The sequence below is a fragment of the Vibrio sp. MEBiC08052 genome (assembly GCF_001506075.1).
Classification (GTDB): domain Bacteria; phylum Pseudomonadota; class Gammaproteobacteria; order Enterobacterales; family Vibrionaceae; genus Vibrio.
Window position 1 is genome coordinate 520718 of the sequence record NZ_KQ947475.1, and the last position, 115343, is coordinate 636060.

Sequence of the window (115343 nt, forward strand, 5' to 3'; positions counted from 1 at the left end):
TGCTTTCTTTATGATCCTCGATTATCAAACGACGGCAGAGAGCCCGGTTGGCCCTGAATTTCATCACAAATATTGTGATGTTCAGTTTATTATTCAGGGAGAAGAGCAGTTTGGCTGGGCTGAGTTGACTGATACCCAACACCAGCAGTTATCGCAGGAGTATCATTATGATTCGCAACGCGATATCTGTTTTTTTGATCCGCAACTCGTAACTCTCTCTTATCAGACCATGTCGCATGATCAATTTTATCTGTTTCCACCGAGAACCGCCCATATGCCGAATCTCTCGGTCACCAAGACATCACAGGTTCGTAAAGTGGTGATTAAGCTGAAGTATCCGGCTTGATTCAGAGCTTCGGGGCACCATTTTTATATCGAACGCATGGTTTTGAGAAAATACACTATCTATTGATACGCAACACGGTATTTTATCGTCATTGGAAATTGAAGTGTGGCGGAAGCTGCAAACACTATTGAGTCACTATGCAATCAGTACATAAAACCTTTGAAGTTCTGGAAACTGTTGCTGCCGCCTCGGATGGAATGAGCCTTGATGCTTTGTGCAAGGTGATACAGTATCCGAAAACAACGGTACACAGAATCTGTAAATGCCTGTGTCAGTGTGGTTATCTCCGTCAGGCAGACAGTGGCAAATACTGTCTGACGACCAAGATGATTACCTTAGGTTATTCAGTGATCCATCATGATGCGTTTATCGCGGAAGCCGCACCCTATATGGCGGAGCTTGCTGAACGTACCGGGTTTACGGTCAATTTACAGCGGCGTGATTTTGATAAAGTTATTCTGTTGAAAAAAGAAGAACCGAAAAACTCACTCTTTCATACCAATGCGCATGCCGGATTGGCTTCATCGCTGCTGCATTCCGCTTGCGGTAAAGTGGTTTTATCTTATTTCTCTCATGATGAGCAGCAGAAATATTGGCAGAGTCACTGCCATGATCTGGCGAGTTTTCGCCATTTCGGTCAGGCGGAAATCCAGTCGGAGCATGATTTTTACCGGGAACTGGTACAGATCAAACAGCAAGGATTTGCGGTTGACGGGGAAGGGAATGAATCAGGGATTACCTGTATTGCCGTGCCGCTGGAAACCGATCAGGTTGCCAATTATGCGATCAGTGTCTCGGGACTGACGCCTGAAATCCATCGATTTGGTCAGGCACAATTACTGGCGCGGCTGCGAGAAGTGGTTGAGGCTCTGGGAGGAAAAATACGTTAATCTGCAGCATATCAAGCAAAGTGGTGATACCGAAGACAGCCGTTTGAGCTTGCTGTCTTCGGTCGGGATGACGCGCGAGATTAGTTATCGCTCTCGTTGTTCTCTGTTTCGCTGATATTTTTGCTTGCTTCTTTGCCTTCCCGGGTCAGATCGACAACCTGATTATCAATCAGGCGAACTTTGCCCATAAAGGCTGACATCAGAATAACGGCCTGTTTGCTGGTTTCTGTCACCGACAGAAGGGTACGGGCATCGCGAATAAAGATTTCGTCCGGCTCCAGATCAGCGGCTCTGAGCTGATCAATGGCATCTTCAACAATGGAATCGAAATCAGTCCGTCCCCCTCGAATGGCACTACTAATCCAGCGCATGGTTCTGGCTAACACCGGAGCTCGCTGACGTTCATCCAGCGTCAGCAGATTATTGCGTGAACTCATCGCCAAACCGTCGGCTTCCCGGATCGTCGGGACACCGACTATCTCAATATCAAAGCAGAGATCAATCACCATCTGACGGATCAGTGCCAGTTGTTGGTAATCTTTTTCACCAAAACAGGCAATATCAGGTTGTACGATATGGAATAGTTTGGTCACGATGGTTGAGACACCACGAAAATGACCGGGGCGCGAATGACCTTCCAATATATGAGAAAGCCCGGGTACTTCGACAAATGTCTGCTTATCCAATCCTTCCGGATACATGATATCGGCCGAAGGTGTGAAGACCAGTGCGACACCCTCTTGAGTCAACTTGGCCAAGTCTTCATCCAACGTCCGCGGGTAGTTGGTCAGGTCTTCCGCTTTATCAAATTGCATTGGATTGACGAAAATACTGACAATGACAACATCGGCCAGTGCTTTGGCTTTACGTACCAGCGTTAAATGACCTTCATGCAGATTCCCCATGGTCGGGACAAAACCAATGGTATGGCCATCACGCTTGTACTGTTTAACCTGCGCTTTGAGCGCTGAGATATCAGTGTAAGTCTGCATGAATTGCTCCTTCCGACAAGGGTGCTTTAGGCAATATTTGGCCTAGTAATACTGTATTAGGCAATGGTGTGTTCTTCATCAGGAAAAATACCATGTTCCACATCTTCCATGTATTTGGCGACCGCTTGATGGATATCGCCAGTCTCCGCTAAAAAGTTTTTTGAGAACTTAGGCATGTAGTTGGCCGAAATTCCAAGCATATCGTGCATGACCAGTACCTGACCATCGGTATCAGCACCGGCACCGATACCGATCACCGGAATATCGAGCGCTTGGGTAATCCGGGCTGCCAGCTTGCTGGGGACGCACTCCAGTAACACGATTTGTGCACCGGCATTTTGCAATGCCTGTGCATCATGTAACATCTGTTCGGCTTGCTGTTCTTCTCGTCCTTGTATTTTATAGCCACCGAAAATGTTCACCGATTGTGGTGTCAGGCCTAAATGTGCACAAACCGGGACTGCACGTTCAGTCAGCATCTTCACCGTTTCCACCAGCCAGTGACCACCTTCAATTTTGACCATGTTTGCACCGGCCTGCATGAGCTTGGCAGCATTTTCACATGCTTGGCGTGGGGTGGCATAGCTCATAAATGGCATATCAGCCATTAAGAGTGAATTAGGGCTGCCGGCTCTGACGCACCGCGTGTGGTAGGCCATTTCTTCAATTGTTACGGGCAGTGTATCTGTCCGGCCTTGCAGAACCATTCCCAGAGAGTCACCGACCAGTAACACTGGCATATTCTGACTCTCGAAAAGTTGCGCGAAGCTGGCATCGTAGGCGGTTACGGACGCAAATTTACGACCTTCCTGCTTCCAGCGCATCAAATTGTTAATCGTAATTTTTTTCATCGGTCATCATCCTTAAGAGACGTCGGCAGTTGAGTGCCAAATCGTGAGTCCATTTTGATCAACTTGTTGGAGGAGTTGATTCAGCTCAGTCCCATCCGGGAGAATTAAGTGAGGTGCGATTTCAGCAAGTGGGTATAGCACGAATTCTCGTTCTTTCATGCCATAGTGAGGAATTACCAGTCGCTCTGAATTGATCACCATATGACCATATAAGAGAATATCGAGATCCAACGTTCTCGGGCCCCAACGTTGCTCTTTTCGCACCCGTCCCTGATTCAGTTCAATCGCTTGTGTATGATCTAATAATTCAAGTGGTTTTAAATGCGTTTTGATCTCAACGACAGCATTGATATAGTCCGGCTGATCCGTCGGTCCCATGGGTGTACTGCTATACAGTTGAGAAGCTTGAATCAATTCCGATTCAGGCAGATGTTGTAATGCCTGAATCGCTTGCCGAGCCTGTTGGTCCGGTTGTGCCATATTACTTCCGATCGCAATATAAACTGTGATCATGACACATCCTGTTTATTTTTCTTCTGTCCTGTTTGGCGTTGGCGCGCTTTTGCTTTTTTGGAATTGACTCGGCCGATGTCATTAACCATCGCCTGACGCATATTCTTTCCGGCATTTTGGAATGTTTCCCACCACAGGGCGAGTTCTCGCGTTTCACCCTCTTCGACGATACCTCTCATCGCTAAGAAGTCGAAACCGGCACGGAATTTATTGATATCCAGTAAACGGAAAGCCCGTTTACCATGACGGCGCGAGAAACGCAGTTGCAACTGCCAGATATCACGGATGGTGGCGGTATGGCGTCTTGGAATGGCGACTGTTTTGACCAATTGATCCAATATTTTGTTACCTGCCTCCATCACGGCATCGTAATAACAGAGGTTTTTGGATTCCATAAATGTTTCGGCCAAATGAATCATCGGATACCAGAGAATTGCAGCAAACATAAATGCCGGATTGATTCTTTTCCCTTCCTCGATTCTCTGGTCGGTCGAATCGAGTGCCAGATCAAGCATCTTTTCCGTCGGGGAGCTGTGATCTTCGGTAAAATAGGCTGAGATCATCGGGAACAGTTGCTGGAACAAGTTGTACTGCCGCATCTGATGGTATGTTTCCAGACCATATCCGGTTTGCAGCATTTTCAGCGACTCTTCATAGAGTCGTGCAGACGGAATGTCCTGTAACAACGGTGCCAGTTCTTCGATAGGCGCAGCCGTCTCTTCTTCGATATCGAAATCAAGTTTGACTGCAAAGCGAACCGCTCTCAACATCCGTACCGGATCTTCACGGTAACGGGTTTGCGGATCGCCAATCAGCCGGATCAGTCGGTCTTCAATATCTTCAATACCACCGGCGTAATCATGGATCGTGTAATCCGCGATATTGTAGTACATGGCATTGACGGTGAAATCACGCCGTTCGGCATCTTCGTCGATGGTGCCGTAGACGTTGTCTCGGAGCAGCATTCCTGCTTCCGACTGACTCGATTTCTGATGGTCGTTTTCCTGATGATGGCCACGGAATGTGGCGACCTCGACAATTTCACGCCCGAACATTACATGGGCGAGGCGGAAACGTCGGCCGATCAAACGGCAGTTGCGAAAAAGCTTACGAACCTGTTCAGGAGTCGCATTGGTTGTAATGTCGAAATCTTTCGGGGATTCCCCCAGCAAAAGATCACGGACACCGCCACCGACAAGATAGGCGTCATAGCCTGAACTTTGCAGTCGGTACAGCACTTTAAGTGCACTCTCGCTGATTTGTTTGCGAGAAATTTTGTGCTCTTGTCGCGTGAGGATGTTTAGCGTCAAATCCGGATAAACGCGATGAGCTTGTTCTGTAATATCGTTTTTATTCATGAGCATCAGACAAGGATAAGAATCTCTCCTTGTTGTCTTTGTTGACAGAATGTCTTTGTGGGTCAGTTTGCGGCTAATCATAGCCTATTGGACTCAATTTGAGAATCATCGTGTGATTTCAAGCGCCTCTGGGAGTTGATGAATATGCCAGTTTTGGCAGCCCCAAGCAACAATTTCTGACAGTTCTGCAGTCTCGATATCGACTGGTAGCTGAAAGCCGAGAAATTTCATGGCTTGAATCAGGGTTGGCCGCGGGTTTTTCCGATCAATCGCTGGTGCATGATTCTGCTTCGAGAGCTTATGCCCGGTTTGATCAACAGCGAGCGGTAAATGAAGATAACTGACCGGTGGGTGACCCAGTTGTTGATACAGGCTGATCTGGCGTCCGGTCGGCTCAATCAAATCTGCACCACGGACAACCTGTGTGATGCCTTGGTCAATATCATCGAGTACTACCGCCAGATTATACGCAAACAGGCCATCCCGGCGTTTAATTGTGAAATCTTCTTGCGCCAATGCCAGCGGGATCTCCATTTTGCCATGTTTTTCATCGTAAAACTGAGTGATTGGCGTATCCACTCGTAAGCGGACGGCATAGCCGGGTTGTGGGGCAAGGTGTCGATGACGGCAGGCACCGTTGTAGTATCCCCCAGATGCTTTAATTTGTTTACGGGTACAACGACAATAGTATGCCTGACCCTGAGCGAGCCACTGCTCAATTTGCGCTTGATAAGCTTGATGACGACGACTCTGATACCAGACGGTTCGATCCCAGTGAAGACCGTAGGCTTCGAGGGTTTGCAGAATTAGGTCCGCTGCACCGGGCATTTCTCGTGGTGGATCGAGGTCTTCAATTCTGACCAACCATTCTCCGTTCATAGCACGTGCCTGAAAATAGCTGCCTAATGCTGCAATCAGGGATCCAAAATGCAACGGGCCGGAAGGAGATGGGGCAAAACGCCCGATATAATTACTCATGTTCATCGATTGTATTGAGATGATGTTGTATTGAAATGATACAGTGATTGACGCTTACCAAGTTTTGATATGGCCGTATTTTGAACCGGACGGCAATAACAAACAAGGGAGCAGTTGCTCCCTTGTTCGCATTTCATCGGATAATTGAACTCGCTTAACCTTGCATCTGTCTTTCTTTGATTTCTGCCAGCGTCTTACAGTCAATACATAAATCAGCAGTTGGACGTGCTTCAAGACGACGGATACCAATCTCAACACCACAAGATTCACAGAAACCGAAGTCCTCTTCTTCAATCTTGTTCAGTGTTTTTTCGATTTTCTTGATTAAACGACGCTCTCTATCCCTATTACGAAGCTCTAGGCTGAACTCTTCTTCCTGAGATGCGCGATCGACAGGATCCGGGAAATTCGCTGCTTCGTCCTGCATATGATGGACAGTCCGTTCAACTTCTTCTCGGAGTTGGTTACGCCAAGCTTGTAAAATCTTTGTAAAATGAGCGATCTGGCCCGGTGACATATATTCTTCACCCGGTTGTTCCTGATATGGCTCAACACCTGCGATGGCTAGGATGCCTAGCGATTTTTTTTTGGATTCTGTCATACAGCATCTCCTACTAACACCTAGTCAACTGCGAGAGCAGTCTACTTAAGGCGGGTATCTATACCAGAAAGAAAAGGGGGTGGCAAACACTCGTTGTAAACTTGTTATCAATGTGCAGACAATATCAATATTTTATCGATTCATTGATCCATTCTATCTTTGATACAAGTTTCATTTCATATTTGGAGAGTTCTGCTTTGTAACACAGGACTTCCACGCCTTCCTTTTGTGCTTCTTCCAACAAACGTGAATATGTTGCGTCTATATGGAGGGCGGCCGATACTTTTTCAATCCCTGAGTGTAATACAGCAAATAAAAGTATGGCTCGTTTTCCATTTCGAGCAACTTCAATCAGCTCTCGTAGGTGTTTTTGTCCCCGAGTCGTGACTGCATCCGGAAAGTATCCCTGACCGGATGATTTGGCATCTAGGGGAGAATACTCAAGTAAAGTGACACTTTTTACTTCGATATAGCAGTCCGGCCGGGAGGCGGCGCTGAGGAGAATATCGATCCGGCTGTTCTCCTGACCGTATTTCACTTCGGTACGTAAGGTGTCATACCCCTGAAGTTCTTCGATGACTCCGGATTGTATCGCTTCACAGGCCAGCGTATTGGCTCGAATCGTATTGACACAAATCCGGTGTCCGTGTGTCGTTTCCGTCAGTTCCCAGCTGCAAGGATACTTGCGTTTGGGGTTCTTCGAGTACGAAAACCAGACGGTGTCCCCGGGCGTTGCACAGCCGGTCATCGCACCAGTATTGGCACAGTGAATGGTGGTGATCGTGCCGTCGGGCAATTGAATATCGGCCAGAAAACGTTTGTAACGTTTCAGCAGGACCGCAGGACTTAACAGAGGAGCAAACTGCATTTATTCACGTTTTTTCGGTACAATAATTTCTTCATTTAATCATAAGGATGATGTTTTGTCACAGTCGTCAGCGTTATCTCAGTTACCGATAGAAGCCGTTCTGGCTGAATTACTGGCAGCGATTGCCGATTGTCCACAGGTGATTTTGAAAGCACCGCCCGGTGCCGGAAAATCCACCGGTTTGCCGCTTGCTTTGCTTCAGCAGGGAATGATTGCCGGCAAAATCATCATGTTGGAGCCACGCAGACTTGCTGCGCGGAATATTGCCAATTATCTGGCTTCGCAACTGGGAGAGTCGGTCGGAGAAACCATCGGTCTTCGGGTTCGGGGGACAACACAAGTGAGCCGTCAAACACGACTTGAGATCGTGACCGAAGGCGTGATGACCCGGATGCTGCAACACGATCCGGAACTGAAAGGGATTGATTTACTGATATTTGATGAGTTTCATGAGCGAAACTTAGATGCAGACATCTCACTGGCTCTGGCATTAGAAGTTCAAGAGGTATTACGAGATGATCTTAAACTATTGATCATGTCGGCCACACTGGATGGAGATGCTTTACGGAGCATTTTACCAGCGGCCGGTTATATTGAATCCACAGGGCGCAGCTATCCGGTTGAATTGCATTATAACAAGCCAGCGACCGGAGGCCGGCTGATTGAGGTCGCAGCGAAAGAAATCTCGTCTTTGCTTTCGCGTGAGCCCGGCTCCATGCTGGTCTTTTTGCCCGGGGCGGGTGAGATTCAACGCCTTGCCCAACAGCTTGACGGGCAATTGGGTGAGAATGTGTTGGTTTGTCCGCTGTATGGTCAACTATCTATTCAGCAGCAACAGCAGGCAATTGCGCCGGCACCGGCGGGAAAACGAAAAGTTGTGCTGGCGACCAATATTGCGGAAACCAGTCTGACGATCGAAGGGATTCGCATGGTGGTCGATTGCGGGCTTGAACGGCTTGCCCAATGGGATCCGAAAACGGGAATCAGCCGACTTGAGTCTGTGCGCATTTCGCGCGCCTCGGCTGAGCAGCGCGCCGGACGAGCCGGTCGACTGGAAGCCGGTATCTGCCTGCGTCTTTATAGCGAGGAAATGCTGTCCCGACAGCCCGCGGCACAACAGCCGGAGATCTTACGGGCTGATCTCACGTCACTTGCGATGGAGCTTGCACAGTGGGGATGTCGCTCACCTGCGGATTTACACTGGTTAGACTGCCCGCCGGAGTCGGCTCTGCAGCAAGCGAATGCGTTATTAACCCGGCTTGGCGCGATGGATGAACAGGGACGACTGACGGAAATGGGAAGTGCGATTGCGCTGCTTGGTGTTGCGCCACGTCACGGGGCAATGCTATGGCGTGGCAAACAACATGGTGCACCGGTTGCAGCTACGGCAGCAATGTTAGTCGCGTTGCTCGAAGAACCACCAAGAGGATACGATAACCCTGATTTGCATTTTCAACTGAATTTAGTCGAAAGTGCAACCTGGCCACGTCGTCAGGCTTACTTGAAGCGAGCGAAACAGCTGTTAGCAAAACTCGATTGTGCTTCTCAACCGCTCGAGGTCTCTCATGAATGGGTTGCACCGTTATTGGCGGCGGGATTTCCCGATCGCATTGCTCTGTCGCGTGGTCAGGCAAGCCGTTACCGGTTAGCCAATGGTCAGGGGGCGATGATGCTGCCAGATGAACCATTGGCGGATGAAGCTTTATTAGTGGTAGCTGACATTGTCAAAACGCAGCAGGGCGATAGTCGGATTTTTTCGGCGGTCCGTGCTGACCAAACCATGTTGCAACAGGTTCTGCCGCATTTATTCGAGTGGCGAGAGTGGCTCGATTGGGACGATCACAAAGGACGGTTGACCGCAGAAAAGCGCCTGTGCTGCGGGCAACTCATTCTAGCGCGCCAATCGCTGGGGGAACCCGACCCTGCGAGAGCCGCTGAAGCGTTACTCAATGCCGTGGTCCGTCAAGGGTTGTCGATTTTGCCATGGCATTCAAACGCTCAATCGTTGCTGACCCGGGCGCGGTGTGCGAGAGAGTGGTTACCCGAGTTAGGTGTGCCTGCAATGGATGATGAAACTCTGCTTGCTGAAGCGGAGCAATGGTTACTGCCTTATATGACAGGGATGAAAACATTGAAGGCGTTAGCGCAACTTGATTTAGTAGCAGCGCTTGAGGCACGTATCGGTTGGGAGGTGAAACAGCGCCTCGATCATGTGTTGCCCACGCATTATATTGTGCCGACGGGCTCTCGTTATCCAATCCGTTATCAACAGGGACAAGCGCCTGTGCTGGCGGTGAAATTACAGGAAATGTTCGGGGAGCAGTCCTCTCCCCGGATTGCTCAGGGTCAAATTGCGTTGGTGCTTGAATTGCTTTCACCGGCACTGAGGCCACTGCAAATTACCCGTGATTTGGCTGCTTTCTGGCAAGGTGCCTACCGTGAAGTGCAGAAAGAGATGAAAGGGCGATATCCGAAGCATCCGTGGCCGGATGATCCTGCCAATCATCAACCCACCAAAAAAGTAAAAAAACATCTGTAGCAGTTTCTTTGTGGGGATTGAGTTGTGGCGATTGAGTGGTTCAGAGAGCTCTGTTGGCTGATATGTTTAAGGTGCTTCAATTGATACCCATCGATGTCTGCCGTGTCTCTGGTGCATCGCTTCAATTGCGTGGTGAGTGTCAATGATGTCAGTAAACATGTCGTGGCTGTTAATATTGTGTCAAACCAAGTGGTTCAAATTGACATTAAACCATAGGCTTAGTACACAAGATGAACGATCTCCGGCCATGTTCATGCACCAAGACATCAGGTAACATAGCTGCGAACCGGTGACATCGCAGCGAAAGTTGCCAATCATTCAGAGCAGAGATAGAAACGAAGCGATAATTAATTCAATGAGTAGTCAAAAAAACCAGCAGAAGAGACGACGTTCTGATCGTCGCGCATCCGAGACAAAACAAGCGCAGAACGCGAGTAACAAAACGGCCGCTAAACGCACCGGGTGGTTTAGTAAGTTGTGGCGCATCGGGTGGAAAGTCGGATTAACACTTGCCATTGTGATTGCGTTCTACGGGGTTTATCTGAATAACCTTGTCAGTCAGAAATTTGAGGGCCAACTTTTTGATCTCCCTACCGTTGTCTATGCCCGAATTTTATCGATGTCTCCCGGTGATGATATCAGTTTGGATGCGTTGCGGCATGAGCTGGATATATTGAATTATCGCAAAGTTGCCCGGCCGCGTTACGCCGGGGAGTATTCGGCATCTTCAACCAAAATTGAATTGATCCGCCGTCCGTTCGAGTTTGCCGACGGCCCGGAACCGGATCGACATGTGATGCTTTATTTTGATGATGATGGTTTGACCCGGATTCAGTCATTAGACAAACATCAGGATATCGGTTTCTTGCGTCTGGAGCCGAAGATGTTGGGGATGCTGGAGAAAAATATTACAGAGCAGCGTTTATTTTTACGTCGGGAGCAATTTCCGGAAGTGATGATTGACGCATTGCTGGCGACGGAAGACCGGAATTTTTATCAGCATGAAGGGGTTTCGCCTTTTGCCATCCTCAGGGCTTTGGTGGCTAACGTGCGTGCAGGACGGACGGTTCAGGGAGGCAGTACGCTGACTCAACAGTTGGCGAAGAATATCTTTCTCTCCAGCCAGAGAACCTTAGTGAGAAAGCTGCAAGAAGCTTATATGGCACTGATCATTGACTACCGTTTCAGTAAAGATCGCATTCTTGAAGCCTATCTGAATGAGGTGTATCTGGGGCAGAATGGTGCCGAAGAAGTGCACGGTTTTGGGCTCGCATCCCGTTTGTATTTCGGTCAGCCATTGCAAGAATTGAGAATTGATCAACTGGCTTTATTGGTTGGTATGGTGAAAGGGCCATCTTATTATAATCCGGTTCGTTATCCCGAGCGTGCTACAGAACGGCGCGACCTCGTCCTGAAACTGATGTTGCAACAAGATATTCTGACTGCAAGGCAGTATGCTCAGGCCGTGGAACGTCCGTTAGATATTCAAAAAAATCCACATATTGCCAGACGTCAGCCTGCTTATTTTCAGCAACTGGCGATTGAATTGAAAGATAAGGTAGGCGATCGGTTTAAATCTGACAAAGGGTTGAGAGTTTTTACCACACTGGATCCGGTCTCTCAGTCTGAGCTTGAAGATGCGGTGCAAAAGAAAGTGCCACAGTTAGGTAAAGGCTTGGAGGCTGCTGCAATTGCGGTGGATCGCCAGAGTGGTGAAATCCGGGCAATGGTCGGTGGGGTTCGGATCGGATTCGATGGCTTCAATCGTGTCCTCAATGGCCGGCGACAAATCGGGTCGCTGGTGAAACCGGCGATTTATCTGACGGCATTGAACGAGCCGGGTAAATATAATCTGGCGACGACACTGGATGATCAGCCGATGAGTTTGAAATCAGATCAGGGAGATATCTGGACCCCCCAGAATTATGATCATCAGTTCCGCGGTGAAGTCCCTCTGTATCTTGCTTTGGCAAAATCTATCAATATTCCAACGATTCAGTTGGGGATGTCTCTGGGGATTTCAAAGGTGAGCGATACGCTGGTTCATCTCGGTGTGGATGGACAAGAAATTCGTCCGGTACCTTCGATGTTTTTAGGATCGTTTTCACTCACCCCGATTGAGGTGGCACAAATGTATCAGACCCTCACCAACTCCGGCAGACGCTCCAAGTTATCTGCGTTACGTTCGGTGATCGATCTGGACGGCAATGTTCTGTACCAGTCGATTCCTAAAAGTACTCAGGCCGTCTCACAACAGGCTGCCTGGTTAACGACTTACGCGATGAAACGGGGTGTGATTGAAGGCACCGGCCGATATCTGCACAATCGTTTTTCCTGGGCCATGCTTGCCGGTAAAACCGGGACTACCAATGATTATCGGGACAGTTGGTTTGTCGGTGTCGATGGTCGCGAAGTGACCACAATCTGGGTTGGCCGGGATGACAATAAATCAACCGGGTTAACCGGTGCGAGTGGGGCTTTACGTGTGTATGCCAATTATCTGCAAAAACGCGTGCCGAAGGTGCTGCATTTACCGTGGCCGCAGGGCATTACCATGATTGGGTTTGATAAAGACCGTCGTGGTGCGCTCAACCTCGACTGTGATGATAAATTCAAACTCCCGGTATGGGATGCGGATCATACATGGAAACAGCGGTGTGAAGAAAATGATAAGCCTTTACGTTGGCTGAGAAAGATTTTCGAGTGGTAGCGTTTCCATAAGCGGAAAAGTGAAATAGATACAATCGTTTCATTTACTGCCCGGCAACGGCTGAAAAGACCATCAATCATCGGTCTTTTCAGCCGTGCTTTTTGAGTGGCGAGGTGTTTTTGAGACTGGCTTGAAACCACTGTGAAAAGTTTCGTCGGAAGTTGCAGCGTGGGTCAAAGAGTATACATTTCCATTTATGAGTAAGTTTGCTATTCTGCATCAACCGTTTGGCCTCCTCGGCTAAGATAATTTGAGTTTGTCTCTGCACGGAGTGCCAAGTTTCCAAGGACGTTCGTTCCTATAGCTATAATAAAGTGAATGAACCGCAATGAGAGGAAAAAATCGTGCTTGAAGCCTATCGTAAACACGTCGAAGAGCGTGCCGAAGAAGGAGTTGTCCCTAAACCTCTGGATGCTGAACAAGTTTCTGGTCTGGTTGAGTTATTAAAGTCTCCTCCGCAAGGAGAAGAAGCATTCATTCTTGATCTGCTTGAAAATCGTATTCCCCCTGGTGTTGATGAAGCTGCTTATGTCAAAGCTGGTTTTCTTGCCGCTGTTGCAAAAGGAGAAGTGACCTCTCCGCTGGTTGATCGAGTCAAAGCGGCTGAACTGCTAGGAACGATGCAAGGCGGATACAACATTGAACCCCTGGTCTCTTTTCTTGATGATGAAACGCTGGCTCCTACAGCAGCGAAAGCTTTATCTCATACGCTGTTGATGTTCGATGCTTTCTACGATGTCGAAGAAAAAGCCAAAGCAGGAAATGTCTATGCTCAACAGGTACTTCAATCTTGGGCTGATGCTGATTGGTTCTTGTCTAAACCAAGTATGCCTGACAAGGTAACCCTGACTGTATTTAAAGTGAGCGGAGAAACCAATACCGATGATTTGTCTCCGGCACCGGATGCTTGGTCTCGCCCTGATATTCCTGTTCATGCTTTAGCAATGCTCAAAAATGAGCGTGAAGGGATTGAACCTGACGAGGTCGGTAAAGTCGGCCCCGTCAAACAAATTGAAGCATTGAAAGAAAAAGGTTACCCACTGGCTTATGTCGGTGATGTCGTCGGGACTGGTTCTTCACGTAAATCAGCGACGAACTCAGTGCTATGGTTCATGGGCGAAGATATTCCTTATGTGCCGAACAAGCGTGCCGGTGGTTATGTCCTCGGTGGTAAAATTGCACCGATTTTCTTTAATACCATGGAAGATGCGGGCGCATTACCGATCGAGGTGGATGTCTCCAAACTCAATATGGGGGATGTGATTGATATCTACCCTTATGAAGGCAAAGTTTGTGAACATGATTCCGATAAAGTATTGGCTGAGTTCAAACTGAAAACTGGCGTGCTGATCGATGAAGTGCGTGCCGGTGGGCGGATTCCACTGATTATCGGTCGTGGTTTAACCGATAAAGCGCGTGAATCCCTTGGCCTTGAATCATCCGATGTTTTCCGTCGCCCGGCGCCGGTGAAAGACAGCGGCAAAGGCTTTACTCTGGCGCAGAAGATGGTTGGTAAAGCCTGCGGTGTTGAGGGCGTCCGTCCAGGCACTTACTGTGAGCCAAAAATGACGACCGTGGGATCGCAAGATACGACCGGTCCGATGACGCGTGATGAACTCAAAGATTTGGCGTGTCTCGGTTTCTCAGCTGACTTGGTGATGCAGTCATTCTGTCATACTTCCGCTTATCCTAAACCAGTTGATGTGAGTACACACCACACACTCCCTGATTTTATTATGAATCGCGGCGGTGTCTCTCTCCGTCCGGGCGATGGGATCATCCACTCATGGATTAACCGCATGTTGTTGCCGGATGCAGTCGGAACCGGTGGCGATTCACATACTCGTTTCCCTCTGGGTATCTCTTTCCCTGCGGGGTCTGGTTTGGTGGCATTTGCTGCTGCAACCGGTGTGATGCCATTGGATATGCCTGAATCGGTCTTGGTCCGTTTTAAAGGTAAGATGAAACCGGGAATTACCCTGCGTGATTTGGTGCATGCGATTCCTTACTTTGCGATTCAAGATGGTCTGCTCACGGTTGAGAAATCAGGCAAGATCAATGAATTCTCAGGCCGGATCCTCGAAATTGAAGGATTAGAGCATTTAACCGTTGAGCAAGCGTTTGAGTTGTCTGATGCTTCGGCTGAACGGAGTGCGGCGGGTTGTACGGTCAAATTGTCTCAAGCGTCGATTGAAGAATATTTGCAATCGAATATTGTGATGCTCAAATGGATGGTCTCCGAAGGCTATGGTGATGTCCGGACAATCGAGCGTCGTGTGCGTGCTATGCAAGAATGGCTGGATAAGCCGGAGCTGATGCGTGCTGATGACAATGCCGATTATGCGCATGTACTGGAAATTGATTTAGATGATATCAATGAGCCGATCTTGTGTGCGCCAAACGATCCGGATGACGCTCGTTTGCTGTCAGAAGTACAAGGTACACCGATTGATGAAGTCTTTATCGGTTCTTGTATGACCAATATCGGTCACTTCCGTGCTGCCGGTAAACTGCTGGATAATTACACCGGTCAGTTAGAAACTCGTTTATGGGTGGCACCGCCAACCAAGATGGACAAAGACCAATTGGTTGAAGAAGGCTACTACGGTATCTTTGGTCGTGCCGGGGTTCGGATTGAAACACCGGGATGTTCTCTGTGTATGGGTAACCAAGCCCGTGTCGCAGATAAATCAACGGTGATGTCTACTTCAACCCGTAACTTCCCGAACCGTTTGGGTGCCGGTGCGAATGTGTTCCTTGCTTCTGCGGAGCTGTCAGCCGTTGGTGCAATTTTGGGACGCATTCCGACCACGCAAGAGTACCTTGAGTATGCAGCGAAAATTGATGCGACTGCCGCGGATACGTATCGTTATCTGAACTTCCATAAGATGAATCAGTATACCGAAAAAGCAGACACCGTGATTTTCCAAGAGCCTGCATAGGTTCTGGTTCTGTTGAATTGAGATAAATCCCTCCGCTCGGAGGGATTTTTTTATCAGAAATGTGTCCCTTTGTGTCGCATTCCGTTGCCAGCCTGAACAAGTCGTTTTTTTAAAGAATCATACGGATGAAGCGATGCAGATGCCTGTATCTGATGTGACTTCCGTATATACTAAGCATCGGTTTGAATGTGTCTCGATGAATCCCGGTATTATGGAATTTGAATTTAGAAAAAATCTTTTATCAGGTGAGTATTACGCTGCATTTAATATGGAGCATGCAGTTATTTCCCGTTTTCTTGAAGATGAAATAGGCTCAGATCGCACAATGATTGAGCAGGTTTTACAATTGCTGCAATCCTCATATCAAGATGATTTCACTGAGCAAGCTTGGTTTGGCAGAGAAATATCACTGAAGATTCTGGAAGGCGAAGTGACGATTTTTGAAAATACCCTGACCCACTCGAATCATCATGATTTTGAAGACGAATTTGAGTTATATGAGAGTGAAAGTATTGCGACTTGCGGTCTCGATGATTTTGAATCGATGCTCATACAGTGGCAGCAATTCACGCAAAATTAATCTTCTTCAGCCAAACCCAATGGTTTTCTTCTCTCAAAACAAATGATTTTGCCTTGCACAACCGTGGTGAGGTTTTTCAAATGCGCCTTATTTTTGTGAAACGGTTGCACTTTGTTGGTGCGTTTGTGGTTCGCTTTTTCCCCTAATGTTAATTTTGTTGATTATAATCAATTAGTTAAAAAGTTGGCACGTACCTTGGATTTAAGAATGGGTAACCGGAGTACAGCTCGAGAGAGGACGCCATGAAATTAATTAATGCAATTATAAAACCTTTTAAATTAGACGATGTCCGTGAGGCCTTATCTGATGTGGGGATCGAAGGAATGACCGTCTCAGAAGTGAAGGGATTTGGTCGTCAGAAAGGCCATACCGAGCTTTATCGTGGCGCCGAGTATCAGGTTGATTTTCTACCGAAAGTTAAACTTGAAATCGCAACACAGGGAGACAATGTAGACCGTGTTGTTGAAGCCATCATTAAAGCAGCACACACAGGAAAAATCGGTGATGGTAAGATTTTTGTCTATGATCTGAGCCAAGCGGTGCGAATTCGTACCGGTGAAACAGATTCAGAAGCACTTTAAAAGATTCTAAGGATTGGAGAGACTATTATGGAATTATCAGTAACTGTAACGGAGTTACGTTACGCGCTGGATACCTTTTACTTCCTCATTTCGGGCGCATTGGTTATGTGGATGGCCGCTGGATTTGCAATGCTGGAATCTGGCCTGGTTCGTTCAAAGAATACCACTGAGATTCTGACGAAAAACTTTGTATTATACGCGATTGCTTGTACGTTATATCTCATCGTTGGCTATCACATCATGTATGTTGATAACACAGAAGGGGGTTGGTTGCCTTCAGTTGGTGGATTGATCGGTTCTCAAGCTGCAGATGCCGACCACTCTTTAGAATCAGATTTCTTCTTCCAGGTTGTATTTGTTGCAACAGCGATGTCAGTTGTTTCTGGCGCTGTCGCTGAGCGAATGAAACTGTGGGCATTTTTGATTTTCTCTGTGGTACTGACTGGCTTTATCTATCCTGTTGAAGGTTACTGGACATGGGGTGGTGGTTTCCTTTCTGCTGCTGGTTTCAGTGATTTTGCCGGTTCGGGTATTGTTCATATGGCTGGCGCAGCGGCTGCTTTAGCGGGTGTTTTGTTGCTGGGTGCCCGCAAAGGCAAATATGGCAAAAATGGTGAAGTTCATCCGATTCCTGGTTCAAATATGCCGTTGGCAACACTGGGAACCTTCATTTTGTGGTTCGGTTGGTTTGGTTTCAACGGTGGTTCACAGTTGATGATTTCCGATGCTGCCAATGCGTCAGCGGTCGGTAAGATCTTCTTGAACACGAATGCTGCAGCGTCAGCGGGTGCATTAGCAGCGTTATTAGTCTGTAAAACTACTTGGGGTAAAGCGGACTTAACCATGGTACTGAACGGTGCGCTGGCTGGTTTAGTTGCGATTACGGCTGATCCGCTTTCTCCGTCACCAATGTATTCGGTTGCGATTGGTGCGGTTGCCGGAGTGATTGTTGTGTTCGCGATTGTTGCGTTGGATAAAGTGAAAATCGATGATCCAGTGGGTGCGATCTCTGTTCATGGTGTTTGCGGTTTGTTTGGCTTGATGGCTGTGCCAATCAGCAATGCGGATGCATCATTTGGCTCTCAATTACTGGGGGCGGTTGTTATCTTTGGTTGGGTATTTGGTGCCAGCCTGATTGTTTGGGGTATCCTCAAAGCGACAATGGGAATTCGTGTCACGGAAGAAGAAGAGATGGAAGGAATGGACATGCACGATTGTGGTGTCGGTGCCTATCCTGAATTTGTGACTGCGAAATAAGCCATCCAATTAAGTTATCGTATCAATACGATCAAAACCTGCCCTGATTCGGGCAGGTTTTTTTATGTCGCAGATCTGCATGTGACGATTTTGAGTCAAGCATTTATCAAATCAATGTGTTGCTTGATAAACGGCAAACTTATTGGTTTTGGCTAGCGTATTACAGCACCCCAATGCTTGTTCAATCAGTGGGGGATATTTGAGGAAACTGTTGGCGACAATGGTGAGCCGTCCTCGCGGTTTTAAATAGTGAGGAGACTGAGCCAGAAATGTCTCACTGGCATGATAACTTGTCCCCAGTCCGGAATGAAACGGTGGGTTGCTGATGAGATGATCGTAACGTTCGGTCACATCTGAATAGATATCTGACGGGAAAACATGACCACTCAGTTCGTTTGCAGCCAGCGTTGCTTTACTGGATTCAATCGCTAATGCACTGACATCACACATCGATATGGTGACTGACGGATATTGTGCAGCAATGACTGAACCAATGACACCTGCACCACATCCGAAGTCCAAAACGTTTCCCCGCATCTCGGAGAGGTTATCTAGCAATAACTGACTGCCGAGATCTAATTCGCCATGGCTGAACACGCCGGGCAGGCTTTTCACGATGATGTCTTTTTGCTGATAATTGACGGTGTAAGTTTTAAACCAGTCCTGCATATTGAACTGTTCTGGTGTCTGGCTGCATTCTCCCCAGTAGAAAGAACAGCGGCGTGCAGCATCATATTTGCGGATAATGCCGTAGGGTTTGAATAACTTTTCGATACTCTTGATGCCGGAGCGATTTTCACCGACCACAACAATTTCAGTTCCCGGACCGAGTTGGGTCATGAGCATAGCAAGTAGGTATTCAGCTTCCTGTTTTGCTTTTGGCCAGTAGAGTAAAACCATATTTGCATGGCAGTCGTCACTTAACGTTGCGCCAAAATAAGCCGTCACACTTGAGTTATTTGTGATCTGCCGATAGTAGCCGTAGTGTGTAGTAAAGATAGAGACAGATTGACACACCTGTTGCAGTTGCAGGGGAAACTGGTCTTCGATCTCACCGGCAACCAGCAGATGTTTTCCCTGAAAATGGGCAATTTGACGTTCAGCGATTTGGCTGGGTGCTGAATTCTGGGCTGAAAAATATTCGCTCGACATAATAATGCTCAATATTTGGTATCACAAAAAGAGGCGCGATTTTCTCATAATCTGTAGCTGGCTTGAAGTCATTTAACTTTTATCCTGTCGGTTGAGAAATGACTGAAACTCTTCTTCATAGATATTGAACAGCACAATGGTGATCGCAAAGATCAGGGGGCCGTATATTAATCCCATCAGACCGAACAGATGAATACCGCCCAATAATGAGAAAAAGATCATCAGTGTATTCATGCCTGAACTGCCCTGCATCAGGAAAGGGCGCAGTAAGTTATCAATTGAGCCGACAACTACAACACTCCAGACTGCGAGGAAAATCCCCCAAGAAATATCGTTGGTAAGCAATAGATAAGTACTGGCTGGTATCCATATCAATGCTGTACCGACAATCGGAATAAAGGAAGCAAAGCCAATCATGGTACCCCAGAACAGACCGGGGAAACCCGCAAGCCACATCCCGATACCACCGGCAGCACCTTGCGCCAGCGCAGTTAGAAAGGATCCCATCACCGCTGATTTAGATACTTTCTCTATCTCTTCCAGTAAGCGATCTTCTTGGCTGCGTGACAGGGGAATCACATGGCGCAATGTTCCGATAATTTTTTCATAATCGCGTAGCAGGAAAAACAACACAAACAGCATTAGGAAAAAGTCCATGATGAAAGCTGTGGCATCACCAACGAGTTTGGCGCTGACACCGACAAGTTGTGTACCGGCTTGGCTAGACATTTTTGCAACTCTTTCAGCAATTGCAGACGGTTCGATAGTATCAAATGGCAGGTAGGTATTCGCAAAGTCCATTGCTTTGACAATCCAAGGATGATTAAAAATTTCCTGAACACCGCCGTGAGTCACCCATTGATAAAGTGTTTGCGAGAAACGAGCACCTTGTTGAGCGATCGCGCCAAACACCAATAATAGCGGTAGCACAATAATAAAAGTCAGAATGATACAGGATAAAAATGAAGCAAAATTCTTATAGGGACTCAGCTTATGTTCCAGAAATTGGTGGAGCGGATAGATCAGTAAGGTAATGATAAAAGCCAGCACAATCGAATTGATATAGGGCTCAATGAGCAGATAACATGCAATGGCTGCAACAAGTAATGCCGCGATAATCACTCGATGACTGGAGATGGTATTCACGTTGTTTCTACCTTTGATGACTCATATTCAGATATAGGTTTGTATCATGACGATAATTCGGGTTGTTAGCAATCATCGTCATGTTAGAAATGGTAAGCATCTGCCATAAATTGTGTCTATTCGGGTGATCAGCTAGGTGTCTGATAAAGAAAAGGCGCTCTGGTAGGAGCGCCCGGAATCTCGCAATAGTGAAATAGCTTAGTCGCTTGCCATCATAGCGAAACAGCGATCCGCAGCTTCTAATGTAGCTTCAATTTCCTGAGAGGAGTGTGCCAGCGAAGTAAACCCGGCTTCATAAGCTGATGGGGCCATATAAACACCGTGATCAAGCATCAAATGGAAGAAACGTTTAAATTTCTCAACGTCACAGCGGGCGACATCTTCATAGCAGGTGACGTGCTGTTGATCGGTAAAGAAAAAGCCGAACATCCCACCGACCTGATGAACCAGCAGTGGAATACCATGTTTGTCAGCGAAATACTTAAAACCATCCGCAAGCTGTTTGGTTTTTGATGCGAGACGTTTTTCGTTACCTTCTTCTTTTAACAAGCTGAGACAGGCATAACCGGCAGCCATCGCGACTGGATTTCCTGAGAGTGTTCCAGCCTGATAAACGGGGCCGATTGGGGCGATATGTTGCATAATTTCTTTCCGGCCACCAAAAGCACCGACTGGCATTCCCCCCCCAATGACCTTACCCAACGTCGTTAAGTCAGGTTTAATGTTATAGTGTGCCTGAGCACCGCCTAAAGCAACTCGGAAACCGGTCATCACTTCATCAAAAATCAACAAAGCGCCATTGTCATCACAGAGGGTTCTGAGTCCTTCCAGGAATCCTTCAATCGGCGGAATACAGTTCATGTTACCGGCAACCGGCTCGACAATAATGCAGGCGATTTCGTCTTGATTGGCATCGAACAAGGCTTTAACTGAATCGAGATCATTAAAACGGGCCGTCAATGTATATTTGGCAAAGTCGGCCGGTACTCCGGGAGAGCTGGGTTGACCCAGCGTGAGCGCCCCAGAGCCTGCTTTGACCAGAAGGCTATCCGCATGGCCGTGATAACACCCTTCGAATTTGATAATTTTATCGCGTCCGGTATATCCTCGGGCCAGACGGATGGCACTCATCGTTGCTTCTGTGCCTGAGTTGACCATGCGTAACTGTTCCATCGATGGCACTAATTGTGAAACCAGTTCAGCAATGGCTATCTCTTGTTCAGTCGGTGCTCCGAAACTCAGCCCTTTTTGGACCGCGCCAATCACCGACTCACGAATCACGGCATGATTATGACCAAGAATCATTGGACCCCATGAACCGACGTAGTCGATATAAGCTCTACCATCAACGTCAAAAACAAACGGACCGTCAGCTCTGTCGATAAAAATCGGCGTGCCACCGACACCATTAAAGGCGCGTACTGGCGAATTTACACCACCGGGTATGGTGTTCTGTGCCTGTTGATATAGATCAGATGATTTGGTCATAGGAATTATCCTCTTTTGAGTGGTTGGACCAACTTGGCAAGCATTGTACTATTCATTATTCGAAGAGAAATATTTTTTTCGATTTTTTCCTGAAATGCCAATAGATGAACACGGTTTGTTAATGATTGATGCCTGTTCAGCCGATTTGACTCCCTTACATTGAATGATTTCAATATTTTGAGTGACATAGACTATCATGTTATGGGAGCGGTTGGATTGGTCATTGTCGTTTGAGAAATAAAGTTCGTCTGATGTATGGAGGGAATACTTGAACGACTCAGTCAGGTATTAGATAATCAATAGAGATAATGAAGCATATCTCATGCAACAATGTTGACTGAGGTTCTGTTGACTGAAACTATGTTAGCAAGAGATATCGAAGCATGAGAGAGGTCGTTGTGAGTGATTTAAGTATACCGCTGACATTTTCTGATGCGGCAGCGAAGCGAGTCAAAGCGTTAATTGCCGAAGAAGAAAATCAGGAATTAAAACTACGGGTTTATATTACCGGTGGTGGTTGTAGCGGTTTTCAGTATGGATTTACGTTTGATGAAAATGTAAATGATGGGGATATGACAATTGAAAATTGTGGAGTCACACTGGTGGTTGATCCAATGAGTCTACAATATCTGATTGGTGGTGAGGTTGATTATACCGAGGGACTTGAAGGTTCTCGCTTTTTCGTCAATAACCCCAATGCGACAACCACTTGTGGTTGTGGTGCTTCATTTAGTGTCTGATATCCCATCCTGATGAACCATGTCGGATCGTCGTATCCGAGCCGACATGGCTGCTATATATTCAAGTCCTGATAATCAGTTTTACAGTGCCATCGCACAGCCTCAGCAATTGTTGTTCAACATCTTTTGTTGTCAACACCTGTGTGCCTTAACGCTTGGCATACATCAGATGACTGAAGCGTTCTAGCTGCTGAAGTCTGATTTTTGCGTTGGCAATAAATGTTTGTTTCGCTTGTCCTTTGAGTGATGCCGATTGAGGGAGCGACACCGTTCTTGGGTTTTTGTGTACACCGTGGACTAAAAATTCGTAGTGCAGGTGTGGCCCCGTGACTCGACCTGTGCCACCTAAAGCCCCGACTTTTTGCCCTTGTTTCACCCGTTGCCCGGTTTTTACATAGCGACGATTCAGGTGAAGGTATTTGGTCATATAGGTATTACTGTGTTTGATAAACACATAATTACCGTTGAAGCGGTTATAACTCGATTTGACGACGACACCATCTCCGGCTGCCCAAATCGGTGTTCCGACCGGTGCGACATAATCCGTACCACGATGAGGCCTGACTCTTCCGGTCACCGGGTGAAGCCTGCGTGGGTTGAAGTTCGATGAGACACGACGAAAATCGAGTGGCGAACGCAAGAATGCTTTTTTCATGGCTCCTCCATTCTCATCATAATAATCACCATTATCATCGTTGATAATAGCTTGAAATGTCGTGCCCTGATTGGTAAAAGTTGCGGCAATAATATTACCCTTACCGACAATTTCACCTTCGACAACTTCTTCTAAATAGAGCAGGCTGAATGTATCCCCCTTACGGATATCCAATGCAAAGTCGATATCCCAACCAAAAATACCAGCCAGTTCCATAATTTGATTCGGGGTTAAACCGGCATTGATCGCAGCATTCCAGAAGTTCGATGTAATTTGGGCTTCTGCGTAATTATATTGATAGTGCACTTCCTTTTTATCTAACTTCGCGGTAAAGCCATGCTCTGACTTGGTAATCATAAACGCTTCGTAGGTCGAGAGACTTCGTCGTAATTGCACAAGTTGATTATTTTCGTCAAAACCAAAACTGAGTTCGTCCCCGGGACGGAGCCGGGTGAGTTGTTGTTTGATCTCCGGATCACTGGCGGTTAATTCATACAAGAGACGTGACGAAAGCCCGATACGCTGAAATAAAACGGCGGCACTTTCTCCGGACTTTACCTGATATTGTTCCCAACGAAGTGTCGCCGTCGGAGGAATTGTTGCACCGGGAGAAAGCGCTTCAGCATTAATAGAGAGTGGATAATGACGACCGATTTCGAACTGTTTTTCTTTTCCTTGGAGCTCTTTGGGATTGGGCAGGAAAAAAATAGCGATCACGATTAAAGCGGAAAAACACCCAATCAGTGTTTGATGTAAACGTGGCAGACGAGCAAAAATAGACAACATATAGACAGCGTTTTACCGATGGTTGATAAAATCCTTAGAACAGTAGTTTAACTGGTTTCAAAATGCATCGCTATTCAAGTAATATATCTAACTAATAAATTTCTGCCAAATTTGTGGGAGCGAACGAGAATGGCAACAATTGAAACCGCATTAGCTGAAATAAAGCGCGGTGTTGAAGAGCTGATTCCTGAAGAGGAACTGATAGCAAAACTGAAAGAAGGCCGTCCGTTAAGAATTAAGTTGGGTGCTGATCCAACCGCACCGGATATTCATTTAGGTCATACTGTCATCCTGAATAAGTTGCGTGCTTTTCAGGAGTTGGGACATGAGGTAACTTTCCTGATTGGTGATTTTACCGGTATGGTCGGTGACCCGACCGGTAAAAACACCACACGTCCGCCATTGACCCGGGAAGATGTGATTCGCAATGCTGAAACGTATAAAGAGCAGGTGTTTAAAATTCTTGATCCTGCAAAAACAAAAATTCAGTTTAATTCCGAGTGGCTTTCAGAGCTAGGTGCTGAGGGAATGCTGCGTTTAGCCGCCAATCAGACCGTTGCTCGTATGTTAGAACGGGATGATTTTAAAAAGCGTTACAGCAGTGGTCAGCCGATTGCGATTCATGAATTTATGTATCCGCTACTGCAAGGTTACGATTCTGTGGCGATGGAGACGGATGTTGAACTCGGTGGTACGGATCAGAAATTTAATCTGTTGATGGGTCGTGAGCTGCAAAAAGCAAATGGTCAAAAACCACAGGTTGTACTGATGATGCCGCTACTCGTCGGTTTGGATGGCGAGAAAAAAATGTCGAAATCAGCACATAACTATATCGGCATTAACGAATCTCCCGAAGAAATGTTTGGCAAAATTATGTCGATTTCAGATGAGCTGATGTGGAGTTATTACGATTTGCTGTCGTTCCGCCCACTTTCCGAAGTCCAGCAGTTTAAGTCAGATGTCGCAGCCGGTAAGAATCCCCGGGATATTAAAATCTTGTTGGCGAAAGAAATTATTGCACGTTTCCACGATGAAGCAGCGGCTGATGGTGCTGAACAAGAATTCATTGCGCGCTTCCAGAAAGGTGCAATCCCTGATGAAATGCCTGAATTCACATTTTCATCCGGTATCGCTATCAGCAATATTTTGAAGGATGCAGCTCTGGTTGGCTCAACATCGGATGCCATGCGGATGATTCGTCAGGGCGCTGCCAAAGCGGCTGGTGAGAAAATCCAGGATACCAAATGGATTCCTGACAATGGCACTTATGTACTTCAGGTTGGCAAGCGGAAGTTTGCCCGCGTGACAATCCAGTAAAATATCGGTGAATAAAGCCTGAGGTTGTGATTCAGGCTTTATTTTATACTGGATAAGTAAGATTGTTTCTGTTGACTCATCTGAATGATATCCCGATATAGTTTATCTTCAAACTGCTCAAGTTGTGACGGAGCCTGAACAGTTTCTTCCTTATCATCCGGAAAGTAGTCCGTGATAAACTGGACAAACAGAACCTGAGGCTGACCTTTTTTATCCAGCCCGTATCCCGCCATATTATAACTGCCATATAGAGAGCCGCTTTTGGCACTTAAATTACCTTTAACCAGCGAAGAGCGCATGCTTTTGCGGTATTTCAGTGTGCCACTTTGACCCGCAACCGGTAGTAAGCCAATCAGATGAAGGGATGTGTCATGTTGCCAAATATACCGCAAAACATCAGCCATCTGATTCGCCGTCATTCGGTTATTACGTGACAATCCGGAACCATCAACCAGTTGGGCGCTTTTGAGATCAATACCGGCTTTAGCATATAAAATCTGTTTGATCGCTTCAGTCCCATTGGCAAAACTCCCTGCTTGCACAAAAAACTGATGACCCAGCGTTTTGGTCACATTATTGGCGATCAGGTTATCAGACTCTTTCAGCATGGTATCAAGCAATTCAACCAGCGGTTTAGATTCATGGTGAGCCAAGACTTGTTGCAACGGTTTCGGTGGTCGCCCGACGAGCACATCTCCCGTAAGCGTGATTCCCAGTTGATTGAGAATTCTGTAAACGATACGTGTTGCGTAAAGGCTGGGATTCTGGAGCGCAAATTTTAAGGGTAGCGGTGAACTGCGCTGAACCAGACATCCGGACAAACGGTAGTTGTTTTCGTGATTGCTGCGTAGCTCAAGATCGCAAAGCTGCTGCTTTTGCTCTTGTAATGAAACGGTTTTTGCCTGAGTCGATACGTGAACAGGATATTGCTCCGGAATATAAACGCGGGTGTTACCATCTGTTTGCGTATAAATCGAGCCAGGCACACAGTTTTCATCTAACACAATAACACTCGACGGGGCGCTGTAGCATACCCCCAGAATATCCCACGGCCAGCCGACGGCTCTTTCGTAGCCACTAAACAACGTATTATCGAGCCACAAGTTACCTTCAATTTTTTTAATACCCCGTTGTTTCAGCGTCACGAACATCTGTTTCAAATCATCAGTCGTGAGCTGTGGATCGCCACTAAATTGGAGAATCAAATCATGATCTGCACGACCTAAAGAAGTCTTGAAGCGGAATTGATCCCCCAACTCTAATTTAGCGGCCAGCGCGGTAATCAGTTTCATGGTGCTGGCGGGAGGATAGAATGACTGACTGCCGGTATCAATTTCTCGTAGGTGCGTATCCAGTTGCTCAACGATCAGTGCAGTCCGGCTGGTTGATGGTAGCAGATGGTCATAAGGCGTCACCTGAGCTGCACATAACTCAGCAGTCAGAATAAAACAGGCGATAGTAAACAGAAGCATCCGAAGCACAAAGCAATCCAATATATAATCATGTCATGTGACTAGTATAACCAGATAAAAAAACGCCCGCTAGCGCGGGCGTTTTAAGGATCTTAAATCTGGTTCAGATTAGAAGTCGTAGCGTAGACCTACAACCATCTCATCTTGTTCTTCCGTATCTTTAACAGATGTAACTGTACCGGCAGCGTTTTTATATGTATCACCTTTATCAAGCATGTTGATGTTGTAAGACACATAGCTGCGGAAGTTTGGCTGGAAGTAATAAGCAACTTCTAATGCAAGGTTATTGACATTAGTATCGCTTGTTTCACCATAGTTATATGTGGCAATCAGCTTAGTTTTGTCAATGGTGTAAGAAGCTGCAACTTCATAACCGTCATAGTTATCAGCACCTGCCGCATCGTAGTCGATGTGGCTGTACAATGCCGACAGATACAGGTCATTCAGTGTATACGCAACTGTCGCAACGATTTGATTGTCATCGTCTTGTGCACCGTAACCTAAACCTAGGTCAACACCGATATCAGCCAGCGCGTAGGTTGCAGACAGACCATAACCATCTTGTTTGTTATCGGTATAAGTCGTGTTTACACCAGTACCTGTTTTAGTACGGTCAGCGAAACGGTATTCTGCGAATACATTCAGGTTATCAAATGAACCAGCATATTTTAGAAGGTTGTCAGTACGGTCAAGTGCAGTTAGTTTATTGACAGAACTATCACCATGGTATGACATGATATCGGTAAAATCAGACAGAGGAGTCAGAACACCGTCTTGTTTACCATAGGTCACCAAACCGTATGTACCACCCAGACCAGCGTAAGTATAACGAGATACGAACTTACCGTTATCATTGTCTATAGGTTTAGCTGGATCGGTTGATGCGCTATCATCTGATGTAAATTGACCTTCGAAGTAACCCAAGCCGTACAGGTTGTCATTGATTTCCTGTTTACCTAAGAAACCCAGACGAGTACGAGATTTATCTGATGCATCGCCATCTTTCAGAGAAAGAATGCCTTCGACACGTCCTTTCATCGTTAGGGATGTGCCGTCTTGGTTGTATAGTTCACCAGCGTTCACGCCAGTTGCCACTGCAGCACCTGCCACTGCAAGAGCGATCAGAGTTTTTTTCATCTTGTTAATCCTAAAATTTACTGTCCATAAACGTTGAAGAACATAATCGGTCTGACCTGTTAAGCGAGGTATCCGAGCGACTATCGTCCATCATCTGTGATGCGAATACGTACAATGCAGCATAAATAAAAAAGTTATGAAACATTGAACTTTTCGCCTTTCTCGTAATCTAGTTGTACATGCAAAGGTAGAACGAAGTTAGTAAAATGATATAAATCGACGTGGCGAACGATGTTTTATTGGGTGTAAATAAATATCAAAGCTATGTTTTCAAATGTTTTTTTTGTGTTTTTGTAAAGTTCCATTACTTGAAAAATTTGATCTATATTTATTTTTTTTTACGACTTTTGCTTCATATTTAGAATAATGTTCTGTGGCATGGATCAATTTTTTATATATGCGAGTCAGCGTTCCAATGTAGTGGCGTCAAAGATTTATAAATTGGGATCTTGAATTTAGATGATTTCGCTACCAACTTTGTTTACACTGGGATAATCAATTTGAATGAAAAACTACCTAATCCTTGGGATTGGGTAGTTTTGTTTTGTCCAAAGATAACTTTGGTTTCGAGGTATAAAATGGAAAAAGTTCCAATGACGGTTCGTGGCGAGCAACTCCTTCGTGAAGAGCTTGACCGACTCCTGAAATTACGGCCAAAGATTTCACAGGCGATTGCTGAAGCTCGTGAACTGGGAGATCTGAAGGAAAATGCAGAATATCATGCTGCCCGGGAAGAACAGGGAATCTGTGAAGCCCAAATTCGCGACATAGAGTATAAACTGTCCATGGCTCAAGTCATTGATGTCACGAAGCTTGATAATTCCGGTAAAATTATTTTTGGTTCCACGGTGACTTTGGTCGATGTGGAAACCGATGAAGAAAAAAGTTACCAAATTGTTGGTGATGATGAAGCTGATATTAAAGCAGGACGTATTTCAGTCAGTTCTCCGATTGCCCGGGGACTGATTGGCAAGATTGAAGGAGATGAAGTCACCATCGTAACCCCGGGTGGTGAAAAAACTTTTGATATCGATAAAGTTGAATATAAATAAAATAGCAATAGCTATTTATCGATGTTTTTGCTGATATTGTGATAATAAAAAAGCCGCTTCAGCGGCTTTTCTTATCTTTCTAGGCATTCCATTTTACTTTCTAGGAATTTCAATTCTTCGCTGTTCTGAAGGGCGGTATAACACCAGTACTTTACCGATGGTTTGGATTTTTTCAGCACCGGTTTCTCGAATAATTGCGTCAATAATCAGCTGCTTGGTTTCCCGATCTTCTGACACAACTTTGACTTTGATTAATTCGTGATGATCAAGTGCAATTTCGATCTCTGCAAGCACGGCTTCTGTCAGGCCATTTGCGCCCATGAGGACGACGGGTTTCAAATGGTGGGCTAAGCCCTTTAAATGCTGTTTTTGTTTAGTGCTTAGGTTCATGATGCAGCCAATTTAATTTACTATATGAGGGTTGAAAACAGCTATTTTAGCGCCATCTATGGAAGATGACCACATCTTCCGTCCCTTGTTTATCTGGTGAAGTGATTTGTATTGGAACAGAAATGAGTAAAAATAAGCATTCTGCGAGCTCAGGCCGATGGCTGAAAGAGCATTTTGATGATAAATATGTAAATGATGCGAAGAAGAAAGGTTATCGTTCTCGTGCTATCTTCAAACTAGAAGAAATCCAAGGGAAAGATAAACTGCTCAAACCGGGAATGACAGTGGTTGATTTGGGCGCTGCCCCTGGTGGATGGTCTCAGTATGCTGCGAATGTTGTCGGTGATTCAGGGCAGATTATTGCGTGTGATATTTTGCCGATGGATTCGATTGCCGGTGTTGCCTTTCTTCAAGGCGATTTTCGGGAAGAGTCTATTTTAAATGCGTTACTCGATAGAATTTCTCCGAACCTTGTCGATGTTGTGATGTCTGATATGGCACCCAACATGGCCGGAAATTTATCCGTTGATCAGCCCAGAGCAATGTATTTGGTAGAATTGGCCCTAGACATGTGTCGACAAGTGCTTGCTGAGAATGGTAGCTTTATTGTCAAAGTTTTTCAGGGAGAAGGCTTTGAGCAATACGTGAAAGATGTCCGGTCACTGTTTAAAGTGGTTAAAATAAGAAAACCAGACTCATCGAGAGCGCGCTCTCGGGAAGTCTATATTGTAGCAATTGGTTACAAAGGGTAACCATTTACGGGGCTCAGGCGCTGTCGATACGGTAGCGACATACTATAATCTGTAGTACCCTACCTTTAATTACAACTAGTTATCGCGAGGCTTACACCTTGAGTGACATGGCAAAAAATTTAATATTATGGCTGGTTATCGCCGTTGTCTTAATGTCCGTATTTCAGAGCTTTGGCCCTGGAGATAATAGTGGCAGGGCGGTTGACTATACCACTTTTGTGAAAGAAGTGGGGCAGGGTCAAATTCAGGAAGCTCAATTCAAAGATAGTGAGATTACTTTTACCCGCCGAGGCAGTAGTACTCGTTATGTAACGTACATGCCAGTCTACGATCAGAAGCTGCTCGATGATCTGATTAATCAGAATGTAAAAGTTCAGGGAACGCCTCCTGAAGAACAAAGTTTACTGGGTACGATTTTCATCTCTTGGTTCCCGATGATTCTCTTGATCGGTGTCTGGATCTTCTTTATGCGACAGATGCAGGGCGGTGGTGGTAAAGGTGCCATGTCGTTCGGTAAGAGCAAAGCCCGTATGATGACTGAAGAGCAGATTAAAACAACGTTCGGTGATGTCGCTGGTTGTGATGAAGCGAAGGAAGATGTTAAAGAGCTGGTTGATTATTTGCGTGACCCGAGCCGTTTTCAGAAACTTGGCGGAAAAATTCCAACAGGTGTTCTAATGGTTGGTCCTCCGGGTACCGGGAAAACGTTGTTAGCGAAAGCCATTGCCGGTGAAGCGAAAGTCCCGTTTTTTACCATCTCAGGTTCTGATTTTGTTGAAATGTTCGTTGGGGTCGGTGCTTCTCGGGTCAGAGACATGTTTGAACAGGCCAAGAAAGCTTCTCCTTGTATCATATTTATCGATGAAATTGATGCCGTCGGGCGTCAACGTGGTGCCGGTGTCGGCGGTGGACACGATGAGCGTGAACAGACATTGAACCAAATGTTGGTTGAAATGGACGGTTTTGAAGGACATGAAGGTATCATTGTTATCGCTGCGACCAACCGTCCGGATGTTTTAGACCCCGCGTTGTTACGTCCCGGTCGTTTTGACCGTCAGGTTGTGGTTGGACTGCCGGATATCCGTGGCCGTGAACAGATCCTGAAAGTTCACATGCGTAAAGTTCCGACGGCTAACGATGTGGATGCTTCACTGATTGCTCGTGGTACACCGGGTTTTTCTGGTGCAGATTTGGCGAACTTAGTCAATGAAGCGGCACTGTTCGCAGCCCGGGGAAATAAACGTAATGTTTCGATGGTTGAGTTTGAACTGGCGAAAGACAAAATTATGATGGGGGCCGAGCGGCGTTCCATGGTGATGTCAGAAGAAATCAAAGCGTCAACTGCGTATCATGAGGCAGGGCATGCTATCGTTGGACGTTTAGTGCCTGAGCATGACCCTGTTTATAAAGTGTCGATTATTCCGCGTGGTCGCGCTTTAGGCGTCACCATGTACTTGCCGGAGCAAGATCGTATCAGTATGTCTCGGCAACATTTAGAGTCAATGATTTCCAGTCTTTATGGTGGACGTCTTGCTGAAGAATTGATTTATGGTGCAGATAAAGTATCAACGGGGGCGTCAAACGACATTGAGCGCGCGACAGATATTGCACGTAAAATGGTGACCCAATGGGGATTCTCCGAAAAATTAGGTCCATTGCTGTATACCGAAGAAGAGGGTGAGGTTTTTCTGGGACGGAGTGTTACGAAAACGAAACACATGTCTGACGATACGGCAAAATTGATCGATGATGAGATTCGTAAAATTATTGATCGAAATTACGAAAGAGCGAAAAAGATCCTGTTGGATAATATGGATATCATGCATTCGATGAAAGATGCATTGATGAAGTATGAAACAATTGATGCCGGTCAAATCGATGATTTGATGGATCGAAAATCCGAAATTAGAGATCCTGCCGGATGGGTTGAGCAAGAGCTTGCAGCTCAAGAAAAAATGAAATCAACTGAACAGACTAGTGATACGACGCCGGATAAAACTCAAAATGAGGAACCGCAGGACAAATCAGATAGTGATGATCAAAATGGACGAACTGAGTAAATCGTCTTGTCTGTGAAAAAAGCCCCGGTATAGTCGGGGCTTTTGCTATTATGGGAGTGTTATGGAGATTCGGACATCCAATAAAACCTTAAGTTTGAGTTGTCCTCAGGTGATGGGGATTTTGAATACGACGCCTGATTCTTTTTCTGATGGCGGACGGTTTACCTCTCTGGAAAAAGCATTAGCTCATGCAGATTCAATGATTCGCGCCGGGGCAACAATCGTTGATGTCGGTGGAGAGTCAACTCGCCCGGGAGCGGCTGAAGTTACTGTAGAAGAAGAATTGAAACGGGTGGTTCCTGTGGTTAGCGCCATTCGACAAAAATATCCGGACATATGGATTTCTGTTGATACAAGTAAAGCTGAAGTGATGCAACAGAGTATTGATGCCGGCGCGGATCTGATTAATGACATTCGTTCACTTCAGGAGCCGGGTGCATTAGAGGTCGTTGCGAAGGCGGATATTCCCGTCTGTTTAATGCACATGCAAGGGCAGCCCGAAACCATGCAGGAGCGCCCTGAATATCGTGATGTTCTTCAGGAAGTCTACACGTTTTTAAGTGGCAGAATTACCGTATGTGAAAAGGCTGGTATTAGACGAGAAAACATTATCCTTGATCCTGGCTTTGGTTTTGGCAAAACGCTTGAACATAATTACCATCTATTAGCGAATCTGAAAATTTTTCATCAGTTTGGCTTGCCATTGCTGATTGGGCTGTCCAGAAAAACAATGCTGCATAAATTTCTTGGTAAACGCCCCGTTGATTGTATGGTTGCGAGTGTTGTCTGCGCTGCGGTTGCTGCTATGCAAGGCGCACAGATCTTCCGAGTTCATGATGTCGATGAAACTGTTGAAGCGATGAAAATAATCAGTATGATTCAAGCGAATCAATCATAAGAAAATAGGAATATCGATGTCGAATCACAGACGCTATTTTGGTACCGACGGAGTTCGGGGAAAGGTTGGACAATTCCCTATCACCCCTGACTTCGTGATGAAACTCGGATGGGCTGCCGGTCGAGTTTTATCGAAACAGGGAACCCGTAAAGTGATTATCGGTAAGGATACTCGTATCTCCGGCTATATGTTGGAATCAGCGCTGGAAGCCGGTTTGGCTGCTGCCGGTCTCGAAGCCACGTTAACCGGACCGATGCCGACACCGGCTGTTGCTTACCTGACACAAACTTTTCGCGCTGAAGCAGGGATCGTGATTTCTGCATCTCATAATCCATATGATGATAATGGCATCAAGTTTTTTTCTTCTGAAGGAACAAAGTTACCTGATGAGGTGGAACTCGAAATTGAACAAGAACTGGATAAAGTCATTGAGTGTGTTCCCTCTGCTGAATTAGGAAAAGCCTCCCGCTTAACCGATGCCGCAGGTCGTTATATCGAGTTTTGTAAAAGTACTTTCCCATCCAGATTAAGTTTAGCCGGGCTAAAAATTGTCGTGGATTGTGCTCATGGTGCCACTTATCATATTGCTCCAAGTGTTTTCAGAGAGCTAGGCGCTGATGTGATTGCTATTGGTGTCAATCCCAATGGCTTAAATATTAATGAACAGGTCGGTGCGACAGATATCAGAGCGCTCCAGCAGAAAGTGTTGGAAGAAAAAGCGGATATAGGATTGGCATTTGATGGTGATGGTGATCGTATCATCATGGTGGATGCATTGGGTTGTAAAGTCGATGGTGATCAGATTGCCTATATTATTGCTCGATATTTGCTACGCAAGGGAGAGCTGAAAGGTGGTGTCGTCGGTACATTGATGACCAACCTTGGCATGGAGGTCGCGTTGAAGCAACTGGGTATCCCGTTTGCTCGGGCAGCTGTCGGGGACCGATATGTCATGGAAAAGCTGCTGGAAAAAAACTGGAAAATCGGTGCAGAAAATTCAGGGCATGTGATCTTACTGGATAAGATGACAACCGGAGATGCGATTGTTGCCGCTCTACAGGTTTTGACGGTTGTCGTTGATAGCGAAATGTCTCTGAGTGAATTATCCAACGGCATGAAACTTTTCCCACAGGTGCTGGAAAATGTTCGTTTCAGCGGGGATTCTAATCCACTCGATGCCGAGGCCGTAAAACAGTGTGTTGAGGCAGTTGAAGCTGAATTAGGGGACAAAGGGCGAGTTTTGTTGAGAAAATCAGGTACTGAACCCTTACTTCGAGTTATGGTTGAAGGTGAAGACGAAATTTTAGTTCGGGAATCTGCCTTGAAAATTGCGGATGTCGTTAAGGCAAGCTGTTGAATCTGTCAAAAGGAACCTTCAATTTGATGGTTCCTTTGCTTATATTCACGTTGTTTGAATGATGAAAAGAGTGTGGTTGTCCCTTTTTTAACCGCTTAACCATGAATTTGAAAAAAAAGTAATTTATCCTCTTGCCAGTTTTAAATCCTTTCGTTAGTATTGCCCCCACTTCCGAGAAGGAGGGCGCTAGCCTAGTTCACGTCGATAGATGAGAATGGCGCTGGCTCAACAATTTGGAACATAGGTGGATATGTTATGTTTACAGTTCTACTTGTGATTTACCTGTTAGCAGCGGTTGCTATCATCGGATTGGTGTTGATTCAACAAGGTAAAGGCGCAGATATGGGAGCCTCATTCGGGGCTGGTGCTTCAAATACAGTATTTGGTGCCGGTGGCTCTGGAAACTTCTTAACCCGAATGACTGCAATTTTTGCAATTGTGTTTCTAATTGTTAGTTTGGTATTAGGGAATCTATCAACACATAAAGCGAAGTCGCAATGGGTTGATCCTGCTCAGAATCAAGCGGTTCAAGAGCAAACTCAGACTGATGATAGTGGTGTTCCTGCAGATAACTCAAACGGCAGCGAAATACCACAGTAAAAAGAATTTAGCCGAGATGGTGAAATTGGTAGACACACTAGCATGAGGTGCTAGCGCCTATGGTGTGAGGGTTCGAGTCCCTCTCTCGGCACCATTATTCTTTACAAACTTGTAAATGAAGATTGAGAGCGTATAATGCTCAGCAAGTCGGACGCGGGGTGGAGCAGCTTGGTAGCTCGTCGGGCTCATAACCCGAAGGTCGTCGGTTCAAATCCGGCCCCCGCAACCAATTTTTGTTGAATTGGTTGTTGCAGGTTTGATAGTGAGAAATAGTATCTCACTATGTGTTAAGACAGCGTCTTAACATTCAGGGTCCAGCATAGATAAAAACCCCGACTATCGGGGTTTTTTATTATCTGATTCTTGTGTATGAGTAGTGATGACTGTTCATATATCAAAGATTTGGTCTGTTTGCTTGGAATTGAAATTGGGCTCATAGCCCTTTTTTTGTTTCTGGAGTCGTTTAAATGACAGGGTTAGAAAAACAACTTTCTGAATTACTTGAGGCACCTGTTGTTGCTGCAGGTTATGAATTAGTCGGATTAGAGTTTGTTCGTGCCGGAGCACACTCGACGCTACGAATTTATATTGATCATGACAATGGTATTACTGTGGATGACTGTGCTGAGGTGAGTCGTCAGGTCAGTGCTGTGCTTGATGTGGAAGATCCTATTTCTGTGGCTTATAACCTTGAAGTTTCTTCACCTGGCGTAGACAGACCTTTATTTAAATCTGAACACTATGAGCAATTTATTGGTCACGAGGTCAATATTGTTTTGAAAATGGCTGTTGGAAACCGCCGCAAATGGAAAGGTATCATCCAATCGGTTGATGGTGAAACTATTGTGGTTACTGTTGATGAGCAAGAAGAACAATTCGCGCTCAGCAATATTTCAAAAGCTAATCTGATCCCTAAATTTTAAGTCTTAAAGAGGCTGGAAATAATGAGTAAAGAAATTTTAGCGGTAGTTGAGGCGGTTTCAAACGAGAAGGCTGTTCCTCGTGAACGTATTTTTGAAGCGCTTGAAACTGCGTTAGCTACTTCGACTAAGAAAAAATACGACATTGACATTGATGTTCGTGTTGCAATTGATAGAAAAACTGGTGAGTTTGAAACATTCCGTCGCTGGTTGGTTGTGGAAGAAGTTCAGAATCCGACCAAAGAAATTTCAGTCGAAGCAGCTCAATTTGATGATGATTCGATTGAGTTGGGTGACTTTATTGAAGATCAAATTGAATCGGTTAAGTTCGACCGAATCACCACCCAGACTGCGAAACAGGTGATTGTCCAGAAAGTTCGTGAAGCTGAACGGGCTCAAATCGTTGAGCAGTTTATTGATAATGAAGGTGAGCTTGTTACCGGTGCCGTGAAGAAAGTTAGCCGAGATAGTATTATTCTTGATCTCGGGAATAACGCAGAAGCTGTGATTTTGCGAGAAGATCAACTTCCCCGAGAAAACTTCCGTCCTGGTGATCGCGTTCGTGGCCTGCTTTATGCGGTTAGACCTGAAGCGCGTGGGTTCCAGCTCTTCATTACACGCTCTAAGCCTGAAATGCTGGCTGAATTATTCCGTGTTGAAGTCCCAGAAGTTGGTGAAGAATTAATCGAGCTGAAAGGCGCATCTCGCGATCCGGGTTCCAGAGCTAAAATCGCGGTGAAAACCAACGATAAACGCATTGATCCAGTCGGTGCATGTGTTGGGATGCGTGGTGCACGGGTTCAGGCGGTTTCCAGTGAATTGGGTGGCGAGCGTATTGATATTGTGCTGTGGGACGATAACCCAGCTCAGTTTGTAATTAATGCAATGGCACCTGCTGATGTTGCTTCTATCATCGTTGATGAAGATGCTCACTCGATGGACATTGCTGTTGAAGCCGACAATTTAGCTCAGGCAATTGGCCGTAGTGGGCAGAATGTTCGTTTGGCCTCTCAGTTAACTGGCTGGGAACTCAATGTGATGACAGTTGAAGATCTTCAGAAGAAACATCAAGAAGAATCAACTGAATCGATTGAGTTGTTCATGAAGCATCTGGCTATTGAGCAGGACTTTGCTGAATTGTTGGTTGAAGAAGGCTTCTCCACATTAGAAGAAGTTGCCTATGTACCAGTGAATGAGTTGCTTGAGGTTGACGGGTTGGATGAAGACCTTGTTGAAGAATTGCGTACTCGTGCAAAAGATGCACTGACAACTCTTGCTTTGGCTAGAGAAGAATCACTGGATGGAGGTGAGCCAGCTGAGGATCTGCTGAATCTATCTGGTCTTGAGCGTGATATGGCTTACAAACTGGCAGCTAAAGGGGTTATAACTCTCGAAGATTTGGCTGATCAGGGAATTGATGATCTTGAAGGTATCGAAGGACTGACAGAAGAACGCGCTGGAGAATTAATTATGGCTGCGCGTAATATTTGTTGGTTTGGCGAAGACGCGTAATTTTCAGCAAGGGGAGAAAGCGGCATGACAGAACTTACAGTTAAAGCACTGAGTGAAGAGATTGGTACACCAGTTGACCGCTTATTAGAGCAACTTGCTGACGCAGGAATGACAAAAACGGGATCGGATAGTGTTTCTGAAAATGAAAAACAGAAACTGTTAACTTTCCTTCGTAAAGAGCACGGTGGCAGCTCTTCAAAGGACGAACCGACTCGTTTGACATTACAGCGAAAAACTCGCAGCACACTCAGTGTGAATGCGGGGGGTGGTAAAAGTAAGAATGTTCAGGTTGAAGTGCGCAAAAAACGTACGTATGTTAAGCGTAGTGCAATCGAAGATGAAGCAAAACGTCAGGCAGAAGAAGCTGCCCTGCGTGAAGCTGAAGAGAAAGCAAAGTTAGAAGCTGAAAAAGCAAGATTGGAAGCTCAAGCTAAACGTGAAGCTGAAGAAAAAGCAAAGCGGGAAGTTGAAGAGCAGATGAAGCGTGAAGCTGAAGAAAAAGCGAAGCGTGAAGAGAAAAGCAGTCAGAAAGTTGAACTTTCTGATGAAGAGAAATCCAAGCAAGAGGCAGCGCGACAAGAAGCCGAAGCACTGATGCGTCGTCAGGAAGAAGAATTGAGACGTAAAGCTGAAGAGGAAAGTCAGCGTCAGCTCGAAAAAGCGCGTGAATTGGCTGAAAAGAATCAAGAGCGTTGGTCTGCTGCAGAAGAGAATAAAGGTGCTATGGAAGACGAATATACAGATTACCATCTAACTACTTCTCGTTATGCCCAAGAGGCAGAAGACGAAGCAGACCGTCGAGATGAAGGTAGTCGTCGCGCAAAAGCGAAGAAAAGAGCTTCTGCTCGCGATGAACAACGCCAAGAACGCGATATGCGTCCTCGTGGTGGAAAAGGTGGACGTAACTCGAATCGGGGGCGGGGAAAACCTTCTTCAATGCAGCAAGGTTTTGATAAAAATGCGACTGTTGCAAAATCTGACGTTGTTATCGGTGAAACAATTATTGTTTCCGAACTGGCTCAGAAAATGTCAGTGAAAGGCACCGAAGTCATCAAAGTCATGATGAAAATGGGTGCGATGGCGACGATCAACCAAGTGATTGATCAGGAAACTGCACAGCTTGTTGCCGAAGAAATGGGCCATAAAGTCATTCTCCGTAAAGAGAATGAACTGGAAGAAGCGGTTCTTTCTGACCGTGATAGCACTTCTGAAGCCGTTCCTCGTGCGCCGGTTGTTACCATTATGGGACACGTTGACCACGGGAAAACTTCAACACTGGATTATATTCGTCGTACGCACGTTGCATCCGGTGAAGCCGGTGGTATTACCCAGCATATCGGTGCTTATCATGTTGAAACTGATAACGGCATGATTACTTTCCTCGATACTCCGGGACACGCGGCATTTACAGCAATGCGTGCTCGTGGTGCTCAGGCGACGGATATCGTGGTGTTGGTCGTTGCGGCAGATGATGGTGTTATGCCTCAAACGATTGAAGCGATTCAGCACTCAAAAGCAGCGAAAGTACCGCTAATTGTTGCAGTGAACAAGATCGATAAAGAAGAAGCCAATCCGGACAACGTGAAGAATGAGCTGGCACAGTATGACATCATTCCTGAAGAATGGGGTGGTGAGAATATGTTCGTTCATATCTCTGCCAAACAGGGAACCAACGTGGATGCCTTGTTGGAAGCGATTCTTCTGCAAGCTGAGGTTCTGGAACTGACCGCTGTTGCTGACGGCATGGGTTCTGGTGTCGTTGTCGAGTCCCGTCTGGATAAAGGCCGCGGCCCTGTCGCAACGATCTTGGTTCAGTCAGGTACGCTGCGCAAAGGTGATATTCTGCTTTGTGGTCAGGAGTATGGCCGGGTCAGAGCAATGCGTGACGAAGTCGGTGATGAAGTGCTGGAAGCTGGTCCATCTATTCCTGTCGAAGTACTTGGTCTTTCCGGTGTTCCTGCTGCGGGTGATGAAGCGACAGTTGTGCGTGATGAGCGTAAAGCCCGTGAAGTTGCGAACTACCGTCAGGGTAAATTCCGCGAAGTGAAACTGGCTCGTCAGCAGAAAGCTAAACTGGAGAATATGTTCTCTAATATGACTGCCGGTGAAGTTGCTGAACTGAATATTGTGCTTAAAGCTGATGTTCAAGGCTCGGTTGAAGCAATTACCGATGCATTGGTTAAACTTTCAACTGATGAAGTGAAAGTAAACATTGTTGGCTCCGGTGTGGGTGGTATTACCGAAACTGACGCAACATTGGCTGCTGCATCGAATGCAATCGTCCTGGGCTTTAACGTCCGTGCCGATGCTTCTGCCCGCCGAACCATCGAAGCAGAGAACCTAGATCTGCGCTACTACTCCATCATCTATCAATTGATTGATGAAGTGAAACAGGCGATGAGCGGTATGTTAGCGCCTGAATTTAAACAGGAGATTATCGGTCTGGCTGAAGTCCGTGATGTCTTCCGTTCGCCGAAACTGGGTGCTATCGCTGGCTGTATGGTTACAGAAGGACTGATTAAACGGAATAATCCAATTCGCGTTCTGCGTGATAACGTCGTTATCTATGAAGGTGAACTGGAGTCACTCCGTCGCTTTAAAGATGATGTTGCAGAAGTGAAGAGTGGTTATGAATGTGGTGTCGGTGTGAAAAACTATAACGATGTCCGCGTTGGTGACCAGATCGAAGTCTTTGAAACAGTGGAAATTAAACGTTCAATCGACTAACTGTTACGGGTGATATCACTTGATCACCTAAATAGTTGTTGAATGGATTGTTGGTTGTTGAATACACCATGGGGGGGTTGGCTAGACCATCCCCCCATTCTTTCTATGAGAAAGTTTAAATATGGCAAAAGATTTTAGTCGTACGCAGCGCGTTTCTCAGCAGCTGCAAAAAGAGCTAGCAATGATATTGCAGCGTGAAGTCAGAGATTCTCGCCTTGGTATGGTGACAATTTCTGAGGTAAAAGTTTCCCGGGATTTGGCTTATGCCAAAGTGTATGTTTCCTTCTTATGTGTTGGGGAACAGACGCCGGAAACTTGCCTGAAAGCGTTGAAAGAGCATGAATCTCATATTCGAATGATGTTAGGCAAGCGGATTCGTCTGCGTCTGACACCTGAAGTTCGTTTTGTTTATGATGATACTTTGGTTGAGGGGATACGCATGTCGAATCTGGTCAACCAAGCCGTTGATGAAGACAAACGCAAAAGAGATGAATCAGGTTCGGATGAGGAGGCGTAATGGCTCGTCGTCGGAAAGGTCGGCCGGTGGATGGCATCATTTTATTGGATAAACCTACGGGAATTTCATCCAATGATGCGCTCCAAAAAGTGAAACGAATTTTCTTTGCGGAAAAAGCCGGACATACAGGGGCATTAGATCCTCTGGCAACTGGGATGCTACCGATTTGTCTGGGGGAAGCGACCAAATTTTCCCAATTTCTGCTCGATTCTGATAAGAAGTATCGGGTGATTGCAAAGCTCGGTGTTCGCACCAATACGTCAGATTCAGATGGCGAGATTGTTGAGACTCGGCCAGTTCAAATCTCCGAATCATTGCTGATGCAATCGATCGAGAAATTTAAAGGCGAAACCGCTCAGATTCCTTCAATGTTTTCAGCATTAAAGTATCAAGGTCGTCCTTTATACGAGTATGCACGGGAAGGCATCGAAGTGCCCAGAGAGGCCCGTCAGATCACTGTTTACTCTATTGAACTGCTCCGCTATGAAGCGGATGAAGTTGAGATGGAGATCCGTTGTTCCAAAGGAACCTATATCCGTACCATCGTTGATGATCTCGGTGAAATGTTAGGTTGTGGTGCCCATGTGACATATTTACGCCGTACGGCTGTTGCGCAGTATCCGGCAGAGCGGATGGTGACTCTTGATGAGCTTGAAAATATCCTCGAAGCAGCGCGTGAACAGGATGTCGCCCCAAGAGTTTTACTCGATCCGCTCCTGTTACCGATGGATTCCGCGGTTCAGTCATTACCAGAAATAAATCTGATTCCTGATTTGGCAGAAATGGTCCAGAAAGGTCAGGCTGTTCAGGTTTTCGGTATACCGACAAGCGGTACAGTGCGTTTGACTGCCGGTGAAGAACAACTCTTTATCGGTGTCGGTGAAATTGATGATGACGGCAAAATAGCACCGAAACGATTAGTCGTTTTTCGTCAATAAAATATGGGCTATTTTCCGAATGATTCGCTATTGCGGGGATAGGGAATATTCTCTATAATCCCCGCTCCTCGTGTCGGCTGAATCAGAGATTGGCTGACACAAACTAAAACCCAAACTCTTAGGAGAGAAATTATGTCTCTGAATGCAGAAACTAAAGCAGCAATCGTTGCTGATTACGCGCGTGGCGAAGGCGACACTGGTTCACCAGAAGTTCAGGTCGCTCTATTGACAGCTTCAATCAACCACCTTCAAGGTCACTTCAAAGAACACAAAGGCGATCACCATAGCCGTCGTGGTCTTTTACGCATGGTTTCTCGTCGTCGTAAGCTTCTGGATTACCTGAAAGGTAAAGATCTGGATCGTTACCACGACCTTATCCAACGTCTTGGCCTACGTCGCTAAGATTGGATTTGTACAAAAAAGGGGCGAAAGCCCCTTTTTTAATGGCTAAATTTAGCCAAAGGGCGCTTGAGTAGTTTATACTAGCGACCGTTGAAGTCAGTCAATTGATTTCAATACACAGACTCAAAGCATGACAGTCACCGAAGTCGGCCAAAAGGTCGCGACTATTCAAAGGAGATTGGAATGAATTTTGTTCAGTATCCTTTTACTAGTCGCGATTTGTGATGCCTTGAGTATTGATAACCCATTTCTAGGATAACCTAGGCAAAGGAATAATTAATGTTTGAAAAACCAGTTGTGAAAACGTTTCAATACGGCAATCACACCGTCACGATCGAAACTGGCGTGATTGCACGTCAGGCAACATCAGCAGTTATGGTCACCATGGACGATACGTCTGTATTCGTTTCTGTGGTTGGAAAAAAAGAAGCGGTTGAAGGTCAAGATTTCTTCCCGCTAACGGTCAACTATCAGGAACGGACTTATGCAGCCGGTAAAATTCCTGGTGGATTCTTTAAACGTGAAGGTCGCCCTTCTGAAGGTGAAACACTGACTGCTCGCCTGATCGACCGTCCGATTCGCCCATTGTTCCCTGATGGTTTTACCAATGAAGTTCAGATTATTGCTACTGTAATGGCAGTGAACCCTGATGTTCAGCCAGATATCCCAAGCATGATCGGTACTTCTGCTGCGCTGGCAATTTCCGGAATTCCGTTTAATGGTCCGATTGGTGCGGCTCGCGTTGGTCACATTGATGGTCAGCTTGTTTTGAACCCAAGTGCGAAAGAGCTGGCACAGTCTCGTCTGGATCTCGTTGTTGCTGGTACTGAGAATGCGGTACTGATGGTTGAATCTGAAGCGGATATTCTCTCTGAAGAAGAGATGCTCTCAGCAGTAGTATTTGGTCATGAACAACAACAGGCTGTGATTCAAGCCATCAATGAATTTGCTGCTGAAGTTGCGACTCCTGCATGGTCATGGAGCGCACCTGAAGTCAATGCCAGCCTGAAAGCATTAGTTGCTGAACATGCGGAAACTCGCCTTGCTGAAGCATATCAGATCACTGAAAAACTGGCGCGTTACGAGCGAGTTGGTCAGATCAAATCAGAAGTCATTGCGACGTTACTCGCGCAAGATGACTCACTGGATGACAATGAACTCCGTAACATGCTGAGTTCACTGGAAAAACAAGTCGTTCGTAGCCGGATTCTGTCTGGTGCACCGCGTATCGACGGCCGTGAAAAAGATATGGTTCGGGCACTGGATGTTCGTACGGGTGTTCTGCCTCGCGTCCATGGTTCATCACTATTTACCCGTGGTGAAACACAAGCCATCGTGACCGCTACGCTGGGAACTCAGCGTGATGCGCAAATTATTGATGAATTGATCGGTGAGAGAAAAGATCACTTCCTGTTCCACTATAACTTCCCTCCTTACTGTGTCGGTGAAACAGGTTTTGTTGGTTCACCGAAGCGTCGTGAAATTGGTCATGGTCGTTTGGCGAAGCGTGGTATTCAGGCAGTGATGCCATCGATTGATGAATTCCCTTATACGGTTCGTGTCGTCTCTGAAATTACAGAATCGAATGGTTCTTCTTCAATGGCTTCCGTATGTGGTTCATCACTGGCATTGATGGATGCCGGTGTGCCAATTAAAGCCTCCGTTGCTGGAATTGCGATGGGACTTGTCAAAGAAAATGATGATTTTGTAGTTCTGTCTGACATCCTGGGTGATGAAGATCATCTCGGTGATATGGACTTTAAAGTGGCCGGTACGTCAAATGGTGTGACCGCACTGCAAATGGATATCAAAATTGAAGGGATCACCAAAGAGATCATGCAGATCGCTTTGAATCAGGCAAAAGGTGCCCGTTTGCACATTCTGTCTGTGATGGATAAAGCGATTGGTAGTGCGCGTGATGATATTTCTCAGTTTGCCCCGCGTATCCATACGATGAAAATCAGTGCTGATAAGATTAAAGATGTTATCGGTAAAGGTGGTGCTGTCATCCGCGCATTGACTGAAGAAACCGGAACTACGATTGAAATCGAAGATGATGGTACGATCAAGATCGCTGCGACAGAAGGCGAAGCGGCTAAACATGCGATTCGTCGTATCGAAGAGTTGACGGCTGAAGTTGAAGTTGGTCGGATCTACACTGGTAAAGTAACTCGTATTGTTGATTTTGGTGCTTTTGTGGCTGTTCTTGGCGCTAAAGAAGGTTTGGTTCATATCTCTCAAATCGCAGATCAGCGTGTCGAGAAAGTGACGGATTACCTGAAAGAAGGTCAAGAAGTTCAGGTGAAAGTGTTGGAGATTGATCGTCAGAACCGTATTCGTTTGAGTATGAAAGAAGCGGTTGCAAAACCAGCGGTCGAAGACGCACCACAACAAGAGCAATCTGACGCAGAATAGAAACGCGCCTCAGGATTAGATTATCCATTGGGTTGCTTTTTTATTTGCAAGCATGATGTTATAAAGGGAGCTGTTTTGCTCCCTTTTTTTATGAGAGCGTTGAGGAGAATAATTTTGGCGAAGTGGTTTCTCACGGTATTGACAGGACTCGGCTTGCTTTTCATCACCGGGTGCTCATCGATTCGGCATCAGCAGGAGTCGGAGTGGCTTTATGCCCCGATGGCCCGGCCATTACAACCGACCATTCAACAAGAAGTAAAAATCTTGCGTTTGAGCCAACTGCTACAGCAAAAAGAACTCACAGATGAGATTCGGGCCAAAGTTTTTTATGAACGTGGTAATAGTTACGATATGTTGGGTTTAAAAAATCTGGCTCGTCTGGACTTCGAACAATCTTTACGCTTTTACCCATCTCAGCCAGAAGTATTCAACATGCTTGGCGTCTATTACACAGAAATCAACGAGTTTGATTCAGCGTATGAGTCATTTGATTCAGCACTGGAGCTGGAACCGGAGAGTGTGTACGCAGGCAGAAATCTAGCGATTGCGTTATATTACGGTGGTCGTCACCGTTTGGCCCGGGACGAAATCGAACAGGTGATACAACAAGATCCAGCCGATCCTTTCAGTGCCTTATGGCGATATCTGATCGTGAGTGAGATGGATGCTGAAACGGCCCGCAAAGAATTGATGCAAAGTTATCACACACATCAGTCTGAGCAAAATGATGCTTGGGGATGGTCTCTGGTTGCAATGACGTTGGGCGAAGCCGATGATTCGGTGGTTTTCAAACAGCTTTTGCAAGAGACAAGTGATAATACGGTGCTCGCCCGTCGCTTAACGGAAGCCTATTTTTATCTCGGAAAGCGTTATCAGATGCAAGCACATTATGCAGAGGCAGTCGCATTATATAAACTCGCGATCTCAATGAATGTTTACGAGTATATTGAACATCGCTATGCCTTTTTAGAACTGGAACGGATATACCATACAATTAAGGACGAGCATTCCTCGTCACATTGATATTTTCTTGATTGGAATCACCACCTCAGGACCTGAATTCAACGTCTGGAGGTTTGGTTTATGGTGAACAGCCTGCATTAATTCTTGCAGGCTGTTTGTATTTCAGGTTTGGATTGAATGCAGATGTCTATTTATTCACAGTATTTTCGCTATACCGTTCCAACCGTTGCAGCAATGTTAGTCAATGGTTTATATCAGCTCATAGATGGCATTTTCATCGGCCAGTATCTCGGGGTCGATGGATTAGCCGGGATTAATATCTCTTGGTCCATGATTGCTGTACTGGTTGGCATCGGCTTGATGGTCGGGGTCGGGACCGGTGCCATTACCTCGATTTATAAAGGGCAAAAGAATTTATCCGCTGCCCGCCAGACGATCAGTACCGGACTGATCTTATTGATCCTGTTATCGCTCTTGCTTTCTTTGGGACTGTGGTTCTTTATGGCGGATATTCTGACGTGGCAAACGCAGGATTCCGACGTCTTTAATTTAGCGATGCAGTACATGCAAGTGGTGGTGTTTACCTCTTGCTTTACTCTCTCGGCGACAGCATTACCATTTCTGATGAGAAACGATGATAGCCCGGCACTGGCGACGTATCTGATGATCATCGGCGGGTGTCTGAATATTGTTTTTGATTATCTGTTCATCGTGGTCTGGGATATGGGGTTGCAGGGCGCAGCAATTGCTACCGCTATATCGCAGGGTGTGGTAACCATTGCCGGGCTCAGTTACTTCTTTTCTCCGGCTGCATCTTTACGTTTAAGACGGACTGATCTGCTGTTTTTCCGCTGGCAGGATATTCGTCAGATTGTTTTGGTTGGTCTTTCAAGCTTTTTCATGTATCTCTACTGGAGTGTCATGGTGGCCCTGCATAACAGTCAGTTTGCAATCTATGGTGGGACGACCGCGCTGGGAGCATATACCATTCTCGGTTATGTGGTGACGTTCTATTATTTAACGGTGGAAGGGTTTGCGAACGGGATGCAACCGTTAGTGAGTTTTAACTACGGTGCGAATCAGTTAGCCAATATCAAGAAACTGTTGGTACTGGCGATGGGATTATCTGTGGTATTTGGACTGATTGTAACCACAGTTATGAATCTTTATCCGCACGATATTGTTGCTATTTTTAATCGTGATAACTCGGAATTGAGTGATTTCGCCACCACGGGGATACGTTTACACTTAATTGCGCTGTGTTTAGACGGCTTCATTGTGGTTGCGTCTTCATTTTACCAATCGATACATCGGGGTAAAACAGCGGTGAGTATCTCTCTGGGTAACATTCTTATTCAGCCACCATTTTTGTTTCTGCTGCCGTTAGGATGGGGACTAACCGGTGTATGGCTGGCATTTCCGATCTCAAATATTGTCTTGTCGTGCGTGGTATCAGTGATCTTGTATAGAGATATCAGGCGGTTATTTCATTCCGCCGCCTGATCTGGTTGGGCTGTGATTCAGTCATCGTTGTGACGTGGTGCCGTTTATCGGGATTCAGTGGTCACGACCTCCAACCCTGCGACTCGGTGCCAATAACCATTACATTGGTGGTTGTCTAATGGGTAGGGTTGCGCTGCACTCTCATTATCGCGGAACGTTTGAACGGTTGTCAGGGTTTCCGTGCCAGTGGGGCTGAGACGGACGACATCGACACTATCAGTCATACCGGATAATTCGTTAATCAAGTTATAGCAGTAGCCTGACTGCGTCTGAATCCCGTTCAGGTTGAAGACTTCCTGACCTTCCTGACTGTGAACGCGGATACCATTGGGGTAATTGATACAACATGTCTTACATTCATCTTTCGGACGATTTTCAGCACGTGCGGTGAAACAGCGGGCGGAGTAGGCAAGCGGGAGATAGCCGTAGCCGAATATTTCAACTTCAAATGCGCTACGAATCCCCAATGTTTCACATTGCTGTAGCACTTGTTGCAGCCACGAATGGGAAAGCTCCACAGGCATACACCACCGGATCATCCCTTGGCGGAGAAAATATTGCAGGGTATGCGCGTTGTAACAGTTGATCGCCGGTCCGACAACAAACGGTACCCGTTGTTCGCTGGCAAGATGAATGGCTGAAACATCGTTGGCTTCAATAATAAAATCGCCGTTATCAATGTATTTTTTCATCACGGTCAGTTCACTACGCGACTCAAGCAGCGCCATTGTTGACAGGACAATCTGTTTACCTGTCCGGGCAAGCTCCTGTGCGATTGCCAGCCAGTCGTGTGTTTTTAACTCCCGACGCTTAGAGCAAACCGTTTCTCCCAGATAAATAATGTCAGCGCCGGATTCCTGCGCCTGCTGATAGAATTGCTCAACATCAGTTTTGGGCCAGAAATAGAGTAACGGGCCTAATGCATATTTCATCTTGAACTCCCTGGTTATTGCCACTTTCTATGATAGGCGCCGAGTGTTGTCTGAGTACCTTCGGAAACATTGGCAAGGGTTCGGTTCCATGTTTCATCAACCTGATAACTTTGCGGGGCAGACAAATAATGGTCAATCGCTGCCCGCCAGGTTTTGGTCACCTGTTCGACATACGCCGGACTGCGTTGTCTGCCCTCAATTTTGACTGAAGCGACATTCGCTGCGAAGAGCTCCGGTAAGAGTGATAGTGTATTGAGACTCGTCGGTTCTTCCAGCGTGTGATAACACTGCTGCTGACCGTCCAACACCGTCGTAAACCGGCCCTTACATAATGTCGGATAGCCCGCATTCTCTCCGGGTTTGTATTGATCAATGAGAATGTTATTCAGCCGGGTTTCCATCCCATTTGGGGTTTCCTGCCAACGAACAAATTTCGCAGGTGAACACGCACCGACGGTGTTAGGAGACTCTCCCGTCATATATGAAGACAGATAGCAGCGACCTTCCGACATGATACAGAGACTCCCGAAAGCAAACACTTCCAGGTCAATCCCATCAGCAATTGACTGAGAAAGTTGTTTGACTTGATGAATCGATAGCACTCGGGGGAGAACAACCCGTTTGATGCCAAAGTTTTGGTGATAGAACTCAATGGCTGCGCTATTGGTCGCGGAAGCCTGAACCGAAAGATGAATTTCCTGATGCGGATAGCGGTCAGAGATGTACTCCAGCAGCGCGATATCGGCAACAATCAACGCATCGACGCCCAGATCAACTGCTTTATCAGCGGCCTCTGTCCAGTGATTAAACCGATCCGGATGGGCAAATGTGTTGAGAGCGACATGAATTTTTTTGTGGTGTTCGTGAACAAACTGAACAGCACTTTCCAGTTTTTTTCCTGAGAAGTTTAAGCCGGCAAAATGGCGGGCATTGGTGTCGTCTTTAAAACCGATATACACCGCATCAGCACCATTGGTGATTGCCGTCTTCAGGGCGGGAAGGTTTCCCGCAGGACAAAGCAGTTCCATAGTAACTTAATTTCATTGGTGGCTTTTGAAGTAGCTGTATTGTATGGAAAAGTGCCACAGAATGAATTGATGTGAGGCAGGTTTGACCTTGATTTATCGTGATTTATGAGGCGGAGTGACGACGGTTTTGGGCGAATAATGCTTCGATTTCCTGCTTGGGTTGCGGACGATGGAAGTGGAATCCTTGGATAGAATGACAGTGAAGATTGGCAAGTAAAATGGCTTGTTGCTGTGTTTCTACGCCTTCTGCCACAACCTTTAACCGTAAAGATTGACCGAGATTGATGATGTTTTCGATGACCGTCAACTGTTTGGGTAATTGATCGATCTCCGTAATAAATGCGCGGTCGATTTTGAGTTCATCAATCGGAAAACGGGCGAGATAAGAGAGAGACGAGTAACCCGTGCCGAAATCATCAATTGATAAGGTAAAGCCGAGTTTTTTAATAGCATTCAACATTTGCACGGTGTGTTCACTGTCACTCATGACGGCACTTTCGGTCAGCTCGAAGGTAATACAGCTCGGATCAAGCTGTGTCGAGCGCAGGAGTTTTTCCATAAAATCGATCAGCTTCGGGTTACCGAATTGTTCCGGTGACAGGTTAATCGCGACAGGGCCGGGGAGGATCCCTTGTTGTTTCCAACGTTTGACCGTGGTAAAGACATCCCGCATGACGACTCGGCCCAGATGTTCGATTAACCCTGCCTTTTCCGCAACGGGAATAAATGAACCGGGGCTGATATATCCTTCGACCGGATGTTTCCATCGTACCAATGCCTCTGCTCCGTTGATGCTAAAATCTCTCGCACTGACTTTGGGTTGATACCAGACTTCAAGACCACTATTTTGCAGGGCTTTTTGCAGTTCGATTTCCAGCCACAATCGGGTTCTTGCTTCTTTATTCATCTGCGAACTGAAGCGAATCATCCGGTTACGTCCTCGCGCTTTGGCTTCATACATCGCGGTGTCGGCATTTTGCAGTAAGATTCGGGCATCGCTGCCGTCACCTGGGTAAGTCACACTACCAATCGAGCAGGCAAGCCTTTTACTAAAATAATTCAAATCGAAAGGTTGATTGACCAACGCGATAATCCGTTCGGAAAGCATTTCTGCCGAACGAGGTTTCTCCGGCTCGGGTAGGAGTAAACCAAATTCATCGGCACCCAAATGACCTAAAATGGCATTTTGAGGGAGAAGTCGTTTGAGTCGAGCCGCAACCTCCCGAATCACTTTATCACCGATATGGTGCCCCAGAGAGTCATTGATGTTTTTAAAATTATCAATGTCGAGATAGAGCATTATCAATGGGGTGTTATCAGTAATAAACATATCGAGTCGTTTGGTAAAACCGGTTCGGTTATATAAGCCGGTCAACGGGTCGATATGGGCATCAATCGAAGGGTGATGTAATGGCTCAGGCGTCTTTTTTTCGTGCGGTTGAATGAGAACAAAGAATGCCTGACTACCAAAAATTTTGGTGTCTTCAATCCGAAGTGTCACTTGCCGTTCTTCACCGTAGGTTTGAGTCGTATGACAGGCAATCGGGTGTTGAATAGCCGGGGAGGAATTGAGAACAAAAGGTTTTTGGGTGGATGTTTGAATAAAAACCTCCGAGAGCTGTTCTCCGTAAAGTTCATCGGCTGTATTTAGCCCCAGCGAATGAGCCGCCGCAGGATTGCAGGAAATGATAGTATTCTCTTCCACAATCAGCACCGATTCTTTCAACATATAAACTAATGTTGAGAATTTTTTTTCTGACTCATCAATGGTATCGAGTAACATCTGCTTTTCTGACACATCGACAGCCTGAAAGATGATTTTTGGGGGCTGATCATCGAACTGCAGCCGCGAGAGCGATATCAGTAATGTTGTCAGTTGCATGTCGTCGAGCGTCAGCTCGGTTTCAATGATTTCACCGTCAAACGCGCGATGATAATAGGGGCGAATGGCTTGATAGAATGATTTACCAAAGATTGTCAGATCATTTGAACCGATGAGCTGATCGCGCGTGAGGCCTGATATTTCACAATAGCGTTCATTCACCATCGTATAATTGTGCTGGGCATCGAGAATGGCAAAAAAGAAAGGGCTGTGTGACGTTAGCTGTGTAAACCAGCGTTGAAATTCTTGTGAAATCATGCCAACTATTCATTGCTCCGAAACCAGACAGGTACTCAGCATTTATAAATCGATACGGAGTACGCCACTATAACCGTCTTTGTAACATTAGTGAAGCGTATGGCGTTCTTGGATTTTTTGATTCACAACAGAAATTCAGGTTCAATCTTTCAGTATGATAGCGCCATTAACATCAACTTAGTGGATAACGAGTGTGTTTAACAAGATTCAGAACTACATGGTGCAAAATGCAGCTTCATTTTTGAGAACACCTGCACGCTTTTTGCCAAACTTTGTGCAAAACAAAATCCTTTTAGAGGCTTTGAATACCATTTTTAAAGAAGCGCTGGCAGAAGGGGATTTTGAATTTCTTGAAAGTAAGTGTTTGAAAGTTGAAGTGAAAGATTTAGGGCTCTCTTGGCAGATCACCTGTCGTAAAGCGCAGTTGGTCATCGCCGAACCGGCGATTGACCCCGATGCCTGTTTTAGTGGTTCACTGAATGATTTCGTGTTGATTGCAGGGCGTAAAGAAGATCCGGATACGCTGTTTTTTCAGCGACGACTCTCGATTGAAGGTGATACCGAGCTGGGGCTTGAAGTGAAGAATATGATGGATAGCGTGGATCTGGAGACATTTCCCGTGCCAATCAAATATTCTTTGAATCAGCTCTCTGATTTTGTGTATAAAGGTATACAGTCGGAACACTCAAATCATAAAGGAACGGTGAATGCTTATTCGCACTGAAGCGCCCGCAGATATTTTACCCATTGATCAGTTATTACGTTCATCGCTGAACGTCGAGGAAAGTGCTGATCTGGTGATGGCTTACCGGGAAAGTAGTCGTATCACATTGTCTCTGGTGGCCTGCGATGATGAAGGACAGATTCTGGGATATATTCTGTTTACGCCAATTGCTCATGATGGCGTGTTTCATCACTGGCAGCATCTACGTTTGTTGATTGTTGACCCAAAAGCTCAGGACGATATCAAGCAACAGTTGGTTACCGAAGGGCTGAATTCTCTTTATGAGTTCGGCTATCCAGTGTGTACGGTGTTTGGCGTCTATGAACACTATCAGTCACTAGGTTTTCAGCCGGGGAAAGATTTTGGCTTAAACGCTGTGCATTCGTTGTCACTACCCAATCAATTACTCATTTGTGAGATGCTTCAGGGGGCGGTGGATGAAGTGGGTGAGTATCAGATTGAATTTGACCCCTCACTCCTTTGAGCCTTTCCCTGCTTCTGATTCAAAGGGAAATTTGTTAGTATACCGCCCCTCTTCTTTTATTGGTTTATTGGGCTGACATTCATGCAAGAGCGTCAACAATATTATTTACAGGAAATGGGTATTCAGAACTGGCAGCTCGTTCATCCTGAGCAAATGCAGGGTGTGGCTCACACACAGTATGCGTTGCCATCATCCTGTAAATTGCTATTTGTCAGTCCGGTTTTGCCTGAAGGTTCTCAGGCAGTTATGTTTGAAAAAGTGCTCAAGAGTTTTCATCTCTCTCTTGCCGAAGCGCGTCATATCTATCCTCATTCGCTTGATTTGGTCTCTCTGGCTGAGATTGAGTGGATCTGGTTTGCCGGTTGTTCTGCACCGGAAGGGATGACGGCAAAACTGCTAACATCACCGTTATTGAGTCAGATTGACGGTCATCCTCAGCATCGTCGCGACCTCTGGCATCAAATTTGTTCTTATCAGACCTCATGAATATTTCGATTGTCCCGATGTCCTCTGATCATTTGGATCAGATCTATCAAATTGAGTGTCGGGCTCACTCATTTCCTTGGAAAGAGTCGATCATTCGTGCACTGGATAGTCGTGGTGCTTGCCATCATACATTGTTGATTGATGGGCGTGTCGGCGGCTATTTTTATGCTCAGAATATTGTCGGAGAAGTCTCGCTGCTCAACATTGCCGTCGATCCGGCTCATCAGGGCAAAGGACTTGGCCGGCAACTGCTCACGTTTTTTCTCGCTTTTTGTGAACAACATGCAGTAGAAAGTGTATGGCTGGAGGTGAGAGCAAGTAATCTGCCCGCGTATCAGCTCTATCTCAATGCTGGTTTCAATGAAGTGGATCGACGCTTTGGCTACTATCCGGCTGAAAATGGACGTGAAGATGCGATTATCATGAGCTATTTTCTATAGCCCTGATTACATACATCTTATCTGACGTGTCACCCTCCATCGGTATTTCATCCCACGCTGTTATTCTCTGTCAGTCAATGTTGGCTTTAAAAATAACTGATTTAATTGTCATTATTGATTTAATTAAAATAATTGAATTATCTATCGTTTTAAATAAATAATTTTGAGCAGAGTGTCTCATTATTGATTTTTTGACAGCGAAATAACATTTCTATGTATTTTCCTTGATGTTGATTTGTTTTTGTATCTATATAAATTGACTATGCGGTCAATAAAAATAATGCCATGAGTGATATTTTTTAACGTATTTTATCATTATTAATTATTGTGTGAATCTTGTGTCTCATTTTTAAGAATGACGGGAATATAAGAGCGATTTACTTTTATTAAGATTGAAACAATAGTGACTGATGTCGCATACTTTCGTTATGGTCAACTTCACATTTTGACAAATAAAGTGAGGTGACTCATTTGATTTTGGTAAGTGGATGCTAATTCGTTTCTTTAATAAATAATCTATAAACAATGGGTTAGTTTGATTTTGACCGTTATGCCATAGCGTCATTTATTCAGTTTGTGGGGTGCTTCACCCAAGGGCGGTAGCATACTTAAATTTATATTGGTTAGGTGGGATGTCAGATGGGATATGGTAGTCGAATTAAATATTATGGAGAAGAGTCATCAGTCGGATTTAAGATTGTTGATATTTTTGTTATTTCAATAATTTTATTTTTAGTATCAGAGTCATACTTGGATGATTTTACAACTATCTATCAATTAATATTGAGTCTCTTTGCTGTTGTCTATTTTGTTATATCTGATATTGCCGGTGTGTATCGACCATACAAATATCTTTCATTTAAACAAAATTTCTTTGCGATACTGATGACTTGGAGTATTTGTGTCGCGTTATCTCTCATTATTGGCTTTTTCCTTAAAATCAGTGAAGATTATTCTCGTCTGGTGATTGGTTTATGGTTCGGTCTGACCCCGTTGTGTCTGGTGGGATGGCGCTGGTTGGTTCACGGGATGTTCCGTGTGATCTTCCCCGGAGATAAACATCGTAGCAAAGCTATCATTATCGGGGCGACAGGGACGGGCCTCCAACTTGCTCAGGAACTCAAACAGCACCGTTCAAGTCGGGAAGTGCTGGTCGGTTTCTATGATGACCGCAGTTTGGATCGAATTGGCTTACATCGTCTCTCTTGTCCCCTACGCGGAAAAATCGATGATGCACTGATGCTGGCGAAAAGTCGCAGTGTGCAGAAAGTTTATATTGCGCTGCCTATGGAAGCAGCCAAACGAATTAAACAGATCTTGAATGCTTTCGCTGACTCCAATGCTCACGTCTATGTTGTTCCTGATTTTTTTACTTTCGATCTGATGCAATCGCGGCTGAAAAATATCGGTAAAGTCGTCACATTAAGTGTTTATGACACACCTTTTTACGGTTTTACTTCACTGGTCAAACGTATTGAAGACATCATCCTCGCGTCAATAATCATCACGCTGATTAGTCCCGTACTGTTGTTTGTTGCCATTGGCGTGAAACTGTCATCACCGGGCCCGATTATTTTCAAGCAGGAGCGCTATGGTCTCGATGGGAAGCCGATCAAAGTCTGGAAATTCAGATCAATGCGGGTCATGGATAATGGTTCGGTGGTCAAACAGGCTACCAAAAATGATCCTCGCGTGACCCGATTCGGAGCTTTCATTCGCCGCACCTCTTTGGATGAGTTACCGCAATTTATCAATGTGATTACCGGACAGATGTCGATTGTCGGTCCGCGTCCGCACGCTGTTGCCCACAATGAGGAATACCGTGGGTTGATCGATAAGTATATGCTTCGTCATCATGTCAAACCCGGCATTACCGGCTGGGCTCAAATCAACGGCTACCGAGGAGAAACCGACACACTCGATAAGATGGAAAAACGGGTTGAGTTTGATTTGAGTTATATCCAGACATGGTCTCTATGGCTCGATTTAAAAATCATATTCTTGACGGTATTTAAAGGATTTGTCGGAAAAACAGCATATTAATCCACTGTTTTTCGAGAATGGATTTTAGAGTTCTGATAGGTAAGTGATGTTGAAAATAATATTAAGAAGCATGGTTTTATGCTGCATATTCTTTTCTGTTTTTTCCAGTGCAGCCGAATATAGATTAGGTGCCGGAGATACAATCAGAATTTCTGTATATGGGGAGCCGGATTTATCGTATGAGCAGTATCTCATCGATAGCGGGGGAACAATGGATTACCCTTATTTAGGTAATCTGGAACTAAAGCATAAAACACTTCGTGAACTTAGAAATATGATTGTCAACGGTTTGAAAGGTGAATACTTAGTTGATCCGAAAGTAACAATCAATATTGTGAAATATCGCAATATCTATGTGAATGGTGTGGTTAATTCTCCCGGGGGATATGAATATCAACCGGGCCTGACTGTTCAAAAAGCGATTGCTCTGGCTGGGGGGTTTCTCGCGAAATACCGTAAAACGCGTGGTATCTATTTAACCAAAGATGAAGAAATCGAAGGATTATCCCAAGATCAGATTGAGGAATTACTGAAAGGTAAACATGAAGTCGAACTGAATGAAACCGTTCATCCCGGTGATACGATTTATGTCGTGAGTTCTTTTTGGTAAGTCTGAAAATATAAAATAGATGAAGGCAAGGTAAAAAATGCAAGAGCACTTTGAAGATAATGCCAATCAACAGAATGACATGATTGATCTGACACATTATCTGAATTTAATCAAGAGAAACTGGCTCTCAATATTTATATTCTCAGTATTGGTGACCGGGCTGTCAGTATTCATTGCTCTGTCTTTAAAGTCGAAATATACCGCAACGGCTACCTTACTGATTGAATCAAAAGAAAGACAGGCGATTTCAATTGAAGATGTTGTCGGTATCGAACCGAATCAAAAAGAATACTATCAAACACAGTTTGAAATATTGAGATCCAATCAGATTGCTGAAAAAGTGATTCATAAATTGGCTTTGGATCAGAAGGAAGAATTCAATCCGTTGCTGAGTCAGGAGACCAGTATTATCGAAACGATAAAATCTTATCCTGTCGTTGCGGCATTGCTTGGTTCGACGAATGAAGAGGAAGCGCCGGATCCTGAATATATTCGTCAGAAAGTATTAGATGTATTTAAGAAAAATCTTGAGATTACGCCGATTTTAAAGACCCAGTTAGTCAATATCCGTTTTACATCGGAGGATCCCCAACTGGCTGCCAAAATCGCTAATGAAGTGGGTTACGCCTATATCGAAAATAATCTCGAATCGAAAATTTCTGCGACTCAATATGCGTCGAGCTGGATAACGTCACGCTTATCTGAATTAAGAGAACAGTTAGCGGATTCTGAAAAAAACCTCTCTGACTTTTTGATCAAAGAGAAATTGATCGACGACAGTGGCATTGAATCTCTTGCCAGCAAACAGTTGGCAAGTTTGACTGAGCGGTTGGCGCAGGTTCGAGATGAACGGATAGAAACAGAGTCTGCCTATAGAGCATTGACCTCGGGAAGTGTTAAAGATATCGCTTCTTTGTCTGCAATCCCTTCGATCTCTCAGCATCCTCAGGTAATTGATATCCGGAATGCGGAGCTTGAAGCCCAGAATGAAGTCAATGAATTGAGCAAACGCTATGGACCGAAGCATGACAAGATGATCGCAGCCCAAGCTAAATTAAAGTCGATTGAAGATCAGGCCCAACGCGTCACTCAGAAATTGATTCGGGGCATTGGCAAAGAGCTTCAGGCAACGAAAGAGCAAGAAGCGCTGTTGGCTCAGGAAGTCACGCGAGAGAAGAATGATTTTCAGGACTTGACGGTCAAGAAAAGCAAATATGATTCATTGCAACGTGAAGTAGAAACCAACCGGGAAATTCTCAACCTCTTTCTGACGCGGCAAAAAGAAACTACCGCGACCAGTGATTTTGACTCGACGAGTGCTCGATTTACGGATCAGGCTTTGATTCCACAGTTGCCCAGTGCACCGAAACGCAAACTGATTGTCATTGCTGCATTTATTCTCAGTATCGGTATGGCGATTGGCTTTATCATCATGCTTGACCTGCTGAAAAACACCATTGAATCGGCTGGCGATTTTGAAGATAAGTTCGGCTTAATTCCTATGGGTGGCATTCCGGTGGTGAAATCCAAACGATTCCGTAAGAAACCCATCGATAGCAGTATTTTTACGGATGAAAATGAAGTGGGTTTTAGTGAGTCGATTCGTTCGATCAGAACCTCTCTGCTGGTCAATCATATCGACAGGCAACACCGGAAAATTGCGGTGACGTCATCGATACCCGAAGAAGGCAAGACCACGGTTTCTCTGAATTTGGCGGTTTCATTTGCCAAAGTTGAGCAAGTGTTATTTATCGATCTCGATTTACGTAAACCGGCAGTCGCCGAGCGGTTTGGTTACAAAAAATATCAGCAAGGGCTCACCAACCATTTGTTGATGAATACGCCGTTAAGTGAATGCATCTTTAAAGATGAAGCGTCAGGTTTATCGGTTTTACCGGCCGGGATGTTAGCGGCTAATCCTCAGGAGCTGCTGAGTTCTCGCCAGTTGAAAGCGTTACTGACAGAGCTGGAAGACAGTTATGATCGGATCATTATTGATACACCGCCAACGTTACCGGTCAGCGATTCTTTAATCATCGGACAGTGTGTCGATTCTGTTGTGCTGGTGGTGAAAGCAAATGCGACGAAGCAGACATTGGTGAAAAAAGCGATGACGAAACTCATCAGTCATCAGGTCACGCTTGCCGGTGTGGTCGTCAATCAGGTCAGTCAGAAAGCGGGTGCGGTTGAGTATGAGTATGGTCAGTATTATGGCTATGCGGAAAACTGAAATCTGGCAATGTAACTCAGGGATGATGGGAATGAATTGCTCGAAAATTTCACAATATGTGCTGATTGGGATCTCCGTATGGATGATCATCTTCTCGGCACAGGCACTCATGGGAAGTTTGTACGGCAATGTCGTCCATCTGGGAATTACGCGTATCGACCAATCGGAGCATCAGATGAGCGATGCGCTTGTGCAGTTGAATCAATTCAAAGATGGGATGTTGTTATGGGATGACGACAATCCGGAAAATCTGTCAATGGCCGCCTATACTGCGTTACTCAATAGTTTTTCTGCAAAGGGATTTGAAAGAGAGCAGTATTTACAGCAAAGCGATCATTATAACTGGCAATCGATCCGACGCAGACCTCTGTTTCCCGACGGCTATACACAGGAAACGGAACTGCTTGCCTTATGGGAAAAGCCATTTGATGAGGTTATCGGGGTTTTGAATAGGGCTGAGACGTTCGGACCTTATGAAAAATATACCGCAGAAACGGCGATGAATGTGTTGTTTAAGTATTGGGCGCAGCTATCTCAGCAACAGCGCTTGAATGCGGTTCATTATATGACGGCGCATGAAAAATATGGACTGAAACGGTGGCGGTTGAATGAGATATTCAAAGTTTCCCCTTACAAACAACAGTTTTGCAATCTGGCTGTTTTCGTTCGTTTGCCACTGTGGACGTGTGGCAACTTATCGGATGCTGTACTCGATAATTCTCGTTATCAGGAGGGCATTTGAATGAAGCGATACTGGGCCCTTATTTTGGCTGTTGCTGTGGTTGGAATACTTTCACTGAGTAAAAGTGTTGGTGTCGGAGCGCAATATGTGATTGCTCTGGAGCAGATCTTAGGTGGAGATAAACATCTTCATTTTCTGTGTGCCTTTGTGTTGACTTGTCTGTCGGTTTGGGTGACCCGAACCAGTGCGCACAAGAATACGACAGTCCGTTTGATTGGTTGGCCGACCTTGATTGTTGTTGTGCTCATGATGCTGGATGAATCCTCTCAGTTTTGGCTGAAGAGGCGTGAATTCTCAGTCGATGACATGATGACGAATCTGCTTGGTGTTGTGATTGCATTGTGTATTGCAACGGGTGTGAATTACATACTGTCAAACAAAGCGCGTTTTGATGACTAAATCCTGATTACTCAGGAAGATAGCAATCGAACACAGAAGTGAGTTCAATGAGATTCCACAAAAACACGGTATATAGTCTTTTAATTTCGTCTAATTTGCTATTTTTGACTTTGTCTAATGGTTTGTTCAAACGTCCGATTCTGACTTTATATCTGCTTATTTTTCTGTTGTTGTCATTGCGGCCGTCGATCATCAAACAGATGTTTTCATTATGCCGGCGTTGTTATCCGTTGATGATCGTTTTTGCATGGTGTGCGGTGACGGCCCAATGGTCGCCATGGCCGAAAGTAACTTACTATGAATTATTTTGGCAATTGATCTTATTCGGTTATGTGACGCTGTTTGTGATCCATTTTTATACGATCAATACCCGACGTGTGGTGTATTACACCTTCTGTATCTGGCTATTTTTAACTTATCTTTTAGTGATAAAAAATGATTTATTGGCCGGGCGGTTACTGGAAATTTCAGGAGCATTTGCCAATAAGAATAATTTAGGGCCGATTATCAGTGTCTTTTTATTCTTTTATATCTACTCGGTTCAGCGCTGGAGTGTATTGAGAGTGGGGATGTTGCTGGCCACATTTTTACTGCTGCTGGCGACTTTATCCAAGACATCTATTGCGCTGTTTGTGCTGGTAATGGTGCTTGCCTGGTTTATTTTCTCTTGGGACAAACTACTGGTTCATCGTTTTCGCCGGCTTTATTACGGCAGCGGTCGTATTGTCGGGCTTGGTGTGTCAGCCGCCTTAGTACTGACGCTGGTGCTCTATTACCGGGATATGGTGGACTGGCTGTTAATGAATGTTCGGGAAGAGTGGTTGACCGGCCGCGGACAGCTTTGGTTGACGATGTTAAATCAATCCTATGAAAAGCTTTTTTTTGGCGTGGGTTACTCCGCGGTTTGGGGATTGGGAGACAACAACCTGATCCAAGAAACGGAACTCGCAAAATATGCACCGGAATGGGTTGAAAAGCTAGCCGCATCCGATGGCGGCTATGTTGATATGCTTATCTCTATCGGTGCTATCGGGACAGCGCTTTTTGTCTACACCATTTGTGATTTTTTTATGGCCTTTTATACATCACTGCGAACTCAGAAAAACGTTGCAATTACAAAGTTATGTTTCTGTGTCGGAACGTTTGTTGTTTTGAATAATGTCACTGAGACGACGTTTTTATTGGGTTCTGGCTTTAGCTGGTTTTGTTTTCTCTTCTGTTATGTGTTGTTGAAATACATCACAGGCAAAGAGAATATTTTAAAAAATAAAGTGTCGTTATGAGTAATATTCGAAAGTTAATTTGGTTCAGTCTGGACAACCTCGGTGGGGTGTTATTTGGATTGTTCAGCATCGTCTTTATCGCCAGAATTTATGGGCCGACGAATATGGGATATCTCTCTTATATTCAAGCGTTGGCGAGTATTCTTTCTTGTGTGTTTATTCTGGGAATGGATAACGTCGTGATGAAAGAATATGTACAGCATCATGAGAAAAAGCGTGTGTTTTATGCAGTTTCTCTGGTGCGATTGGTCGGTGGCATAATATTCTTCGTCGCGGTTTTCTGCTGGGCATATTTTTTCAGCAAAACACCGGATGAACTAGTGTTGGCGTTGTCACTCACCGCTTGCGTCACCACTTATTTCGGTAAGTCCTCGGCATTTCGGCTCTATTTCCAAGCCACTGAACAACCAAGAATTTTGTCAATTTCCACGGTGGCATCTCGTGTGGCAGCCATCGCCTATATTTTGGGGGTGATTTACTTTCAGCTGAGTTTTGTCTGGGCAATCTTCTATCTGGTGGTGTACTCGGTGGTTGCGCAGGTGATTCTGCTGGGTGAATTTTATCGCGAGACCAAAGATGAACTGTTCCCAGCGATTGCCGACAGCTTGCGATATGGGAAACAGCTTATGAGTGAGTCGAAGTTTGTATTTTTCTCTTCAATTCTGTTTCCGATCTTTATGTACTTTGATGTGGTGATCATCGAGAAATTCCTCTCCCCTGAAGCGGTCGGGTTATACGGTGTCGCAACGAAGCTGGTCATGCAGTTACTGTTCGTCGGTCATATTTTTGTATTTGCATTTTTTACCCGGCTCAATCAGGAACTGAACGAAGAGAAACTGGATGGTCATATTTTCAGAAATATTGTCCGCTTGATGATTTATTGTTCTGTCGGCGGCGGTATTTTTGTCAGTTTAACCGGGGACTATATCGTTCATCTGCTTTACGGCGCGCAATATCAAGGCGCGGGGATTATTCTCAAAATCCTGATCTGGAAACTGGTGTTTTCTTACTTCGGAGCGCTGTTTTCCAGAGTCCTGATCATTCGACAGTGGACCCGTATTGAACTGATTAAAACGATTGTTGCATCGACGGTTTCTCTCTGTGCGTCGATTGTGGCCGTGCAGATTTGGGGCGCGACCGGTGTGGCAACGGTGTCCGTGGTTTCTTATGCGATTGCTGATTTATTCGCTTATCTGCTGTTTCCCCGGACCCGTATTTTTGTTGTGGTCGTTGTTCAAGAGCTGGGACGTATTTTTATCCAGCCAATTGAGGCGTTCAGACAGAGTATTGCATTTCTGGTAGAGGGGCGTCAGCGTTATGGAAATTAGTATTATTATCCCGGCATACAATGCAGCAGAAACATTGCCCGATACGCTCCGGTCTATTTTTGCCAGCTGCCCTGAAGATGATTGCCGTTTTGAAGTGATCGTCATTGATGATGGTTCAAGTGATGCGACACAAGCCCAATTAGAATCGCGGTTTGCGCCGCAATTGCATTCCGGCAGATTGCGCTATCACTACCAGCACAATGCCGGGGTTAGCGTGGCCAGAAATACCGGACTGAATCTGGCTCAGGGGCGTTATATTACATTTGTCGATGCAGATGATGCTGTTCAGCATGACTATCTTATCCGTCTTTATGCGCTGATTCACCAGCACCCGGATGTCGATATCTTCGAGTTCGGCTATCAAACTTTTCGTAATCAGGTTGAGAACGCACTGGGGACCGGGCATGTGACGTGCTGTCGAGGCTTGAATACCAGGCAACAAGCATTCGAAGGTGCCGTTTCATCATTTGTCTGGCTGGTGATGTGTCGTTTGATCAAAGCCGATGTGGCCAAGTGTGCTGCTTTTCCGGCCGGGGTGAAATATTGTGAAGATTTGATGTATTTGTGCACAGTCTATGCTCAGGCGCGTTCCTGCTATGCCAGCGAGCTGGCGTTATATCGTTATCGGATTGGTGAAACCAGTGCGATTTCCCGGGTCACGATGGCGCAGTGTCAGCAGGTTCGTGATTTTCTCCATGAGCATGTGTTTCATGATCATCAGGTCAATCACTTTGAACCATCAAACGGGACCAACCAAACAGATACCGCGCATCTCAAAACGATTGTGGACGCAAACTTGTACTACATGAGTCATTCGGCAGGCAAACGGACGATGCCATTCTTTGACTTTTGCCGTCAGGTCAAACGTTTGCCGATTCTGACGATTTGCAGACTCTATACCCAAGGTCTGTTATCCCGTCGTAAAACGATGATCTGTCTCTTTCCCTCGATTTATTTTTTCGGCCATAGGATGAAACGGCGATGAGAATTATTTTTCGAATTTCTTATATGGGATTTGGCGGGGCAGAACAGGTGTTTCTGTCCGTTGCCAGAACACTCATGCCGGAGCATGAGGTGTTATTCGTCACAGATCGCGCCGAGGGGGCGAGTTACGCCACACTGTTGAACGAAAATATTCCGGTGCGCAGTCTGGATGTGAAGCGAACATTCATGAGTCTGTTACGTTTTAAGCGCGTGATCGATGACTTTAAACCTGACGTGATACTTTCGGCTTATCCGGATACCAATGCAGCCTGTATTTTGTCCGCATCCATGGCGCGCCATCAGGCCAAAGTTGTAGTCAGTGAACACGCCTCGATCGTTGAACATTTTCAGCATAAATCCGCGTTGACGCGGTTGAAGGTTCGTCTGATTGTGCAGTGTCTCTATCGGATGGCCGATCAGGTCGTTGCCGTATCTGAAGGGGTGATGAACGATATTGTGCCGTTGGTTAAGCGGGCCGATAAATGCTGTTTTATTCATAACCCGGTACGTTTCAATCAGGCGGCTCCGGCATTCGATTCGCAGCAAGCGCAGCAGCCTGATGATAGTTTGCAACGCCAAACTGACGAGGATGTTTTAGCGGCGAAAAGAGGTGTTCCCAAAACCATTTTGGCTGTCGGGCGGGTTACACCACAAAAAGATTACATGACTTTACTTCGGGCTGTCCGTTACCTGATAGAGACACAACATCAACATGATATACAAGTCATGATTGTCGGTGGCACACATGATAAGGCTGAGATGGCCCGATTAACCGAGTATATCGACCAGCATCAATTGCAGTCTTACATCACGTTTGTCGGATTTTCGGACCAGGTCGAGCGCTATTACGCTCAAGCCGATTTGTTTGTTCTGTCTTCCGCGTGGGAAGGTTTTGGTAACGTGATTGTTGAGGCGCTCGCGTTTGATGTGCCGGTTGTGTCAACCGATTGTCGCAGTGGACCGGCTGAAATTTTACAAAATGGTCAGTTCGGGCGCTTGGTCTCCGTTGGCGATAGTACTGCACTGGCGAAGGCGATGATCGATGAACTGGAGACGCCTTCTTGTTCTCGTGTCGCACGTTTAGATCGCGCTGCACAGTTTTCTGAGCATGAGATCAGTGAACGTTATAAAACGCTGTTTGAAGCATTGGTTTAAAGCTTTGGTTTAAAGCATTGTGACCCAACGAATCGGTTGAACGATGAGATGTTTCAAACGTGGTGCGCTTTAAAATTCAGTGGGCTTTTTAAAATAGTGGGTTGTTTAAAATAATGAGTGAGCTTAAAGGTTTTCGTAGATGTTGAATCATGTCAGGGCGGATGTATTTCGCTGGTATGGAAAATACAGCTGGCTGCTGTTGGTTAAGGCATTGCTTAGCCAGAAGGGATTTCGTTTTGTTTTGTTCATGCGATTGGCGAAGCATAGTCGGCGTATTCCGGGACTCAATTTATTGAGTATTTTCCTTTATAAGGTAGCCAAGATTATTTATACCAGTGATGTCAATTATCGAGCCTCAATCGGACCGGGACTGAGGATGCACCATGTGTTCGGTACGACTTGGGGAGAACATGTCACGATCGGTCGGAATGCGACGATTGTCCATAACGTGACCATTGCCGGTAAAAACGGTGCGTGGCCGGTGATTGGTGACAATGTCTATCTCGGTTCGGGTTGCTGTATTCTCGGCGGCATTCGTATTGGCAATAATGTGGTGGTCGGTGCCAATGCGGTGGTGACCAAGGATGTTCCTGACAATGCCATTGTGGCCGGTATTCCTGCCAAAGTGGTGTCAGAAAAAGGGTCTGCGGAATTGATTGTTCACCCATGGAGTGACTGAGTATGGAGATTATTGTATTAGGCACCGGCCAGAATGGCGGGATTGATGCTGTGATTAACAATCTGAAGCTCAATTTGAATCAGCAGTTTCGCTATCGGCGGTTTATCAGCCATAAAGGGGAAAATAAATTATTCGACCTGATGCTCGCATTGTGGGGATTATGGGTCGTTTTCTGGTTATCCCTGCTTCCCGGGGAGCGTATCTTCCACCTGCACATGTCTTATCGCGGGAGTTTCTGGCGGAAGAGAATGTATCTGAAAGTGGCGCAGTTCTTCGGTCGTAAAGTCCTGATTCATTTACACGGCTCTGAATTTAAAAAATTCTATCAGGCCAGTGATGCCAACGTGCAGCAGAAGATTCGGGAACTCATCTATAACGCGGATGCTTTTCTCGTCCTTTCGCAGTCATGGCGGGAGTATATTGAGTCGATCCTGGAGTCGCCACAACAAGCCAATCTGGTGGTCTTACCCAATTTTGCCGTTGTCGCACCATCTCCCGGCGCTCTAGGGCAGCAAAATCATGTGTTGTTTCTGGGGGCACTGATTGATCGCAAAGGTATTTTTGACCTGTTACGAGCCTTACGCGATCTGCCGGATGTGGTTTTGCATGTCGGTGGCGGTGGTGATGTGGCGCGTTTTCGGCAGGCGGTCGCTGAATTGAGGGTTGAAAAACAGTTGGTATTTCATGGCTGGATTGATCATGAGAAGAAAGCACAGTTGATGGCCGAAACGCAGCTCTTGATTCTGCCATCTTATAACGAAGGATTGCCGGTCGTGATTCTTGAAGCCATGGCTGCGGGACTCCCCGTATTGTCAACTCCGGTTGGCGGTATTCCTGAGGTGATCGTTCCCGGACAAACCGGTTATCTGGTGGAACCGGGTAATATTGAACAGTTAACCGCAGTGATCCGTCAGGCGCTCCATGACGACGCTCGGCTTAGCATGGCCGACAATGCGAGAGCGCTTTATCAACAAAATTACGATGTGTCGGTTGTGATGCCGCGCTTAGAAAAACTATATGTCAGTTAAGGACTATATGTCAGTTAAGGAATGTATGTCAGTTAAGGTTAGGTTATGATCATGAGGAAAATTCTATATCTATGTCTCTTTGGGGTTTTAGGGAGCTATTCAGCGATGGCAACAGCCTGTTGCAGCGATGAGCAGAAAGCTGTGAAGCTGAAACAAGTCATTGAGTATAATCAACCCGCCGAACAATTCTTTTTTGAAGCCAATCCAAAGGCCATTGCGATGAAAGATGATGGGGTGCAGTTTATTCTGACGGGGAATAACTCCTATATCTTTAACGGTGAACGTTCGGAAGTGAGTGTTCAAAGCCCGTATGAGGTTGGTGATACGGTTCGTTATCAGTTCTCTTTCAAGTTGCTGGATTCTCCGGTTTTTTCCGAAGGATGGGATGGGGTTTGGGTGATTGTCGCTCAGTGGCATGATCAACCCGATCCGAGAAAAGGGGAGACTTGGTCAAATTATAAGAGTAGCTCTCCGCCGCTCTCCTACCAGCTTGAATATGATGATCAACTGTATCTGGTGCTGCATACGGCGAATCACGATGAAAGAATCCCGGTTCGACCCAAGCAGCAGATTACCTGTCGCACTCAGGTGCACTGGCTCTATAAGACAGATGGCCGGGTTTCTGGCTGGTGTGATGTGGACGGAAACCGTCATCCCTTTGATTTTACCGATAAGATCATGATTAACGATTATTACCACTATTTTAAATTTGGTTTATATCGTGACAAAAATATCGATGGGTTGATGGGCATCGAATATAACGCGCTGACGATCAATGAGGTAAAGGATGAAAAATAAGATACTGTTGGTTGCTTCTCCGGGCGGGCACTTTGTTCAATTGAGCCTGCTCTCCGAAAAGCTCGATTGTTGTGAAAGGATCGTCGCGGGCACGTATGATAAGCAACCCGGCTTTATGGCGGGAGAGCGCTATTATCAAATTTCTGATTTCAGCCGGGATACGGCTTATCTGGCAATTAAAGTTGTATTCCAGTGCTTGAAGATCCTCCGCAAAGAGCGCCCGTCTTTGGTGGTGACCACCGGGGCGGCTCCCGGGTTGGTGATGGCGCTGCTGAGTAAAATGAGTGGGATAAAAACCGTCTGGGTTGACAGTATCGCCAATTCGAAAAAATTGTCGTTGTCAGGGCGGTTGGCTGCCAAGTGTCGTATTCATGTGATCTCGCAATGGCGGGAGGTCGCTGAATCCCATCAGGTGACTTATCAAGGAAGAGTCATATGATTTTTTTAACAGTAGGTACGCAATTACCGTTTGATCGACTGGTTCAAACGGTGGATCAACTGGCTGCAAAGTATCAGTTGGATGTGAGCAGCCAGATTGGTGAGTCTGACTATCAGGCCAAGTCCATTCAGAGCGCGAAATTTTTTGCGCCCGATGAACTTGATGAACAGTTTCGCCAGTCTGAATTGATCATCTCTCACGCAGGGATGGGGACGATTATCAATTGTTTGCGGATCCGCAAGCCGTTAATTATTTTCCCCCGGCTGGCTCAGTATCAGGAACATCGCAATGATCATCAGTTGGATACCCTGAATTCATTTTCAAATGTGCAAGGGATCTATACCGCCCGGGATGAACAAGCGCTTGAAGCATTGCTGAGTGATTATCAGACATTACAAGCGCCCGACGGATTGGATACACCGGAACGTGATCAATTGGCGCAATATATTCTGTCACTGGCAAGTGCATGATAACCAGACGTTAGAGTTGATATTCACAATGATGAAAAAAATAAAAGACTTTATCCAAATTCAGGTTCGACAACGTCTGTTATCTTTGAATGTGTGGTATCTCAACCGATTTTTCGGGACACACATCGATGCAACGGCCAGAATTTCTTTAAAAGCTAAAATCGATAAACGCAACGGTGATGGGATCTACATCGGTGAAGGGACATACGTTGCTTTTGGGGTGGCGATTTTGGCCCATGATATGTGCCGTCATCTCAAAGCGGACGTGCGTATTGGTAAAAACTGCCATATCGGCTGTAATTCCCTGATCTTACCCGGTGTTACGATTGGGGATTCATGTATTGTGGCTGCGGGGGCCGTCGTCACCAAAGATGTCCCGTCTAACACGCTAGTGGCTGGGAATCCGGCTATCGTAAAAAAAGAAGGTATTCAATTGAATCGACTGGGTATTTTTCCAAAAGATTCAGTTTAATAATTGGAAGATAAATGAATGATAGGTAGAAACAATCAACGTAAACATCGGCTAAAGTTAAAATTGGGCTATTTTTACATCGGGATGATGATGGCTTTCGTGACACCTTTCCAGGCCATTGCTGACACAATCACATTTCCCAATGGGGCGCATGTTGCGGTGCATCTGTCGTATGATGATGCGCTATCGTCCCAGTTGGATAATGCCATTCCGGTTTTAGATAAATACAATATCAAGGGTTCTTTTTATCTGTTGCCCGGTTCAGAGACACTCAATAATCAGCCGCAGGTTGATGCCTGGAAGAAAGCCGCACAAAACGGACACGAACTGGGCAATCATACCGTGTTCCACCCATGTTCTTCAAAAGGCCCGGACCGGAACTGGGTAAAATCTTATGCTTCTCTGGAGCAGCGGACACCGGAATGGATGGCTGCTGAAGTGAAGATGGCGAATACATTCCTGTTTTTACTCGATGGGCAAAAAAGTCGCACATTAACGCTACCATGTTTTGAGTCCATGACGGGGAGTGGTGATTATCTGTCGGCTGTCCGCCCTCTGGTTGCCGGGGTCTATGGACAAACTTTACCCAAGCCGGAAGAGGTTTACTGGTCTGCTCATAATGTCTCCGGTAAACAACTGATCGACTATGTTAAGCATTCAGCTGCGAATCCACAGACCCAGATTATCGGGATTAAATTTCATGGGGTTGGTGGCGATTATTTATCCATCAGTGACAAAGCACATCATAAATTGGTGCAATATCTGGCCAAGCACCCCAATAAATATTGGGTAACGACATATAAAAATATTGTTGATTATATCAATCAACAATAATCCTTCCTGCGATAAATTATTTCTCGTCTGCTATCGAAGACTCATTGTTCAGATTATTGTGCGATCGATGAGTCTCACTTATGTCTATTTCAAATTACATTTGTCTCATTATTGATATTACGGTTCCTTCCTAATTCAGTAGCCTTGTTTTACTCATTCTTCTCACCCTATAGTTTGAATCATCTAATGAATGTAATAATCAGAAAAAATTGAATTGTTATATTTATTATCGGATGGAATAGCCATGATTGAATTGGCATAACGACGGGTAATAGTGATGAAACGCAAAGGATTTGTAGTACATATTTTATGGAGTATCGGATTGGCATTCTCCGTCATGGCGGCACCGGAGAACCGGAGTCAAACTGACACTGTTTCAGCGGCAGTCTCCAGTGGTGAGCAAGCACGGGTTGAACAACGGGTTGAACAGCTGTTTGCTGCTAATTCTCCGCTCGACGTGGTTCGTATCATGGCTGAGGAAAAGCCAATTGATGCCCCGCTGGTGCTGCAGGCAGTGTATCGCAAAGCACCGAATGTTTCTCTTGAGGATCTTGTGTTAGCCGCATTTAACGCAGCACCTGAATCAGCGCTGGCGATTGCATCAACGGCGCTCGATTTAGGCTTGGATGCGATACTGTTACCGGGACTTGCGATTGCCGCTAATATTGACCCGACGACTGTTGCGCAAGCAACCGCGGCGGGGCCTGCCGCAACACAACAAGCACCGATCATCCGTCGTCATCCCCGGGGGAGTGGTATTTCTCCGAGTTAATGCCGGGTCAAATGTACAATCGGAACTTCCTTACCGTCAGAATTCAGAATTAAGGACGTGAACCTTGGGAGGGAGACTGTGACTCATAGCGAACGTTGGTGCTGGTATTCTCTATTGCTCATGCTGATTTGGCTGCCGATTCCGCTCGGTAGCCACAGAATGTGGTCATGGTCGATATTTGAAATTTGGATATCCTGTCAAACGCTGCTGCTCAGTGCGTCTTTATGGCATCAGTTTCCCTGGCAGAAAATCCGTAAATTTGTCTGGTTGCTGGCACCGTTGAGTCTCTTTCAGTTTTGGGTTGCCATTCAGGCGATACCATTGCCGGTTGAGACGCTCGGTGTGATTGCACCGGATGTGGCGGAAGTTTATCGTCAGGCCGGAGCAGATGTCGGCAGTCTTTCCTATGATCGTTATGCGACATTGACCGGGTTGATGAAAGGGATCGCCTATACGCTGTTTGCTCTGAATGCAGTGATTTTGATCCATTCCGTCAAGCGAGTGAAAGTCGTGCTTTATGCATTGGTTGTCAGTGGGACTTTTCAATCATTTTATGGGGTCTTGACGGTATTATTAGATACCCGTCAAAGCTGGTTATTCCATTTACCGCAAGGCAATCGGGCCACGGGAACTTTTGTCTATTTCAACCATTTTGCCAATTATCTGGTGATGTGTTTGTGTCTGGGAATCGGACTGATTGTCTCGCAATTGCATCAGACTGAATCCGGGTCTTGGCTCGTTCGTATCCGGCGTTGGTGCAGCGCGCTGTTGTCCGCCAAAATGATGATCCGTTTATGTCTGATTGTGATGGTTATTGCTTTGATTATGACGCGTTCCCGAATGGGTAATGCGGTTTTCTTCTCAGTAATCGCATGTGGCGGTGTCATTGCTCTGTGCTTTTATAAGAGAAGACCGAGAGCGTTGACGGCATTAATCATATCTATGATGCTCATTGATACATTACTGGTGGGGACGTTGTTTGGGATTGATAAGGTCCGGCAGCGTATCGCGTCTACTTCCGTTGCAACCGAGACGCGCGATCAAGCGGTGCAGTGGAGTCTGGACATCATTCGGGATTATCCGTTGACCGGCACGGGGTTAGGCTGCTTTTATTCTACTTTCCCATACTACACGCACTACAATATCGGCTATTACGACTATGCCCATAATGACTATGTTCAATTCACTGCTGAGACGGGAATCCCAGCGGTTGTGCTGTTAAGTATACCGATACTGGTCGCATTGTGGTTTTGTTTCAACGTGATCAGAACCAGACGCAGCAAAACGTTGAAAGGAACCGCGTTAGGATGCCTGATGGGGATTTTGGCCACGATGGCACAGATCAGTGTCGATTTTCATTTACAGGCTCCCGCGAATGCTGTGACATTTATTCTGATTTTAGTGTTGTCTGGTTGTGTGAAACAGATTCAAGTCCGTCCGGGAAATAATATGGTTTCCGTTGAAAAACTGACTGTTTAAATGTCGCTATTTAATTTGACGACGGTGAAATCAGACGAGAAATTGTTTTATTCATAAGAATTACACAAAAAATATTGTTATTTAATTTTGTGCTGAACAAGAACTTTCATGAAATTGACGTCTGCGCTTTCAATCTATGGGTTAATTCTGCAAATCGTTCAGAACACGATAAATATTACGCCTGATCTGTATCGTGAATCATTTTTACTGAGATTATTTGTAGAAATGAATTACTTGTAGAGATGAAAGAGGCGTCAGTACGATTAAATATCGGGGAATAAAATGAAAAAAACATTAATTGCTTTAGCAGTGGCAAGCAGCGCTTCGGCGGCTCATGCCGCGGAAATATATTCACTGGATGGTGTAACTATTGATTTATCCGGAGAAGTTGATGTGCAGTATTATAAATCTCAGAAAAAAAGTCAGCATTCTGAATGGAATGTGAATGAAGCGAAGTTTGGCTTTGATATGACCTATGAGATGACCGAAGATCTGGTTATTGGTTCACATATGAATGTTGATGCCAATGACGAAAAAGACAATGGTTCAGTCAGACGCGGTGATGTATATGGCAAGATCATCTACCTGCAGTCGCATACCATTAGTTTTGGTGCACAACCGACTATTCTGGATGACTCCGGTATCGGGGATGACTATGAATTCGGTTTTACCTCCTTTGTTGAAAGTGCGAAGAATGAAGGGGATCAGGTGATTAAATATAAATATGACGGCGGCGAAATGTTTTATGGCGGGCTGGCATATTTAGAGAATAAGAATAATACCAATAGTTCGGGTAGCGACGATGATTATCAGCTCGATGGTAATTTAGGCGCGAGAGTAGAAGATTTTGACTTTACCGTTTTTCTTGCTCACGCCCAGAAGAATAAAATAGATATTAGTACCTACGATCTGGAAATCCGCTATCTGTATGGTGACTGGCAGTTTGCTACAACATATGGTGTCTCTTCGACGGAGCAGGAAAATGCATCGAATCGGGATAAATCCACTTATGGTCTGACCGTGAGCTATAAAGATGGTGGTCGGCTGGAATATGCTGCCGGTTGGGCGGTGGTTGAGACGGATCATAGTATCAGCAACGCCGTACCAAACGGTGATGTCAATGATTTCTATGTCAATGTGACTTATGCATTGTCAAATGATGTTGCGCTCTATGCCGAAGTTGGCCTGACGGATGAAGATGCTCAAGAAACGGGTTATGTCATCGGTATGGACACGACGTTCTGACGTTGTGGGGGAACCGGATCGATTGATTGAGCTGTTACCGTCGATTTCAGCGTTGATCGCAGAAGCTTGACTGTAGACGATTGATGGTCGAGTCGGCACAGATTCATAAATGCATAACGTATCATTCTTAAGGGAGTCATTTTGAAACGCATTCTATATATTTTAGGGGGACTTGTCGGAAGCTGTTCTTGCGCTACACTTGCAGCAGAATTGACCTTACCGGGGAGTGTTGAATTATTGGCTCTCGATGGTCAGAAAGTGAATCATACTAGCGAGCTTAAGCTACCGGAAGGGAAGCATCAGCTGGTATTTCGGTATGAAGAATCATTGCGTTTCGGCTCTCGTAACAAGAAATATCAGTCGACGCCTTTGATTGTCTCAATCCCATTTTCTGAATCGGCGCAGGTGGTGCTACGTCATTCTCGTTTTCGTGACTATTCCGCCGCGGAATCTGCATTTGAGAATGGAACGGTAGCATGGCAATTAGCAGATCCACAGGGTAAGTTGACTGATCTTCAGCCCGTGGAACTGCCCGGTAATCCCGGTTTTCTGCCTTATCAGAATATTGAAGCTGCAATTGGACGCTATAATCGACAGCATGGGATACCGATGTCATCGGTCGGCTCGTCGGTGCAAACCGAGCAGGCACTGGTCACGCGCAAACAGCAAAAACCGATGGATACCCTTCAAACCGTTATACCTGAGTCATCAGATTCTCGATATTCTGGTGATTTTGTGCCCCGGATTCAGGATTGGTATTTACAAGCGACCGATGCAGAAAGGAAAGCCTTGCTCAAGTGGATGATTGAGCAGCAATAACATTTCGAAGAGATGCCTCATGTTTGACAAAATTCTTGTGATTTGTGCTGGGAATATCTGCCGTTCTCCTTATGCTGCCAGGCGACTTCAGCGCCTCATGCCAGCTCATACGGTGCATTCTGCCGGTTTACTCACCGAAAAAAGTGGGCTCGTCGGCGCTTCGGTTGCCACGGAGGCACAAGAAGTTGCCGGTACATTGGGGCTCGATCTGACCGATCATCGGGCACAGCAGATTACCATTGCCATGGTCGATTCCTGTGATTTGATTTTAGCAATGAACCAAAATCAGATTGACATACTGAGCCGAATGTTTCCGAAAGCTCGCCATAAAGCAATGCTTTTCGGACATTGGCTTGGTGTCAGTCAGATTGACGATCCTTATCAGAAATCCTCCGCAGTTTTTCAACAGGTTTATGCTGTTCTTGATCGTGCTGCGAGAGCTTGGGCTGATAAGATCAGATAGTAAACCCTATCGCCACAGGCTGGTTATTTTTCAACCTATATGGTCAGTCTGTGCCATATTTATAGATATGTATCATAATAAAATCCCCCTATCTTTTGTCATGCTTCCCAAAATAAGAAGGCTAAACATAGACATACAGCAATCTTACTTTTCTCTGTTATTTCAAATTGTTTTGCCATGCATGATTGCGCCTGATGAATGAACGAAGTTGCTTATTTGAATTGAATGGATTCGTATCGGTGTTTTTATTCAGTGATTTTCGCTGAAACTGCACCCGAGGTAACTCGGGGATATCCCCGGTTCATGATGAATGAAATAGTCTGTTTAATGATGAGGGAGAGAAAATATGAAGTTAGCTAGGTGGTTTTTATCGACGCGTCACCGATTGTTTGGTGCGTTGATAATGATGTGTTTATCCGTGGGTATTGTTACGGTTGAGGCTAGTGGAACCGACTCAACGAGTCTGCCCACGCCTAAACTACTGGAGAGTTTCGATTCTATGGCGGGGTGGTCCGTCAATAGCGGGGGTGTTTTCCAGCAGGTCTGTCCGTTGACGGAAGGGCAGGGAGCAATGGCAGTGCTGGGGAAGGGTGAAGAATTGTCCCATGCCATTGCCCGGAAGGTATTACCGGAGCCGATCAATTCGAATGATATGGGCGTGATTGCTTTTGCTGTGCGTAAGGAACTACCTCGCGTGACGAGCAATCTGAATGTCAGGCTGGGAACGGCCGGCGGCTCGTACACTGGTGTGAACTACAATCTCAATGTTGCCAACCTGAATTCGAATGCACCGTTGAAAACGTATTGGATTGCGTTTCACCAGTCAGAAGACCCACTGTTGTCACAATCGGTTGATATTACAAAAGTTCGGGTCAGTTCGCTGGCTCGCAATCCCCCTTATTTGATCAACAATACCATTGATTCACTGTACGCAAATGCGAAAGGCCAACCCACGGTGGTCATCGGTTTTGATGATGGGGAAGATACGATAGAAAGCATTGCCCGTCCTTATATGGCGCAGTATGGTTTGGTCGGCACTATCTATGTCCCGACTCAGCAGATTGGTTGGACGAATCGACTGACTTGGGAGCAAATTTCGATGCTGTCGGAAGCTGGTTGGGCGATTAGCGTGGATGGTTCACCGGATGATACTCCGATGACAGATGCTGCGGATGTCGCCACTGCGGTTGCCAATGCGATTTCCGCGTGGGGGGAGTTGAAACAGCATGGTCTTGATTCTGATGCGATGTTTCATCTCTGTTATCCCGGAGGGAAATTTTTCGATACGTCCGTTCGACCGGTTCAGGTGGCCGCAATGATTTCGGATGGTTCAAATGTGGTGACGCTGGATAACAATTATCCGATCCATGTCGGAATGCGAGTCTATGGTTCAAATATTCCCAAGAATACCTATGTGATTAACGGGGGCGGAGAAGCCGTTTCTTCGGTCACTTTGTCACAAAAGATTCCGCCACAGAATCTACCCGCCATGTTTAATGACGAATCAGGGGAGTTTTATTTGGATAAACTTCCGGCAGCATTACATAAAGCAGGATTTAAATCAGGACGGATTACCGTCGGCGGCGATATGTATACCCGCTTCGGCTTCGGTGGCAGAGAGATGACAACCATTGGTCAGGGGGTTTCTTACATGACGTTTAACCAGTTTTTACCGTTGTTAGAGCGGGTGGTTTTGCGCGGTACCACGATAGAAACTTATTTCCATCGGATTGTGCCGGATCCTGAGGAAGGCTGGACGCCTGATACACCGAATCCGGGGATCAATGTTTATGAGTCATTTTTCAAAGCCTATATCGATGCGGTTGCTGAAAAGGTTCAGGCCGGAGAGCTGGTCGTACTGACCAAACCACAGTGGTATGAGCGAGATATTGATAAGACGGTGCCTGAATCATAGTTGAGGCAGATGCCCATCACTTCTCAATATATGATTTTCGAAAATCAAAGCGATGTCGAACAGCATTCCCTTTCCGGCTCACCAAGTGGTATCAAAGCCGCCACGAGGGAGTGCTGGTTTCTGTTCGTTCAGTACAGAATGTGTGGATTTTGATACAAAGTGCTACATTCTTTCTGGCTGAATTTCGCTACACTGGATTTGAAAGTCGTTTTATTTTGAGGAGCCAGACATAAATGACCCCCTTGCCAAATTACAATAAACGTATTTTGTTGGTTGAAGATGATCTTGAACTTGCCAGTCTTATCAATGACTTTCTGTCTCGCTATGGGTTTGAGGTGATGACGGTCAACAACGGTATTGATGCCGTTAAGCAAGTGGCTGATCTTCATCCGGATCTGGTGATTTTGGATGTGATGCTACCGGGGATGAACGGCATGGAAGTGTGTAAAACGATACGTGCTTTCTATTCCGGTTATATCTTGATGCAAACGGCTTTAGATGATGATGTTGATCAGATGAAGGGATTGGAAATCGGTGCTGATGATTACGTGATTAAGCAGGTAAAACCCCACCTGTTACTGTCCCGGATTTATGCTTTATTACGACGCTCCGAACGAAAACTCTCCCATGCAGATGCAACAGAGGGGGCAGGCGCTCCTGCTGCAAATACATCATTTTTTTCAAACACATTGGTTTGTGGGCCGCTAACCGTTGATGTCAGTAATCGAAGTGTCGTGTTAAATCAGGTTCCCGTTGAGACGACGACGGCGGAGTTTGAACTATTGGTGTTACTGGCAAGCACCGTGGGTCAAGTGGTCAGTCGCGATGAGATTTTGCAAAAAATCCGTGGTTTTGAATATGATGGTTTGGATCGTTCGATTGATCGCAGAATATCCCGCTTGCGGCAAAAATTGGTGCTGGAAGATGGCAAAGAGTTGATTAAAACGGTCAGAGGGATCGGTTACCAGCTGTGTGTTTATACCGATTGAACTGAAACTTGAACCGCATCGGAATGTCACGAGTCAGTCTCTCCCGGCAGGCCATTTGTTTTGCCGGTGAAACCGTGTTCGGCCAATCCCTGAGCTTTCTTTTTACTGCTACAGACTGTCACACAGCGTCACCATAAGTATCTCAAATTTCAGCCTCTGTTCAATGATAATGACAGCATGATTCATGTTGTCCGTTTTCATTGTTGTCAGAGGAAAAAGTAATGAAAAAATTCATCAGTATTTTAGGTTCCGCCAGTGTATTGCTCGCATCGACGGGCGAGGCTGCGACTTGGGTTGGTATTGAGACGGGGATTGGTTCTTCTGATTATAAGTCGGCATCGGATAGTATTGATGTTTCATGGACTGGTGCGATTCAGGCCGGAGTTGATTTGAATCAGAACTGGAGCGTTTTAGCGGGCGTACATATGGGATCCGGGAGTAGTGTGCCACGCAAAGAAATCGGTATGATCACTGAGTCAGAAGAGGAACTTGATTATCGTGCCGTCTCCCTGAGCCTGAACCGCAATTTTTATCTTACGGATCGCCAGTTTCTTTATGCGTCTGTCGGGCTGAACTATAACCAGACCGAAGTTGAATTACGTTCAGTCAAAACCATTGACGAAGACGGGATTGGTTATAATTTACGGGCGGGATGGCTATTTCGGTTAGATCAACGCTTCTCGGTGAATGTCGGCCTGCAACGTTTAGGGATGAGTGATGTGGATGTCAACTCAGCGAATATCGGACTGATGTATCGGTTTTAATCTTTAATCAAAGTCAGCACGATAGCAAAGACGGTGGACGCTTTTTATCCGGTGAGGGTTCGTTGTGAGTCAATCTATTGCTCTCACTCCGAAAGTCGTGATGGGAGCGGATTTGTTGACCAGTAAATCTTGGCTGTTTAAGCAACCATGATTGTTGAACAACCAGATTGTTTAAACAGCCAAGATCAGCGAGAATAGCAGCCTATTACGATTCACATGACGGATTTGATCTGCAGCGCGCCCGAAAGGCAGCTTGAAACATGTGTACAAATCCGTGTACAGATAAAAGATTTTATTCATGGCTGACCAGAATTTTCTTAACGAAGTTAATAAGCGAAGAACCTTTGCTATCATTTCCCACCCGGATGCGGGTAAAACCACCATTACTGAAAAAGTGCTACTGTTCGGACGTGCGATTCAACAAGCCGGTACCGTCAAAGGACGGGGTTCGAATCAACATGCGAAGTCGGACTGGATGGATATGGAAAAAGAGCGGGGCATCTCGATTACCACGTCAGTCATGCAGTTTCCTTACAATGGTAGTCTGGTCAATCTGCTCGATACCCCCGGACACGAAGACTTTTCTGAAGATACCTATCGGACGCTGACGGCTGTCGATTCTTGCCTGATGGTGATCGATGCAGCAAAAGGGGTTGAGGATCGGACCCGTAAGCTGATGGAAGTCACCCGTCTGCGGGATACACCGATTGTAACCTTCATGAATAAATTGGACCGGGATATCCGGGATCCGATGGAGCTGTTGGATGAAGTTGAGAATGAGCTGAATATTCTCTGTGCACCGGTGACTTGGCCGATTGGCTGCGGTAAAAACTTTAAAGGTGTCTATCACCTGCACCGTGATGAGACCATTTTATATTCAACCGGTCAGGGGCATACCATTCAAGAGTTGCGGATCGTCAAAGGGCTCGATAATCCGGAGCTTGATCTGGCGGTCGGTGATGATCTGGCGGCGCAACTGAGAGAAGAGCTGGAACTGGTTGTCGGTGCTTCAAATGAATTTGATCAGGAACTGTTCCTGCAAGGAGAACTGACACCGGTATTCTTCGGCACTGCTTTGGGCAACTTCGGTGTTGATCATATGCTTGACGGTCTGACGGAATGGGCACCTGCACCATTACCGCGTCAAACGGCTGAACGTGTGGTGGATGCAACTGAAGAGAAGTTCTCTGGGTTTGTGTTTAAAATTCAGGCCAACATGGATCCGAAACACCGTGACCGGATCGCTTTTATGCGGATAGTGTCCGGTTCTTACCAGCAGGGGATGAAGATCAATCATGTGCGGATCGGTAAGCAGGTCAGTATTTCTGACGCGGTTACGTTTATGGCTGGTGACCGGACGCGGGCTGAAGAGGCATTTGCCGGGGATATTATCGGTTTGCACAACCATGGTACGATTCAGATTGGTGATACTTTTACCCAGGGAGAAACGATGAAATTCTCCGGGATCCCCAATTTTGCCCCGGAACTGTTTCGCCGGATTCGTCTCAAAGATCCATTGAAGCAGAAGCAGTTGCTGAAAGGATTGGTGCAGTTATCGGAAGAAGGTGCAGTACAGGTCTTCCGTCCGATGCAAAATAACGACCTGATTGTCGGTGCGGTCGGAGTGTTGCAGTTCGATGTGGTCGTGGCACGTCTGAAATCTGAGTACAACGTTGAAGCGATCTATGAGAGTGTTAACGTTGCAACAGCGCGCTGGGTCGAGTGTGATGATGCGAAGAAATTAGATGAATTCCAGCGTAAGAATCAAGCTAACCTGGCTTTAGACGGTGGGGATAATCTGGCTTATATTGCTCCGACGATGGTCAACCTCAATCTGGCCAAAGAGCGCTTCCCGGACATTGATTTTCGTGCGACTCGCGAGCATTAATTGCGTCACTTGACGTTTCGACAAAGACAAAAAAGCTCCCTTTGGGAGCTTTTTTAATCACTACGTTTAACCGATGTTATTTCTTCTTCTTTTTGGCGGTTTTCTTTTTCACGACTTGTTTATCTTTGGTCGCTGCTTTTTTCTTCGCCGGAGACTTTTTCTTTTTAAAGACCGGTTTTTTATGTTTGGGGCGCAATCCGTCAATGAATCGTTCTTTAATCTCTTCGTTCATATAACGCTGAATCCGCTCGATCATCGGTTGATCGTGCGCTTCTACCAAAGAAATCGCAATTCCTTTTTTGCCGGCCCTTGCCGTCCGGCCGATTCGGTGTAGGAACACATCCGCAGTTCGGGGCAGATCATAGTTGATCACATGGCTGATATCAGAAATGTCTAAGCCACGGGCGGCAACATCGGTGGCCAACAAAATGTTGATATCACCCTCTCGAAACCGAGTGATCGCATTGTTACGCCGTTCTTGCGGCATTTCTCCCTGAATCCAGGCACAAGGAATCTGACTGCGTTCTAATTCTGAGCGTAAATCTGCCAGCCGGTCACGGGTTTTCACGAAGACGATGGCACGCTGAGACTGGTTGGTCAGGATCTCTTTGAGCAGATCATTCTTATGAGTCAGGCTATCCGCACGGTGATACCACTGGGTGATTTTCTTTCTTTCCCGGCGTGGAGGTTCCGCACGGACTTCGGCCGGTTCGTTCAGCAGATCCGCAGCGAAGCCATCAACACCTTTCCCTTCCAGTGTGGCTGAGAACAGCAAGGTCTGTTTACGCCAGCGACATTCAGAGGAAAGGCGGTTCACGGTCGGTGCAAAACCCATGTCGAGCATCCGATCCGCTTCATCCAGAATCAGCCATTCGATGGCCCGACAATCGAAACGCTCGGCTTCAATGTATTCCATTAATCGGCCGGGAGTCGCGACCACAATATCCTGCGTTGCACCGAGTAGATCGGCATGTTGTTGATATTGAACACCACCGGTAATCGTCACGATTTTCAGATGGGTAAATTGAGCCAGCGTCTGGATCTGTTCCGAGACCTGAGTCGCCAGTTCACGGGTTGGGGTGAGGATTAGAATCCGAGCCGGCCCCGGTTTTTTGCGCGGAAAGTCGATTAAATACTGAATCGCGGGCAGGCCAAATGCTGCTGTTTTTCCTGTCCCTGTCGGGGCGGATGCCATGACATCCCGGCCGTCTAAAGCGTAGGGGATGGACTCGGCTTGAACTTGTGTCGGTCGAGTAAATCCTGCTTTTTCAATGGCTTCAAGAAGACAGGGATCTAATTCTAAGTCTGAAAAATTTTTAATCACGGCTATTTCTCTGCTTGTCGAACGCTCTGCATCAAAACGCTCATTCATCAAACTATCTGTTAAGCTATCCGTTCTCAGTAACCTGTGCAACAGGGATGGCAAAACCAAAGCTCGGCATTATAGAGACTTCCATCACGATCTTACATCCTTTTTTACATCTTCAGATAAAACGCTTTGGTGAGTTCGGTAAATGCAGGGGTATAGCTATTTTGGGTGCGAATGGTGAGCTGAGTGAATTCACAAGCCTGTGGTTCTGTTCTGCTGAGTGAGAACAGAATTCGGGACGGGGGTTTTGTCTCTGTGGGTGAAACCAGACAAGAGCGCGTTAAAAACCATCCCAGTTGTTTAGCCGAGTCAATCAGTGAATCCCCTTCCTGACAAGGCAAAATCATACTGAGCTCTCCTGAAGGTGAAAGCAAATGCTGACAGTGATGCAAAAGCTGTTGGTGAGAAAAACCGGAAACATGGCGGGCAAGAGCTCGGGCCGGAGCTATTGAAACCTGTCCGGAGGTAAAATAAGGCGGATTGCAGATGATCGCATCATAATCCGACTGAGGAACAAAAGTTAAGATATCTTGATGTTCTACTTTGATCCGTGATGCCCATGGCGAATGATCCCGGTTGTGGATCGCAGTCTGAATGGCTTGTTGATCAATATCGAGTGCCGTGATCTGTGCCGTTGGGAAACGTTGGGCGCAAAATAAAGCTAATAAGCCGGTACCTGTGCCGATATCGAGAATCGAGCGGAGATTCTCACCATTCATCCAAGCGCCCAATAACACACCATCAGTACTCACGGGCATACCACACTCACCACCGGATACTGAAAATTGTTTGAAATGGAACGTTTTGGGATGCTGTGATTTTTTCTTCATGGATATTGTTTCACCAGTAACGAACTTCATTTCACTGAAACCGCTTTTCAACGCTTTTCAGGCCATGAGACATACATTTTAGCGAGATGTTGGCAGGAATAGCATGACCTTTCAAGTCCACTCTGTTGTTGCTGTGTTTGTGAATGATTTGTACGAAACAATTTTTATTTTTGTATCAGAGTTTTGCTTTTTTATTAGTTTATTGTTCTAGTAAATGTGAATTTACATGGACCGATTGACTAATTCTTATTGTTTTATTGATTATTTCATTCTGTTTGTTCATGATCGCGCAAAAAATGAAAGACAGTCTACTGTCGCAACGACAAACACAACATAAACATAAGAAGGTGCTCTGTGAAACAGACATTGAAATTAACCGATATTATGGCGGTCGGCTTTATGCTGTTCGCTTTTTTTCTTGGCGCCGGCAATATAATCTTCCCTCCGCTTGCCGGGCAAATGGCTGGTGAAAACCTTTCATCTGCGATGAGTGGTTTTTTACTGACAGCCGTCGGGCTTCCTCTGATTGCGATTATTGCGGTTGCCGTCGCTGGTGGCAGCTGGCAGCACTTAACTAAAGATTTGCCACTTAAAGTATCGACAATCATGGCGGTGCTTATTTTTATCATTATCGGTCCCGCTTTTGCTGCGCCTCGTACAGGGCTTGTTGCTTTTGAGATGGCGTTTAAACCATTAGTCGGTGAAAGTAGCTTCTCTAATCTTACTTTTTTCTCCGTTATATTTTTTGTCGTTGCTGCATTCTTCTCTTGGTCTCAGGGTAAACTGATTGATTTGATTGGTAAGGTTTTAACCCCAACGCTGTTTATCGGACTGATTATTGTGGCTGTCGGGGTGTTTATTCATCCACAGGGAACTGTTGCTGCGGCGCAAGGCGCATATCTGGCAAAGCCTTTAACCACCGGTTTTCTGGAAGGTTATAACACCATGGATACCTTCGCTTCGTTGATGTTCGGCATGTTGATGGTTGATGTTTTGCGAGGCAAAGGGATTACCGAGGCCCGAGCGACCACCAAGTATTTGATTGCTGCCGCCTTTATCGCAGCTTTCGGACTCGCATTTGTCTATATCTCGTTGTTCTATCTGGGAGCGACCAGTTCAGCCATTGCGACCGGGGCTGATAACGGTGGCGTGATACTCAGTCTTTATGTACAGGCGATGTTTGGTGACTTTGGTCAGTTTGTCTTATCGATCATTGTATTGTTGGCTTGTTTGACAACAGCGATCGGTCTGATTTCTGCGTGTTCTGATTATTTTAGTTCGCTGACACGATTCAGTTACCACCAGTGGGTGATTGTGAACAGCGTAGTTTGTGCCGTGATCGCGAATGTGGGTCTGAGTCAGTTAATTTCACTGTCCATTCCGGTTTTATTTGCGTTGTATCCGGTGGCTATTACGCTGGTTGCGCTGACATTTGTCCGAAATAAGCTCCCGAATCCTAAAGTGGCTTACCGAGTGGCTTTACTGGTGTCTTTTCTGTTTGCGCTGATTGATGCCTTCAAGTTTGTGGGAGTGGATGTTTCCTCTTTTAGCTTCTTGCCACTGTTTGATATTGGCATGGGATGGGTATTGCCGACTGCGATTATATTTGTTGCGATGTTTTGCATGTCCCGTTCAGAGCAATCTCTGGAAATCAACGAAGCAATCCACTGATAGGTCGTGAATGAGAATTCGCTGACTATCAATCCAAGCGATTCTTGTCCCCAAATCGCCGAACGCTGCATGATATCCTGATAACATGGGCGTTCGGTTCGATTTCATCGTGTGCTGGAAAGTCATGTGGAACCAGCAATTTTTCCTGTATCTTCATCACATTTTTCAGTAGAATTCTTCGGTTAAATTCTACTCTAATAAACGATTGAGCAATCATGTTTGAAATCAACCCGATAAAAAACCGCCTGCAGGACGTGTCTGAACGCACAAATGTCCTGAGGGGGTATCTTTGACTATGATGTAAAAAAAGAACGTCTCGAAGAAGTCAACGCAGAACTTGAACAACCCGAAGTATGGAATGAACCCGAACGGGCTCAGGCACTGGGAAAAGAGCGAGCCACGTTGGAGGCTATCGTTGAAACCATTGATCTCTTGGATCGTGGTGTTGATGATGTCGAAGGTTTGCTTGAACTGGCGGTTGAGGCTGAGGATCAGGAAACGTTCGATGAGATCGGCCCTGAGCTGGATGAGCTGGAAGAGAGTCTGGAGAAACTGGAGTTTCGCCGCATGTTCTCGGGAGAGCACGATTCTTCCGATTGCTACATTGACCTTCAGGCGGGTTCCGGTGGAACCGAAGCACAAGACTGGACCTCAATGTTGCTGCGGATGTATCTGCGCTGGGCTGAAGCGAAAGGATTCAAGACAGAAGTGATTGAAGTCTCCGGGGGCGAAGTCGCCGGCCTAAAATCGGTAACGGTGCGGATCGTTGGCGAATATGCTTATGGATGGCTGCGGACCGAAACCGGTGTTCACCGTCTGGTGCGTAAATCTCCGTTTGATTCCGGCGGTCGTCGTCATACTTCTTTTGCATCAGCGTTCGTCTATCCGGAAGTTGATGAAAACATTGATATCGATATTAATCCGGCTGATCTGCGCATCGATGTTTACCGGGCATCGGGTGCCGGTGGTCAGCACGTCAATACAACTGAATCTGCGGTACGGATTACGCATTTACCGACCAATACAGTTGTTCAGTGTCAGACAGACCGCTCCCAGCACAAAAACAAAGATCAAGCGATGAAGCAACTTCGGGCGAAGCTATTTGAACTTGAACTTCATAAACAGAATGCCGAGAAGCAAGCGAATGAAGATGCTAAATCTGATATCGGATGGGGCAGCCAGATTCGTTCTTACGTGCTTGATGACTCGCGGATTAAAGATCTGAGAACGGGGATCGAAAACCGCAATACTCAGGCGGTTTTGGATGGCGACTTAGATAAATTCATTGAAGCAAGCCTGAAATCAGGTCTTTAAGCTTTTCACCGATATGACAGGTACATCGAAATGACTGATGCGATTCAAAACGAAACGACTCAAGAAAGTAACAGACAAGAAGAAAATAAACTCATCGCAGAACGACGCGGTAAGTTAGATTATATCCGTCAGGATTGTAAGGCAAACGGTCACCCGAATGATTTTCACCGTGATAGTCTGGCCAGTGATTTGCAACAAACGTTCGGTGAAAAGACAAAAGAAGAATTGGAAGCCTTGAATCATATTGTCGCGATTGCCGGACGAATTATGGCAAAACGCGGGCCTTTTTTGGTCATTCAAGAAACTTCCGGTCGGATCCAGGCGTATGCCAGTAAAGATGTGCAGAAAGATCTGAAAGCCAAATATCAAGGGTTGGATATTGGTGACATCATTGGTGTGAAAGGGGCGCTGCATAAATCCGGTAAAGGGGATTTATATGTCAATATGGAATCTTACCAACTATTGACGAAAGCGCTGCGCCCGTTACCTGAGAAGTTCCATGGTCTGACCGATCAGGAAATGCGTTATCGCCAACGTTACGTGGATCTGATCATGAACGAAGATTCGCGTCAGGCGTTCATCATCCGCTCTAAGCTGGTCAGCGCGATTCGTCATTTTATGATCGGCAAAGGATACATTGAAGTTGAAACACCAATGATGCAGAGCATTCCCGGTGGTGCAACAGCACGTCCGTTTATTACCCACCATAATGCGTTAGATATGCAAATGTATCTGCGGATTGCACCGGAACTGTATTTGAAGCGTCTGGTTGTCGGTGGCTTTGACCGTGTATTTGAAATCAACCGTAACTTCAGAAACGAAGGGTTGTCTCCTCGGCATAATCCTGAATTCACCATGATGGAATTCTATCAGGCTTATTCAGACTATAACGATTTGATGGATTTGACTGAAGAGATGCTGAGTTCGGTTGCTCAGGAAGTTTTGGGAGCGACCTCAATGCCTTACGGGGATGAAACAGTTGAGTTCGGTGGCCGTTATACGCGCATGAGCATGTTAGAAGCGGTGAAACACTACAACCCTGCTCATGCTGATATTCAGAGTCTTGATAATGACAAGATTCAGGATCGTGACCTGATGGTTGCGATTGCTAAATCGCTGCATATTGAAGTTGAACCATTCTGGACATGCGGTCAGTTATTAGAGGAAATCTTTGGTGAAACGGCTGAGCCACAACTGATTCAACCGACTTTCATTACGGGGTATCCGGCTGATATTTCGCCATTGGCTCGCCGTAGTGATGACAATCCATTTATTACGGATCGCTTTGAGTTCTTTATCGGAGGCCGGGAAGTTGCCAATGGTTTCTCTGAGTTGAATGACGCTGAAGATCAGGATGCTCGCTTTAAAGCGCAAGTTGATGCGAAAGATGCCGGTGATGATGAGGCGATGTTCTATGATGCTGATTATATCACTGCGCTAGAGCATGGTTTACCACCGACTGCCGGACAGGGGATCGGCATTGATCGCTTGGCGATGTTGTTCACAAATACACATACGATTCGAGATGTCATTTTGTTCCCAGCAATGCGTCCTCAGGGATAATTGACTGAATTTATCACTAGTAATGGATTAAAGTGCTAAAAAATATGAAAAGCCTTTCCTTCGGGAAAGGCTTTGTTTTATCAGAAAGAGAAGGTAGGATGATTGGACCAGTGATGATTTCATATATTAGAGGAGTTGAAAGGGGGGAAATATATTTAAGTAGTTGTCATCGGATAAGGAAAACGGGTCGTAGTATTTTATCGCTTCTGTTCTTTTTATGTAATTTCTTATGTTAGTCTCATAATTAAGAATATGCGTTTTTTAATTCGTGCCTACGGTAGCGTAATTATTAATAATTAATACTATATAAGCCCCCAAATAACATAACAATATGAATAAATGATAAGGAATAGTTCATGGGTAATCAGTTCCGTATGGACTCTGTGCCAGGTTCTCTTATCGTGGTTGGTGGCACGTATGAACCATGGCTTTCGGTATTAGAACAAGTTGGTTGGCGATGTTCTCAAGTCGGCGATTTAAGAAAGGCAGATGTCTTGTTTGATGAAGTCGGTCCCTGTATCGGTATTGTCGATTTAAGTCACGATGAGTTCAGTTTAAATGGGGTTGCGAACTTAGTCAGTAGTCATAGACAAGTTCGATGGCTGGCATTCATTCGCGAGTCACAGTTAAGCTCAGATACAATATGTCAATTTATTGTAAATTTTTGTATTGATTTCTTTACTGCACCAATACCTGATACGCAGTTGCTGAGTACGATCGGGCATCAGCTTGGCATGTTGAAGCTTGAAAAAAAAGTATGGCCTCACTATGGGTTAAACGATAATTTTGGCTTGATTGGAGAGTCGGTTCCAATGAAACGGCTACGCGATCAGATCAAACGAATTGGACCGACCGATGTGAGTATTTTGATTCATGGTGAAAGTGGTTCAGGGAAAGAGATGGTTGCCAAGGCTGTCCATCATTCCTCTTCCCGTTCCAAAAAGCCGTTTATCTCTGTCAATTGTCGGGCAATGTCCGAAAAACGTTTTGCGATGGAATTGTTCGGTATTGGTGCTGATGATGATTTTGTTTCAATTCTGGAAAAAGCAGATGGAGGCACGGTTCTTCTGAATGATATTTTATCGATTACGAAAGATCAGCAATTGAATTTACTCCGCTTTTTCCAAGAAGGAACGGTAGAAACATCGAGAGGATTCCAGACTGTTGATATCCGAATACTGGCCGCAAATGCGACGGATATAGAGAAAGCTTTGATTGATGGTAATTTCAATGATGAGCTATATCACTATATTAATGTTCTGCGAATCAATGTGCCCAGCTTAAAAGAACGTGTTTCCGATATTCCTTTAATTGCCCGTCATTACCTTCAGCAATTTTCAAAAGAGTACAATGCTCAGGCCCGTGGTTTTACAGAAGATGCAATCAAAATGCTTTCCCGCTATCATTGGCCAGGAAATATTCGTGAGTTAATCAATCAGGTAAAACGAATGGTCCTGATGTCTGATACCGTCATGCTCAATGAGAGTAATCTGGATTTGCCAAAATTTGGGGATGGGAAATTAAGTCTGAAAAGTATCCGTGAACGCTCTGAAAAAGAAGCATTGATGTTGGTGCTTGAGTCTAATTCCGGGCAAATTACTCAGGCAGCAAAAGAGTTAGGCATATCAAGAGCGACAATGTATCGTTTGTTGAATAAGCATAATTTAATTTCGGAAGATATGAATTAATTATATTGTGACTGTCTTATTTTAGCAAAGTCTTATGATGATGTTTGAAAAGCCTTATGATGTTAGTAAGGCTTTTTTATTTTATACCTATATTTGCATGACTAAAAATAGTGTTAGTGAATTGTTTCAATAAAATAATTCATTTTAGTTGAATGTCACAATGATTACATGAGTGATTGTTAATTATTGAACTAATCTATTTTTTTAAAGGATATCGATGGTTCATTGATTGATTTATTGATTCGTTCCTATTAAATTACCGTTGTGGCTTCGGTCATAATTATCAACTGGATTGTAATGACTAAAGGAGATGCGCTATGAAATCTATATTCTGTATTATTTCTGTTTGTGTGTCTTCATCTCATTCTATTTCTCATTTGCAAGCAAGTGCCGTTACTGGCATGTCACGACAAATGAAACGAGATATTTTTAGTTAATCAATCCGTATCCTTTTTATTAGGCTGCGGAAATGTAGCAGCTTAATAAGTCAAAGAATTCAATTCTCTATTCTTCATTCTGTTAAGTGTAGCTAGGTTTCCTCCAGCCAGTGATCTCTCAAGGAGATACTGCTATGCGTCATTCATTTTATTTATCACTTGCAGCATGGCTCATTCGAGCCGATTTACGTCGTGAAGAACGGGTATGGAGAAGAAAAGTACGTCGGAGTGCTTACGATATCCCATGGGATAATCCTTATTTATTGCGTGATATCGGTCTGGAAGCGGATGGTCGCCCTATTGGTCGTTCGATCAATGAAGATCAGCGTGTGACTCGTCGTATGCATCTGCTCAGGCAGTTTATATCATTGCGAATACCGACGTAACTAAAACAGGCCAAAAGGGCGTTTCAATCCTTTTGGCCTGCGACTCACTTAACCCTGTGATGGCCTGCTGATGAGGCTTAGGGCTGTCAATATTAGTAAAAACTACGGACAAGGGTTGGAGTAGGTCGTGGCAATGTCATTGATTTTGCCAATGAGCTCATCCGACAATGTGATATCAATACTATCGATGTTACTTTTTAATTGAGCTAACGTCGTCGCACCGATGATGTTAGAACCGACAAAAGAGCGCTGGTTCACGAAAGCCAGCGCCATTTGCGCCGGATCGAGTTGATAATCCCGGGCCAGTTGAATATAAGCTTCAGTAGCTTTGATTCCCTGAGGAGTGAAGTAGCGTTTAAAACGTTCGAAGCGTGTACAGCGTGCCCCTTCCGGTTTGGCACCATCGAGATATTTCCCGCTGAGAATGCCAAATGCAAGTGGGGAGTAAGCCAGCAATTTAACCCCTTCAAAGTGACTGATTTCTGAAAGGCCGATCTCAAAGCTACGATTCAGCAAATTATATGGATTCTGAATTGTGACAATACGAGGTAAATCATGTTTTTCGGCTAATCGGAGATAGGTCATCACGCCCCAAGGCGTTTCGTTGGAAACACCGATATAGCGAATCTTTCCAGCCCGAACGAGATCGGTCATGGCTTCAAGTGTTTCAATCAGTGTTACTTCTTCTTTTTCAGGGAGTTCGGGATAGTTGAGTGTACCGAAACAGTTGGTTTGGCGCTGTGGCCAGTGGAGTTGGTACAAATCGATATAATCGGTTTTTAACCGCATAAGACTATCGTCAATGGCTTGATGGATATTACGATGATCCAGCGCCATATTCTCCCGGATCTGAAGTGGGTTTCTTGGTCCTGCATTTACAGGGCCGGCAACTTTGGTTGCCAGAACAATCTTCTCTCTCTTGCCTGATTTTTCAAGCCAGTGGCCGATAAATTCTTCTGTTTTTCCCTGAGTTTCCGGAGAAGGGGGAATCGGATAGACTTCTGCCGTATCGATGAAATTCACGCCTCGTTCGAGGGCGTAGTCAAGTTGGCTGCAAGCATCATCACATGTATTTTGTTGACCGAAGGTCATGGTACCAAGGCAGATTTTACTGACTTCTAATGTTGAGTGAGGCAGCTTTGTATAATGCATATGACTTCCTTTCTTGTTAGAGAACCAATTATCCAGTAGATCCGACTGCATATCTTCATTAGGTTTGAGCGTGGATATATGCTTCGCCTTTCACTATAAGCGAAGTGCCTACCGAAAAGGAAATAGAAATTGATGGTGAAGGAGCGATGACAAATGATTGCTCCGCACTGAATGTATCAAGTTAGAATGGTGTTGGTACGGGGGCGTTATGAGTGATGCCGTGTTTATATGAAGTGATGAGCGAGGATCTGCGCGGTAAATTGAGTCCGCAGATAAAATCCCCGGGGACGTGTACGGATTATTTTTCCGTTATGACCATAAGCTTCCGTTTGGACACGACCATTGGCTGCTTTAGGGCGCAATTGAAGGATCTCACCGTGTCTGGCGGTTACTTGTTCTATCTGACCTAACACAATGAACTCCATTAGCTCTTCCCAGTCATTTTTGAGTTGTGTTTCTTGCTCTGGTGAAGGACTCCATAACAGTGGTGTGCCGACTTTTCTGTCTGAGACGGGAATATCTCGTTCTCCTTCAACGGGGATCCAGAGGACTCGCGACAGTTTGTTCCTGACATGACTGTTTTCCCAAGTCAAGCCATGAACGCCCGTTAATGGTGCCACTGAGACAAATGTGGTTTCGAGCGGCTTGCCTACATAACTGATAGGAATACTTTTCAGCTCAATCCCCAGTTTTTCAAAATCCTGTTGCGGCTTACTTCCTGCAGTTGCACCCAAGTGCCATTCGAGAAGTTGTCCGACCCAGCCTTTATCTTTTTTTAGATCCAAAGGGACGTTCATCCGGGCAATGTCTGCAAGCTCAGCAAAACTGAATCCGGCTATCTCCCAAGCTCTTTCAAGTAATTCACTTTCTGTCTTTGGTTCTGGTCTCATAAGATCTTTCGGATATTTGTGGCAGAAGAGCAACAGTTTAGGATGTAATGCGCATTAGTTTAACAGATGAAATGAGAGGCCGTCATGGTTTGTCTGAAAGAGTGGTACCTTGATGATTTCCTCAGCTTATCCACAGGATAGTGGTGTCTGATGATTCATCACATCATGATATGGATGGATATACAGGCTTTATTCTGTTGTTTCTGTTATTTTTTCAGCGAAATCGCAGTTGTTGTGTGGATAAAAATGGCGATGGTGGATCTTTGTTCAATGTAACAATGAGATTGATCCTTGTGAATCAAATTAAGATCGTAAGTGTCATGATTATTGATTTAATTTATTGATAAATAATAGTTAGTTGTATGGGGTAACTTGCTGTTGAAAGATTTATTACGAGAATAAAATCGAAAAAATGTGAGTAATCTATCACTTTTTCACATAGTTACTCACAGAAAAGGTGAATAAGATCAGCTAAATTTGTCATCTTGTGTTAATAAGTCGCTTGCCTAAAATAGTATATCCAATTTCGTCCACTGAGTATTTTTGTTTTTATTGTCAATGGATATTTGCTACATCTGGGGATCTATGAAAAAATCAGGAGAAGTTAAATTTTATTAGAGGTTTGCCAGTGATAGATGGCGATGGTTATCGGCTGAATGTCGGAATTGTAATCTGCAACAACCATGGTCAGGTATTCTGGGCGAAACGATACGGACAACACTCTTGGCAGTTCCCTCAGGGCGGCATTGATCATGGTGAAACGCCAGAACAAGCAATGTTCAGAGAGTTATACGAAGAGGTTGGTTTAACAAAAACGGATGTGAAGGTCATTGGTTCCAGTCGTCATTGGTTGAAGTATAAACTTCCCAAACGATTGGTGCGCTGGGATTCTCAACCTGTCTGTATTGGACAAAAACAGAAATGGTTTCTTCTGCGTTTAGAGTGTCATGAGTCTAAAATCAACATGCAGCGTGGAGTAACCCCTGAATTTGATGGTTGGCGTTGGGTGAGTTATTGGTATCCGGTCAGGCAGGTTGTTTCATTTAAACGCGATGTTTATCGGCGAGCAATGAAAGAGTTTGCCTCGATTGCGATGCCATTTAAAGCACGGAAAGTAAAAGGTAAACGGAAAGGGAAAAGAGGATAAACATGCTCTCTCAGCTTCGGGACATTATGGAACAGGTTTCAAAAGTTGAAGATGTTCATCAGGCCTTTGATATTCTGGTGAAAAAAACCTGTGAGGCCATGAATACTGAATGCTGCACAATTTATCTCGCCAATGAAGAAAAACTACGCCTTGAACTGATTGCGACTCAAGGATTGAAATTTAAAGGCAATAAAATTCATATCGGTTTTGATGAGGGGTTGGTCGGGTTAGTCAAACGTTCTGCTGAACCGATCAATCTGGCCGAAGCCTCAAAACATCCAAATTTCAAATATTTCAAACAGCTCGGTGAAGAGGTGTACCAGAGCTTTTTAGGTGCACCGATTATTTACCGTAAGCAAGTACTGGGTGTGCTGGTTATCCAGCAACGTTCTCCCCGCTTGTTTAGTGAGATCGAAGAATCATTCATTGTGACACTCTCGGCTCAGTTAGCCGTTTTGGTTGCACATGCGCAGTCTCAGGGGTTATGGTCACTTGCAAAGCAACAGTCGGTTGTGCGCGGTATTGGGGTATCTCCGGGGGTTGCGATTGGTGAATTCTGGTGGGATAACTCTCAGCCGGAGCTAGAAAATGTTTTGCCGGCATCGACACTTGACGTTAAGAAAGAACAGGAATGGTTATCCCGAGCGGTTGAGAAGGCACTGAGTGATTTTCGGCGAATGCGTAAGAAGCTGGATGGTGACATTCACAAAGAAACGCTGGCTATTTTCGATTTATTTACCCACTTACTCAATGATCCAATGTTACGCAAGGATCTGAAAGAACAGATCCTGAAAGGTGACCGAGCGGATTGGGCCTTGCGTCAGGTGGTTGAAGCATACGTCGAACGCTTTTCCCAAATGTCGGATGTTTACCTGCGAGAAAGAGCACAGGATATCAGAGAGCTCGGGCAGCGAATGTTGTACTTTTTGTACAACAGTGAACTGGAAGAATTGGTGCTGGAAAAGCCGATCATTCTGGTCGTCAGAGAGTTAACCGCTTCAGTTCTGGCCAGTATTCCCAAAGATAAACTTTTGGCTGTTGTCTCACTCGAAGGCGCTGCCAACTCCCATGCCGCGATTCTATCCCGAGCCTTGGGGATTCCTGCCATCATGGGCGTTTCCTTAAATTTCAAAGAGATTAACAGTCAATTAGCTATTGTCGATGGTTACAGTGGCTTCATTCATATTTCACCGGATTCTGAAGTTCTGGCCGAATACCAAGAGCTGATGGAAGAAGAAGGTGAACTATCGGAAATGGTTAATCAAAGCCTTGCCGAGAAAGCGATCACGCGCGATGGGTATCCGGTCAATATCTTGCTGAATGCAGGACTGAATACCGAGAACAATACTGCGGTCAATCAAGGGGTGGATGGTGTCGGTTTGTACCGGACTGAAATCTCGTTCTTATTACAGAATCGTTTTCCTTCTGAAGAAGAGCAGATCCAACTTTATCGTCAAATACTATGTGCTCATCCCGATAAAATGGTTGTAATGAGAACATTAGATGTCGGTGGTGATAAGCCTTTACCCTATCTGTCGATTGAAGAAGATAATCCATTTTTAGGGTGGCGTGGCATTCGTTTCACGCTTGATCATCCGGATATTTTTCTGATTCAACTCCGGGCAATGATCAAAGCCAGTATTGAGACTGGCAATCTGGGCATTCTGTTACCGATGATTTCCGGAATGAAAGAACTCGATGATGCGCTTGCTTTTATTGATCAAGCATTTACTGAAGTTTCGGCAGTTGATGAACGGGTGAAGATGCCTGCAATCGGGATTATGCTCGAAGTGCCATCCATGATTTACCTTTTACCCCGAATGGCCGACCGGGTTGACTTTATCTCGGTTGGAACAAACGATCTGACGCAATATTTATTAGCGGTTGATCGGAACAATGCCCGGGTTGCTGATGTCTATGAATCCATGCATCCGTCAGTCTTGATGGCGTTGAAACATATTTCCGATGTGTGTCATCAGCATCAAATTCATGTCTGTGTGTGTGGCGAACTTGCCGGAGACCCGATAGGAGCATTGCTTCTGATCGGGATGGGATATCAGACATTGAGTATGAATACGGCGAATGTCGCGAAAGTGAAATACCTCATCCGTCATTCAGAAATCAAAACGCTGAAAAAACTTGCCTCGCAAGCGCTGATGCAAACTTATGGTCATGATATTTATAGTATGATGCGAACTTATTTTGAAGAGTTCGGTTTTGCTGGTTTTATTCGAGCCGGCAAACATTAAGTTAACCTGAGGAATGAGCGTGACCATCACTTTTGTCTTGCTGTTAATCGTGTTAGGTGCTTTTGTCGGCGTTATGGCCGGGTTGTTAGGCATCGGCGGTGGCTTAATTATTGTTCCGGCCCTGTTACTTTTATTTCCCCATATTGGCATCGCACCTGATATCGCGATGCAAGTGGCTTTGGCAACCTCTCTCTCCTGTATCATTCTGACTTCAGGTTCTTCGGCATTGAATCATTTACGCTATGGCAATATTGATTTATTAGCCGTGAAATGGCTGACGCCCGGGATTATTGCCGGTGGATTGATTGGTGCGACTCTTGCCGACTGGATGCCGAGCGAATATCTGCCCAAAGTGTTTGGGGGGATTGTTTTTTTCCTGGCGATACAGATGTTTCTCTCGATTCGCCAGCAGACTGCGAAGCCAATGCCGGGACTGGGCTCAATAATCCTGAGTGGGAGCTTAATTGGCATGATCGCCAGCTTGGCTGGTATTGGCGGTGGGGCACTGTCGGTGCCTTATCTCAACAAACATGGCGTAGAAATGCGTAAGGCAGTTGGTACATCGTCACTTTGCGGCTGTGTGATAGCATTATCTGGTATGGTGGGATTTATTTGGCACGGTTTTTCGATCAAAGACCTGCCTGCGTTTAGTCTGGGGTACGTTTATTTACCCGCTTTGCTGTTTGTTTCCTGTTCGTCAATGTTTACGACAAAAGTGGGGGCCAAGTTAGCGACCGAACTACCGACATCCGTATTGAAAAAGGTGTTTGCTGTGTTTCTGATGTTTGTATCCGTTCATATGTTGCTGCGCTGAGCGCGGTATGTCATAAACCGTTATATATTGAATAAAGAGTAAAGATTTATGTCTCAGGAATTCTTGCAGTTTCCGAATATTGATCCTGTCTTAGTCTCCATCGGGCCGCTTGCCATTCGTTGGTATGGTGTGATGTATCTGCTTGGGTTTCTTTTTGCAACTTGGCTTGCGAACCGAAGAGCGGATAAGGAAGGAAGCGGATGGACGAGAGAACAGGTCTCTGACCTTTTGTTTGCCGGATTTGTCGGTGTCGTCATTGGCGGACGTGTGGGTTATGTCCTGTTTTATGGATTTGAGTATTTTCTGGCAGATCCGCTATATCTGTTTAAGGTCTGGACCGGAGGAATGTCTTTCCACGGCGGTTTACTCGGTGTGATTACGGCAATGTTCTGGTATGCCAAACGCAATCATCGCCAGTTTTTTGCAGTGGCCGACTTCGTTGCGCCACTTGTTCCCTTTGGACTCGCGTTAGGACGTTTAGGAAATTTCATGAATGGAGAATTGTGGGGAAGAGTCACCCATGTGCCTTGGGGCATGGTCTTTCCGGAGGCGGGACCGTTGCCGCGTCATCCTTCCCAGTTATATGAATTCTTCTTGGAAGGGGTGCTTTTGTTTATCATCCTCAACCTCTTTATTCGCCAACCTCGGCCTGCTGGTTCGGTTGCCGGCCTATTTCTCATCGGTTATGGAGCCTGCCGTACGTTTGTTGAGTATTTCAGAGAACCGGATGCACAACTGGGACTGTTTGCCGGATTTATTTCGATGGGGCAGATTCTCTCTTTACCGATGATTCTGGCTGGGGCGCTGTTGATGGTTTGGGCTTATCGTCGTGATTCCGGTGTATCCGCTCAATAGAATCTTCTCTCGGAACAAGAATAATAGAGGTCATTGAATGGTTTTAAACGCATTAAAAACGAAGTTATCGAGACATATGACCGGGGACATAAGAGCTCCGTTTGATACTTGTCGATACAAAACACACGACTTGAGTGTTGAGCTGGACGAAAGAATCGATAACTTTTGTCTGTTTCATGAGATTGCTTATCAAGAACTGAATCGAAAATGTGCCGCGCTGAATGACTTTTCTGCACAGGTGAAAGCACAGCTTGCAGCCACAGACGATGAAGAGGCGCAGGAGTTTCTCAAGTATCAGGCTTCTCAATTGATTCATTCGAATGATACAGATGTGCAGCGAGTCCAAAACCTTGCTGATGAATCGGCCATTATTGGGTTCTGGGCGATTGTCGAGCAATTTTCCAAGCGGGCGTATGTGCTTTTGAAATCCAACTTGTCAGGGATTTCGGCATCCGAGATTATACTGCCTTATCGCTGGGATCATATTAAAAGTGCTTATCATGAATTTGGTTTGACTCTTAATGATTTAACACATTATGACATCGTTAATGAGCTCCGGGTGGTTAACAACAAAATCAAGCATCTATATCAGGTTGATAGTACGTTAGCTGCTTTTCCCCGGTTTGCGGATAAGGAAGGACTCCCGATGACTTTTCTAAACTACCCTGTACACGAGTATGAAGAGGCGGTTTACCAGTTTCTGGGGAGTTTATTAGTGTGGGTTGGTGAGCAGATTCATGCCCATGAGCAGGGCGGATCAGCCGAAAGTTAACTCAGGATGAGAGAGAATTTACTTGTCTGAGTCCTCTCAAACCAGTGTCCCCTCGACCAAGTCATTGGTCGAGGGGACACTACGTTTTTATATTGCGACTGGCGCTTTAATCGATGGATGTGGGTCATAGCCAACGATTTCGAAATCCTCAAAACGATAGTCATAAATCGATTTGGGGTGGCGCACAATACGTAATTCCGGCAATTGCCGTGGTTCACGGGTCAGCTGGGTTTTAATTTGTTCCATATGATTGGAATACGCGTGTAAATCACCAAAACTGACCACAATTTCATGCGGTGTCAGTTGGCATTGTTGTGCAAGCATATGGGTGAGCAACGCCAGTGAGGCAATATTATAAGGTAACCCGAGGAAGCTATCTGAGCTACGGATATATAATTGTGCAGAGAGCTTGCCGTTTGAAACATAAAATTGGTATAGCAAATGGCAGGGAGGGAGCGCCATTTTCCCCTGGCGGGCATTGTCTTGAGGTGCCATCGACTCGTCAGGTAAATACTCAACATTCCAGCCATGGAATAGAATACGGCGACTGTTGGGGTTATTTTTTAAAGCATCCACGACATAATCGATCTGATTGATGCTTTCACCTGATTGTGTTGGCCATGCCGTCCACTGCTGACCATAAATCGGGCCTAAGTCACCATTTTCTGTCGCCCATTCATCCCAGATCGAGACACCATTTTCTTTGAGCCAAGAGGTATTGGTGTCCCCGCTCAGGAACCAAATCAGTTCGTTCGCGATACTTTTGAAGTGGAGCTTCTTGGTTGTAATGAGAGGGAAACCTTCTTGGAGGTTGTGGCGGATTTGACGGCCAAACACAGAAAGTGTACCCGTACCGGTGCGATCGCCTTTGACATCACCGTTTTCCAGAATATCTTCCAATAATGCAATGTACTGCTTCATAACTTGCCTATTCATGAATTTTCTATCAGTTTAATGAATTTCCCTAAGACTTGTAAGGGGCAGTATTGAAGATATTTTTATGTTCGGATATATCGATTCTATATATTGAAAACTTCGGTTATTTCGATCATGCTGATGATAGAATACGCTGTACGGGTATGAATTGAATCTGACTGATGGTCTGGGTATATGTCTCATTTGAATTACAATCACTTATATTATTTCTGGATGGTTTGTAAACAAGGTTCGGTGACCAAAGCCGCTCAAGCCTTATTTCTGACACCGCAAACGGTGACCGGACAAATTAAAGCGCTGGAGGCTCGTATGGACGGCCATTTGATGAAACGCGTTGGGCGGCGAGTCGAACCGACAGAGTTGGGACAGTTGATTTATAAATACGCTGATCGTATGTATGGCTTGAGTTATGAAATGCTCGACATTGTTAACTATAGTCAGCGGGCAAACTTACTACTGGATGTGGGGGTCGCCGATGCCATTTCCAAACAGATCGTCAGTAAGATTTTGTCGTGTGCCGTTCCTGAAGATGAACCTATTCATTTACGTTGTTTTGAATCGACACATGAGCTGTTACTTGAGCAGCTTTCTCAGCATAAACTGGATATGATCTTGTCTGATTGCCCGGTTGATTCGGCCCGTAGCCCTGGTTTGTTTAGTAAAAAGCTGGGCGAAAATCAGATGTGCTTTTTCTCCTATACCGAGCCTCATGCGAGTTCACTCATCGAATGCTTGTCAGATGGAAAAATACTGATTCCGGGGAGTCGAACCGCAATGGGAAGAAGTATGATGCAATGGTTTGATAGTCAGGGGATTCAACCTAATATCATGGGCGAGTTTGATGATGTTGCGCTGATGAAAGCCTTTGCCAGAGAACATCGAGAGGCTATTTTTTTAGCGCCGTCTCTCTATACGGAAGCCGGGAATGGCGATTTGCCGATGCATCTGATCGATCGAATCGATGATTTAAAGGAAGAGTATTACGTTATCTTTGCCGAGCGGATGATCCAGCACCCGGCCGTGAAGCGTATATGCAGTGAAGATTTCAGTTATTTATCAGTATAATCGGTTCTTTTTCATGGGTAATTGCTTTAATATCTAGCACTTACTTATTATCAGGTAAAAGTTTTGTGATGCCGTCGAGAAAATAATAATGATGAATCGCGGTGGATGAACAGCAAGTAAAATGATTTTGTAAGGCTGCAAGGTTGTAGTCGCTATATGTATGAAATGAACCTGTCCATAAAGGGAGCCTTTCGTGAATCTTCAGGAAATGGAACAAAAATCAGCCAAAGCTGTTGTATTACTCAAAGCCATGGCAAATGAGAGACGTCTTCAGATATTGTGTTTACTGTTAGCGCAGGAATTTTCAGTAGGTGAGTTGTGTACGAAACTTGAGTTGAGTCAGTCTGCATTATCGCAACATCTGGCGTTATTACGTCGGGAGAAATTGGTTGCGACGCGGAAAGAGGCGCAAACGGTTTACTATTCGATCAGCAGTCATGAGGTAAAAGAAATGATTGAATTGCTATATCGTCTCTATTGTTCATAAAATTAGCCGCTGATTGGTATCAAGAAAAATAAAAAAACCGACATTATGTCGGTTTTTTATTTTTGTATGAAGCAATTAATGCATTACAGCGCTTTGATTGCAGCAACAAAACGAGCTTTATGACGAGCTGCTTTATTCTTGTGGATCAGGCCTTTTGTTGCCATACGGTCAAGAATTGGTGTTGCTTCAGTTAGTGCAGCAGTTGCAGCTTCTTTGTCGCCTGCTTTGATAGCAGCGACAGTTTTCTTCATATAAGTGCGCATCATTGAGCGGCGGCTCGCGTTGTGTTGACGATTTTTTTCCGCCTGAATAGCGCGCTTCTTAGCAGATTTACTATTTGCCAAGGGTCTACTCCCAAAAACTTTAGTTCAGTGACATTTTAAGGGCGGGAACTATCCCCTATTTACCTAAAAATGTCAATTCATTTGTGCAAAAACACAACGAACCAAAACATTTTTGGTATCGTTGGAGATTCGCGGTTAAGATGGCGGGGATTCTAACAGCATTCTTTTTTGAATGCTAATACTTAATCTGCTCTTTTAACGGTCATCTTTTTTGTGTTTATACGTCTTTTAACGAGCATGATGCTGTACGGCTCAGTTTGAATAGATGGACCGATTATTGACACAACTATGATTTGAAAAGCAGCGCATTCTACGTTAAAAAACTGCACACAGGCAGAAAGTATTCTCAGCACGCCTATACAGCCAGCACGATGCTTTTTATCCTGCTATATCAGTAAAGTCACCGGGATTCTCTCGGATGCGATTTGACATATAAACAGAGGTTACGGTGAGTCAACGTCTTCTCAGGTCTGGTCTGATTGTCAGTACCATGACACTGCTATCGCGCGTTTTAGGATTATTTCGAGATATTGTGGTTGCGAATCTTATGGGGGCCGGTGCGAGTGCCGATGTGTTTTTCTTTGCCAATAAGATCCCTAACTTTTTACGTCGCTTATTTGCTGAAGGCGCTTTTTCACAGGCCTTTGTCCCCGTGCTGACCGAATATCATGCTCAGGGCGATATGGACAAAACGCGTCTATTAATTGCTAGGGCTTCCGGTACGCTCGGGGTTCTCGTTTCTATCGTGACGCTATTCGGGATTCTTGGTTCTAGTGTTGTGACGGCTGTTTTCGGCGCTGGCTGGTTCCTTGATTGGTTACATGGCGGGCCGGCGGCGGCAAAGTTTGAGCTGGCCAGTTTACTGCTCAAAATCACGTTTCCTTATTTATGGTTTATCACCTTTGTTGCGTTGTCTGGCGCAATTTTAAATACACTGGGTAAATTTGCAGTTTCTTCATTTACTCCGGTATTTCTGAACGTGATGATTATCGGTTCGGCGCTATTGATTGCTCCTCGACTGGCACAGCCAGAGATTGGTTTAGCTTTCGGGGTGTTTCTCGGCGGACTGGTTCAGTTTCTGTTTCAGTTACCTTTTTTGATTAAAGCCGGTGTATTTGTCTGGCCGAAATGGGGATGGAATGATCCCGGGGTTCGAAAAATCAGAACGTTGATGATCCCTGCATTGTTCGGTGTTTCGGTGAGTCAAATCAATTTGCTGTTCGATACCTTTATTGCCAGTTTTTTGCAAACCGGCTCGATTAGCTGGCTTTATTATTCGGATCGTCTGTTAGAGTTCCCGCTCGGATTATTTGGTATCGCGATTGCCACCGTGATTTTGCCGGCACTATCAAGAAAACATGTTGATGCTGAACCCATCGGATTTGCCAATACGATGGATTGGGGTGTACGGATGGTTTGCTTGCTGGGAATTCCAGCCACGCTCGGCTTGATCGTCTTGGCTCAACCGATGATTATGGTCTTGTTTATGCGCGGTGAGTTTACTTTAGCTGACGTGCAGCAAGCGGCTCTTTCGTTACAGGCTTATGCTTCCGGTCTGCTCTGTTTTATGCTGATCAAAATATTGGCTCCGGGCTATTACTCTCGTCAAGATACCAAAACACCCGTCAAGTATGGGATTGTTGCGATGATCACCAATATGCTTTTTAACGCTGTGTTTGCTTGGTTTTTCGGTTATGTTGGTCTGGCAATGGCGACTGCATTGTCGGCATTTATTAATATGGCTTTATTATATCGGGGACTGCATTTAGCCTCTGTGTATCGGATGCAGCGTTCGACCATCCTATTTATTGGCCGGATTTTTGTTGCCAGTATCATCATGAGTGTCTGTCTGGCTTTGGGATCAGAGCATCTTGCGGCGTGGGCTGAATGGGGAACGTTAAAACGGGGCCTCATGTTGGCTGGGTTAATCGTGTCCGGTGCCTGTGTTTATGGGGGAACCAGCTTAATCAGCGGGATTCGCTTGAAAGATATCCGAGTGACCCAATAGGTTACGGCATCCGGTTTTTATATTGGGGAAAGTCGGTCTTCCAATGGGACTATTACATGACCAAAGCAAGATGTGGAATATATTTGTTGGCTTGATTGACTTTCTTCTCCTGAGCTGAGGTTATATAATCCGTCGGTTTCATCACCAGAGAATTGAATCATAGGTTTTAAACGTCCGATATGGAATTAATCCGAGGTATTCATAACATACGTACTCAGCACCATGGTTGTGCGCTGACAATTGGGAATTTTGATGGTGTCCATCTCGGGCATCAACAGGTGCTGCGGTTAGTGTCGGAACAATCCCGAGTGATGGGTGTTCCATCAATGGTGATGACTTTTGAACCACAGCCGATGGAGTTATTTAATCAACATCGTGCTCCGGCTCGATTGACACGTCTGCGCGATAAATTTGTTCAGTTGAGTCGACTCGACATTGATCGCCTGCTTTGTGTTAATTTTGATCATCAATTTGCCCAATTAGATGCAGAAACCTTTATTCATGACTTGTTGGTCAAGCACTTGGGTGTTAAGTTTCTTGTCATTGGCGATGATTTTTGTTTTGGTCGGCAACGGCGCGGTAATTTTGCAATGTTGCAACAAGCCGGTGAGAAATTCGGTTTTGATGTGGTCAGCACACAAAGTTTTTGTGTCGATCGTCTGCGAGTCAGCAGCACTGCAATTCGTGAAGCACTGGCGAGAGATGATCTTGTTGCTGCCAAAGAGATGCTGGGACGTCATTACAGTATCAGTGGCCGGGTGTCTCATGGCAGAAAGTTAGGGCGGACCATTGGTTTCCCTACTGCCAATATCCCGTTGAAACGGTGTGTTTCTCCGGTTTCCGGGGTGTATGCCGTACAGGTCTCTGGTTTGACTGAAACACCAATTGACGGTGTCGCAAATATCGGCCATCGGCCGACGGTCAATGGTGTCCGTCAGCAACTGGAAGTCCATTTATTTGACTTTCAGGGCAATATTTATGGTAAACAGTTGGAAGTTGCACTTTTACATAAACTTCGGGGGGAGCGTAAGTTTGATTCCTTTGAAGCATTGAAACAACAAATAGAATTGGATGCTGAAGCGGCAAGAGTGTGGTTGCTTCAGCTTCAGTATGAGGGTTAGTTGAGAGTTTGGCTGACATAATGTCTAACTTCGCCCAGTATAACGGAATTAAGAATCGATGAGTGAATATAAAAATACCCTGAATTTACCTGAAACAGGGTTTCCAATGCGTGGTAATCTGGCGCAACGCGAGCCGGATATGCTGAAACGTTGGTATCAAGAGGATCTTTACGGGGCTATCCGTAAAGCTAAAAAAGGCAAAAAATCTTTCGTATTACATGATGGCCCTCCTTACGCCAACGGTGATATTCATATTGGTCACGCCCTGAATAAGATTCTTAAAGACATTATTATCAAATCCAAAACACTTTCAGGTTTTGACTCCCCTTACATTCCGGGGTGGGATTGTCACGGATTACCGATTGAGTTGATGGTTGAAAAGAAATTTGGCAAACCGGGACAGAAATTAACGGCTGCTGAATTTCGTGAAAAATGTCGTGAGTATGCTGCCGGTCAAGTCGAAGGGCAAAAAGAGAGTTTTAAACGTCTGGGTATTCTTGGTGAATGGGATAAACCGTATCTCACGATGGATTTTGGGACCGAGGCGAATATTATCCGAGCATTAGGTAAAATCGCCGATAACGGTCATCTCCTTAAAGGTTTTAAGCCGGTTCACTGGTGTACCGATTGTGGTAGTGCGCTTGCTGAAGCGGAAGTTGAATATAAAGATAAAAAATCGCCGTCGATTGATGTGCGCTTCAAAGCAGTTGATGTACCAGCGCTATTGTCTAAATTCACGTTAAGTCAAGGTCATGAAGGTCATGGTGACGTCTCTATCGTGATCTGGACGACGACCCCATGGACCTTACCGGCAAACCGTGCTGTTTGTTTACGCGATGATCTGGAATATGTGTTAATTCAGATTGAAGCGGATGAAGTGACAGGGCGTCAGGCTGAGCGGATTATTGTTGCTTCCGAGCTGGCAAAAGATGTAATGGATCGCGCCAGTATTGAGCATTTCCATAATCTGGGATTTGCCAGCGGTGCCGATTTAGAGTTAACCCGTTATCATCATCCTTTCTATGATTTCACTATCCCGGCTGTGCTGGGGGATCATGTTACAACTGATTCAGGAACCGGGGTTGTCCATACTGCGCCTGGGCACGGTCAGGAAGACTTTGTGGTTGGTCAGAAATATCAATTGGAAGTCGCTAACCCAGTCGGTTCTAACGGGGTCTATCTGCCGGATACGGAATTGTTTGCCGGTCAGCATGTCTTCAAAGCCAATGACTCAGTAATTGAAGTGCTGAAAGAGAAGGGTGCTTTATTACATCATCATGCCTATGAACATAGCTATCCGCATTGTTGGAGACATAAAACACCGATTATTTTCCGTGCCACGCCACAGTGGTTTGTGTCGATGGATCAGGCTGGGTTGCGTCACAAAGCGCTGGAAGCGATCAAAGGTATCAAATGGATGCCTGATTGGGGCGAAGGCCGTATTCAAAGTATGGTTGAAGGTCGTCCTGAATGGTGTATTTCCCGTCAGAGAACTTGGGGTGTTCCGATTGCGCTGTTTGTGCATAAAGAGACGTCTGAATTACATCCGAATTCTGCTGCGCTGATTGAGCAGGTTGCCCAACGGGTAGAGCAAAAAGGAATTCAGGCTTGGTGGGATTTGGATGTTGCCGAACTGCTGGGTGATGAAGCCGAGCAGTATGAAAAAGTATTGGATACGCTGGATGTTTGGTTTGATTCCGGTGTGACCCATTATTCAGTGGTCGATTCCCGTGAAGAATTCCACGGTGCTGAAGCGGATATGTACTTGGAAGGCTCTGACCAACACCGCGGCTGGTTCCAGTCTTCTCTGATTTCATCGATTGCGATGAAAGATAAAGCACCATACCGAGAAGTACTGACACATGGTTTCACGGTTGATGGACAAGGTCGTAAGATGTCTAAGTCGATCGGCAATACCATCGCCCCGAAAGATGTTATCAATAAATTAGGTGCAGATATCTTACGGTTGTGGGTTGCTTCCACCGACTACACCGGTGAAGTTGCTGTTTCTGATGAGATTCTGAAGCGTTCTGCAGATGCATATCGTCGGATCCGTAATACATCCCGTTTCTTCTTGGCTAACCTGAACGGTTTTAATCCGGCCTCAGATATTGTACCGATGGAAGAAATGGTTGCATTGGATCGTTGGGCTGTCGCTCGTGCGCTCGCGACCCAAAAAGAAATCATCAAAGCTTATGATGCTTATAACACTCACGCAGTTGTGCAGCGTTTGATGCATTTCTGCTCGGTTGAAATGGGCTCTTTTTATCTTGATGTCATCAAGGATCGTCAGTACACCGCGAAATGTGGCGGACATGCCCAAAGAAGCTGTCAAACGGCGCTGTTCTACATCGTTGAAGCTTTGGTTCGCTGGATGGCACCGATTATGTCATTTACCGCTGATGAGATTTGGCGAGAAATGCCAGCACTGCAAGCAAACGGTACAACGCGTAATCCGTTTGTCTTTGCTGAAGATTGGTATGAAGGTCTTTTCGATTTACAAGATGGCGAGCCTTTAGACAATGCATTCTGGGACAGTATTCAGGAAGTGCGCGGTGTAGTGAATAAGCTGCTGGAAACGGCTCGTAGTGAAAAGATCATTGGTGGTTCGCTACAAGCCGAGGTGGCTCTGTATGTCGATGGTGAACTGGCAGATAAACTGAATCGGCTTGAAGATGAACTTCGTTTTGTGCTGTTGACCTCGAAAGCGGTTGTTCAACCGACTTCGCAGAAGACGGAACAAGCGCAGAGTACCGAGATTGATGGCCTGTTTGTTAGAGTTGCAGCAACTGATGCTGAGAAGTGTGAACGTTGCTGGCACCACACCGATGATGTCGGTACGATTGCCGGACATAAACATATTTGCGGTCGTTGTGTATCTAACGTCGAAGGTGCCGGCGAAATCCGCAAATTTGCATAATCAGTAGACTGACGGAATCAATATGACAGAACTGACACTGAAGCGTTCGGGAATCCGCTGGTTATGGCTGGCGGTTCTGACTTTCGCACTTGATATTCTCATCAAACTGGTCGTCATGAATCATATGGATTATGGATGGCAACATCGTATTGAAGTGCTGCCGTTTTTTAATCTGTTGTATGTTCATAATTATGGCGCTGCGTTCAGTTTTCTCAGTGAGCAGACAGGATGGCAACGTTGGCTATTTACCGGTATTGCACTGATCGTTGTTCTGTTACTGATGTACTGGATGCGCCGACAGCCAGCCTCAGAACGATGGACAAACAGTGCTTATGCGCTGATTATTGGTGGTGCGGTGGGCAATGTTTTTGATCGCATTGTGCATGGATTTGTGGTCGATTACCTCGATTTCTACTGGGGAGGACACCATTGGCCGGCCTTCAATCTGGCTGACAGTGCTATCTGCGTCGGTGCAGTCATGCTGATTCTTGATGGTTTCCGTCGTAAAGATGAGCCGAAATAGTTTATCCGGATTCATTGAATGAATCACCCTAAGCGCTGTCTGCTCAATCGGATAGCGCTTTTTGCATCAAGGCTGGGGAAAGTAAGTCACATGGCAAATACAAGCGAACAACAATTGATACAGAAAGGGACGGCTGTCACTTTTCATTTTACCATCAAACTCAAAGATGGCTCCATCGCGGATAGCACCCATCAAATGGGTAAACCCGCGAAGTTAGTGATCGGGGATGGCAGCTTAAGCGATAACTTTGAGCAATGTCTGCTAGGGTTGCAGGCCGGCGATCAACGGACGATCGAACTGAAAGCTGCAGATGCATTCGGTTTACCTAACCCTGATAATATCCACCATATGGACCGGACGAAGTTTGCCGGAGAAACAGAACTTGAAGTCGGTGTGATCATGGCATTTAGTGGCCCTGATGGAAGGGAAATCCCCGGTATTGTGACCGCCATTGAAGGAGAATCGGTGACGGTTGATTTTAATCACCCGTTGGCAGGTCAGGATGTGACTTTTGATGTTGAAATTTTAGCCGTTGAATCGGGTGAATAATGACACACGTTGTGAGTTGAGTAAAAACCATGGGCAATGACATGAAAATATTACTAGCAAATCCTCGGGGTTTTTGTGCCGGTGTTGATCGGGCTATCAGTATCGTCGAACGCGCTTTGGAGATGTATCAGCCACCGATCTATGTTCGTCATGAAGTTGTTCATAATCGGTTTGTTGTTGAAGATTTGAAGCAGCGTGGCGCTATTTTCGTTGAAGCGTTGAGTGAAGTGCCTGACAACAACATTGTGATATTTTCTGCGCATGGTGTCTCACAGGCCGTCAGAAATGAAGCAAAATCCAGAGCATTGACCGTTTTTGATGCGACTTGCCCACTGGTGACGAAAGTTCATATGGAAGTTGCCAGAGCCAGTAGAAAACATATGGAAGTCGTTTTAATTGGCCACGCCGGACATCCTGAAGTTGAAGGAACAATGGGGCAGTATGCCAGTCAGACGGGCGGTATGTATTTGGTTGAAAAACCAGAAGATGTTGTCAAGCTGAAAGCAATCGTCAAACATCCTGAGAATCTTCATTATGTCAGCCAGACAACGCTTTCTGTGGATGAAACTGCGGACGTAATTGATGAGTTGCGCCGAGAGTTTCCTGAAATTCAAGGGCCTCGCAAAGATGATATCTGTTATGCCACGCAGAATCGGCAGGATGCGGTGCGGATCCTGGCGCAGCAAGTGGATGTGATGATTGTGGTCGGCTCTAAGAATTCATCGAATTCAACGCGATTGAAAGAGTTAGCTGAAAAACTCGGCACTGCAGCATTTCTCACGGACAGACCGGAAGATATCAATCCACAGTGGTTATCCGATGTCCACCTTGTCGGGGTGACGGCCGGGGCTTCGGCACCGGAAGCACTGGTCAATCAGATTCTTGAGCGGATTAAAGAATTAGGCGCAGTGTCAGTGGAAGAAGTGCTGGGACGAGAAGAAAATATGTTTTTTGAAGTGCCGAAAGAGTTGCAAATGAAGATGGTAGACTGACGGTTATTCTTTTTCCGATGATCGTATCAGGGCTCCCGAAGGGAGCCCTTTTTACATCAAGCACTGTTCATCAACAGTGTGAGGTTAAGCGGTTTTGGTCTGCTCATCCGATACTTTTTTCGCATTTGAAAGTGCTGCATTATCATGGCCTTTTGTCACTTTGAGTACATAGGCAAGCATCGCGATAGAAACGAGGAAGCCAAGAATAGTTGATATTTGCATCGGTAGTCCAAATCCAAGCGTACTGCTGTTGAGAATAAAGCTGACACAAACCGTCGTCATGAACAGTGCAGGAACGGTAGTGATCCAGTGGAATTTCTGGTGGCGCAGAAGGTATGCGGAAGCAGTCCAAAGCATTACGACTGCGGTGGTCTGGTTGGCAAAACCAAAGTAACGCCAGATAATCCCGAAATCAACCTGAGTCAGAATACCACCGACAACAAAGAGTGGCATCGCCATCAATAAGCGACTACGCAGGGTTTTCTGCTCAATATTAAAATACTCCGCTAAGATTAGACGACTGGAGCGGAAAGCTGTATCACCGGAAGTGATTGGCAGAATGACGACACCAAGGAAAGCCAGAATGCCACCGAATACGCCCAGTAGCCCGAATGAAGCGCTGTAGACCACATGACCCGGACCACCTTGAGCGATGGCTCCGGAAAGACCGTCCAGTGAACCGAAGTAAGATAAGGCAATCGTACACCAGATTAAAGCAATCACCCCTTCGCCAATCATGGCACCAAAGAATACGAAACGACCATTTCTTTCATTTTCCATACAGCGCGCCATCAAAGGGGACTGCGTGGCATGAAATCCTGAGATTGCGCCACAAGCAATAGTGATAAAGAGTGCCGGCCACAACGGCATGTCGTTTGGATTGAGGTTACTGAACAGATCCTGAATAGCAAAGCCACCCATGATGGTATGTTTGTCGGAGAGCATGAGTGCGGTGATCAGACCGACAGACATGAAAATGAGCAGTGCTCCGAATAACGGATATAGACGCCCGATAATTTTATCGACTGGAACGATCGTGGCCAAAATGTAGTAAGCAAAAATGACGATGACCATCAGACCGGTTCCCATATGTAGTGAAAGCTGTTCATTCACCAAGTTGGTAATCATACCGGCAGGTGCAGAAACAAATACAACCCCAACGAGCAGTAACAGAATAATCGCAAAGGCATTCATGAAATGTTTCGCGCCGTTGCCAAGGTATTTGCCGCTGATGTTCGGTACTGAGGCTCCTCCATTTCTGACAGAGAGCATCCCGGAGAAATAATCATGTACGGCACCGGCAAAAATACAGCCAACAACAATCCATAATAGTGCCGCCGGGCCGTATAGCGCCCCCATAATTGGCCCGAAGATAGGGCCGACACCGGCAATGTTCAGTAACTGAACAAGGTAGACTTTCGGTGTTGATATCGGGACATAATCAACCCCATCCCTCTGACTGTAGGCCGGAGTCTGGCGTTTCTCATTAATACCAAATATTTTTTCGACAATTGCACCGTAGATAAAGTAACCACCGATTAAAGCGATCAAGGAGACGAAGAACCACAACATATTATTTTCCTTCTGTTTGCGGACAGAGATGTTCTATCAATAGACTAGTCTGACCAGCGGCGTTATGCATGAGAAAGTCAGCTAAGTGGTTCTATGAAGAATTAAGTGGTCTCCTGTCTGCAGGAAGTGGTTTTCATTTTAATTATCGATAAGATGCTTAGTGAATATATTTATGTTCAATAATGATGCGCTGTGGAGGAAACTAAGCATCGCTGTTTGGTGTTTTGTGTCGAAAGCGTATATGGTTGAGGTTACATAAGTTTAAAACAAGGTATTGATGTCGTGATAAATTTTCCTAATTGGTTCGCCGGAATGGTGATTTCTTTGCTGTTGTTAGGGTGCTCTGCGTCGGAGCAATCACTTGCCACACAAGGGGATTGGTATCAAATCGGTTATCGTGATGGGATTGCGGGACATCAACAGCGATCTTATCAAGCGCTTCACAAGCTGGGGGCTGTCCAACTGGCTGATTATGACGAGGGATACGACGACGGCGTTACCCAATATTGTAATCCAGATTTTGCCTATCAAATCGGGTTGTCCGGTCAATACTATGATGGGGTTTGTGCCGGAACGCCTGCGGGAAATCAGTTCCGTATGGAGTGGCAACGAGGTTGGGATCAATATACCAGTCACTGAGCGATGAGTTGTAGTATCTGTCTCTCAGCGACATGGTATTGCAACGACAACAGGCCAAACGAGTAAAAATGCTGGCTCTTTAAGAGGATGGCTGGATTGCCTTGCGTAAGAACCCTTCTGATTGTGAGAGTTTATCGAGTGCTTCTTGATAACTCATATCGGTCAGCGCCATTAGAATTGCGACTTTGGCATTGTTCTGGCTCTGTGCCAGTAATTGTTCGGCTCGTGTTTTTTCACAGTCAGTGGCTTGCATCACGATTCTAACGGCCCGGGCTTCCAGTTTTTTATTGGTCGCCTGCACATCAACCATCAGATTCTGATAGCTTTTACCTAAGCGGATCATGCTCGCGGTTGTCAGCATATTCAGGATCAGTTTTTGTGCCGTACCGGATTTCAGCCGGGTTGAGCCGGTTAATGCTTCCGGCCCCACCAGCGGTGAGATGGCAATCTGTGCAATGGCTGCGATTTTGGAGTCCGGATTACAGGAGACGGCTACGGTCGTGGCACCGATTTGGTTGGCATATTCCAGCCCGCCAATCACATAGGGGGTTCGGCCACTGGCTGCAATACCGACCACGACATCCTGCCGATCCAGCTTAATATTTTGGAGATCATAGCTTGCCGCGCTCGGTGAGTCCTCACTACCTTCCTGTGCTTTAAACATCGCTTCTTTGCCCCCGGCGATCAAACCGATCACCATCTGATCCGACACACCGAAAGTGGGGGGGCATTCTGAGGCGTCCAGCACCCCCAGACGGCCACTGGTACCGGCACCGATATAAATCAACCGCCCTTTATTTTTAAATGCCGTGGTAATGGCATCGACCGCTGTTGCGATTTGAGGAATGACTTTTTCTACCGCAAAAGGCACGGTCTTATCCTGTTGGTTAAGCCGTTCAAGAATGGCTTCTGTGGACAACAAATCGATATCCATAGTTTCCGGATTCCGTCCTTCAGAAACCAACTGAGACAGTGCGGATAATAAAGCATCATTCGTCATAAGCTTTTACTCTTCTGATTTTATCGGGTTGTGTAAATGACGCCCAGTGACACGGCTTTAGTTGCGCCGGTGACTTCAGGAACATTGCTCGGGAGTTCATGTATGCGCTGATGGGCCAGCCAGGCAAAAGCCATGGCTTCCATATAATCGTTGTCAACGCCTTGCTCCGATGTGCTACTGACCTGCCAGCCTTTCAACAGGGTTTGCAACTCCTGCATCAATAATGGATTGTTGGCACCACCACCACAAACAAACAGTCGGGGCTGAAGGCCGCTGGCATATAAACAGCATTGATCGGCAATGGTTTCTGCGGTCAGCCGACACAGGGTTCTTTGCACATTTTCGGGAGCGATGTGACGGTTCAGCAATCTGATTTTCGACTGAACCCAATCGAGATTGAAGTATTCTCTGCCGGTACTTTTGGGAGCGTGTGCTGAAAAATAACTATCTCGTTTCATCAGTTCCAGCAACGGCACATCAATGTGCCCGCTGCGGGCCATCTGTGCATCCTGATCGAATTGTTCCCGTGTATGGTATTGGCACCAGGCATCCATCAGGATATTTCCCGGGCCGGTATCATATCCCAAAAGCGGCTGTTCCGGTCTGATCACTGAAATATTGGCAATGCCACCAATATTAAGTACGACCAGAGTCGCATCATTATGCGGAAAAACTTCCCGGTGAAAAGCAGGCACGAGTGGGGCACCCTGACCGCCTAGTGCCATGTCTTTACGGCGAAAGTCTGCCACGGTATCAATGCCCGTTTTCGTTGCGATGATATGAGCATCACCAAGCTGCATAGTAAAAGGCGTGTCCCCTGCCGGATGGTGATAGACCGTCTGTCCATGACACCCGATTGCTCGGATATTCTCCGCCCGGTATCCGCTTTGCACCAGCAGGGCATTGACCGCATCAGCAAACAGGTGCCCGAGGTGGTGATCGAGTATCCCAATTGCGGGGAGATGCGTCGGCTGACCGGTGCAGATATTCATAATGTTCTGTTTTATTGATTCAGGCATGGGATACATCGCGGATGAGAGCAACTGAATATTGTGGTCATCGATCTCAATCAGAGCAACATCAACACCGTCCAGACTCGTACCGGACATCACGCCAATATACAATTCTTTCTGAGCCATTATCGCTTCCTGCTGGTGGACATCATTGCATTGTAATTGATTTTTGTCACAGCACCACTGTGCTTACAAATCTTTGCTGATTGTTCTTTTTTATCGGCCCCTCAGCGAGTTAACCATTTGCGGAGCCGAGATATCTGTCTTGCGAATAGAACTGCATCCATGCGTTGTTGTGTATATAATCGGCTCAAATCAATCATGAGAGTTCGGGAGACAAATATGGGGCCGCTGTGGCTAGATGTTGAAGGATGTGAGTTGAGTGCGGAAGAAAAAGAGATGTTGGCGCATCCGACTGTCGGTGGTGTAATTTTATTCGCCAGAAACTATTTCGATTCAAGGCAATTACAGGCTTTAACTCAGTCGATTCGGCAGTATGCGAGACAACCAATCCTGCTCGGTGTCGATCAGGAAGGTGGTCGTGTTCAACGGTTTCAGGACGGATTCACTCGGTTGCCTGCTGCCGCAAGTTATGCTCGTTTCCCTGAGAGTGAACGCTTAGCACAACTGGGTGGGTGGCTGATGGCCAGTGAACTGATCGCGCATGATATTGATTTAAGCTTTGCCCCGGTCCTCGATACGGGATTTTCCTGTCGGGCGATTGGTAACCGGGCTTTTGGTGACGATGATGAGACGGTCATCTCAATGAGTCGGGCCTATATTCAGGGGATGAAATCTGCCGGGATGGCAACAACGGGAAAACACTTTCCGGGACACGGAGGTGTGGTAGAAGATTCACATAAAGAAACACCGTACGATCATCGTGAGGATATTTTCGACACGGATATGCAGGTGTTTCGGCAGCATATTCAGGCTAATTTACTGGATGCGATTATGCCGGCACATGTGATTTATTCTCATTATGATCAACAGCCAGCGAGTGGTTCGGCATTCTGGCTGAAGCAGATTCTACGGCACAAACTCGGTTTTAATGGCATTATTTTTTCGGATGATTTGGCGATGGAAGGCGCCTCGATCATGGGCGATGCGGTTGCCCGTTCCCATCAGGCGTTGGCGGCAGGATGCGATATGTTATTGCTGTGTAATGATCGGGATGCATCAGTCCGCGTGTTGGATCATTTACCGATCATGGCTGTATCCGGTGCTGAATCTCTGCAAAAGCAGCGCTCGTTTAATCCGGCAGAACTGAAAGCAACCCCTCAGTGGAAACAGGCTGTGGCAGCGCTCAGACCACTGACGGAGGAGTAACCCGTATGTTGTCTAACTGATTCCGAGCGTTTCTTTTAAGTTTTTCAGATAGCGCCGACTGACCGGCACGGTATATCCCGAAATGGTTAGTACCTCAGCCAGACCATGCTCGAGTAGTTTGATCTCCTGAATGTTTTTCGGATGAATCAAATACTGACGGTGACAGCGCAGCAGCGGGGTTTTTTCTTCCAGATGTTTCAATGTGAGTTGGCTGGTGGCTTTTTTGTCACTGGTTTGGACATGAACGCCTGCCAGATCACTACTGACAAATTCAACGGCCTGTATTGGGATAATCACAATTCGGTTGAGTCCGGTGCAAGGGATCTGTTCCAGTGACTTGGGGATAATGGGGGTCATATCCTGGCGTTGTATGTCTCGCTTTAACCGTTGCAGGGTTTTGTGTAACCGCTTGTCATCAATAGGTTTGAGCAGATAATCAAACGCGTTATCTTCGAAGGCTTGAATTGCGTATTGATCATAGGCTGTGACAAAAACAATTCTCGGCATGGTTTCTTGATCTAACATCGCCAGTAGATCGATACCAGTGAGCTGCGGCATTTGGATATCAAGAAAAACGACATCCGGTTTGAGCTGATTAATTTGTTTCAAGCCGTCAATAGCATTGCCTGCCTGACCGACGATCTTCAACGTCTCATCTTCTCCAAGCAGTTGGATCAGTTCTTCTCTGGCATGTATTTCATCATCAATAATCAGTACTTGCATTCAGATATTCTCTCAAAGATATGTCAGGTTAGGTTTGGGAGTAAAAACTGCATTTTGGTTGAGACATCCGGTTGGATGTCGGTTTGCAGTTGCGATGAATGACCAAAGTAATTGATCAGACGTTTTTCGACGATTTGCATGCCAAGCCCGTGCGTTTGATTGGGTGAAGAACGGTAAAGCCCGGCATTATCTTCAACAACAATCAGGTGTCCATGCGCTGTTGGCTGGTTATAAATACGAATTTTACCCTGGCCGAGTAAATTGGAGGTGCCGTGCTTGATAGCATTTTCTACTAAAGGCTGGAGAGTAAATGTAGGCAAGCGTCGCTCCATCAGAGAGGGATCGATCTGAATTTCAATATCGAGGCGATCACAAAAGCGGGCTCGTTCAATCATCAAGTAGGCATTCACATGGGCAAGTTCCTCTGCAAGGGTAATTGTTTCGATATTCTGTTTTAAATTACTGCGAAAAAAATGAGCCAGATGCTGGATCAGTTCACGAGCCTGGCGGGGATCAGTGCGAATGATTGCACTGATGGTATTTAAAGCATTAAAGAGAAAATGCGGATTCACTTGCGCATGAAGGAGTTTGATCTCTGCCTGAGACAATAATGTTTTCTTCTGTTGATATTCACCGTGAAGAATTTGACTCGACAATAGCTGCGCAATGCCGCCAGCCATTGACATGTTAATTGACGAGAATAATTTGCGCTTCTGTTCATAAAGTTTGATAGTCCCGATGACGCGATCATCGACACGTAGCGGAATGATCAGCGCGGAGCCTAATTTACAGTCCGGTGACAGAGAACATTGATAAGGGCGCTCGTATCCGTCGAGATAGATAATTTCATTTTTTTCAATCGACTCCAGTGTTTTGGGCGATGAGATAGGGGTATTGGGATGATGATGATCATCACCGACACCAATGAAAGCGAGGATTTTTTCCCGATCGGTAATGGATACGGCACCGACATTGGTTTCCTCATAGACGATACGGGCAACCGGTCCTGCGGTTTTTGCCGTAAATTCATCGGATAGTAACCCGACGGAGCGTTCTGCGATGCGTAACGCTTTGCGGGAAAAGGTTGCAGAGTATTCCTCATAAATCGATTTTTTATCTTTGAGAATGCTCATAAACAACGCCGCTCCGACGGAGTTGGCAATAATCATCGGGGCGGCGATGGTACTGACCAGTGAAAATGCTTGGTCATACGGTTTGGCAACCGATAAGATAATCAACATCTGAATCACTTCAGCGAACAGCGTGATCCCGAACACCACTCCCGGTTGAAATAGACGTTCCCGTTGGTATCTCCTCATCAGATAAGTATGCAGTAATCCTCCGATGAGGCCTTCGGTGGTGGTTGAAATCGCACAGGCTAAATCGGTAAACCCACCGAGCGTGTAACGATGAAGCCCACCGGTTAGACCAACCGCAAAACCGACAATCGGCCCTCCGAATAGTCCACCCATAACGGCACCAATCGCTCGGGTATTTGCGATAGCATCATCGATCTGTAAGCCAAAATAAGTGCCCAGAATACAAAACAGCGAGAAAAGCACATAAATTGACAATCTGTGCTCTAAACGGGAAGAAATGTTCAGGAGTGGCAGGAACAGAGGCGTTTTACTGAGCATATAAGCAAGGACAAGGTAAACGCACATTTGTTGCAGCAGGGAAAGAATCACATCCATGGCCATACAAAATATCTTGTAAACTGTTTGCTTATTCTAGGGGAAGGCTCAGCAATAAAATACTAACCTACCAGTGAATTGTGACGGAATGATGTTGAAATAGTCGTGTAAAATAAATTTTACAATAAACGTTTCTGTTATTTTACATTCACAATGACTGTTTTTGCTGGTAATTTAAGCCTTATGTGTGATTTAATTCTCGTTAATAGAGAGTTGAATGTAAATTTTTTTGTACGGGTGGTAACAATGAATGAACTCAATGATATTAATATAATTGACCAACAGGTTTTGATTACGCCGGAAGCACTGAAAGCCAAGCTGCCT

The 115343-nt window shown here is 45.6% G+C and carries 103 protein-coding genes and 2 tRNA genes (2 of these 105 running past the window's edge); 77 read left to right on the forward strand and 28 right to left on the reverse strand.

Features of this window, described 5'->3' with window-relative positions; all coding sequences use genetic code 11:
- Positions 1-346 carry the 3' portion of a NanQ anomerase/TabA/YiaL family protein gene (locus VRK_RS02425; RefSeq protein ID WP_059119934.1) on the forward strand. 143 nt of this gene lie to the left of the window's left edge, so only the last 346 of its 489 coding nucleotides appear in the window; its start codon lies beyond the left edge, outside the window; the stop codon is at positions 344-346.
- Between the two features lie 137 nt (positions 347-483).
- The gene (locus VRK_RS02430; RefSeq protein ID WP_059119935.1) at positions 484-1236 is read left to right on the forward strand and encodes an IclR family transcriptional regulator; all 753 of its coding nucleotides are present in this window, start codon (positions 484-486) and stop codon (positions 1234-1236) included.
- An 80-nt stretch (positions 1237-1316) separates the two neighbouring features.
- Here the strand turns inward: VRK_RS02430 and panC are convergent, their stop codons facing one another.
- The 7 genes from panC to sfsA form a co-directional block, all read right to left on the reverse strand.
- Positions 1317-2228 carry a pantoate--beta-alanine ligase gene (gene panC / locus VRK_RS02435; protein WP_059119936.1) on the reverse strand — a complete coding sequence of 304 codons (912 nt, stop codon included), beginning with the start codon at positions 2226-2228 and terminating at the stop codon, positions 1317-1319.
- A 56-nt stretch (positions 2229-2284) separates the two neighbouring features.
- Entirely contained in the window at positions 2285-3079 is a 795-nt protein-coding gene (gene panB, locus VRK_RS02440; protein WP_059119937.1) for a 3-methyl-2-oxobutanoate hydroxymethyltransferase, read from the reverse strand.
- Positions 3080-3091: 12 nt separating this feature from the next.
- Entirely contained in the window at positions 3092-3592 is a 501-nt protein-coding gene (gene folK, locus VRK_RS02445; protein WP_059119938.1) for a 2-amino-4-hydroxy-6-hydroxymethyldihydropteridine diphosphokinase, read from the reverse strand.
- Complete coding sequence (pcnB, locus tag VRK_RS02450; RefSeq protein ID WP_059119939.1) at positions 3589-4956, reverse strand: polynucleotide adenylyltransferase PcnB; 1368 nt, start codon at positions 4954-4956, stop codon at positions 3589-3591. The genes folK and pcnB overlap by 4 nt, the downstream gene beginning before the upstream one ends.
- A gap of 99 nt (positions 4957-5055) precedes the next feature.
- A complete protein-coding gene (gene gluQRS / locus VRK_RS02455) occupies positions 5056-5928 on the reverse strand; it encodes a tRNA glutamyl-Q(34) synthetase GluQRS (RefSeq protein ID WP_059119940.1) in 873 nt (290 codons plus the stop codon).
- Between the two features lie 154 nt (positions 5929-6082).
- Positions 6083-6529: an RNA polymerase-binding protein DksA gene (gene dksA / locus VRK_RS02460; protein ID WP_059119941.1), complete on the reverse strand. Its 447-nt coding sequence runs from the start codon at positions 6527-6529 to the stop codon at positions 6083-6085.
- A gap of 124 nt (positions 6530-6653) precedes the next feature.
- Positions 6654-7397, reverse strand: coding sequence for a DNA/RNA nuclease SfsA (sfsA, locus tag VRK_RS02465; RefSeq protein ID WP_059119942.1), 744 nt, complete (start codon positions 7395-7397; stop codon positions 6654-6656).
- A 55-nt stretch (positions 7398-7452) separates the two neighbouring features.
- Here sfsA and hrpB point away from each other — a divergent pair, with 55 nt between their 5' ends.
- From hrpB to VRK_RS02495, 6 genes are all read left to right on the forward strand, one after another.
- Complete coding sequence (gene hrpB / locus VRK_RS02470; RefSeq protein WP_059119943.1) at positions 7453-9936, forward strand: ATP-dependent helicase HrpB; 2484 nt, start codon at positions 7453-7455, stop codon at positions 9934-9936.
- A 355-nt stretch (positions 9937-10291) separates the two neighbouring features.
- Positions 10292-12646: a penicillin-binding protein 1B gene (mrcB, locus tag VRK_RS02475; RefSeq protein ID WP_059119944.1), complete on the forward strand. Its 2355-nt coding sequence runs from the start codon at positions 10292-10294 to the stop codon at positions 12644-12646.
- A gap of 344 nt (positions 12647-12990) precedes the next feature.
- On the forward strand, positions 12991-15588 hold the full coding sequence (acnB, locus tag VRK_RS02480) for a bifunctional aconitate hydratase 2/2-methylisocitrate dehydratase (RefSeq protein ID WP_059119945.1): 2598 nt from the start codon (positions 12991-12993) through the stop codon (positions 15586-15588).
- Positions 15589-15721: 133 nt separating this feature from the next.
- Positions 15722-16168 (forward strand): YacL family protein, encoded by a 447-nt coding sequence (locus VRK_RS02485; protein WP_231735723.1) that lies wholly within the window; start codon positions 15722-15724, stop codon positions 16166-16168.
- Between the two features lie 242 nt (positions 16169-16410).
- Entirely contained in the window at positions 16411-16749 is a 339-nt protein-coding gene (gene glnK / locus VRK_RS02490; RefSeq protein ID WP_038178152.1) for a P-II family nitrogen regulator, read from the forward strand.
- Positions 16750-16776: 27 nt separating this feature from the next.
- Positions 16777-18006 carry an ammonium transporter gene (locus VRK_RS02495; RefSeq protein WP_059119946.1) on the forward strand — a complete coding sequence of 410 codons (1230 nt, stop codon included), beginning with the start codon at positions 16777-16779 and terminating at the stop codon, positions 18004-18006.
- A 111-nt stretch (positions 18007-18117) separates the two neighbouring features.
- Here VRK_RS02495 and rsmC read toward each other — a convergent pair whose 3' ends face one another.
- The 3 genes from rsmC to hemL form a co-directional block, all read right to left on the reverse strand.
- A complete protein-coding gene (gene rsmC, locus VRK_RS02500) occupies positions 18118-19158 on the reverse strand; it encodes a 16S rRNA (guanine(1207)-N(2))-methyltransferase RsmC (protein WP_059119947.1) in 1041 nt (346 codons plus the stop codon).
- 72 nt (positions 19159-19230) lie between these two features.
- Entirely contained in the window at positions 19231-20304 is a 1074-nt protein-coding gene (locus VRK_RS02505) for an AI-2E family transporter (protein WP_059119948.1), read from the reverse strand.
- A 198-nt stretch (positions 20305-20502) separates the two neighbouring features.
- Complete coding sequence (gene hemL, locus VRK_RS02510) at positions 20503-21792, reverse strand: glutamate-1-semialdehyde 2,1-aminomutase (RefSeq protein WP_059119949.1); 1290 nt, start codon at positions 21790-21792, stop codon at positions 20503-20505.
- A gap of 398 nt (positions 21793-22190) precedes the next feature.
- Here hemL and erpA point away from each other — a divergent pair, with 398 nt between their 5' ends.
- Positions 22191-22532 (forward strand): iron-sulfur cluster insertion protein ErpA, encoded by a 342-nt coding sequence (erpA, locus tag VRK_RS02515; protein WP_038178274.1) that lies wholly within the window; start codon positions 22191-22193, stop codon positions 22530-22532.
- Positions 22533-22680: 148 nt separating this feature from the next.
- Here the strand turns inward: erpA and VRK_RS02520 are convergent, their stop codons facing one another.
- Positions 22681-23973 carry a peptidoglycan DD-metalloendopeptidase family protein gene (locus VRK_RS02520; protein WP_059119950.1) on the reverse strand — a complete coding sequence of 431 codons (1293 nt, stop codon included), beginning with the start codon at positions 23971-23973 and terminating at the stop codon, positions 22681-22683.
- Between the two features lie 129 nt (positions 23974-24102).
- Here VRK_RS02520 and tyrS point away from each other — a divergent pair, with 129 nt between their 5' ends.
- Positions 24103-25290, forward strand: coding sequence for a tyrosine--tRNA ligase (tyrS, locus tag VRK_RS02525; RefSeq protein WP_059119951.1), 1188 nt, complete (start codon positions 24103-24105; stop codon positions 25288-25290).
- 38 nt (positions 25291-25328) lie between these two features.
- Here the strand turns inward: tyrS and dacB are convergent, their stop codons facing one another.
- The gene (gene dacB / locus VRK_RS02530; protein ID WP_059119952.1) at positions 25329-26762 is read right to left on the reverse strand and encodes a serine-type D-Ala-D-Ala carboxypeptidase; all 1434 of its coding nucleotides are present in this window, start codon (positions 26760-26762) and stop codon (positions 25329-25331) included.
- 108 nt (positions 26763-26870) lie between these two features.
- Positions 26871-27899: a porin gene (locus VRK_RS02535; RefSeq protein WP_059119953.1), complete on the reverse strand. Its 1029-nt coding sequence runs from the start codon at positions 27897-27899 to the stop codon at positions 26871-26873.
- Between the two features lie 578 nt (positions 27900-28477).
- Here VRK_RS02535 and greA point away from each other — a divergent pair.
- Positions 28478-28951 carry a transcription elongation factor GreA gene (gene greA, locus VRK_RS02540; protein WP_059119954.1) on the forward strand — a complete coding sequence of 158 codons (474 nt, stop codon included), beginning with the start codon at positions 28478-28480 and terminating at the stop codon, positions 28949-28951.
- 93 nt (positions 28952-29044) lie between these two features.
- Here greA and yhbY read toward each other — a convergent pair whose 3' ends face one another.
- A complete protein-coding gene (yhbY, locus tag VRK_RS02545) occupies positions 29045-29341 on the reverse strand; it encodes a ribosome assembly RNA-binding protein YhbY (protein ID WP_021020609.1) in 297 nt (98 codons plus the stop codon).
- 122 nt (positions 29342-29463) lie between these two features.
- Between yhbY and rlmE the strand changes: the two genes are divergently transcribed.
- The 16 genes from rlmE (at position 29464) to VRK_RS02625 (ending at position 46905) form a co-directional block, all read left to right on the forward strand.
- On the forward strand, positions 29464-30093 hold the full coding sequence (rlmE, locus tag VRK_RS02550; RefSeq protein WP_059122609.1) for a 23S rRNA (uridine(2552)-2'-O)-methyltransferase RlmE: 630 nt from the start codon (positions 29464-29466) through the stop codon (positions 30091-30093).
- A gap of 98 nt (positions 30094-30191) precedes the next feature.
- Entirely contained in the window at positions 30192-32153 is a 1962-nt protein-coding gene (ftsH, locus tag VRK_RS02555) for an ATP-dependent zinc metalloprotease FtsH (protein ID WP_082671288.1), read from the forward strand.
- Between the two features lie 61 nt (positions 32154-32214).
- Entirely contained in the window at positions 32215-33051 is an 837-nt protein-coding gene (folP, locus tag VRK_RS02560; RefSeq protein WP_059119956.1) for a dihydropteroate synthase, read from the forward strand.
- A gap of 16 nt (positions 33052-33067) precedes the next feature.
- A complete protein-coding gene (glmM, locus tag VRK_RS02565) occupies positions 33068-34408 on the forward strand; it encodes a phosphoglucosamine mutase (protein ID WP_059119957.1) in 1341 nt (446 codons plus the stop codon).
- A 255-nt stretch (positions 34409-34663) separates the two neighbouring features.
- Entirely contained in the window at positions 34664-35008 is a 345-nt protein-coding gene (secG, locus tag VRK_RS02570) for a preprotein translocase subunit SecG (RefSeq protein WP_059119958.1), read from the forward strand.
- Between the two features lie 10 nt (positions 35009-35018).
- Positions 35019-35102, forward strand: a tRNA-Leu gene (locus VRK_RS02575).
- Positions 35103-35160: 58 nt separating this feature from the next.
- Positions 35161-35237 (forward strand) — tRNA-Met (locus VRK_RS02580).
- Between the two features lie 238 nt (positions 35238-35475).
- Positions 35476-35931 (forward strand): ribosome maturation factor RimP, encoded by a 456-nt coding sequence (gene rimP, locus VRK_RS02585; protein WP_059119959.1) that lies wholly within the window; start codon positions 35476-35478, stop codon positions 35929-35931.
- Between the two features lie 21 nt (positions 35932-35952).
- Entirely contained in the window at positions 35953-37440 is a 1488-nt protein-coding gene (nusA, locus tag VRK_RS02590; protein ID WP_059119960.1) for a transcription termination factor NusA, read from the forward strand.
- A 24-nt stretch (positions 37441-37464) separates the two neighbouring features.
- Positions 37465-40167, forward strand: coding sequence for a translation initiation factor IF-2 (infB, locus tag VRK_RS02595; protein WP_059119961.1), 2703 nt, complete (start codon positions 37465-37467; stop codon positions 40165-40167).
- Positions 40168-40288: 121 nt separating this feature from the next.
- Positions 40289-40684: a 30S ribosome-binding factor RbfA gene (gene rbfA / locus VRK_RS02600; RefSeq protein WP_059119962.1), complete on the forward strand. Its 396-nt coding sequence runs from the start codon at positions 40289-40291 to the stop codon at positions 40682-40684.
- Positions 40684-41622 carry a tRNA pseudouridine(55) synthase TruB gene (gene truB / locus VRK_RS02605; protein WP_059119963.1) on the forward strand — a complete coding sequence of 313 codons (939 nt, stop codon included), beginning with the start codon at positions 40684-40686 and terminating at the stop codon, positions 41620-41622. Before rbfA ends, truB begins: the two co-directional genes overlap by 1 nt.
- A gap of 132 nt (positions 41623-41754) precedes the next feature.
- Complete coding sequence (gene rpsO / locus VRK_RS02610; RefSeq protein ID WP_038178125.1) at positions 41755-42024, forward strand: 30S ribosomal protein S15; 270 nt, start codon at positions 41755-41757, stop codon at positions 42022-42024.
- Positions 42025-42303: 279 nt separating this feature from the next.
- On the forward strand, positions 42304-44439 hold the full coding sequence (gene pnp / locus VRK_RS02615; protein WP_059119964.1) for a polyribonucleotide nucleotidyltransferase: 2136 nt from the start codon (positions 42304-42306) through the stop codon (positions 44437-44439).
- Positions 44440-44553: 114 nt separating this feature from the next.
- The gene (gene nlpI, locus VRK_RS02620; protein ID WP_231735724.1) at positions 44554-45462 is read left to right on the forward strand and encodes a lipoprotein NlpI; all 909 of its coding nucleotides are present in this window, start codon (positions 44554-44556) and stop codon (positions 45460-45462) included.
- Positions 45463-45579: 117 nt separating this feature from the next.
- Positions 45580-46905: an MATE family efflux transporter gene (locus VRK_RS02625; RefSeq protein WP_059119966.1), complete on the forward strand. Its 1326-nt coding sequence runs from the start codon at positions 45580-45582 to the stop codon at positions 46903-46905.
- Between the two features lie 44 nt (positions 46906-46949).
- Here VRK_RS02625 and VRK_RS02630 read toward each other — a convergent pair whose 3' ends face one another.
- The 3 genes from VRK_RS02630 to VRK_RS02640 all read right to left on the reverse strand — a co-directional run bounded on the left by VRK_RS02630 (position 46950) and on the right by VRK_RS02640 (position 51005).
- Entirely contained in the window at positions 46950-47837 is an 888-nt protein-coding gene (locus VRK_RS02630; protein WP_059119967.1) for a U32 family peptidase, read from the reverse strand.
- Between the two features lie 14 nt (positions 47838-47851).
- Positions 47852-48865: a ubiquinone anaerobic biosynthesis protein UbiU gene (ubiU, locus tag VRK_RS02635; RefSeq protein ID WP_059119968.1), complete on the reverse strand. Its 1014-nt coding sequence runs from the start codon at positions 48863-48865 to the stop codon at positions 47852-47854.
- 103 nt (positions 48866-48968) lie between these two features.
- Complete coding sequence (locus VRK_RS02640) at positions 48969-51005, reverse strand: sensor domain-containing protein (RefSeq protein WP_059119969.1); 2037 nt, start codon at positions 51003-51005, stop codon at positions 48969-48971.
- 193 nt (positions 51006-51198) lie between these two features.
- On the opposite strand from VRK_RS02640, the gene ubiT reads away from it, so the two are divergent.
- The 29 genes from ubiT (at position 51199) to prfC (ending at position 78967) form a co-directional block, all read left to right on the forward strand.
- Positions 51199-51729 (forward strand): ubiquinone anaerobic biosynthesis accessory factor UbiT, encoded by a 531-nt coding sequence (gene ubiT, locus VRK_RS02645; protein ID WP_059119970.1) that lies wholly within the window; start codon positions 51199-51201, stop codon positions 51727-51729.
- Positions 51713-52213: a GNAT family N-acetyltransferase gene (locus VRK_RS02650; RefSeq protein WP_059119971.1), complete on the forward strand. Its 501-nt coding sequence runs from the start codon at positions 51713-51715 to the stop codon at positions 52211-52213. The genes ubiT and VRK_RS02650 overlap by 17 nt, the downstream gene beginning before the upstream one ends.
- Before the next feature lie 81 nt (positions 52214-52294).
- Complete coding sequence (locus VRK_RS02655; RefSeq protein ID WP_059119972.1) at positions 52295-52699, forward strand: DNA polymerase III subunit psi; 405 nt, start codon at positions 52295-52297, stop codon at positions 52697-52699.
- A complete protein-coding gene (gene rimI, locus VRK_RS02660; protein ID WP_059119973.1) occupies positions 52696-53139 on the forward strand; it encodes a ribosomal protein S18-alanine N-acetyltransferase in 444 nt (147 codons plus the stop codon). The genes VRK_RS02655 and rimI overlap by 4 nt, the downstream gene beginning before the upstream one ends.
- A gap of 639 nt (positions 53140-53778) precedes the next feature.
- Positions 53779-55182, forward strand: a complete 1404-nt coding sequence (locus tag VRK_RS02665; protein WP_059119974.1) for an undecaprenyl-phosphate glucose phosphotransferase — start codon at positions 53779-53781, stop codon at positions 55180-55182.
- A 70-nt stretch (positions 55183-55252) separates the two neighbouring features.
- The gene (locus VRK_RS02670; RefSeq protein WP_231735804.1) at positions 55253-55792 is read left to right on the forward strand and encodes a polysaccharide biosynthesis/export family protein; all 540 of its coding nucleotides are present in this window, start codon (positions 55253-55255) and stop codon (positions 55790-55792) included.
- Positions 55793-55829: 37 nt separating this feature from the next.
- Positions 55830-58022 (forward strand): GumC family protein, encoded by a 2193-nt coding sequence (locus tag VRK_RS02675; RefSeq protein ID WP_059119976.1) that lies wholly within the window; start codon positions 55830-55832, stop codon positions 58020-58022.
- The gene (locus tag VRK_RS02680; protein ID WP_157371831.1) at positions 58003-58764 is read left to right on the forward strand and encodes a hypothetical protein; all 762 of its coding nucleotides are present in this window, start codon (positions 58003-58005) and stop codon (positions 58762-58764) included. The genes VRK_RS02675 and VRK_RS02680 overlap by 20 nt, the downstream gene beginning before the upstream one ends.
- A complete protein-coding gene (locus tag VRK_RS02685; protein WP_059119978.1) occupies positions 58765-59163 on the forward strand; it encodes a VanZ family protein in 399 nt (132 codons plus the stop codon).
- 233 nt (positions 59164-59396) lie between these two features.
- A complete protein-coding gene (locus tag VRK_RS02690; protein ID WP_157371832.1) occupies positions 59397-60446 on the forward strand; it encodes a hypothetical protein in 1050 nt (349 codons plus the stop codon).
- On the forward strand, positions 60443-61774 hold the full coding sequence (locus VRK_RS02695) for a flippase (protein WP_059119980.1): 1332 nt from the start codon (positions 60443-60445) through the stop codon (positions 61772-61774). The genes VRK_RS02690 and VRK_RS02695 overlap by 4 nt, the downstream gene beginning before the upstream one ends.
- Positions 61764-62759 carry a glycosyltransferase family 2 protein gene (locus VRK_RS02700; protein WP_059119981.1) on the forward strand — a complete coding sequence of 332 codons (996 nt, stop codon included), beginning with the start codon at positions 61764-61766 and terminating at the stop codon, positions 62757-62759. Before VRK_RS02695 ends, VRK_RS02700 begins: the two co-directional genes overlap by 11 nt.
- On the forward strand, positions 62756-63913 hold the full coding sequence (locus tag VRK_RS02705; RefSeq protein ID WP_059119982.1) for a glycosyltransferase: 1158 nt from the start codon (positions 62756-62758) through the stop codon (positions 63911-63913). The genes VRK_RS02700 and VRK_RS02705 overlap by 4 nt, the downstream gene beginning before the upstream one ends.
- Positions 63914-64052: 139 nt before the next feature.
- Positions 64053-64592, forward strand: a complete 540-nt coding sequence (locus VRK_RS02710; RefSeq protein WP_059119983.1) for a serine O-acetyltransferase — start codon at positions 64053-64055, stop codon at positions 64590-64592.
- Positions 64593-64594: 2 nt separating this feature from the next.
- Positions 64595-65620 carry a glycosyltransferase family 4 protein gene (locus VRK_RS02715; protein ID WP_059119984.1) on the forward strand — a complete coding sequence of 342 codons (1026 nt, stop codon included), beginning with the start codon at positions 64595-64597 and terminating at the stop codon, positions 65618-65620.
- A gap of 51 nt (positions 65621-65671) precedes the next feature.
- Positions 65672-66418 carry a heparin lyase I family protein gene (locus tag VRK_RS02720; RefSeq protein ID WP_197413049.1) on the forward strand — a complete coding sequence of 249 codons (747 nt, stop codon included), beginning with the start codon at positions 65672-65674 and terminating at the stop codon, positions 66416-66418.
- The gene (locus VRK_RS02725; RefSeq protein ID WP_059119986.1) at positions 66408-66857 is read left to right on the forward strand and encodes a glycosyltransferase family protein; all 450 of its coding nucleotides are present in this window, start codon (positions 66408-66410) and stop codon (positions 66855-66857) included. Before VRK_RS02720 ends, VRK_RS02725 begins: the two co-directional genes overlap by 11 nt.
- On the forward strand, positions 66854-67327 hold the full coding sequence (locus tag VRK_RS02730; protein WP_059119987.1) for a glycosyltransferase: 474 nt from the start codon (positions 66854-66856) through the stop codon (positions 67325-67327). The genes VRK_RS02725 and VRK_RS02730 overlap by 4 nt, the downstream gene beginning before the upstream one ends.
- 28 nt (positions 67328-67355) lie before the next feature.
- Positions 67356-67799 carry an acyltransferase gene (locus VRK_RS02735; protein WP_059119988.1) on the forward strand — a complete coding sequence of 148 codons (444 nt, stop codon included), beginning with the start codon at positions 67356-67358 and terminating at the stop codon, positions 67797-67799.
- 18 nt (positions 67800-67817) lie between these two features.
- Positions 67818-68633, forward strand: a complete 816-nt coding sequence (locus VRK_RS02740) for a polysaccharide deacetylase family protein (RefSeq protein ID WP_082671290.1) — start codon at positions 67818-67820, stop codon at positions 68631-68633.
- 277 nt (positions 68634-68910) lie between these two features.
- Positions 68911-69405: a hypothetical protein gene (locus tag VRK_RS02745; RefSeq protein ID WP_059119989.1), complete on the forward strand. Its 495-nt coding sequence runs from the start codon at positions 68911-68913 to the stop codon at positions 69403-69405.
- Positions 69406-69483: 78 nt separating this feature from the next.
- On the forward strand, positions 69484-70884 hold the full coding sequence (locus VRK_RS02750) for an O-antigen ligase family protein (RefSeq protein ID WP_231735725.1): 1401 nt from the start codon (positions 69484-69486) through the stop codon (positions 70882-70884).
- Positions 70885-71166: 282 nt separating this feature from the next.
- On the forward strand, positions 71167-72129 hold the full coding sequence (locus VRK_RS02755) for a porin (protein WP_059119991.1): 963 nt from the start codon (positions 71167-71169) through the stop codon (positions 72127-72129).
- A 141-nt stretch (positions 72130-72270) separates the two neighbouring features.
- Entirely contained in the window at positions 72271-72948 is a 678-nt protein-coding gene (locus tag VRK_RS02760) for a YccT family protein (protein WP_059119992.1), read from the forward strand.
- Positions 72949-72967: 19 nt separating this feature from the next.
- Positions 72968-73411: a low molecular weight protein-tyrosine-phosphatase gene (locus VRK_RS02765; protein WP_059119993.1), complete on the forward strand. Its 444-nt coding sequence runs from the start codon at positions 72968-72970 to the stop codon at positions 73409-73411.
- A 346-nt stretch (positions 73412-73757) separates the two neighbouring features.
- The gene (locus tag VRK_RS02770; RefSeq protein ID WP_157371833.1) at positions 73758-75326 is read left to right on the forward strand and encodes a polysaccharide deacetylase family protein; all 1569 of its coding nucleotides are present in this window, start codon (positions 73758-73760) and stop codon (positions 75324-75326) included.
- Positions 75327-75559: 233 nt separating this feature from the next.
- The gene (locus VRK_RS02775) at positions 75560-76315 is read left to right on the forward strand and encodes a response regulator (protein ID WP_059119995.1); all 756 of its coding nucleotides are present in this window, start codon (positions 75560-75562) and stop codon (positions 76313-76315) included.
- Between the two features lie 221 nt (positions 76316-76536).
- A complete protein-coding gene (locus VRK_RS02780) occupies positions 76537-77079 on the forward strand; it encodes a porin family protein (RefSeq protein ID WP_059119996.1) in 543 nt (180 codons plus the stop codon).
- A 298-nt stretch (positions 77080-77377) separates the two neighbouring features.
- Positions 77378-78967: a peptide chain release factor 3 gene (gene prfC / locus VRK_RS02785; protein ID WP_059119997.1), complete on the forward strand. Its 1590-nt coding sequence runs from the start codon at positions 77378-77380 to the stop codon at positions 78965-78967.
- Between the two features lie 76 nt (positions 78968-79043).
- Here prfC and srmB read toward each other — a convergent pair whose 3' ends face one another.
- Together srmB and VRK_RS02795 are read right to left on the reverse strand one after the other, a co-directional pair.
- Positions 79044-80291, reverse strand: a complete 1248-nt coding sequence (srmB, locus tag VRK_RS02790; RefSeq protein ID WP_059122611.1) for an ATP-dependent RNA helicase SrmB — start codon at positions 80289-80291, stop codon at positions 79044-79046.
- Positions 80292-80443: 152 nt separating this feature from the next.
- Complete coding sequence (locus VRK_RS02795; protein ID WP_059119998.1) at positions 80444-81166, reverse strand: tRNA1(Val) (adenine(37)-N6)-methyltransferase; 723 nt, start codon at positions 81164-81166, stop codon at positions 80444-80446.
- 354 nt (positions 81167-81520) lie between these two features.
- Between VRK_RS02795 and brnQ the strand changes: the two genes are divergently transcribed.
- The 5 genes from brnQ (at position 81521) to VRK_RS02825 (ending at position 88225) form a co-directional block, all read left to right on the forward strand.
- Entirely contained in the window at positions 81521-82837 is a 1317-nt protein-coding gene (gene brnQ, locus VRK_RS02800) for a branched-chain amino acid transport system II carrier protein (RefSeq protein WP_059119999.1), read from the forward strand.
- Positions 82838-83052: 215 nt separating this feature from the next.
- A protein-coding gene (prfB, locus tag VRK_RS02810; RefSeq protein WP_157371834.1) for a peptide chain release factor 2 occupies positions 83053-84151 on the forward strand; the annotation gives its coding sequence in 2 pieces (ribosomal slippage) (positions 83053-83127 and positions 83129-84151; 1098 coding nt in all).
- 30 nt (positions 84152-84181) lie between these two features.
- On the forward strand, positions 84182-85714 hold the full coding sequence (gene lysS, locus VRK_RS02815) for a lysine--tRNA ligase (RefSeq protein ID WP_059120002.1): 1533 nt from the start codon (positions 84182-84184) through the stop codon (positions 85712-85714).
- 356 nt (positions 85715-86070) lie between these two features.
- A complete protein-coding gene (gene vpsR / locus VRK_RS02820) occupies positions 86071-87402 on the forward strand; it encodes a cyclic-di-GMP-binding transcriptional regulator VpsR (protein WP_059120003.1) in 1332 nt (443 codons plus the stop codon).
- Positions 87403-87973: 571 nt separating this feature from the next.
- Entirely contained in the window at positions 87974-88225 is a 252-nt protein-coding gene (locus VRK_RS02825; RefSeq protein ID WP_059120004.1) for a hypothetical protein, read from the forward strand.
- Between the two features lie 102 nt (positions 88226-88327).
- Here the strand turns inward: VRK_RS02825 and VRK_RS02830 are convergent, their stop codons facing one another.
- Both VRK_RS02830 and mutH read right to left on the reverse strand, forming a co-directional pair.
- Positions 88328-89377 carry an NADP(H)-dependent aldo-keto reductase gene (locus tag VRK_RS02830; RefSeq protein WP_059120005.1) on the reverse strand — a complete coding sequence of 350 codons (1050 nt, stop codon included), beginning with the start codon at positions 89375-89377 and terminating at the stop codon, positions 88328-88330.
- Between the two features lie 224 nt (positions 89378-89601).
- Positions 89602-90267 carry a DNA mismatch repair endonuclease MutH gene (gene mutH / locus VRK_RS02835; protein WP_059120006.1) on the reverse strand — a complete coding sequence of 222 codons (666 nt, stop codon included), beginning with the start codon at positions 90265-90267 and terminating at the stop codon, positions 89602-89604.
- Positions 90268-90895: 628 nt separating this feature from the next.
- Here mutH and rppH point away from each other — a divergent pair.
- Genes rppH through VRK_RS02865 form a run of 5 tightly spaced genes read left to right on the forward strand, consistent with a single transcriptional unit; the run spans position 90896 to position 96104 of the window.
- Positions 90896-91414 (forward strand): RNA pyrophosphohydrolase, encoded by a 519-nt coding sequence (rppH, locus tag VRK_RS02845; RefSeq protein WP_027694250.1) that lies wholly within the window; start codon positions 90896-90898, stop codon positions 91412-91414.
- Between the two features lie 2 nt (positions 91415-91416).
- Complete coding sequence (gene ptsP / locus VRK_RS02850; RefSeq protein ID WP_059120008.1) at positions 91417-93663, forward strand: phosphoenolpyruvate--protein phosphotransferase; 2247 nt, start codon at positions 91417-91419, stop codon at positions 93661-93663.
- A gap of 19 nt (positions 93664-93682) precedes the next feature.
- Entirely contained in the window at positions 93683-94477 is a 795-nt protein-coding gene (locus VRK_RS02855) for a sulfite exporter TauE/SafE family protein (protein WP_059120009.1), read from the forward strand.
- Positions 94478-94525: 48 nt separating this feature from the next.
- Positions 94526-95332 carry a prolipoprotein diacylglyceryl transferase gene (gene lgt / locus VRK_RS02860; RefSeq protein WP_059120010.1) on the forward strand — a complete coding sequence of 269 codons (807 nt, stop codon included), beginning with the start codon at positions 94526-94528 and terminating at the stop codon, positions 95330-95332.
- Between the two features lie 37 nt (positions 95333-95369).
- Positions 95370-96104: a hypothetical protein gene (locus tag VRK_RS02865; protein ID WP_059120011.1), complete on the forward strand. Its 735-nt coding sequence runs from the start codon at positions 95370-95372 to the stop codon at positions 96102-96104.
- 87 nt (positions 96105-96191) lie between these two features.
- On the opposite strand, the gene VRK_RS02870 is transcribed toward VRK_RS02865, so the two are convergent.
- Entirely contained in the window at positions 96192-97040 is an 849-nt protein-coding gene (locus tag VRK_RS02870) for a thymidylate synthase (RefSeq protein WP_443083406.1), read from the reverse strand.
- A gap of 174 nt (positions 97041-97214) precedes the next feature.
- Here VRK_RS02870 and nhaR point away from each other — a divergent pair, with 174 nt between their 5' ends.
- Together nhaR and VRK_RS02880 are read left to right on the forward strand one after the other, a co-directional pair.
- Positions 97215-98105 carry a transcriptional activator NhaR gene (gene nhaR, locus VRK_RS02875; RefSeq protein WP_059120013.1) on the forward strand — a complete coding sequence of 297 codons (891 nt, stop codon included), beginning with the start codon at positions 97215-97217 and terminating at the stop codon, positions 98103-98105.
- A gap of 193 nt (positions 98106-98298) precedes the next feature.
- Positions 98299-98592, forward strand: a complete 294-nt coding sequence (locus VRK_RS02880; RefSeq protein WP_059120014.1) for an ArsR/SmtB family transcription factor — start codon at positions 98299-98301, stop codon at positions 98590-98592.
- Between the two features lie 83 nt (positions 98593-98675).
- On the opposite strand, the gene rpsT is transcribed toward VRK_RS02880, so the two are convergent.
- Complete coding sequence (gene rpsT, locus VRK_RS02885; RefSeq protein WP_021020689.1) at positions 98676-98936, reverse strand: 30S ribosomal protein S20; 261 nt, start codon at positions 98934-98936, stop codon at positions 98676-98678.
- A 490-nt stretch (positions 98937-99426) separates the two neighbouring features.
- Here rpsT and murJ point away from each other — a divergent pair, with 490 nt between their 5' ends.
- From murJ to ispH, 6 genes are all read left to right on the forward strand, one after another.
- Positions 99427-100944: a murein biosynthesis integral membrane protein MurJ gene (gene murJ, locus VRK_RS02890; RefSeq protein WP_443083469.1), complete on the forward strand. Its 1518-nt coding sequence runs from the start codon at positions 99427-99429 to the stop codon at positions 100942-100944.
- 179 nt (positions 100945-101123) lie between these two features.
- Entirely contained in the window at positions 101124-102065 is a 942-nt protein-coding gene (gene ribF, locus VRK_RS02895) for a bifunctional riboflavin kinase/FAD synthetase (RefSeq protein WP_059120016.1), read from the forward strand.
- 58 nt (positions 102066-102123) lie between these two features.
- Positions 102124-104985, forward strand: coding sequence for an isoleucine--tRNA ligase (gene ileS, locus VRK_RS02900; RefSeq protein ID WP_059120017.1), 2862 nt, complete (start codon positions 102124-102126; stop codon positions 104983-104985).
- Positions 104986-105007: 22 nt separating this feature from the next.
- Entirely contained in the window at positions 105008-105508 is a 501-nt protein-coding gene (lspA, locus tag VRK_RS02905) for a signal peptidase II (protein ID WP_059120018.1), read from the forward strand.
- A gap of 90 nt (positions 105509-105598) precedes the next feature.
- Positions 105599-106057 (forward strand): FKBP-type peptidyl-prolyl cis-trans isomerase, encoded by a 459-nt coding sequence (gene fkpB, locus VRK_RS02910; protein WP_059120019.1) that lies wholly within the window; start codon positions 105599-105601, stop codon positions 106055-106057.
- A 29-nt stretch (positions 106058-106086) separates the two neighbouring features.
- Complete coding sequence (gene ispH, locus VRK_RS02915) at positions 106087-107049, forward strand: 4-hydroxy-3-methylbut-2-enyl diphosphate reductase (RefSeq protein WP_059120020.1); 963 nt, start codon at positions 106087-106089, stop codon at positions 107047-107049.
- A gap of 84 nt (positions 107050-107133) precedes the next feature.
- Here ispH and VRK_RS02920 read toward each other — a convergent pair whose 3' ends face one another.
- The gene (locus VRK_RS02920; RefSeq protein ID WP_059120021.1) at positions 107134-108621 is read right to left on the reverse strand and encodes a carbon starvation CstA family protein; all 1488 of its coding nucleotides are present in this window, start codon (positions 108619-108621) and stop codon (positions 107134-107136) included.
- Positions 108622-108933: 312 nt separating this feature from the next.
- On the opposite strand from VRK_RS02920, the gene VRK_RS02925 reads away from it, so the two are divergent.
- Positions 108934-109260, forward strand: coding sequence for a DUF2799 domain-containing protein (locus tag VRK_RS02925; RefSeq protein ID WP_059120022.1), 327 nt, complete (start codon positions 108934-108936; stop codon positions 109258-109260).
- 79 nt (positions 109261-109339) lie between these two features.
- Here the strand turns inward: VRK_RS02925 and murQ are convergent, their stop codons facing one another.
- Entirely contained in the window at positions 109340-110260 is a 921-nt protein-coding gene (murQ, locus tag VRK_RS02930; protein WP_059120023.1) for an N-acetylmuramic acid 6-phosphate etherase, read from the reverse strand.
- Positions 110261-110280: 20 nt separating this feature from the next.
- Positions 110281-111399: an anhydro-N-acetylmuramic acid kinase gene (locus VRK_RS02935; protein WP_059120024.1), complete on the reverse strand. Its 1119-nt coding sequence runs from the start codon at positions 111397-111399 to the stop codon at positions 110281-110283.
- Between the two features lie 216 nt (positions 111400-111615).
- Between VRK_RS02935 and nagZ the strand changes: the two genes are divergently transcribed.
- Positions 111616-112602 (forward strand): beta-N-acetylhexosaminidase, encoded by a 987-nt coding sequence (nagZ, locus tag VRK_RS02940; protein ID WP_059120025.1) that lies wholly within the window; start codon positions 111616-111618, stop codon positions 112600-112602.
- A 12-nt stretch (positions 112603-112614) separates the two neighbouring features.
- Here nagZ and btsR read toward each other — a convergent pair whose 3' ends face one another.
- Both btsR and VRK_RS02950 read right to left on the reverse strand, forming a co-directional pair.
- Positions 112615-113325 (reverse strand): two-component system response regulator BtsR, encoded by a 711-nt coding sequence (gene btsR / locus VRK_RS02945; RefSeq protein WP_059120026.1) that lies wholly within the window; start codon positions 113323-113325, stop codon positions 112615-112617.
- 23 nt (positions 113326-113348) lie between these two features.
- Positions 113349-115019 (reverse strand): sensor histidine kinase, encoded by a 1671-nt coding sequence (locus VRK_RS02950; RefSeq protein ID WP_059122612.1) that lies wholly within the window; start codon positions 115017-115019, stop codon positions 113349-113351.
- A gap of 246 nt (positions 115020-115265) precedes the next feature.
- Here VRK_RS02950 and VRK_RS02955 point away from each other — a divergent pair, with 246 nt between their 5' ends.
- On the forward strand, positions 115266-115343 hold the 5' end (the start) of the coding sequence (locus tag VRK_RS02955) for a 3-deoxy-7-phosphoheptulonate synthase (protein WP_059120027.1). 990 nt of this gene lie beyond the right edge of the window; only the first 78 of its 1068 coding nucleotides appear in the window; the start codon lies at positions 115266-115268; the stop codon falls past the right edge of the window.

Coding starts and splice junctions, on each gene's coding strand:
- VRK_RS02430 (WP_059119935.1), top strand. CDS start 484: ATGCAATCAGTACATAAAACCTTTGAAGTTCTGGAAACTGTTGCTGCC.
- panC (WP_059119936.1), bottom strand. CDS start 2,228: ATGCAGACTTACACTGATATCTCAGCGCTCAAAGCGCAGGTTAAACAG.
- panB (WP_059119937.1), bottom strand. CDS start 3,079: ATGAAAAAAATTACGATTAACAATTTGATGCGCTGGAAGCAGGAAGGT.
- folK (WP_059119938.1), bottom strand. CDS start 3,592: ATGATCACAGTTTATATTGCGATCGGAAGTAATATGGCACAACCGGAC.
- pcnB (WP_059119939.1), bottom strand. CDS start 4,956: ATGCTCATGAATAAAAACGATATTACAGAACAAGCTCATCGCGTTTAT.
- gluQRS (WP_059119940.1), bottom strand. CDS start 5,928: ATGAGTAATTATATCGGGCGTTTTGCCCCATCTCCTTCCGGCCCGTTG.
- dksA (WP_059119941.1), bottom strand. CDS start 6,529: ATGACAGAATCCAAAAAAAAATCGCTAGGCATCCTAGCCATCGCAGGT.
- sfsA (WP_059119942.1), bottom strand. CDS start 7,397: ATGCAGTTTGCTCCTCTGTTAAGTCCTGCGGTCCTGCTGAAACGTTAC.
- mrcB (WP_059119944.1), top strand. CDS start 10,292: ATGAGTAGTCAAAAAAACCAGCAGAAGAGACGACGTTCTGATCGTCGC.
- VRK_RS02485 (WP_231735723.1), top strand. CDS start 15,722: ATGCAGATGCCTGTATCTGATGTGACTTCCGTATATACTAAGCATCGG.
- glnK (WP_038178152.1), top strand. CDS start 16,411: ATGAAATTAATTAATGCAATTATAAAACCTTTTAAATTAGACGATGTC.
- VRK_RS02495 (WP_059119946.1), top strand. CDS start 16,777: ATGGAATTATCAGTAACTGTAACGGAGTTACGTTACGCGCTGGATACC.
- rsmC (WP_059119947.1), bottom strand. CDS start 19,158: ATGTCGAGCGAATATTTTTCAGCCCAGAATTCAGCACCCAGCCAAATC.
- hemL (WP_059119949.1), bottom strand. CDS start 21,792: ATGACCAAATCATCTGATCTATATCAACAGGCACAGAACACCATACCC.
- VRK_RS02520 (WP_059119950.1), bottom strand. CDS start 23,973: ATGTTGTCTATTTTTGCTCGTCTGCCACGTTTACATCAAACACTGATT.
- tyrS (WP_059119951.1), top strand. CDS start 24,103: ATGGCAACAATTGAAACCGCATTAGCTGAAATAAAGCGCGGTGTTGAA.
- dacB (WP_059119952.1), bottom strand. CDS start 26,762: ATGCTTCTGTTTACTATCGCCTGTTTTATTCTGACTGCTGAGTTATGT.
- VRK_RS02535 (WP_059119953.1), bottom strand. CDS start 27,899: ATGAAAAAAACTCTGATCGCTCTTGCAGTGGCAGGTGCTGCAGTGGCA.
- greA (WP_059119954.1), top strand. CDS start 28,478: ATGGAAAAAGTTCCAATGACGGTTCGTGGCGAGCAACTCCTTCGTGAA.
- yhbY (WP_021020609.1), bottom strand. CDS start 29,341: ATGAACCTAAGCACTAAACAAAAACAGCATTTAAAGGGCTTAGCCCAC.
- rlmE (WP_059122609.1), top strand. CDS start 29,464: ATGAGTAAAAATAAGCATTCTGCGAGCTCAGGCCGATGGCTGAAAGAG.
- folP (WP_059119956.1), top strand. CDS start 32,215: ATGGAGATTCGGACATCCAATAAAACCTTAAGTTTGAGTTGTCCTCAG.
- glmM (WP_059119957.1), top strand. CDS start 33,068: ATGTCGAATCACAGACGCTATTTTGGTACCGACGGAGTTCGGGGAAAG.
- secG (WP_059119958.1), top strand. CDS start 34,664: ATGTTTACAGTTCTACTTGTGATTTACCTGTTAGCAGCGGTTGCTATC.
- rimP (WP_059119959.1), top strand. CDS start 35,476: ATGACAGGGTTAGAAAAACAACTTTCTGAATTACTTGAGGCACCTGTT.
- nusA (WP_059119960.1), top strand. CDS start 35,953: ATGAGTAAAGAAATTTTAGCGGTAGTTGAGGCGGTTTCAAACGAGAAG.
- infB (WP_059119961.1), top strand. CDS start 37,465: ATGACAGAACTTACAGTTAAAGCACTGAGTGAAGAGATTGGTACACCA.
- rbfA (WP_059119962.1), top strand. CDS start 40,289: ATGGCAAAAGATTTTAGTCGTACGCAGCGCGTTTCTCAGCAGCTGCAA.
- truB (WP_059119963.1), top strand. CDS start 40,684: ATGGCTCGTCGTCGGAAAGGTCGGCCGGTGGATGGCATCATTTTATTG.
- rpsO (WP_038178125.1), top strand. CDS start 41,755: ATGTCTCTGAATGCAGAAACTAAAGCAGCAATCGTTGCTGATTACGCG.
- pnp (WP_059119964.1), top strand. CDS start 42,304: ATGTTTGAAAAACCAGTTGTGAAAACGTTTCAATACGGCAATCACACC.
- VRK_RS02625 (WP_059119966.1), top strand. CDS start 45,580: ATGCAGATGTCTATTTATTCACAGTATTTTCGCTATACCGTTCCAACC.
- VRK_RS02630 (WP_059119967.1), bottom strand. CDS start 47,837: ATGAAATATGCATTAGGCCCGTTACTCTATTTCTGGCCCAAAACTGAT.
- ubiU (WP_059119968.1), bottom strand. CDS start 48,865: ATGGAACTGCTTTGTCCTGCGGGAAACCTTCCCGCCCTGAAGACGGCA.
- VRK_RS02640 (WP_059119969.1), bottom strand. CDS start 51,005: ATGATTTCACAAGAATTTCAACGCTGGTTTACACAGCTAACGTCACAC.
- VRK_RS02650 (WP_059119971.1), top strand. CDS start 51,713: ATGCTTATTCGCACTGAAGCGCCCGCAGATATTTTACCCATTGATCAG.
- VRK_RS02655 (WP_059119972.1), top strand. CDS start 52,295: ATGCAAGAGCGTCAACAATATTATTTACAGGAAATGGGTATTCAGAAC.
- rimI (WP_059119973.1), top strand. CDS start 52,696: ATGAATATTTCGATTGTCCCGATGTCCTCTGATCATTTGGATCAGATC.
- VRK_RS02665 (WP_059119974.1), top strand. CDS start 53,779: ATGGGATATGGTAGTCGAATTAAATATTATGGAGAAGAGTCATCAGTC.
- VRK_RS02670 (WP_231735804.1), top strand. CDS start 55,253: ATGGTTTTATGCTGCATATTCTTTTCTGTTTTTTCCAGTGCAGCCGAA.
- VRK_RS02675 (WP_059119976.1), top strand. CDS start 55,830: ATGCAAGAGCACTTTGAAGATAATGCCAATCAACAGAATGACATGATT.
- VRK_RS02680 (WP_157371831.1), top strand. CDS start 58,003: ATGGCTATGCGGAAAACTGAAATCTGGCAATGTAACTCAGGGATGATG.
- VRK_RS02685 (WP_059119978.1), top strand. CDS start 58,765: ATGAAGCGATACTGGGCCCTTATTTTGGCTGTTGCTGTGGTTGGAATA.
- VRK_RS02690 (WP_157371832.1), top strand. CDS start 59,397: ATGATCGTTTTTGCATGGTGTGCGGTGACGGCCCAATGGTCGCCATGG.
- VRK_RS02695 (WP_059119980.1), top strand. CDS start 60,443: ATGAGTAATATTCGAAAGTTAATTTGGTTCAGTCTGGACAACCTCGGT.
- VRK_RS02700 (WP_059119981.1), top strand. CDS start 61,764: ATGGAAATTAGTATTATTATCCCGGCATACAATGCAGCAGAAACATTG.
- VRK_RS02705 (WP_059119982.1), top strand. CDS start 62,756: ATGAGAATTATTTTTCGAATTTCTTATATGGGATTTGGCGGGGCAGAA.
- VRK_RS02710 (WP_059119983.1), top strand. CDS start 64,053: ATGTTGAATCATGTCAGGGCGGATGTATTTCGCTGGTATGGAAAATAC.
- VRK_RS02715 (WP_059119984.1), top strand. CDS start 64,595: ATGGAGATTATTGTATTAGGCACCGGCCAGAATGGCGGGATTGATGCT.
- VRK_RS02720 (WP_197413049.1), top strand. CDS start 65,672: ATGAGGAAAATTCTATATCTATGTCTCTTTGGGGTTTTAGGGAGCTAT.
- VRK_RS02725 (WP_059119986.1), top strand. CDS start 66,408: ATGAAAAATAAGATACTGTTGGTTGCTTCTCCGGGCGGGCACTTTGTT.
- VRK_RS02730 (WP_059119987.1), top strand. CDS start 66,854: ATGATTTTTTTAACAGTAGGTACGCAATTACCGTTTGATCGACTGGTT.
- VRK_RS02735 (WP_059119988.1), top strand. CDS start 67,356: ATGATGAAAAAAATAAAAGACTTTATCCAAATTCAGGTTCGACAACGT.
- VRK_RS02740 (WP_082671290.1), top strand. CDS start 67,818: ATGATAGGTAGAAACAATCAACGTAAACATCGGCTAAAGTTAAAATTG.
- VRK_RS02745 (WP_059119989.1), top strand. CDS start 68,911: ATGAAACGCAAAGGATTTGTAGTACATATTTTATGGAGTATCGGATTG.
- VRK_RS02755 (WP_059119991.1), top strand. CDS start 71,167: ATGAAAAAAACATTAATTGCTTTAGCAGTGGCAAGCAGCGCTTCGGCG.
- VRK_RS02765 (WP_059119993.1), top strand. CDS start 72,968: ATGTTTGACAAAATTCTTGTGATTTGTGCTGGGAATATCTGCCGTTCT.
- VRK_RS02770 (WP_157371833.1), top strand. CDS start 73,758: ATGAAGTTAGCTAGGTGGTTTTTATCGACGCGTCACCGATTGTTTGGT.
- VRK_RS02775 (WP_059119995.1), top strand. CDS start 75,560: ATGACCCCCTTGCCAAATTACAATAAACGTATTTTGTTGGTTGAAGAT.
- VRK_RS02780 (WP_059119996.1), top strand. CDS start 76,537: ATGAAAAAATTCATCAGTATTTTAGGTTCCGCCAGTGTATTGCTCGCA.
- prfC (WP_059119997.1), top strand. CDS start 77,378: ATGGCTGACCAGAATTTTCTTAACGAAGTTAATAAGCGAAGAACCTTT.
- VRK_RS02795 (WP_059119998.1), bottom strand. CDS start 81,166: ATGAAGAAAAAATCACAGCATCCCAAAACGTTCCATTTCAAACAATTT.
- lysS (WP_059120002.1), top strand. CDS start 84,182: ATGACTGATGCGATTCAAAACGAAACGACTCAAGAAAGTAACAGACAA.
- vpsR (WP_059120003.1), top strand. CDS start 86,071: ATGGGTAATCAGTTCCGTATGGACTCTGTGCCAGGTTCTCTTATCGTG.
- VRK_RS02825 (WP_059120004.1), top strand. CDS start 87,974: ATGCGTCATTCATTTTATTTATCACTTGCAGCATGGCTCATTCGAGCC.
- VRK_RS02830 (WP_059120005.1), bottom strand. CDS start 89,377: ATGCATTATACAAAGCTGCCTCACTCAACATTAGAAGTCAGTAAAATC.
- mutH (WP_059120006.1), bottom strand. CDS start 90,267: ATGAGACCAGAACCAAAGACAGAAAGTGAATTACTTGAAAGAGCTTGG.
- ptsP (WP_059120008.1), top strand. CDS start 91,417: ATGCTCTCTCAGCTTCGGGACATTATGGAACAGGTTTCAAAAGTTGAA.
- lgt (WP_059120010.1), top strand. CDS start 94,526: ATGTCTCAGGAATTCTTGCAGTTTCCGAATATTGATCCTGTCTTAGTC.
- VRK_RS02865 (WP_059120011.1), top strand. CDS start 95,370: ATGGTTTTAAACGCATTAAAAACGAAGTTATCGAGACATATGACCGGG.
- VRK_RS02870 (WP_443083406.1), bottom strand. CDS start 97,040: ATGAATAGGCAAGTTATGAAGCAGTACATTGCATTATTGGAAGATATT.
- nhaR (WP_059120013.1), top strand. CDS start 97,215: ATGTCTCATTTGAATTACAATCACTTATATTATTTCTGGATGGTTTGT.
- murJ (WP_443083469.1), top strand. CDS start 99,427: ATGACACTGCTATCGCGCGTTTTAGGATTATTTCGAGATATTGTGGTT.
- ribF (WP_059120016.1), top strand. CDS start 101,124: ATGGAATTAATCCGAGGTATTCATAACATACGTACTCAGCACCATGGT.
- ileS (WP_059120017.1), top strand. CDS start 102,124: ATGAGTGAATATAAAAATACCCTGAATTTACCTGAAACAGGGTTTCCA.
- lspA (WP_059120018.1), top strand. CDS start 105,008: ATGACAGAACTGACACTGAAGCGTTCGGGAATCCGCTGGTTATGGCTG.
- fkpB (WP_059120019.1), top strand. CDS start 105,599: ATGGCAAATACAAGCGAACAACAATTGATACAGAAAGGGACGGCTGTC.
- ispH (WP_059120020.1), top strand. CDS start 106,087: ATGGGCAATGACATGAAAATATTACTAGCAAATCCTCGGGGTTTTTGT.
- VRK_RS02920 (WP_059120021.1), bottom strand. CDS start 108,621: ATGTTGTGGTTCTTCGTCTCCTTGATCGCTTTAATCGGTGGTTACTTT.
- VRK_RS02925 (WP_059120022.1), top strand. CDS start 108,934: ATGGTGATTTCTTTGCTGTTGTTAGGGTGCTCTGCGTCGGAGCAATCA.
- murQ (WP_059120023.1), bottom strand. CDS start 110,260: ATGACGAATGATGCTTTATTATCCGCACTGTCTCAGTTGGTTTCTGAA.
- VRK_RS02935 (WP_059120024.1), bottom strand. CDS start 111,399: ATGGCTCAGAAAGAATTGTATATTGGCGTGATGTCCGGTACGAGTCTG.
- nagZ (WP_059120025.1), top strand. CDS start 111,616: ATGGGGCCGCTGTGGCTAGATGTTGAAGGATGTGAGTTGAGTGCGGAA.
- btsR (WP_059120026.1), bottom strand. CDS start 113,325: ATGCAAGTACTGATTATTGATGATGAAATACATGCCAGAGAAGAACTG.
- VRK_RS02950 (WP_059122612.1), bottom strand. CDS start 115,019: ATGGATGTGATTCTTTCCCTGCTGCAACAAATGTGCGTTTACCTTGTC.